We start from the raw sequence: 84,629 nt of genomic DNA on the forward strand, positions 1-84,629 counted from the left end.
GCCGCCACCTCACCGATCGAATGCCCCGCCAGGAAGTCCGGCACCACACCCCAGGACTCCAACAACCGGAACAGCGCCACCTCGAAAGCGAAGAGGGCGGACTGGGCGACGGCGGTCTGGTCCAGCGGCTCGGCGTCGGCACCGAAGACCAGGTCCTTGAGGCCGCCGTCGAAGTGAGTGCAGACCTCGTCGAAGACCTGCCGGAACGTCTCGAACTCCTGGTACAACTCCCGGCCCATACCCGGGCGTTGCGAGCCCTGGCCGGTGAACAGGAAGGCCGTCAGCCCCTTGACGGTACGACCCTGGAGCACCCCTGGCGCACCCTCGGCCAGCGCGTTCAGGCCGCCGCGCAGTTGTTCGCGGTCCCGGCCGAGCACCACGGCCCGGTACTGCTGGGCGGTCCTGGTGGTGGCCAGCGAGAAGCCGGCGTCCACCGGGTCCAGCGTGTCCGCCACAGCGGCCAGCCGCCGCGCCTGCTCGCGCAGGGCCTCGGGGGTGCGCCCGGAGAGCAGCCACGGGATGGTCGAGGGCGCACTGCCCGGCTCGCGCTCGGCGGCCTCCTCCAGGGGGGCCTGCTCGATGATGGTGTGCGCGTTGGTGCCGCTCGCGCCGAAGGAGGAGATCCCGGCCCGGCGCGGCCGCTCGACCTCGGGCCAGGCCCGGGCCTCGGTCAGCAACCGGACCTCGCCCGCCGACCAGTCCACCTTGCCGGAGGGCTCGTCCACGTGCAGGGTCTTGGGCAGCACACCGTGGCGCATCGCCTGCACCATCTTGATCACCCCGGCCACACCGGCCGCCGCCTGGGTGTGACCGATGTTCGACTTGACCGACCCCAACCACAACGGCCGATCCGCCGAGCGGCCCTGACCATAGGTGGCCAGCAGCGCCTGCGCCTCGATCGGGTCGCCCAGCATGGTACCGGTACCGTGCGCCTCGACCACGTCGACATCGGCGGCCGACAGCCCCGCGCTCGCCAGCGCCTGACGGATCACCCGCTGCTGGGACGGCCCGTTGGGCGCGGTCAGCCCGTTGGAGGCACCGTCCTGGTTCACCGCGGAGCCACGGATGACGGCCAGCACCTGGTGCCCGTTGCGCCGGGCGTCCGAGAGCCGCTCCAGCAGCAGCATTCCGGCGCCCTCGCCCCAGCCGGTGCCGTCCGCCCCGTCGGCGAAGGACTTGCACCGGCCGTCCGGGGAGAGCCCGCGCTGACGGCTGAAGGCGATGAACGCTCCCGGGGTGGACATCACCGAGACACCGCCGGCCATCGCCAGCGTGCACTCGCGCTGGCGCAGCGCCTGCACCGCCAGGTGCAGCGCGACCAGCGCCGAGGAGCACGCGGTGTCGATGGTGACCGCGGGCCCCTCGGTGCCGAGGGTGTAGGAGATCCGGCCGGCCATCACCGCCGCCAGCACGCCGGTGCCGAGCGCCGCCTCGGGGTCCTTCGGCAGCTTCGCCAGCACGTCGCGGTAGTCCTGGCCGTTGGTGCCCGCGAACACCCCGATCCGGGCGCCGCGTACCGAGTCCGGCGCGATGCCGCCGCGTTCCAGCGCCTCCCAGGCCACCTCGAGGAGCAGCCGCTGCTGGGGGTCCATCAGCAGCGCCTCGCGCGGCGAGATGCCGAAGAAGTCCGGCTCGAAGTCGGCGGCGTCGTGCAGGAACCCGCCCCGCAGCACATAGCTCTTGCCGGACGCGTCCGGATCGGGGTCGTAGAGCGCGGCGCCGTCCCAGCCGCGGTTGTCCGGGAAGTCCGTGACGGCATCGGTGCCCTCGTCGACCAGCCGCCAGAGCTCCTCGGGAGTGCTGACGCCACCGGGGAACCGGCAGCTCATCGCCACGATGGCGATGGGCTCCTTCTCCTCGGTCTCCACGTCGCGCAGCCGCTGCCGGGTCTGGGCCAGATCAGCGGTGACCCTCTTGAGATAGTCGAGCAGCTTGTCATCGTTGGTCATCGAGTGTCGCCACTTCTGTGCGGAAGATTCAGCCTGGCGTGCGGGGCGGGGTCGGCGGTCGTGCTCACGTCGTCACGCCGTGCCGAGCTCGTTGTCGATGAAGGCGAAGACGTCGTCGGCGGAGGCGTTCTCCAGCCGCCCTGCGACCGACTCGCCGCCGGCCGCGGACAGGGTCTCGGTCAGCCCGTTGAGCATCGCCTGCAGGCGGGCCGTGAACCGGCCCTGCTCGATCTCCTCGACCTTCAGCCCGCCGAACGCGGCCTCCAGCCGGTCGAGTTCGGCCAGCAGCAGGTCGGCCGAGGAGCCGTCCTCGCCCTCGCCCAGCTCGGTTCCGAGGTGCTCGGCCAACGCGGCGGGCGTCGCGTAGTCGAAGACCAGCGTGGCCGGCAGGGCCACTCCGGCGGCGGTGCTGAGCCGGTTGCGCAGGTCCACCGAGGTCAGCGAGTCGAAGCCGAGGTCGCGGAAGGCGGTGCTGGGATCGATCCCGCCGGCCGCGCCGTAGCCGAGCACGGTGGCGGCCTGGGTGCAGACCAGGTCCACCAGGGCGCGCTTGCGCTCGCCGCCGGTCAGGGCGGCCAGCTTCTGGGCGAAGCCGTCGGGGACCGCGTTGCCACCGCCGCCGGCCGCCGCCAGTCCCTGGACCTCGGGCAGGTCGGCCAGCAGCGGGCTGGGCCGGGCGGCGCCGAAGGCGGGCGCGAACCTGGTCCAGTCCACGTCGGCCACGGTCAGCGTGGTCTCGCCGCTCTCCAGCGCCCGGCGCAGCGCGGTCAGCGCCTGGTCGGGGTTCATCGCCGAGATGCCGAGGTTGCGGCCCGCGTCACGCACGGCGCCGTGGTCGGCCATGCCGCCGCCACCCCACGGTCCCCAGGCGATCGAGGAGGCCGCCAGGCCCTCGCCGCGCCGGTACTCGGCCAGCGCGTCCAGGAAGGCGTTGGCGGCCGCGTAGTTGGCCTGCCCGGCGCCGCCGACGGTGGCGGTGAGCGAGGAGAACAGGATGAACGCCGACAGGTCCAGCTCCGCGGTGAGCTCGTGCAGGTTCAGGGCGGCCTGCGCCTTGGGCCGCAGCACCGTGGCGAAGCGCTCGGGGGTGAGCGCGTCCAGCACGCCGTCGTCCAGCACGCCGGCCAGGTGGATCACGGCGGTCAGCGGATGCTCGGCCGGGACGGTGGCCAGCAGCGCGGCCAGGCTCTCGCGGTCGGCCGCGTCGCAGGCGGCGAAGGTGACCTTGGTGCCGGTCGCGGCCAGCTCCTGCCGCAGTTCGGCGGCGCCGGGCGCCGCCTCGCCACGGCGGCTGGTGAGCAGCAGGTGCTCCGCACCCTGCTCGGCCAGCCAGCTCGCCACCCGGGCACCGACCGCGCCGGTGGCGCCGGTGACCAGCACCGTGCCGGTGGGCTGCCACGGGGCACCGGGCCGCACCGGCGCGTGCTCCAGGCGGCGGGCGAACAGGCCGGACTCGCGCAGGACCAGCTGGTCCTCGTCGCCGTAGGCGGTGAGCGCGGTGGCGAGTCGGGCCAGGGTGAGCGGGCCGAGCTCGGCGGGCAGGTCGAGCAGGCCACCCCAGCGCTCGGGGTGCTCCAGCGCGGCCACCCGGCCCAGGCCCCAGACCTCGGCCTGGCTGAATCCGCTCGGACGAGCCGAGGACTCGTGGGCCATCGCGTCCCGGGTGACGGCCCACAGCCCGGCCTCGATGCCGGCGTCGCCGAGTGCCTGGATCAGCGCGGCGGTCACGGCGGCCCGGGTGTCGAGCGCCAGCAGGGAGAGAACGCCGTCCACCGCACCGTGACCATCGAGCAGTTCGGCCAGGGCGGTGCGCTGCTGCGCGGCCGTGGGCACGGCGAGCAGCTCGACCTGGTGGCCGCGCTCGCGCAGCGCGGCCAGCGCGGCCTCGACCCACGGGTCCTGGGCCAGGTCCTCGGAGACCACGGCCAGCCAGCGGAACGCGGCGGCGCGGTCCTCGGAGCCGGGCAGCATCCGCCAGCCGACGCGGTAACGCCAGCCGTCCACCGTGGCGTTGGCCTGCCGCTGGTCGTACCAGGAGGCCAGCGCCGGAATCAGCGCGGCCACCGGGGCCTGGTCGTCCACGCCGAGGGTGGCGGCGACCGCGGCCACGTCCTGCTCCCGGACCAGCTCCCAGAACTCGCCGCCTCCGTCGCCGCCGCGGCCCGGGGCGGTGGCCGCCGTGATGGACGGGGCGTTCTCCCAGTGCCGGTCGCGCCGGAAGGGGTAGGTCGGCAGGTCCACCACGCGGGCGCCGGTGAACAGCGCCGACCAGTCCGGGCTCAGGCCGCTGACGTGCAGTCGGCCGAGCGCCGTCAGCAGCGCCCTGGCCTCGCCCTGGTCCCGACGCTGGGTGGCGACCACCTCGGCCACGATGTCCTGGGACATGCCGGTGAGCACCGAGTCCGGGCCCACCTCCAGCAGCCGGGTGACGCCCTCGGCGGCCAGGGTGCGTACACCGTCGTGGAACCGGACGGCCTCGCGTACGTGGCGCACCCAGTAGTCGGGCGAGGTCAGCTCGTCGGCGAGCGATCCGGTCAGGTTGGAGACGACCGGCAGCCGCGGCTGGTGGAACTCCAGCTTGTCGAGCACGGCCCGGAAGGACTCCAGCATGTCGTCCATCCGGTGCGAGTGGAACGCGTGCGAGACCTTCAGCCTGGTGGTCTTCTCGAACCGGGCGGCAACCGCGAGCACCGCCTCCTCGTCGCCCGAGACGACCACCGCGCGCTCGCCGTTGACCGCGGCGAGGTCGGCGCCCTCGGTGAGCAGCGGGGCGACCTCGGCCTCGCCGGCCCGGATGGCGACCATCGCGCCGCCGGTGGGCAGCGCCTGCATCAGCCGGCCGCGCGCGGCGACCAGGGTGACGGCGTCGCTCAGCGAGAGCACACCGGCGACATGGGCGGCGACCACCTCGCCGATCGAGTGCCCGCCGAGCAGGTCGGGGCGGATGCCCCAGGACTCCAGCAGGCGGTAGAGCGCGACCTCGAAGGCGAAGATGCCGGCCTGGGTGAAGACGGTCTGGTTCAGCAGCTCGGACTCGGTGTCCAGCACCACCTCACGCAGCGGCCGCTCCAAGTGCTGGTCGAACTCGGCGCAGATCTCGTCGAAGGCACGGGCGAACCCGGGGAAGCTCTCGATCAGTTCGCGCCCCATGCCGGGGCGCTGGGAGCCCTGGCCGGAGAAGACCACGGCGAGCTTACCGGGGCCGGCGGCGACCTGCGGCAGCTCCCGGCCCTCGGCCAGCGCGCGCAGCCCCTCCAGCAGTTCGGCGCGGTCGTGGCCGACCACCGCGGCGCGGTGGGTGAGCTGGGCGCGGGTGGTGGCCAGCGAGAAGCCGACGTCCAGCACATCGAGGTCATCGGCCGCGGCGACCAGCCGGCTCGCCTGGTCCTTGACCGCCTCCGCGGTCTTGGCGGAGAGCACCCAGGGCACGGCCGGCAGGGCGGCGCGCGGCGCCCGCTCCGCCACTTCCTCGGCCGGGGCCTCTTCGAGGATGGTGTGCGCGTTGGTGCCGCTGATCCCGAAGCCCGAGACGGCGGCGCGGCGCGGCTGACCGTAGGTCTGCCACGTCCGGGCCTCGGTCAGCAGCTCGACGTCGCCCGCCGACCAGTCCACCGCGGAGGTGCGGCGCTCGGAGTGCAGCGACTTGGGCAGCACCCCGTGGCGCATCGCCATGACCATCTTGATCACGCCCGCCACGCCGGCGGCGGCCTGCGGGTGGCCCATGTTGGACTTGATCGAGCCCAGCCACATCGGCCGGCCCTCGGGCCGGTTCTGCCCGTAGGCGGCGATGACCGCCTGGGCCTCGATCGGGTCGCCGAGCTTGGTGCCGGTGCCGTGCGCCTCCACCACGTCGATCTGGTTCGGCGACAACTGGGCGTCGGCCAGCGCCGACTGGATCACCCGGATCTGGGCCGGGCCGCTGGGCGCGGTCAGGCCGTTGGAGGCGCCGTCCTGGTTGATCGCGCTGCCCCGGATCACCGCGAGCACCCGGTGCCCCTTGCGCCGGGCGTCCGAGAGCCGCTCCACCAGCAGCACACCCGCGCCCTCCGACCAGGCGGCGCCGTCCGCGTCCTCGGAGAAGGACTTGCAGCGTCCGTCGGCCGACAGCGCCCGCCGCTCGCTGAACTCGATGAACATCTCGGGGCTGGCCATCACCGCGGCACCGCCGACCAGGGCGAACTCGCACTCGTCGCGGCGCAGCGACTGGGTCGCCTGGTGCAGGGCCACCAGCGATGCGGAGCACGCGGTGTCCATGGTGACCGCGGGTCCCTCAAGGCCCAGCGTGTAGGCGATCCGGCCCGAGACGATGCTGCCGGAGATGGTGCCGCCCACGTAGTCGTGGTGCATCAGGCCGACGAAGACGCCGGTCCGGGTGCCCTTCATCGACTGCGGGTCGATCCCGGCCCGCTCGAATGCCTCCCAGGAGGTCTCAAGCAGCATCCGCTGCTGCGGGTCGGTGCCGGGCGCGTCCTTGGGGCTGATGCCGAAGAACGCGGGGTCGCACTCGGCGGCGTCGTGCAGGAAGCCGCCCTGGCGCACGTAGCTCTTGCCGGGCTTGCCGACCTCGGGGTCGTAGAGGTTCTCCACGTCCCACCCGCGGTCCACCGGGAAGCCGGAGATCACGTCGGCGCCTTCGCTGACGATCCGCCAGAGGTCCTCGGGCGAGCGGATGCCGCCGGGGTAGCGGCAGGCCATCCCGATGATCGCGATCGGCTCGCGGTTGAGCTCCTCCAGCTCGCGCACCCGGCGGCGGGTGCGCTCCAGCTCGCTGGTGGCCCGCTTCAGGTAGTCGCGGAGCCTGTCGACGTTGGCCGGGTCTACCATCACTGGACTCCAGATTCGTTGTCGATCGTCGCGAAGAGTTCTTCGTCGGTGGCGGTGTCGAAGTCGTCCGGCGCCTCGCCGCCCGCGCTGTGGGTGTCACGCCAGGTCCGCAGCAGCGCTTCGAGGCGCGCGGTGATCCGGGCGTGTGAACCGTCCTGGTCCGGCAGTGCGGTCAGCGCGACTTCGAGCCGGTCGACCTCGGCGACCATCAGCCGGGCCTGGTCGGCCGGGCCGGGGACGAGTTCGGCCTTGAGGTAGGCGGTCAGGACGGCCGGTGCCGGCTGGTCGAAGACCAGGGTGGCGGGCAGCGAGAGGCCGGTGGCCGTCCCGAGCAGGTTGCGCAGTTCGACCGCCGCCAGCGAGTCGAAGCCCATCTCCTGGAACGCCTTGTTCGGGTCGAGCGCCTGGGCCGAGGTGTGGCCGAGTACGGCGGCCACCCCGGTGAGCACCAACTCCAGCAGCAGGCGGTCGCGATCGGCGTCCGGCAGCGGGGCGAGGCGCTCCCGCCAGCCGCTCTGCGCATCGGCGCGGGAGGTGCCCGCGGCGCCGGCGGCGCGGCGCGAGGCGCCGCGGACCAGTCCGCGCAGCAGCGTCGGGACGCCGTCGGTCCTGGCCCGCACCGCGGCGACGTCCAGTCGCATCGGCACCACGAGGGCGTCCTCGGCGGCCAGGGCGGCGTCGAACAGCTCCAGGCCCTGGGCGGCGGGCAGCGGTGGCAGGCCCATCCGGTGCATCCGCTCCAGATCGGCGGCGTCCACCTGGTCGGCCAGGCCGCCGACCTCGGACCACAGGCCCCAGGCCATCGAGACGGCGGGCAGCCCGACGGCCCTGCGGTGGGCCGCGAGGCCGTCCAGGAAGGCATTGGCGGCCGCGTAGTTGGACTGGCCGCCACCGACCAGCAGGCCGGCGGTGGAGGAGAACAGCACGAAGGCGCTGAGCTCGCGGTCCTGCGTGAGTTCGTGCAGGTTCCAGGCGGCGTCCACCTTGGGCCGCAGCACCCGCTCGACCTGCTCGGGGCTGAGCGCGGCGAGCATCCCGTTGTCGACCACGCCGGCCGAGTGCACCACGGCGCCGACCTGGTAGCGGCCCAGCAGCTCCGCGAGTTGGCCGCGGTCGGCCGCGTCGCAGCTCGCCAGCGCGACCTCGGCGCCGAGCCCTTCGAGCTCGGCCCTCAGCTCGGCCGCGCCGGGGGTGTCCGCGCCACGCCGACTCGTCAGCAGCAGCCGCCGGACGCCGTGGGAGCCCGCGAGGTGACGGGCGATCAGCTGCCCCAGGCCGCCGAGGCCGCCGGTGATCAGCACGTACGCCTCGGGGTCGAACTCCGGCGGTTGCGCCGGATTCGCCCTGGCGAGCCTGGGCACCGACAGCTCCCCCTCGCGCACCACGACCTCGGGCTCGCCGCAGGCCAGCGCGGCGGCCAGGCCCGCAGTGCCGTCGCTGTCCACCAGCAGGAAGCGACCGGGGTTCTCCGACTCGGCGGCCCGCACCAGTCCGGCCAGCGGCGCGTGGGCGAGCTCACCGGCCCGGATCACCACCGCCAGCCGGGAGTGGTCGAAGCGCCGGTCGGCGAGGAAGGCCCCGAGGACGGCGAAGGTCTCGCCGACACTCCCGTGCACCGCGGCGGGCACCTCACCGGCGACCGTGGCCGCCGGCAGGACGATCAGGCTCGGCGCTGCCTCGATCGACGCCAGGTCCGGGTGGACCGGCACGCCGAGAGCGAGGTCGTCGGGGCCGCAGACCACGACGTCCGCGGGCAGGGCTTCGGCCGTGGCGGGGTCGAGCGGAACCTGCTCCAGGCGGAAGAGCGACTCCCCCGGGCCGGCGGCCAGTTGCCCCGCCGAGACCGGGCGGGCCACCAGCGTGCGAACGGTGGCCACCGGCGCGCCGGTGCCGTCCGCGACCGCCAGCGAGACCGCGTCCTGGCCGGCCTTGGCGACGTGCAGCCGCAACTCACCGGCCCCGCCGGCGTGCAGGGAGACCCCGCCCCAGCTGAACGGCAGCACCGCCTGGCCGTCCCCCAGGTCGATCAGGTTGACGTGCAGGGCCGCGTCCAACAGCGCCGGGTGCAGACCGAAGGCGGCGGCCGTGGCCCGGGCACGGTCGGGCAGGGCGGCCTCGGCGAACAGGTCCTCGCCGCGCCGCCACGCCGCGCGCAGTCCCTGGAACACCTCGCCGTAGCCGTAGCCGACCCCGATGAGCCTGGAATAGAGCTCGCCCAGCTCAACGGGTTCGGCCCCTTCGGGCGGCCAGACCCGTAGGTCGAACTGCGGCTCCTCAGCGGCGCTGGTGAGCAGTCCGCCGGCGTTCTGGCTCCACGGAGCGTCCGGCGCGTCCGCGGGCCGGGAGTACACCGCGACCGTGCGCCGCCCGGCGTCCTCGGCGCCGACCGCGACCTGCACCGCCACCGCGCCCTGCTCCGGCAAGGTCAGCGGCGCCTGGAGCGTCAACTCCTCCAGCAGGGCGCAGCCGACCCGGTCGCCGGCCTGGATCGCCAGCTCCACCAGGGCCGTACCGGGCAGCAGCACCGTGCCGTGCACGGCGTGGTCGGCCAGCCAGGGCTGGGCTGAGCGGGAGAGCCGCCCGGTCAGCACCAGCCCGCCCGAATCGGGCAGTTCGGTCGCCGCGGCCAGCAGCGGGTGCTCGACGGGGAGCTGACCGAGGCCGCTCGGGTCGCCGCCGGCGGCGGTGGCCTCCAGCCAGAGCCTGGTGCGCTGGAACGGGTAGAGCGGCAGGTCGACCCGGTTCGGGCGACGGCCTTCGAAGAGTGCGGCCCAGTCGACCGGCACGCCGTCGGCGTGCAACCGCCCCAGGCCGCCCAGCAGCTCCCTCGTCTCGGCCGAGTCCCGGCGCATCGTCGCGGCGGCCGCCACGTCACCGTCGAGGCAGTCCTGCGCCATAGCGGTCAGCACCGCGTCCGGTCCCAGTTCCAGGAGCCTGCGCACGCCCAGGGCCGCAAGCGCGCGCAGCGCCGGCTCGAACCGCACGGGTCGGCGGACGTGGTCGACCCAGTAGTCCGGCGAGCCGAGCTCCTCCGCGCCGGCCAGGGCGCCGGTCAGCGTGGAGACGATCGGGATGCCCGGCGCGCCGTAGGACTGCGCCTTGGCGACGAGGGCGAACTCGGCCTGCATCGGCTCCATCAGCGGGGAGTGGAAGGCGTGCGAGACGGTCAGGCGGGTGCTCTTCCCGAACCGGGCGGCGAGCGCCAGCACCGCCTCCTCCTCGCCCGAGACCACCACCGAGCGCGGCCCGTTGACCGCGGCCAGGCCCACCCGCTCGCAGAGCAGCGGCAGCACCTCGGCCTCAGTGGCCCGGATCGCCACCATCGCGCCACCCGCGGGCAGCCGGCTCATCAGGCCGCCGCGCGCCAGCACCATGGCGGCCGCGCCCTCCAGCGACAGCACGCCGGAGACGTGCGCGGCGGCCAGCTCGCCGACCGAGTGGCCGACCAGGTAGTCGGGGCACACGCCCAGCGACTCCACGAGTCTGAAGAGTGCCACCTCGACGGCGAAGATCGCCGCCTGGGCGTAGTCGGTGCGGTTCAGCAGCTGCGGCTCCGCCTCGATCACCCGGGCAAGCGGGATCTCCAGCTCCGGGTCCAGCAAGGCGGATACCTCGTCGAAGGCGGCCGCGAAGACCGGGAACGCCCGGTACAGCTCCCGCCCCATGCCAAGGCGCTGGGAGCCCTGCCCAGTGAAGAGGAACGCCAGTTTCCCGTTACCGACCGCGGTGCCCGCAGCCAGGACCAGGGCTGCCAGCAGCTCCTCGGTGGAGCCGCCGACGGCCACCGCACGGTGCTCCCAGGAGGAGCGGGTGCAGGCCAGCGAGAAGGCCACCTCGGCCGGGTCCAGCTCGGGGCGGGCCTCGACCCAGGCGTGTAGCCGGCCCTTCTGCTCGGCAAGCGCCTCGGGGGTGCGCGCCGACAGGAGCCACGGGACGGCGTCCAGTCGCGGTGCGGGGGTCACCGCCGGGGCGTCGGCGCTCTGCGCCTGGCTCTTCGCGGTCTCCGCCTCGTCCTGCGCCCCGGCCTGCGGCTCGCTGTCCGCCTCGGTCTGCGGTTCGAGCGCCGGAGCCTGTTCGAGGACCACATGCGCGTTGGTGCCGCTGATCCCGAACGAGGAGACCGCCGCTCGCCGGGGCCGTCCGCTCTCGGGCCACTCCTGGGCCTCGGTCAGCAGCCGGACCTCGCCCGCCGTCCAGTCCACCTGGGTGGAGGGGCGGTCCACGTGCAGGGTCTTGGGCAGTTCGCCGTGCCGCATCGCCTGCACCATCTTGATCACCCCGGCCACGCCCGCGGCGGCCTGGGTGTGCCCGAGGTTGGACTTGATCGAGCCGAGCCACAGCGGCCGGCCCTCGGGCCGGTCCTGGCCGTAGGCCGCGAGCAGGGCCTGGGCCTCGATCGGGTCGCCCAGCGCGGTACCGGTGCCGTGCGCCTCGACCACGTCGACGTCCGCCGGGGAGACGCCGGCGCTCGCCAACGCCTGCTTGATCACCCGCTGCTGGGAGGGGCCGTTGGGTGCGGTGAGCCTGCTGCTGGCTCCGTCGGAGTTGATCGCGGTGCCCTTGACCACGGCCAGCACCCGGTGGCCGAGCCGCTGGGCGTCGGAGAGCCGCTCGACCAGCAGCATGCCCGCGCCCTCGCCCCAGCCGGTGCCGTCGGCACCCTCGGCGAAGGCCTTGCAGCGGCCGTCGGGGGCCAGGCCGCGCTGCCGGCTGAAGTCGACGAAGGTCTCGGGGGTGGACATCACGGTCACCCCGCCCGCCAGCGCCAGCGTGCACTCGCCCGACTGCAGCGCCTTGACCGCCCAGTGCAGTGCCACCAGCGAGGACGAGCAGGCCGTGTCGACGGTGACGGCGGGCCCTTCCAGGCCGAAGGTGTAGGCCACCCGGCCCGAGGCCACGCTGGCGGCACTGCCGTTGGCCAGATAGCCGTCGAGGTCGTCCGGAACCGAGAGCAGCCGGGTCGCGTAGTCGTTGTACATGACGCCGACGAAGACGCCGGTACGAGAGCCGCGCAGCGCCGTGGGGACGATGCCGGCGTCCTCGAAGGCCTCGTGGGAGGTCTCCAGGAGCAGCCGCTGCTGCGGATCCATCGCCAGCGCCTCGCGCGGCGAGATGCCGAAGAAGTCCGGGTCGAAGTCGGCGGCGTCGTGCAGGAAGGCCCCGGTCCGGGCGTAGGTCTTGCCCGCCCGCGCGGGGTCGGGGTCGTACAGTGACTCGACGTCCCAGCCCCGGTCGGCCGGGAAGTCCGACACCGCGTCGGCACCGGCGGCCACCAGGTCCCACAGTTGCTCGGGCGTGGCGACCCCGCCGGGATACCGGCAGGCCATCCCCACGATCGCGATCGGCTCGTGCGCGCGGTACTCCGACTCGCGCAGCCTGCGCCGCGTCTCGCGCAGATCCGAAGTGGTTCGCCTGAGATAGTCGAGCAGTCGGTCCTCGTTGTTCGCCAACGCAGTCATCCGATCGGGATCGATGCCTTCGGAAACGCGGGATCCCGGCTCGTCGGTCCATGTCCCCGCCTTTGGGAGGCTAGGGATCAGGGGGTGTCGGGGTCACCCCCTACTGCCCCCTGGAGCGAACCGGCCCCCACTTTCCGAAGCATGTCGATTGCCGCGCCGATTGGCCCGCCGACATGGCGGCCACCACCAGCGGACCTGCGCGGATCGCCCGCCGCCGACCAGCCGGCGAGACCGATGTTGACAACACTGGTGTACCAAACATAACGTCAAGTCGACTCTGGGGAAGGGGAAGTGTTCCCCTGAGCAGCCACAAGTCCACGATCGACCCGGAGCATCCGGGCAAGCCCGCCCGACCCCGGGAGGTCTGGACCAGTCCGAGACAACAGTGCCATCCATGCCGCCCACGCCGACGGGGCAGGCAATTCCAATGATGGCAGCAGGCGACTTTCTGCTGTAGGGAAGATTTCACTTCCGCGTTTCCAGCAATTGTCGTCACACAGCAAAGATATTACCCAAGGGGACCCATAAGGGTGGGCGTCCCCGGTAAAGTCTTTCGCGGATTCAATTCAAGAACAATGGCCACGGGGGAGGCCATTACGGGGGAGGTCATGGTGCGCCTATTCGAGCGCCATCGAGAACTTGAGACCTTACGCGACGCGTTCGCCGAGTGCGTCGCCGGAGCGGGGCAGCTCGTCATCGTCACCGGCGGCCCGGGGGTCGGAAAGACCAAGCTGCTCCACGAGTTCGCAAACGCCGTGGGCAAGACCGGCGCCGGGCTGCTGACCACCCTCGGCTCCCCTCAGAAGCGGGCCCAGCCGATGAGCGCCATCCGGGAACTCCTGCACAGCGGCGAGCTCCCGACGGATGTCCTGGAAGGCTCCTTACAGCCTGACATCGAAGTCAACTCAGCGTCAGGTGCCGGATACCGAACGGCATCGGGTCGACCGGACCACGGCGGCACACAATACGCCCCGGAAGCCCTTCTCCAAGCCGTGTCCGCACCGATCTTGGAGTTAGCCAGGGAACGTCCCCTGGCCATCGTCATCGACGACGCCCACCTCCTGGACACCCAGTCCCTTCAGACCCTGCTGTACCTCCTGCGGCGGATCAGGAACAAGCGGATCACGGTGCTCTGTGCCGGCTGGGAGCAGTGCGCGCTGCCGAACCCGCTCATCCACGACGGCCTCAGCCGCCAACCACACCACCGGGTCCGGCTGGCGCCACTGTCCGAGCAGGGCGTGGCCCGGATGCTCGCCGCCCAGGCCAACCGGTCGGTGCCCGCCGAGATCAGCGCCACCTACCACCAGGTGACCGGCGGAAACCCCATGCTGATGCACGCCCTCCTGGACGACGGCACCCAGTTCGGCACCGAACTCGGTGAGCCCGTGCCGAGCATCGCCTACCGGCACGCGGTGCTGGCCTTCCTCTACCGAGGCGAGCCCAGACACCTCTCCGTCGCCAGGGCGCTGGCCGCGCTCGGCGACCACGCCAACGCCCGGACCGCCGCGCTGCTGCTGTCGGCCGGCCCTGACGCGGTGCAGGTCGTGGTCGACGTGCTGAGCTCCACCGGCCTGCTCGACGGCTACCGCTTCCGCCTGCCCGCCGCCGCCAACGCGGTGTTGAGCGACCTCGATCCCCGCGAGCGCTCGCAGCTGCACGGCAGGGTCGCCCGACTGCTCTATCTGGACGGGGCGCCCGCACCCGTGGTGACCCACCACCTGATGGCCGCGGGCCGGGTCGACGAGCCCTGGGGCTTGTCGGTGCTGCGGCTGGCCTCCGAGCAGGCGCTGGCCGCGGACGACGTCGAACGGTCCACCGGCTACCTGCGCCTGGCCCTGCGCGAGTCCGCGGACGAGCACGAACGGCACGCCCTCTCCACCGCGCTGGCGCGGGCGGAGTGGCGGGTGAACCCTGCCGCCGTGACCCCGCACCTCAATCCGCTCCACCGGCGCGTGCTGGGCGATGACCTGGAAGCGCGGGACGCGGCCACCGTGGTGCGGCACATGCTCTGGCAGGGCGAGACCGGCCTCGCCGACGAGGCCGTGACCGCGTTGGCCGCCTCGCTCGCCCCGGGCGACGCCCACGTGCTGGCCGAGGTGGAGTTCGTCCGGCACTGCTTCTTCGGCGTGCCCCAGGTCAGCCACCGCAGTGACCTCGCCAAGATGGCCACCCTGGAACAGGCCACCACGGGCAAGGTGAACACCCTGTGGGCCACGGTGGCCCTGCTGGTCGGTGGAAGCGTCAGCGCCGCGTCGGTGGCGCAGCTGACCGAGGCCCTGTACAGCGACCAGGTCAGCGACCTGAAACTGGAACTGACGGTCGTCTCTCTGCTGGTCATCGCCTTCACCGGCCAGGTCCAGACCGCGATCGAGGTCTGCGAGGCGCTGCTGAGCGACTCGGTGCGGCGCGGGTGGACCACCTGGCAGGCGCTGCTGCTCGGCATCCGAGCCGAGATCGCCCTGCTGCAGGGTGATCCGGGCACCGCGGAGGCCAAGGCCACCGAGGCGCTCGAACTGCTGCACTCCCAGGCCTGGGGTGTCCTGATCGGCCTGCCGCTGTCGACGGCGATCTCCGCCAACACGGCCATGGGCCGGCACGAGACCGCGGCGCAGCTGCTGCGGCGCAAGGTGCCGGACAGCATGTTCAACACCAGCTTCGGCGTGCAGTACCTGCGCGCCCGGGGACACCACTACCTGTCCACCGACCGGCCGTTCGCGGCGCTGAACGACTTCGAGACCTGCGGGCACCTGATGCGCGACCGCAGCCCCTCCCTGCAGCCGATGGTCCCCTGGCGCACCGACCTCGCCCAGGCCAACCTGCGGATCGGCAACACCCGGGTCGCCAAGGAGCTGGCGGAGGAGCAGGCCGGGCAGCGCCACCCACTGGGCACCCGCTCGCGGGCGATCGCCCTGCGGGTACTGGCCGGCACCAGCCAGCCGCGGCATCGCACCGCGCTGCTGCGCGAGTCGATCGACCTGCTGCAGGCCTGCGGCGACCGGCTGGAACTCGCGCTGGCCTTCGCCGACCTGTCCGCCACCTACTACGAGCTGGGCGACTACGCCAGAGCCCGCCTGATGGAGCGTCAAGCCGCCCAGGAGGCCGGCGACGGTGAGCCGCAGGCGGCGGCGGACGGCGGGATGCCGCAGAACGAACCGGTGCCCGCCGACTCCCCTGCCACCCCCTCGCCTGCCGCCGGCCCCGCAGCCACCCCGATTGCCGACCTCGCCTCGCTGCTCAGCGACGCGGAGAGCCGGGTCGCCGTCCTGGCCGCGCTCGGATACACCAACCGTGAGATCAGCGGCCGCATCCATGTGACGGTCAGCACGGTCGAACAGCACCTCACCCGCGTGTACCGGAAGTTGAACGTCGCCAGCCGCACCGAACTGCCGTCCAAGCTCCTGGAACGACAGATCACCGCGCTGCCCGAGCACCAGTCGGCCACCAATCACCGCCCTCGCCAGCGCGCCGTGGCCACCAAGGAACTCCCGGTGCTCTGGCGCCGGTTGGCGCTGTAAGGCCGGTTGGACCTGCTGCCCGGCGCCGAAGCCGCCGCGTCCGAACCGCCCCGCGGGCGGTCGGCGGCGGCTTTGGCGTTGGTGCATCGGGAGGGCTCCCTTCGGGTGTCGGGGTGGGCCGGGGATTCCGAGCTGCTCGTGCTGAGGCGGGCGGCCGGGAGGGCGGTGCCGGTGATGCCACCGGCACCGCCTCGCGGCCTCCGGGGGGTCTGCTCGGCGCGATCCCGCCGGGCAGACCCCCGGTCCTGCTAGTCGAACTTGCCGAGCTCGTCGTCGAGGAGATCGAAGAGCTCGTCGGCGGTGGCCGTGTCCAGCTCCGGGCCGCCCTGGTCGGCTGCCTCCGGGTGCGGGTCGCCGGCCCACCTGGCGGTCAGGGCGCGCAGGCGCAGGGCCACCCGGGAGCGCTGCTCCTCGTTGACCGAGCTGGCCGAAGCGGCTGCTTCCAGCAGGGACTCCAGGCGGATCACCTCGGCTTCGACGTCCGGCACACCGTCCACGTCTTCGACCAGCTCGTCGAAGAGGTGGTCGACGATGGCCACCGGGGTCGGGTAGTCGAAGGTGAGGGTGGAGGACAGGCGCAGGCCGGTGTCGGCGCTGATCCGGTTACGCAATTCCAGCGCGGAGAGCGAGTCCACACCCAGCTCACCGAACGCGCGCTCCGGATCCACCGCCTCGGCGCTCGAATGTCCGAGCACCTCGGCAACGTGGCCGCGCACGACCTCCAGCAGCAACTGCCTGCTCTCCACCGGGGAGAGCGCCGCGAGCCGCTCGGGCAGCGGACTGAGCTGCGGCTTGTCGGCCGCGGCCGGCCCCGCCTGGGCGGTGCGGCGGGCCGGGGTCCGGGCGGCCAGCGCGCGGACCATCGGGGGCGCCTGCTCGGTCGGCCGCACCCGCATGGGCAGGAGCAGCGACTGGTCCGAGGTCAGCGCCCGGTCGAAGAGCGCGAGCGCCCGGTCGACCGACAGCGGCTGGATGCCGTCCCGGGAGAGCCGGCGCAGCTCCGCCTCGCCGAGCGAGCCGGCCATCCCGGAGCCGGTGTCCCACAGGCCCCAGCCGAGCGAGAGCGCGGGGAGTCCGGCCGAGCGCCGCTGGGCGGCCAGGGCGTCCAGGAAGGCGTTGGCCGCCGCGTAGTTGCCCTGCCCGGCCGCCCCGAGGGTGGCGGCGGCCGAGGAGAACAGGACGAAGGCGGCCAGGTCCAGGCCCGCAGTCAGCTCGTGCAGGTGCCAGGCCGCGTCCGCCTTGGGCCGCAGCACCGCGTCCAGGCGCTCATCGGTGAGCGCCGAGATCAGAGCGTCGTCCAGGACCCCGGCGGCGTGCACCACCGCCGTCAGCGGGTGCTCGACGGGGATGTCGTCGAGCAGCGCGGCCATGGCCTCACGGTCGGCCGCGTCGCAGGCGGCCACCGTCACGGTCGCGCCCAGCTCGGCCAGGTCCGCCAGCTCCGTTGGCAGGACCCCGGTGCGGCTGGTCAGCACCAGGTGCCGGACGCCGTGCTCGCCCACCAGGTGCCGGGCGAGCAGGCGGCCGAGGCTGCCGGTACCGCCCGTGATGAGCACGGTGCCCTGCGGGTCCAGCGGGCTGACGCGCTCGAAGGCCGTGGCCTCGGCCAGCCTCGGGACGTACGCCTGACCGGCCCGCAGCGCCAACTCCGGTTCCCCGGTGGCCACCGCCGCCGCCAGGGCCGCCTCGGAGGCGGGATCCCCGTCGAGATCGGCCAGGACCAGACGGTCGGGGTGTTCGACGGCCGCCGCGCGCACCAGACCCCAGATACCGGCCTGCGCCGGGTCCGGCGCGCCGTCCACCCCCACCGCACCCCGGGTGACGACCACCAGCGGCGCGCCCTCGGCACGGTCCTCGGCGAGCCGCTCCTGGAGGACGGCCAGGGCGCGGTGAGCAGCCTGACCGGCCTGGGCCGGAGTGTGCGGAACGCCGTCGACGATGATGGTCACGGTGTCCGGTTCGAGCTGCGCTTCGTCCTGTCGGAGAGCCGCCAACGGCACCGGCACCCAGTGCAGTTCGAACAGGTCGCCGGAGCCCGAGGCGGCCGTGACCGCGGCCGCGGCCGCGTTCAGCTGCTCGGCGAACACCTGCCGGATCCGCAGCGCCGACACCACGGCGACTGCTGCGCCGGCGCCGTCGAAGAGCTGCAGGCTCAGCTGCTCGGTGCTCTGCGGGGTGAGCCGCAGCCGCAGGGCCGAGGCACCCGCCGCGTACAGCGCCACGCCCTCCCAGGAGAACGGCAGGGTCATCACCGTCGGGTCCTGGCCGTCCAGCAGGTCGATGGCGTGCAGCGCGGAGTCGAGCAGCGCGGGGTGCAGGCCGAACCCGGTCTGCTCGGCCTCCTCGGGCAGGGCGAGCTCTGCGTAGACCTCCTCACCCAGCCGCCAGGCGGCCCGCAGGCAGCGGAACAACGGGCCGTAGCCGTAACCCTGGTCGGCGAGGCGGTCGTAGCTGCCGTCGAGGTCGACGGGCACGGCACCGGTCGGCGGCCAGGCCTGAAGCGCGGCGGGTTCCGGCGCGCTCAGCGGGGCCAGGACGCCGGTGGCGTGCCTGGTCCATGCGGCGCCGCTCTCCTCGATGCGGGCGTGCACGGTGACCGGGCGGCGCCCGGATCCGTCATCGGCGCCGGTGACCACCTGGAGCTGGATCCCGCCCTGCGCGGGCAGCACCAGCGGCCGTTCGATGGTCAACTCCTCGACCAGGGCGTTGCCCACCCGGTCGCCCGCCTGGACCGCCAGTTCCACGAAGGCACTGCCGGGCAGCAGCACCACGTCGGCGACGGCGTGCTCGGCCAGCCACGGGTGGGTGCTCAGCGAGAGGCGTCCGGTCAGCACGGTGGTGTCGCTCTCCGCCAGCCTGAGCTCGGCACCGAGCAGCGGGTGCCCGGCCGCCGCCTGGCCGAAGCCGGCCGCCTCGCTCGGCCCTGACGGTCCGTCCTCCAACCAGAGCCGTCGGCGCTGGAAGGCGTACGTCGGCAGGTCGATCCGGCGCACCGCCGTACCGCCGTAGAGCCGCTCCCAGTCGATCGGGACGCCGCGCACCTGCAGCGCGCCCAACGCCGTGGCCAGGGCCAGGGGTTCCTCCTTGTCCCGGCGCAGCACGGAGATCAGCGCCGAGCGCTCGGGGTCGGCCAGGCAGTGCGCGCCCATGGTGGAGAGCACCGCGTCGGGGCCCAGTTCCAGGAAGGTGCGGACCTGCTCGGCCTCCAGGGTGCGGATCCCGTCGGCGAAGCGGACGGCCTCGCGCACGTGTCGCACCCAGTACTCGGGTGAGGTCAGCTCTTCGGTGGTGGCCCGCTCGCCGGTCAGGTTGGAGACGATCGGCACGGTCGGCGGGGCGAACTCAAGGGTGCGCGCGACCTCGGCGAACTCCGCCAGCATCGGGTCCATCAACGGCGAGTGGAACGCGTGGCTGACCCGCAGGCGCTTGGTCCTGCGGTGAGTGAAGGCGGCCTCGAAGGCGGCCACCGCCTCCTCCGCACCGGACACCACGACGGCGTTCGGCCCGTTGACGGCGGCGATGCTCACGGCCTCCCCGAGGTGCGGCAGCACCTCCTCCTCGGTGGCGTCGACGGCCAGCATCGCACCACCGACGGGCAGTGCCTGCATCAGGCGGCCCCGGGCCGCGACCAGGCGGGCGGCGTCATGAAGGCTCAGCACGCCCGCGACGTGGGCGGCAGTCAGCTCGCCGATGGAGTGCCCGGCCAGGAAGTCCGGCCTGATGCCCCAGGACTCCAGCAGCCGGAAGAGCGCGACCTCCAGGGCGAACAGGGCGCTCTGGGTGTATCGGGTCTGGTCGAGCAGCTCGGCGTCCTGATCGAAGATCAGCTCCTGCAGGGGCCGGTCGAGGTGCGTGTCCAGCTGGCCGCAGACCTCGTCCAACGCGCGTCGGAAGACCGGGTGGCGCTGGTACAACTCACGGCCCATGCCTGGGCGTTGCGCGCCCTGCCCGGTGAACAGGAAGGCGAGCTTGCCGGCCACCGGCTTGCCGCGCAGCACGCCGGGCGCTGCCTCACCGGCCGTCAACGCGGCCAGCCCCACGGCCAGTTCGTCCCGGTCACGGGCTATCAGCGCGGCCCGGTGGCCGAGCTCGGAGCGGCCGGTGGCCAACGAGAAGGCGAGGTCGGCGATCGGCGCGTCCACCAGGGCGGTCAGCTTCGCCGCCTGGGCCGAGAGCGCCTCCGGGGTGGCCCCGGAGAGCAGGACGGGCAACAGCGGGGCCTCGGTACCCGCCGGCTCGGCGACCTGCTCGGTGACGGCCTCGATGATGGTGTGGGCGTTGGTGCCGCTGATCCCGAAGGAGGAGATCCCGGCCCGGCGCGGCCGCTCGACCTCGGGCCAGGCCCGGGCCTCGGTCAGCAACCGGACCTCGCCCGCCGACCAGTCCACCTTGCCGGAGGGCTCGTCCACGTGCAGGGTCTTGGGCAGCACACCGTGGCGCATCGCCTGCACCATCTTGATCACCCCGGCCACACCGGCCGCCGCCTGGGTGTGACCGATGTTCGACTTGACCGACCCCAACCACAACGGCCGATCCGCCGAGCGGCCCTGACCATAGGTGGCCAGCAGCGCCTGCGCCTCGATCGGGTCGCCCAGCGTGGTACCGGTACCGTGCGCCTCGACCACGTCGACATCGGCGGCCGACAGCCCCGCGCTCGCCAGCGCCTGACGGATCACCCGCTGCTGGGACGGCCCGTTGGGCGCGGTCAGCCCGTTGGAGGCACCGTCCTGGTTCACCGCGGAGCCACGGATGACGGCCAGCACCCGGTGCCCGTTGCGCCGGGCGTCCGAGAGCCGCTCCAGCAGCAGCATCCCGGCGCCCTCGGAGAGCGTGGTGCCGTCCGCGCCGTCGGCGAAGGACTTCGCCCGGCCGTCGGCGGCGAGATTGCGCTGCCTGCTGAAGTCCACGAACGTGTCCACGGTGGACATCACCGAGACGCCGCCGGCCAGGGCGAGCGTGCACTCGCCGCCGCGCAGCGACTGCGCCGCCAGGTGCAGGGCCACCAGCGAGGAGGAGCAGGCGGTGTCCACCGAGAGGGTGGGACCCTCCAGGCCGAGGGTGTAGGCGACCCGGCCCGAGGCCACGCTGCCGAGGCTGCCGTTGCCCAGGTAGTCCCGCACGTCCTCCGGCGCGTTGCTGAGCCTGCTGCCGTAGTCGTGGTACATCACCCCGGCGAACACGCCGGTGGCACTGCCCCGCACCGAGTACGGGTCGATGCCGGCGCGCTCCAGCGCCTCCCAGGAGGTCTCCAGGAGCAGGCGCTGCTGCGGGTCCATCGCGATCGCCTCGCGCGGCGAGATGCCGAAGAAGTCCGGCTCGAAGTCGGCGGCGTCGTGCAGGAACCCGCCCTCGCGGGAGTACGTCCGGCCGGCCTTGCCCGGCTCCGGGTCGTAGAGTCCCTCGATGTCCCAGCCACGGTCGGCCGGGAACTGCGAGATGCCGTCACCGCCGTCCGCCAGCAGCTGCCACAGCTCCTCGGGGGTGCTGACACCACCGGGGAAGCGGCAGGCCATCGCCACGATCGCGATCGGCTCGTCGCCGGCCTGCCGCGCGCCGGCGGCGGGTTCGGGGACCGGCTCGGCGGAGCCGAAGAGTTCGGTCCTGAGGTGGCCGACCAGGGCGGTGGGGTCCGGGTAGTCGAAGACCAGGGTGGCCGGCAGCCGCAGACCGACAGCCAGGCCCAGCCGGTTGCGCAGTTCCACCGCGGTCAGCGAGTCGAAGCCCCAGTCCCTGAAGGCCCGTCGCGGGTCGAGCACCATGTCCGAGTCGTGGCCGAGCACGGCGGCGACATGGGTGCGGACCAGCTCGAGGAGGGCCGTGTCGCGCTCGGCCCGTCCGAGGGCGGCCAGCTTGTCCAGCGCGCTGCCCGGTGCCGCGGGTGCCGCTGCCGCCGTGCGCCGGGCGGCCGGACGGAGCAGGCCGCGCAGCACCGGGGAGAGCGTGCCCGCCGAACGCAGCGCGGGCAGGTCCAGGCCGATCGGCACCAGCAGCGCCCGGTCCCCGGCCAACGCGAGGTCGAAGAGCGCCAGGCCCTCGGCGGTGGCGATCGGACGCACCCCGGACCTGGCCATCCGCACCACGTCCGCCTCGCTCAGGTGGGCGGTCATCCCGGTGCGCTGCTCCCAGAAGCCCCAGGCCAGCGAGAGGCCGGGCAGGCCGAGCGCCTGGCGGTGCTGGGCCAGGCCGTCGAGGAAGGCGTTGGCCGCCGCGTAGCCGGACTGGCCCGCACCGTCCACGGTGCCGGCGGCCGAGGAGAAGAGCACGAACGCCTTGAGGTCGAGACCGGCGGTGAGCTCGTGCAGATGCCAGGCCGCGTCCACCTTGGGGCGCAGCACCGCGTCCAGCCGCTCAGCGGTGAGCGCGGTGACCAAGCCGTCGTCCAGCGCGCCGGCCAGGTGCAGCACGGCGGTCAGCGGGCGGTCGACGGGGACGGTGGCGAGCAGGTCGGCGAGCTGCTCGCGGTCGGCCGCGTCGCACTTGGCCACGGTGATCTCCGCGTCCAGGTCGGCGAAGTCGTCCTGGGCGACGCCGCTGCGCCCGGCCAGCAGCAGGTGACGCACACCGTGCTCGGCCACCAGGTGCCGGGCCACCAGCGCGCCCAGCACGCCGGTGCCGCCGGTGATCAGCACGGTGCCCTCGGCATCGAGGGGGCTGACGGTGCCTTCCGGTGCGCTCCTGACCAGCCGGGGCACGTGCACCTTGCCGTCGCGCACGGCGAGTTGTGGCTCGCCCGAGGCGGCGACCGCCGCCAGGGCCTGCTCGACGGTGGTGTCCTGGTCGGCGTCCACCAGGACGAACTGCTCGGGGTTCTCGCCCTGGGCGGCGCGGGTCAGGCCCCAGACGGCGGCCGCGGCGAGGTCCTGGACGCCCTCGGCGCCCACCGCCACCGCTCCCCTGGTGAGCACCACCAGGCGGGAGGCGGCGACCTTCTCGCTGTCCAGCCACTGCCGCAGGGTCTCAAGCACCTGGGCGGAGACGGCCCGGGTGCCGGTGACGGGATCCTCGCCCTGCCGCACCGGCAGGACCACCAGCTCCGGTACGGTCGCCAGCTCCGCCAGGCCGCCCTCGCCGAGTACCACGTGATCGGGTGCGGGTCCCTCCACCGCGAGGACCGGCCAGTCGAGCCGGAACAGGGCGTCGGAACGGGTGGCCGCCCCGAGCGCGGCGGGGTCGGCCGCGCGGGTGGTCAGCGCGTCCACCGAGGCCACCGGGGAGCCGGTGGTGTCGGCGAGCTGGACGGTCAGTGCGTCGGTGCCGGTGATCCGCAGGCGCAGCGCCCTGGCTCCCGAGGCGTACAGCGAGACGCCGTTCCAGACGAAGGGCAGCCGGGCCTGGCCCGGCTCCTGGCCACCGCCGAGGTCCGCGGCGTGCAGGGCCGCGTCGAAGAGCGCCGGGTGCAGGGCGAACCCCTGCTCCTCCACCGGGAGTTCGACCTCGGCGAAGACCTCCTCGCCACGCCGCCAGGCCGCCTTGAGCCCCTGGAAGGCGGGGCCGTAGTGGTAGCCCTGCTCGGCCAGCCCCTCGTACACGCCGTCCACCGGGACCGGCTGCGCACCGGCCGGGGGCCAGGCCGCCAGGTCGAAGCCGGCCTCGGCGGTGTCCGGCTCCAGCAGGCCGCTGGCGTGCCTGGTCCACTCGCCTTCGCCGCCCTCGGGGCGCGAGTGCACGGTCAGCGGGCGTCGGCCCGAGTCGTCCGGCTCGCCGAGGTGGAGCTGAAGCTGGACCGCGCCGCGCTCGGGCAGCAGCAGCGGCACCTCCAAGGTCAGTTCCGACACCCGGCCGCAGCCGACCTCGTCGCCGGCCTTGACGGCCAACTCCACGAACGCGGTACCCGGCAGCAGGACCGTGCCGCCCACCGCGTGGTCGGCCAGCCAGGGCGCGGTGGCGGTGGCGAGCCGGCCGGTGAAGAGCATGCCGCCGCCGTCGGCGACCGTGACCGAGGCGCCGAGCAACGGGTGTCCGGCGGCGACCAGACCGGCCGCGGTCACATCGCCCACCGCCTGGGAGCTGCCGAGCCAGAACCGCTCGCGCTGGAAGGCGTAGGTGGGCAGGTCCACCTTGCGCACGGGCGTCCCGGCGAAGACCGCCGCCCAGTCGACGGCGACGCCGTGCACGTGCGCCTCGGCCAGCGATGTCAGGAAGCGCTCCGGGCCGCCCTCGTCGCGGCGCAGCGAGCCGATCCCGACGACCTCGGCGTTCAGCGCCTCCGCCGTCTCCTCCACGCTGTGCAGCAGCACCGGGTGCGGGCTGCACTCGACGAAGACGCCGTAGCCACTGTCGAGCAGCAGCCGGGTGGCGCCCTCGAAGAGCACGCTCTGGCGCAGGTTGGTGTACCAGTAGTCGGCGTCCAGGCCCGCGGTGTCGAACAGTTCGCCGGTCACCGTGGAGTAGAACGGCACGTCGACGGAGCGCGGGCTCAGCCCGGAAAGCTCCTTCAGCAGCCGCTCGCGGATCGACTCGACCTGGGCCGAGTGCGAGGCGTAGTCCACCGGCAGCCGCTTGGCCCGCACGCCCTCCGCGCGCAGCCCGGCGTGCAGCTGGTCCAAGGCGTCGGCGTCGCCGGAGACCACCACCGAGGCCGCGCCGTTGACGGCGGCCACCGAGAGCCGCCCTTCGTACTCGGCGAGCCGCGCACGGACCTGCTCCGCCGCCAGCGCCACCGACATCATGCCGCCGCGCGCGGACAGGTCGTCCGCGATGGCCAGGCTGCGCAGGGCCACCACCTTGGCGCCGTCGGCCAGCGAGAGCGCCCCGGCCACGCAGGCGGCCGCGATCTCGCCCTGCGAGTGCCCGATCACGGCGGCCGGGCGCACCCCGTAGGAGATCCACAGCTCGGCCAGCGACACCATGACCGCCCAGAGCACGGGCTGCACCACGTCCACCCGCTCCAGCGAGTCCGCGCCGCGGATGACCTCCAGCAGGTCCCAGCCCACGTGCGGGGCCAGCGCCTGGGCACACTCGGTCATCCTGGCGGCGAACACCGGGGCCGTGTCCAGCAGTTCGGCCGCCATGCCGATCCACTGCGAGCCCTGTCCGGGGAAGACGAAGGCGATCCGGGACTCGCTCTGGCGCCCGCCCTGAACCACGCCCGCCGCAGCGCGTCCGGCGGCGAGCTCCCTCAGCCCGGCGGCCAGCGCGGAGCGGTCCGCGCCGATCACCACCGCGCGGTCACCGAGGGCGGCCCGGGAGGTGGCCAGGGTCCAGGCGAGGTCGGGCAGCGGGGCGCTGTCCAGGTGGTCGAGCAGCCGCTGCGCCTGGGCGGCCAGGCCCTGCTCACCCTTTCCGGAGAGCACCAGCGGCAGCGGTCCGGTCGGTTCGGTGGCACGCTGGGGCACTTCGGGCTCGGGCACGCTCTCCAGGATCACGTGGGCGTTGGTGCCGCTGATGCCGAAGGAGGAGACCGCGGCCCGCCGGGCCTCGCCGCGCTCGGGCCAGTCCCTGGCCTCGGTGAGCAGTTCGACCGCGCCATCGGTCCAGTCCACCTGCGGGGTGGGCTCGTTGACGTGCAGCGTCTTCGGCATCCGGCCGTGGCGCATCGCCATCACCAGCTTGATCACCCCGGCGACGCCCGCGGCCGCCTGGGTGTGGCCGATGTTCGACTTGATCGAGCCGAGCCAGAGCGGCTCACCGCCGGCGCGCTCCTGCCCGTAGGTCGCGAGCAGCGCCTGCGCCTCGATCGGGTCGCCCAGCGGGGTGCCGGTGCCGTGCGCCTCCACCAGGTGCACCTGATCGGCACTGAGCCTGGCGTTGGCCAGGGCCTGGCGGATCACCCGCTGCTGGGACGGCCCGTTGGGGGCTGTCAGGCCGTTGGAGGCGCCGTCCTGGTTGATCGCGCTGCCGCGGACCACGGCCAGCACCCGGTGCCCGTTGCGCTCGGCGTCCGACAGCCGCTCCAGCAGCACCATGCCGACGCCCTCGCCCCAGCCGGTGCCGTCCGCCGAGGCGGCGAAGGACTTGCACCGGCCGTCCAGCGAGAGCCCGCGCTGGCGGCTGAAGTCCACGAAGGTGTCCGGGGTGGACATCACGGTGACACCGCCGGCCAGCGCGTAGGCGCACTCACCGGTTCGCAGCGCCTGGACCGCCAGGTGCAGCGCGACCAGCGAGGAGGAGCAGGCGGTGTCCACGGTGACGGCGGGCCCCTCCAGGCCCAGCGTGTAGGAGACCCGGCCCGATGCGACACTGCCCAGGTTTCCGTTGCCGAGATAGCCCTCGACGCCCTCGGGCACCTCGGCCAGCCAACTGCCGTAGTCGTGGTACATCACCCCGGCGAAGATGCCGGTCCGGCTGCCGCGCAGGGTGTGCGGGTCGATGTTGGCCCGCTCGAACGCCTCCCAGGAAACCTCCAGGAGCAGGCGCTGCTGCGGGTCCATCGCGATCGCCTCGCGCGGTGAGATGCCGAAGAACGCGGCGTCGAAGCGCGGTGCGTCGTAGAGGAAGCCGCCCTCACGGACGTGGGTCTTGCCCGGCGCGTCCGGGTCCGGGTCGTAGAGCCCCTCGACGTCCCAGTCGCGGTCGGCGGGGAAGTCCCCCACCGCGTCCACGCCCTGGTCGACCAGCTGCCACAACTGCTCGGGCGAGCTGACGCCGCCGGGGTAGCGGCAGCTCATCGCCACGATCGCGATCGGCTCCTGCGCCGCGGCCTCGATCCGCGTGTTCTGCTGGCGCAGTCGTTCGTTCTCCAGCAGCGACTCGCGCAGCGCCTCGACTATCTGCTCGACAGATGTATCCACGGTCGGTGTCGCTCCCTGATTACTTGGCGTCGCTACGGTCGAGCGCAGTGCGGATGAGATCGGAGATGTCCATGTTCTTGATGGCCGACGTCCGGTCGGCCCCGGACTCGGCCGGTGCGCCGGGCGCGGCCGGCTTCGGGTCGGCGGGGGCGGTCTCGGAGAGTTTCAGCAGCCGCTCCAGCAGACCCGACTCGCGGAGCCTGGCCACCGGGATGCCGGCCAGCAGCTCGGCCACCCGGGCGTCATCGGGCGCCTCGGCCGCCGGCTCGGTCCGCTCCGGGCGCAACCTGTCCAGCAGGTACGCGGCGAGCGCCGCCGGGGTGGCGTAGTCGAAGATCATCGTGGACGGCAGGCGCAGCCCGCTGACCGCGTTCAACTTGTTGCGCAGCTCCACCGCGGCGAGCGAGTCGAAACCCAACTCGCTGAAGGCACGCCTGGGTTGGACGGATGCCGGACCGTCGTGCCCGAGCACGGCGGCCACCTGCGAGCGAACCGCCTCCAGCACCGCGTGCTCGTGGTCGGCGGCCGGCAACGTGCTCAGGCGCTGGGCCAGCGAGGCCGCACCGCTGGAACCGCCGGCGCCGGTGGCCGCGTCCCGGCGGACGGTGGGCCGCACCAGAGCGCGCAGCACGGCGGGGAGGGACTCGCTGCGCTCGCGCAGCGCCGCCAGGTCCAGACGCGCCGGCACCAGGGTGGCACGCTCGGCGCGCAGGGCTGCATCGAACAGGGCCAGCCCCTCGGCCGGGTCCAGCGCGCCGATGCCGGAACGCTCGATCCGCTCCAGGTCGGCCTCGGCGAGCTGGCCGCCCATCCCGCCGGCTCCCGCCCACAGGCCCCAGGCCAGCGCGGTGGCCGGCAGGCCGGCCGCGACCCGGTGCTCGGCCAGCGCGTCCAGGAAGACGTTGGCGGCCGCGTAGTTGCCCTGCCCGGTGGCGTCCAGGGTTCCGGCCGCCGAGGAGAACAGGACGAACCTGCTGATCTCCCGCTCCAGGGTCAACTCGTGCAGATGCCAGGCACCGTCGACCTTCGGCCGCAGCACCGGGTCGATCCGCTCGGGGGTCAGCGAGCCGATCAGGGCGTCGTCCAGGACACCCGCGGTGTGCACGACGCTTCGCACCGGGTGCTCGGCGAGCAGCCCGGCCAGCGCCGCCCGGTCGGCGACGTCGCAGGCCACCACCGCCACCTGGGCGCCCAGTTCGGTCAGCTCAGCCTTCAGCTCCCGTGCCTCGGGCGCCTGCAGGCCCCGGCGTCCGGCCAGCACCAGGCTGGTGACCGCGTGCTGCCGCACCAGGTGCCTGGCCACCAGCGCGCCCAGGCCGCCGGTGCCGCCGGTGATCAGCACGGTGCCCCAGTCGGGGCCGTCCTGGTCGGCCTGCGGCAGCTGGACCCTGGCCAGACGCGGCACCAGGATCGCGCCCTCGCGCAGCACCAGTTCGGGCTCGCCCGAGTCGAGGGCGGCGGCCAGCAGCGGCAGCGTGAGCGGGTCCTCCCCCGGGCCCGCGGAGTCCACCAGGACGATCCGGCCCGGGTCCTCGGCCTGCGCCGCGCGGACCAGGCCGCGCACGGCGGCATCCGCCAGGCCCTGGGCGGTCAGCACCACCAGCGTCGCCTTGGCGTACCGGTCCTCGCGCAGCCACTCCTGGACGGGGCCGAGCACGGCGTGCAAGGCGGAGCGCACTGCCGTCGGCACCTGGTCGCCGGCAGCCGTCGGCACCGGCAGCAGCACCACGTCCGGGACGGCGTCGCCGAGCGTGGTCAGGTCCGGGTGGACGGGCACGTCGAGGCCGAGGTCGCCGGTACCGAGCACCGCGAACTGCCGGTTGCCCACGCCCTGGGCGGTCAGCTCAGGGCGGGGCGTCAGCTCCACAGTGAACAGCGAATCCTGCTGGGGACCGAGTTGGCCGGCCGCCACCGGCCGGGTCACGAAGGAGGAGACCGAGGCGAGAGGGGTCCCGGCGCCGTCGGCCAGCTCGATCCGGATGCCGTCGCCGTCCTGGCGGGTCAGCCGCACCCGGGCCACCGAGGCGCCGCCGGTGTGCAGTTCCACCCCGTTCCAGGCGAACGGGAGCAGCACCTTGCCCTCCGCCGGTGCCTCCTCGCCCTCCTCGTCCAGCAGGGCGGTGGCGTGCAGGGCGGCGTCCAGCAGCGCGGGGTGCAGGCCGAAGCGGGCGGCGTCGGGCCGTTCGGCGGCGGGGAGTTCGAGCTCGGTGAAGACCTCCTCGCCGCGCCGCCAGGCGGCCTTGACGCCCTGGAAGACCGGGCCGTACTCGTAGCCCTCGGCGCGCATCCGCTCGTAGAGGCCGGTGACGTCGACCTCGGTCGCGCCGGCCGGCGGCCACTGGGTGAACGGCTCCGGGCGGGCGGTGCCTCGCTCCGCGAGCAGGCCGGTGGCGTTGACGGTCCAGCCGGCCTCCTCGGATCCCGCCGGGCGGGAGAAGATCTGCACGGCTCCGCCGCGCCCGGCCACGACCTGGAGCTGCACGGCGGTCGACTCCGGCAGCAGCAGCGGCGCCTGGAGCGTGAGCTCCTCCAGGACCGGCAGGCCGAGCAGGTCGCCGGCCCGAATCGCCAGATCGACCAGCGCGGTTCCCGGCAGCAGGACCGTGCCGAGGACGGCGTGCTCGGCGAGCATCGGGTGGGTGGCTCGCGACACCCGCCCGGTCAGCACCACCTCGTCGGAGGCGGCCAGCCGGATCTCGGCACCGACCAGCGGGTGGTCCACCGGCGCCTGGCCCAGGCTGCCCGCGTCGCCCTTGGCGGCCGGGGCGTCCAGCCAGAACCGCCGATGCTGGAAGGCGTAGGTCGGCAGCTCGACCGCCCGAGCGGTGTAGTCGCCGTAGACCGAGGGCCAGTTCAGTGCGGCGCCGCGGGTGTGCGCCAGCGCGAGGGCGCCCAGCAGCTCCGCCACCTCGGGCTTGTTCTTGCGGGCGACCGAGGCGAAGACCGCCTGCGCGTCGTCGGCCACGCACTCCGGGCCCAGCGCGCTCAGCACGGCGTCCGGGCCCAGCTCCAGGAAGGTGGTGACCCCCTGGTCGGCCAGCGCGGCGATACCGTCGGCGAAGCGCACGCTCTCCCTGACATGCCTGACCCAGTACTCGGGCGTGCACAGCTCCGCCGGGCTCGCCGGCCGGCCGGTCAGGGTGGAGACGATCGGGATGCTCGGCTCGGCGTAGTCGAGTTCGGCCAGCACCGCGCCGAACTCGGCCAGCATGCCGTCCATCCGGGGCGAGTGGAAGGCGTGCGAGACGGTCAGCCGCTTGGACCGATCGAAGCGGGCCGCCAGTTCCAGCACCGCCTCGGTGTCACCGGAGACCACCACGGAGCGCGGTCCGTTGACCGCCGCGATGCCGACCCGCTCGTCCAGCAGCGGCAGCACCTCGGCCTCACTCGCCCGCACCGCGACCATCGCGCCGCCCTCGGGCAGCGCCTGCATCAGCCGGCCCCGGGCACCGACCGCCTTCGCCGCGTCCGCCAGCGACCAGACGCCGCTGACGTGCGCCGCGGCCAGCTCGCCGATCGAGTGGCCCGCCAGGAAGTCCGGGCGCAGGCCGAACGACTCCAGCAGCCGGAAGAGCGCCACCTCGGTGGCGAAGAGCGCGGCCTGGGTGTAGGCCGTCTGGCCCAGCAGCTCGGCGTCCGCGCCGAAGACCACCTCGGCCAGCGGGCGGTCGAGTGCCGGGTCCAGGTGGGCGGCGACGCGGTCGAAGTGCTCGGCGAAGACCGGGAAGGTCTCGTACCACTGGCGTCCCATGCCGGGGCGCTGCGAGCCCTGGCCGGAGAAGAGGAACGCCAGGCCGCCCTCGTCGACCGTGCCGGTGACCAGCCCGGGTGCGCCCGTACCGGCACTCAACGCCGCCAGGGCGGCGTCGAGTTCGGCGCGCTCCGAGGCCAGCACCACCGCGCGGTACGGGTGCGCGCTGCGAGTGGTGGCCAGCGCGAGGCCCAGGTCGGCCAGGGCGAGCTCGCCGGTGCCGGCCAGCCGCTCGGCCTGGGCGCCCAGTGCCTCGGGGCTGCGGGCCGAGATCGGCAGCGCCACCAGGGTGGGCGGGGTGCCGGTGGCCGGGGAGTCCTCGCCGAGCTGCGCCTCTTCGAGGATCACGTGCGCGTTGGTGCCGCTGATGCCGAAGGAGGAGACGGCGGCACGGCGCGGGCCGCCCTCGCTCTGCCAGGGCCGGGACTCGGTGAGCAGCTCGACGGCGCCCGCCGTCCAGTCCACCTGGTCCGAGGGTGCGTCCACGTGCAGGGTCTTGGGCAGCACGCCGTGGCGCATCGCCTGCACCATCTTGATCACCCCGGCCACGCCGGCGGCGGCCTGGGTGTGGCCGAAGTTCGACTTGATCGAGCCCAGCCAGAGCGGCCGGTCCGCCGAGTGCTCCTGGCCGTACGTCGCGAGCAGGGCCTGCGCCTCGATCGGGTCGCCCAGCGTGGTGCCGGTACCGTGCGCCTCCACCACGTCGACCTCCGCCGCCGACAGCCCGGCACTGGCCAGGGCCTGGCGGATCACCCGCTGCTGGGAGGGGCCGTTGGGGGCGGTCAGGCCGTTGGAGGCACCGTCCTGGTTGATCGCGCTGCCCCGCAGCACGGCGAGCACCCGGTGCCCGTTGCGCTCGGCGTCCGACAGGCGCTCCAGCACCAGCATGCCGACGCCCTCACCCCAGCCGGTGCCGTCCGCCGCGGCCGCGAAGGACTTGCAGCGCCCGTCGGCGGCCTGGCCGCGCTGGCGGCTGAAGTCGATGAAGGTGTCGGGGGTGGACATCACGGTGACACCGCCGGCCAGCGCGAGCGTGCACTCACCGCCACGCAGCGCCTGCGCGGCCAGGTGCAGGGTGACCAGCGAGGAGGAGCAGGCGGTGTCGACGGTGACCGCCGGTCCTTCGAGTCCGAGTGCGTAGGCGACACGACCGGAGACCACGCTGCCGAGGGTGCCGTTGCCGAAGTAGGCGGCCACCTCCTCGGGGGCGTCGGTGAGCCAGCTGCCGTAGTCGTGGTACATCACCCCGGCGAACACCCCGGTCGCGGTCCCTCGGACCGTCGCCGGATCGATGCCCGCGCGTTCGAAGGCCTCCCAGGAGACCTCAAGGAGCAGGCGCTGCTGCGGGTCCATCGCGACCGCTTCGCGCGGGCTGATGCCGAAGAAGTCGGCGTCGAACTCCGCCGCCCGGTAGAGGAATCCACCCTCGCGGGAGTAGGTCTTGCCAGGCGTGCCCGGCTCCGGGTCGAAGATCGTCTCGGTGTCCCACCCCCGGTCGGTGGGGAAGTCCGCGATGGTGTCGACGCCGTCGGCAACCAGGCGCCACAGGTCCTCGGGCGACTCTACGCCGCCGGGGTAGCGGCAGCTCATCCCGACGATCACGATCGGGTCTTCCCCGGCCTGACGGCTGGTGGCCGCCCCCGCGGCCAGGCCGACGGGCGCGGCCGGCGCTGTGGGCTCGCCGCCGAACAGGGTGTCGCGGATGTGCTCGGCCAGCGTCTTCGGTGACGGGTAGTCGAACACCAGGGTGGCCGGCAGCCGCAGCCCGGTCGCCGAGTTGAGCCGGTTGCGCAGCTCCACGGCGGCCAGCGAGTCGAAGCCGATCTCGGTGAACGCCCGGGCCGGGCTGATCGCCGCCGCACTCTCGTGCCGCAGCACGGCCGCCACCTCGGTGCGGACCAGCTCCAGCAGCGTGCGGTCCCGCTCGGCGGCGGGCAGTGCGCCCAGCGCGCTGTCGGCGGCCAGGTCGCGGGTGCCACGGGCAGCCGACGCCCGACGGTTGGCCGGCCGCACCAGGCCACTGAGCAGCGCGGGGATGCCGTCCGCGCGGTCGCGCACGGCGCCGGCGTCCACCTCGACGGGGACCACCCTGGCTTCGCCGGTGCGCACGGCGGCGTCGAACAGGCGCAGCGAGTGCGCCGCATCCAGTCCGGGCAGTCCGTAGCGGGCGATCCGGGCCAGTGTCGCCTCGTCGAGCGCGGCGCCCATACCGACCTCGCCCGTCCACAGGCCCCAGGCGAGGGCGGTGGCGGGCAGGCCCAGCGAGGCGCGGTGCTCGGCCAGAGCGTCCAGGAACGCGTTGGCCGCCGCGTAGTTGCCCTGACCGGCGCCGTCGAGGATGGCGGCGAGCGAGGAGAACAGCACGAAGGCCTTCAGGTCGAGCTCGGCGGTGAGCTCGTGCAGGTGGCAGGCACCGTCCACCTTGGCCCGGAACACCTCCTCCAGCGTCTCCTCGGTGAGCGAGCCGATCACTCCGTCGCGCACCGTGCCGGCGGCGTGGATCACCGAGTCGACCGGGTGGGCGGCCAGCAACGCGGCCACCGAGGCGCGGTCGCTCACGTCGCAGGCGACCACGGCCACATCGGCACCCAACTCCTTCAGTTCGGCCTCGATTTCGGGCGCCGAGCCGCGGCGTCCGGCCAGCACCAGGCTGCGCACACCGTGCTCGGTGACCAGGTGCCGGGCCAGCAGTCCGCCCAGGCCGCCGGTACCGCCGGTGATCAGGACCCTCCCCCACTGGGGCTTCGGGTTCGCCGCCGAGGGCAGGACGGCCAGCCGGGGGGCTTTGAACTCACCGCCCAGCAGTGACAGTTCGGGCTCGCCGGTGGCCAGAGCGGCGGTCAACTCGGCGTCGGTGGGCAGGTCGGCGTGCTCGATCAGAACGAAGCGCCCGGGGTTCTCCGCCTGCGCCGAGCGCACCAGGCCGCGGATCGGCGCCTGGGCGAGTGCGGGCGAAGTGACCACCACCAGCGTGGAGTCGGCGAAGCGGTCCTCGGCCAGCCAGGCCTTGAGGACCCGCAGCACCCGGGCGGTGGCGTTCCTGGCCGCGAGCGGCAGGGCCTCGGCCCCGGCCACCGCGTGCAGCACGACTGCCTGCGGCAGCGGGTCGGCGAGCCCGGTCAGCTCGGCCGGGTCAGCGAGGTCGCCCTCCAGCGCCGCAATCCGCAGCAGCTCCGGCCCACTCGGCACGCCCAGCGGCAATTGCCGTACCGCATAGAGGACTTCGTCGTCCGACACCGGGCGGGAGACCAGGCCCCGCACGGTGGCCAGCGGCACACCGGTGGCGTCGGCGAAGTCGAGCGCGAGGGTGTCCTTGCCCGGGTGGGAGATCCGCACCCGCACCGAGGCGGCACCGGCGGCGTGCAGCGACACTCCGGTCCAGGCGAACGGTACCAGCACCTCGGCGCGGGGCTCGGCACCCAGGTCCGCGGCATGCAGGGCGGCGTCCAGTAGCGCCGGGTGCAGCCCGAACTCGGTTGCCTCAGAGGTGAGTTCGACGGGCAGTGCGACCTCGGCGAAGACCTCGCCGCCCTGCCGCCAGGCCGCCCGCAGCCCCTGGAAGGCCGGGCCGTAGCCGTAGCCCTGGGCCGCCAGGGTCTCGTAGACACCCGCGAGGTCGATCTCCTCGGCACCCTGCGGCGGCCAGCTGTCCAGCGGCTGCGGCAGCGGCTCGGCGGCGGGTGCCAGCACACCACTGGCGTGCTGGGTCCACTGCCCGGCGTCCGCGCCGTCCGCCCTGGAGTGGATGGTCAGCTGTCGGCGCCCGCTCTCGTCCGGCTCGCCCACCGCGACCTGGATGCCCACGCCGCCCTCGGCCGGCAGAACCAGCGGGGCGCCCAGGGTGAGTTCCTCGATCGCGCCCGCGCCCACGTGGTCGCCCGCACGCACGGCCAGCTCCACGAAGGCGGTGCCGGGGAAAAGCACCCGTCCGGCGATGACGTGGTCGCCCAGCCAGGGCCGGGCCCGCAGCGAGAGGTGTCCGGTCAGCACCACGCCGTCCGCGCCGACGGCCACCACCGCACTCAACAGCGGGTGGCTGGCGGGAAGTTGGCCGAGGTCGGTGAGGTCGGCCCGGGCCGATCCGGGCTCCAGCCAGAACCGCTTGCGCTGGAAGGGGTAGTGCGGCAGGTCGATCCGGCGCCGGTCGCGACCGGCGTGGAAGCGGGCCCAGTCCACCCGAACACCGGCGCAGTAGGCCGCCGCGAGGGCCAGCACGGCCTGCCGCGGCTCGGGGTGCTCGCGGCGCAGCAACGGCGCGAAGACCGCCGCGGCGTCCTCCAGGCACTCCTGGCCCATGGCGCAGAGCACGCCGTCCGGGCCGATCTCCAGGAAGGTGTCGACCCCGGCGCCGGCCAACCAGCCCATGGCGTCGGCGAACCGCACCTGCGCGGCCACGTGCTCGACCCAGTACTCGGGCGTCGCCAACTGCTCGGTGCACAGCTCGCCGGTGACCGTGGAGATGATCGGGATCTTCGGCGCGGCGTACTTCAGGACCTTGGCGATCCGGCGGAACTCGGCAAGCATCGGCTCCATCAGCGGCGAGTGGAAGGCGTGGCTCACCCGCAGCCGCTTGGTCCGGTGCCCTGCCGCGGCCAGCTCCCCGGCGATCCGCAGCACCTCCTGCTCGGCGCCGGAGAGCACCACCGCGCGGGGGCCGTTGACCGCCGCGAGGCCGACCTGGCCGGTGAGCAGCGGCGCCACCTCGGCCTCGGCAGCCTGCACCGCGACCATCGCGCCGCCCGCCGGCAGCGCCTGCATCAGCCGGCCGCGCGCGGCCACCAGGATGGCGGCGTCCTCCAGCGTGAGGACCCCTGCCACGTGCGCGGCGGCCAGCTCGCCGATGGAGTGCCCGGCCAGGTAGTCGGGGCGCAGGCCCCAGCTCTCGGCCAGCCGGAACAGGGCGACCTCTATCGCGAACAGCGCCGGCTGGGCGTACTCGGTGCGGTCCAGCAGCTCGGCCTCGGCCGAGCCCTCGGCCGCGAACAGCACCTCGGTGAGCGGCAGCTCCAGCTGGAGGTCCAGGTAGCCGCAGGCCTCCTCCAGGGCTTCGGCGAACACCGGGAAGACGGGGAGCAGTTCACGCCCCATCGCCAGGCGCTGGCTGCCCTGGCCGGTGAAGAGGAAGGCGAGCTTGCCGGGGCCGGCGACGCCCGTGGGGGTCGCACCGGAGGCGATCGCGCTCAGGGCGGCGCGCAGCTCCCCGCGGTCCGCTGCGACGATCGCGGCGCGGTTCGTCAGACCGGCCCGGGTCGTGGCCAGCGAGTAGGACAGGTCGGCGAGTCGGACCTCGTCGCGGTCCAACAGCGGGAGCAGGTCCGCGGCCCGTTCCCGCAGGGCCTGCTCGCCGCGCGCCGACAGGACGTAGGGCAGCACACCGGAGTCGGCGGGACCGGGGGGGTCGGTGGGGTCGGCGACGGGCTCCTCGGCCTGGGCGTCGTGTTCCAGCAGGACGTGCGCGTTGGTGCCGCTGACGCCGAAGGAGGAGACACCGGCACGGCGCGGCGCTCCGGTCCGCGGCCACGGCCGGCCCTCGGTGAGCAGTTCGACCGCGCCGGCCGACCAGTTGACATGCGGGCTCGGGGCGTCGATGTGCAGGCTCTTCGGCAGGTAGCCGTTGCGCATGCTCAGCACCATCTTGATCACGCCGGCCACGCCGGCGGCCCCCTGGGTGTGGCCCAGGTTCGACTTGGCCGAGCCGATCAGCAGCGGTGCGTCCCCGGGCCGGTCCTGCCCGTAGGTGGCGATCAGCGCGCTCGCCTCGATCGGGTCGCCGAGCGTGGTGCCGGTGCCGTGTGCGTCGACGGCGTCCACCTCGGCGGCCCGCAGACCGGCGTTGGCCAGGGCCTGGCGGATCAGCCGCTGCTGCGAGGTGCCGCTGGGTGCGGTGAGCCCGTTGCTGGCGCCGTCCTGGTTGACCGCCGAGCCGCGCACCACGGCCAGCACCTGGTGGTTGTTGCGCCGGGCCTCGGACAGCCGCTCCAGGACCAGGACGCCGACGCCCTCGGCGAAGCCCGTACCGTCGGCCGCGGCCGCGAAGGCCTTGCACCGGCCGTCGGGGGCCAGGCCGCGCTGCCGGCTGAAGGCGGTGAAGACGCCGGGTCCGCCCATCACCGCGACGCCGCCGGCCAGCGCCAGCGAGGACTCGCCCGCGCGCAGCGACTGGCAGGCCAGGTGGATCGCGACCAGCGAGGCCGAGCAGGCGGTGTCCACGGTGACCGCGGGGCCGACCGCGCCGAGCACATAGGCCACCCGCCCGGAGATGACGCTGGGCGCGTTGCCGGTCATCAGGTAGGCGTCGAGGCCGTCGGGGGCCTCGTGCAGCCGCGGGCCGTACTCCTGCACCTCAGCACCGAAGAACATCCCGGCCTCGGTGCCGCGCAGCGCCAGCGGGTCGACGCCGGCGTGCTCCAGGGCCTGCCAGGCGGTCTCCAGGACCAGTCGCTGCTGCGGGTCCATGGCCAGCGCCTCGCGCGGGCTGATGCCGAAGAAGTCGGCGTCGAACTCGGTCGCCGTGTCGAGGAATCCGCCGCTCCTGACATAGCTGCTGCCGGGGGTCTCGGGGTCCTCGTCGAACATCCGCTCAAGGTCCCAGCCGCGGTCCTTCGGGAAGTCCGAGAGCACCTCGCCGCCGTCGAGCAGCAGCTGCCACAGGTCCTCCGGCGAGTCCACCCCGCCCGCGAACCGGCAGCCGATGCCCACGATCGCGATCGGCTCGTCCGCCGCACCGAGGTTGGCGGTCGGGGCCGGTTCCGGGGTGACGGCGCCGAGCGCCGCGGCGAGCAGCCGATCGACCAGCGCGGCCGGGGTCGGGCACTCGTAGACCACGGTGACCGGCAGGTCGAGACCGGTGGCCGCGACCAGGCGGGCCTGAAGGTCGACCGAGGCCAGCGAGTCGAAGCCGAGCTCGGTGAAGGCACGCGCGGTGTCCAAGGTCTCGGCCGCCTCCGGGCGTGCGGCCTTCAGCGCCGCGACCGCCGCGCTGCTCACGAGGTCGAGAACCAACCTCCGGTGCTCCGACGGCGCGGCAGCGGCCAGCAGCCGGGCCAACACTGAATCGGAACTGGACTCATTCATCCGCGCATCTCCCACATCCGGCCAAGACCGTTTAGCAAACGAACAGTTACGCGGGGACGGCTGCGCCCAGCCGCGCATCGCCCCCGTCACGCCGCGCCACTCTCAGCGCCTGGCTGGGCTCAGGCAGCACCGCCGGAGAACGCACGGTTCCGCCCGGCGGCAATCGCTTCGCTGTCGAACTTCCAGCGGACGTAGGACAGTGACCCCAGCAGCTCGCCAGAGGTGACGGTGTGGGACTCACCGGCCTCCACCACCCCGGCCAGCGGCAGCCTGCCGATGTTCGCCCAGCGCAGCCGCCCCTCCCCGTCCAGGTAGCTACGGGTGCGCCCCTGGTTGTCGGGGTGCAGGCAGTAGGGGATGTCCAGGTACCCGCGCTGGAACGCCAGCAGCATCGCCCGCCCGACGTCCGGGTCCAGGTTCAGCACCGCGGAGACCAGCGCCGCGGCCTCCGCGTAGGTCTGCGAGTCGGCGCCGTCATCGGCGACCCGCTCGGTGCGGGCCGCACGCGCGGCCGCGTGCTCCAGCGCGCTGACGTTCTCCGCCACCGTCGGGATCCGCACGGACTCGGCGACGGTCTTCACGATCAGCCGCTCCGAGCCGGTGGAGGCCGCCAGCTCGGCCGCGTCGCCGAGCAGCGCCAGCGCCCCGTGCGGCGTGGTGGGGTAGACGCCCATGTAGGCGTAGATGACGACATGCCAGTCCGCCTCGGGCAGCAGCTCGGCGCAGAGCCGGCGCAGCGCGAACACGGCCTCCGTGTCCTGGCCCTGGTGCGTCTGCTGGGCGTAGCTGGCCGAGATCGAGCGCAGCCCGTGCTGGTAGAAGAACAGCGCTTCGAGCGCGCTGATCGCCACCAGTTGGCTGGGCGGGCAGAGTTGGCCGAGCATGCAGCCGCCGAAGGTCTCCAGGTGCGGATCCCGCCCGAGTTCGCGCAGCCGGCTGAAGAGGTCGCAGGAGCGCGACCAGTTCTCCACCGACTCGCGCAGCGGGATGCGCCCGTACGGAAGGCAGTAGGAGACCGGACCGCCTTCCGAGGCGTCCAGTCCCACCGTCATCAGCGCCCGGAAGATGTCCAGCGGCGCGGCCGAGCCGTGCCGGACCTGCACCGGGAAGTCCGCGCCGTGGATCCCGTCCAGCACCCGCCTGGTGGTCTCCGGATCATGGCTGACGATCGGGTAGCCGTTGAGCGATACGCCTTCCAGCAGGGCGAGCTCGGCGGAATCCAGGTCGTTCACCCGGGTGTAGCTGTCCAGGGTGACGGTGCCGACCGTACGGCCGGCGGCACCCTTGGTGGCCAGCAGTCCGGCCCGCATCAGCTCCGGATCGCTCATCCCCATCCGGGGCTGCACCACGAGTTCGCCCGCCCGGTGCGCCCGGCGCACGAACGCGCCCAGGCCGCCGAACCCGGCGACCTCGCCGTACCCGCCGGACCCGACCACCTCGCCGAGCCCGCCGACCTCGCCCCCGGTCACGTCAGCACCCGCTGCGGGAGCGAGTCGAGCAGCCGCCGGAAGGAGGCGATCCCCTCCGCCCCGTCGTCGAAGACCGCGTCGTAGCCGGCCGCGATCAACTCGGCCAGCTGATCGGCGCTCTGGGCGCCCGCGATGGCCAGCTTGCCGCCGATCACCGCCGGGACGGCGCTCAGCTCGTCTCGCTCGCGTACCTTGCCGATCATCCGGATGCCGTCCTGGAAGCCGTGCCCGTTGACGCTGCTGACCACCAGCAGCACCGGACGGCGGGCCAGGCTCTCGCTCACCAGCAGGTCGGTGGGCACGCAGGGGCCCAGGTTCACCACGTCGAACCCCATCTCCTCCAGCAGCAGCTGCAGGAAGACCAGATTCCAGGTGTGCGAGTCGGAGGTGCCGCCCGCGACGATCACCGTCGCGTCCCGTCTGACCACGGCGGGAAGGTTCTGCGCGGCGGCGACGGCCTTGTTCTGCTCTGCGGGCAGCGACATCACAGCTCCTGGCCGAGCTCGTAGGCGCGGACGTGCTCGATCCGCGACACCGAGACCAACTCCTCGCCGCGGACCAGGATCTCGGTCGGTGCCGGGCGTCCGAGGAACATCAGCAGGCTGGCCGTCGGACCGTAGGCGCCGGCGTTGGGGATGCTCACCACGTCCCCGGGCGCCAACGCGGGCAGCTCGATGTCGCGGCCGAGCACATCGCCCGGAGTGCAGAGCGGTCCGACCAGGCTGGCGATCTGGTCGAGCGGGACCCCCTCGTCGTCCAGGCGCACCGAGACCGGCATGATCCGGCCCAGCCCGGACATGCCGCCGAAGGTGTTGATCCCGCCGTCCAGGATCACGAAGCGCCGGCCGCGGCTCTCCTTGAGGTTGACCACGCCAACCATCAGAGTGCCGCTGTCACCGACCAGGTAGCGCCCGGACTCGACCGCGATCCTCACCTCGCCGCTGCGCCAGCCGGGGAACGACTCGTCCAGCGAAATCGCCATCGCCTCACGCAGGTTGCCGTACACCGTCCGCTCGCCGCGGACCGCGTACGGCACCGAGAAGCCGCCGCCGATGTCGACGAAGCGAAAGCGCGTGCCGAGCTCGTCCTGCACTCGGGCGGCCACCGCGATGGTGTGCTGGAACTCCCCGATCAGGCTCGCCTCGTCCTTGGCGTTGCTGAGCGGGAAGAAGTGCGCGCCCGCCACGTCCGTGCCCGGCACGTCGAAGACCTGCTCGCGCAGCTCGGGCAGTGTCTCGCTGTCGAAGCCGAACTGGGACGGCACCCCGGTCATCCGGATGCTGGACGTGGCGCTGGCACTGGCGCTGTTGACCCGCAGAAGGCAGGTGGCGACCACGCCCAGCCGGGTGGCGACCGCGCCGACGTTGCGCAGATCACCCAGCGACTCGACCGAGAAGAGCCGCACCCCGGCGCTCAGCGCCTCGGTCAGCTCCCCCTCGGTCTTGCCGGGGCCGGTGTAGAGGATCTCGCTGCCCTGGAAGCCCGCGCTCAGCACCGCGGCGAGCTCACCGGTGGAGCTGATCTCCGCCCGGCAGCGCCGGCCCTCGCCGGCGCGCATCTCGCGCAGCAGCTCGGGGTGCGGGTTCGCCTTCGCCGCATAGAAGAGCTCGACCTCCTCGGGCAGCGCGGCGAACAGGTCGCGTCGGGCGGCCGCGACGCGGTCCAGGTCGTAGACGTACGACGGAGTACCGAAGCGCTTGGCAAGATCGGCGTAGCCGGTCACGGGGTGGCCCCTTCGAAGAGTAGAGCGAGCTTCCTGCGATCGTGCTTGCCGTGCAGCGTGAGCGGCAGCTCCTCGACCATCCGGCACAGGCCCGGCACCTTGGCCGGTTCCAGGCGCAGCGACAGCTCTCGCAGCACGGTGTGCGGCGCCAGGTCGTCGCCCACCACGCAGACCGCGAGGTCGCGGTCCTCGGTCGGCGGCAGCACCGCTGCGGCCCGGACACCGGGGATGTCCATCGCGGCCGCCTCGATCTCGATCGTGCTCATCCGCACGCCCTTGCGCTTGAACATGTCGTCCCGACGGCCCTCGTAGTAGAGGAACCCGTCCTCGTCCACACTGCCGAAGTCACCGGTGTGCAAGCGCCGTTGCCCACTGACCGGGTCGGTACGGAAGGCCTTGGCGGTGAGCTCGGGCGCCCGCCAGTAGCCGGGCATCACGTGCGGGCCCTCGACCACGATCTCGCCGGCCACGCCGGTGGGCACCTCATTGCCGTCCTCGTCGAGGATCAGCACCCTGGTGCCCGGTAGCGGACGGCCCACCGAGGTGGGCTTGGCGTCCTCGAACTCGGGCGGCAGCACCGAGATGCGCTTGCACTCGGTCTGGCCGAACTGGCGGACCACCTCGACGCCGGGGAAGGCCGTGCGCAGCGCGTCCACCGTGGTCTTCGGCAGCGCGGCGCCGGTGTTGGTGAACAGTCGCACCTTGGACTCGCCGCCCGGGTCGCGCTCGGCGAGGGAGCAGATCATCGCCGCCAGCGAGGGCACGATCGGCACCACGGTCGCGCCGCTCTCACGGATCCGCTTGAGCAGCACCAGGTCCGAGTCGGTGTCGGCCAGCACCAGTTCCGAGCGGCCGAGCGCGGCGAGCAGGATCTTGTAGAGCCCGTAGTCCCAGGAGATCGGGAACCGGCAGAACACCACGTCGTCGGGGCGGTAGCCGAGTTCCTGGTTGATCGCCCTGGAGGCGAAGACCATCTGACGGTGCGGGCAGATCACACCCTTGGGCGCGGCGGTACTGCCGGAGGTGTAGACCAGGACGGCGACCGCGTCGGCGTCGACCTCCTGGACCGAGGCCCGCGCGCCGGCACCGCGCAGAGCCGTCACCTCGGGCCAGACCTCGTCGAAGCCCAGCACCTCGACCGGCGAGAGCCCGGAGATCCGGTCCACCGCAGTGTCGGCGACGATCACCAGCCGGGGCTCGGCGTTGGCGAGCACCGAACGCAGGTGGTACTCCTTCATGCCCGGGTTCAGCGGCACCAGCACCGCACCGCGCCGGGCCGTGCCGTAGAACAGCGCCACCAGCGCCCGGTTGCTCGGCAGTTGAACCAGCACCCGGTCACCGGGGCGCACGTCGCGCGACTCCAGCCACGCGTCGACCGCGTGGCTGTACTCGCCGAGCTCCTGGTAGGTCCATCGCCCGTCCCGGTCGCTGACCGCGACGGCACCGGCCGCGACGTCTGCCGTCGCCTCGTCGAGCACACCGTGCACCAGCACGGCGGGCGCGGCCTGCGGTATCGCGTCACCACTCACGGCGTGTGTCCGTCCTCTCCATCGTGAGCCTCAATCGGATGTCGTCGCGGCCTGGAGTGCGAGCTGCTTGCGGTCGATCTTTCGGTTCGGGTTCAGCGGGAACTCGGCCAGGTGCCGGTAGCGCTTGGGGACGATCGCCACCGGTAGCACCTTGCGCAGGTCACGGGCGAGTTGAGCCGGCGGCACGACCTCGCCGGTGTAGAAGACCACCAGCTCCACCGAGCCCTGAGCCGCGATCGCCACGGTGACCGCGTCCTGCACGCCGGGGCAGCTGCGCACCGCGGCGTCCACCTCGGCCAGCTCCACCCGCACCCCGAGCACCTGCACCTGCGCGTCGTCCCGGCCCAGGTAGAGCAGCTCACCACCGTCCGCCCGGCGAACCCGGTCCCCGGTGCGGTAGAAGCGCCGGCCGTCGCGGTCGAAGAACCGCCCCACGTCGTCGCCGGGATCGAGGTATCCGGCAGTCAACTGTGGTCCGGCAATGCACAGTTCTCCCTCGACGGCATCGTCCTCGCCGCCGGGGCCGAGCAGCAGGACCTGGTGTCCGCCGTGCACCGAACCGATCGGCACCATGCCGTTGAGCGCGTCCTCGCCCGCCCAGCGGTGGGCGGCGACGGTGATGGTCAGCTCGGTCGGCCCGTAGAGGTTCTCCAGCGTCGAATCCGGCGCCGCCGCCAGCCAGTCGCCCGCATCCTGGCAGCTCAGCGCCTCTCCGGCGAAGAAGCTCCAGCGCAGCGAGGGCATGCCGGCGGGCCCGAGACCCCCCATCCGCCGCACCAGCGCGATCGCGCTGGGGGTGGAGAACCAGACGGTCAGGCCGTTGTCCGCGATGAACCGCGGCATGTCCCGGTAGGCCTGCGGCGGCGGAACGACCAGCGTGCCACCGGCTCCCCAGGCGCAGAACAGGTCGAACATCGCGCAGTCGAAGTTGAGGTCGAAGTTCTGCGAGAAGACGTCCTCGGGACCGAAGTCGTACCGCTCGTCGAGCAGGCCGAAGTAGTGATGGGTGTTGGTGTGGGTGACCGGAACGCCCTTGGGCCGGCCCGTCGAGCCCGAGGTGAACAGGACGTACGCGGTGTCCTCACCGCGCACCGGCATCGGCGCGGGCAGCGCGCTGCCCGCCGCCGGCGGTACGGCCGGCTGCGGCTGACCGCCGGGGGCGAAGAGCACCGGGAGGTCGACGCCCTCCGCCCGCAGCCCGACCAGGGCCGGCAGCGAGTCGTCGTCGGCGATGAGCGCACCGACTCCGCTCGCCTCGATCATCTGCCGGGTGCGGGCGGCGGGGAAGGCCGGTTGCAGCGGGACCACGGTGATCCCGGTGTACAGGCCGGCCAGGATCGACGCGTACGCCGAGGGGCCCTTGCCCGCCAGCACGCCGATCGCCGCCGGCCGCGACGGCAGGTGGGCCAGCAGCGAACCGGCCAGCAGCAGCGCGCGCTCGTGCAGCTCCCGGTAGGTCAGGCTGGTCCCGCCCGCCAGCACTGCGGGGCGGTCCGCCGACTTGGCGAGTCCGCGCAGGAAACGCCCGGACAGCGCGAGGTCCACGGTGTCATCCATCGTGGTGGCCCTTTCGTGCCCCTCCCCGCCCCGTCAGGCCTCGGTGCCGATCAGCATGCCCGCCATGGCCTTCCAGAGCACGGCGGGGGTCTCGAAGGTCTCCGGGGTCAGCGCGTCGTCCAGGAAGCGGACGTCGTAGGCCGCCTCCAGGTTGCCCAGGAGCTCCACGGTGCCGAGCGAGTCCAGGCCCAGCTCACGCAGCGGGGTGTCGCTCTCCAACTGCTCGCCCGGGGGCAGGAAGGGCAGGAAGCGGCGCAGGGTCTCTTCGAACTTCTCGTCCCACATGGTCACTCCATCACTGTCGTTGCTCGTCGTAGTGTGCTCGGACGGCGCCGAAGCGGCGCCGGTGTGCTCGGGCGGCGCCGACCGGCGTCGGCGCGTTCTGCCAGGTGCGTTCCAGGAGGGGCCGGACCCTCGCCTCGGCGCTCAGCCGACGGCGGACCGGCGCCTGGGGGCCATCGCCAGCCGGGGGTTGGCCGGCACGACCTCGAAGTTCCCCGTGGTGCACGGGACTCGGCCGAACAGGCTGTCAGGGCCCGCGACACAGACCCGCTCGACGCCGAGTCGCTTGAGACCGGCCACCGCGTCCGGCCAGCGCAGCGGACGCACGATGCTGTCCAGCAGCATCGTGCGCACCTGCTCGGCCGTGGTGAGCAGCGCGCCGTCCTGGTCGGCCACCACCGGCAGCTTCGGGTCGGTGAAGTGCAGGGTGGACAGCACCTCGCGCTCGGCCTTGTCCCGCAGCCCGGCGAAGGCGCCCGAGTGCAGCGGCGGACGCATGGTGTAGAGCGGCATCCCACCGATCGCGCGCAGCCGCTGCTGCATCCACTCCACCCGGGACTCGCGCAGCGAGAGCATGTAGAAGCCCTCGTCGATGTAGCAGGAAATGTCGTGCCACTCGCCCTGCTCGTCCAGCTCGGCGAGGATCTCGCCCAGTTTCTCCCCGGGAGTACGGACGAAGGAGAGCACCACGATGTCGGTGTGCTCCCGGCTGAAGTACTCGTCCATGCAGCGCGCGAGTTCCGCGGTCATCCGCACGGCCTCGGGCATCGAGAGCGACTGGGCGAAGGCGACCGCCGCCTTCTCGCCGAAGCTGGGGCCGAGGACGGCCTCGGCTTCGACGCCGAGGGCATCCTGCGCCCAGTCGGCGCTGGCCAGGCAGTTGACCAGGAAGGCCACCTGGGCTGCCTCGGAGTAGTCGCCCTCGGCCTCGCGGAAGGCGTCCACCAGGGAGTAGCCGAGGACCTCGTCGGCGACCGTGACCAGTTCCCTGGCGAAGCGGTTGGCCACCATGAACCGGCCGACGTCGTCGAAGGTGGCCGGGCCCATACCGGGGAAGATCATCGCTGTTCGCTTCGTCATGACCGGCTCCCCCGCACCGGCTGCGCCAGCTCCTTCAGGAAGCCCACCATCACCTCGGTGAAGCGATCCGACTCCTCCAGGTGCGGGCAGTGGCTCGAGTTCTCGAAGATCTCCCAACGCACGTTGGGGATGCGGTCGAAGTAGGGCTGCATCGTCACCGGGGTGGCCTCGTCGTACCTGCCGCTGATCAGCAGCGTCGGCGTCCGGATCGCGTCCAGTTCGTCGATGATCGACCAGTCCTTGAGGGTGCCGATCACGTGGAACTCGTTGGGCCCGTTCATCGTGTAGTACACGGTCGGGTCGTTGTAGATCTCCATGAAGGAGGAGAGGAAGTCCTTCGGCCAGGGCAGGATCCGGCACACGTGACGGTCGTAGAAGACCCGCATGGCGGCCAGGTACTCGGGCGACTCGAAGGTCTCGGCCGCCTCGTGCCGCAGCAGGGTCTCCTGCACGTCCGGCGGCAGCTGCGCGCGCAGCACGGCCATCTCACTGAGCCACAGCGGGTAGGAGGCGGGCGAGTTGGCCACCACCAAGCCGCGCAGTCCGGCCGGCCGGGTCATCGCGTGCTTCGCGGCGAGCAGGCCGCCCCAGGACTGGCCGAACAGCACGTAGTTGTCGGCGATGCCCAGTTCGCTCAGCAGGTTGGCCAGTTCGGCGGCGAAGAGGTCGGTCTTCCAGAAGTCGGCGCCCTTGTCGGGCAGATGGGTCGAGCCACCGTTGCCGAGCTGGTCGTAGTGCACCACCGGCCAGCCCCGCTCGGCGAGTTCGGTCAGCTGCAGCAGGTAGTCGTGGGTGCTGCCGGGACCGCCGTGCACCACCACCACGGCCGGTTTCTCCGCTCGGAGGTCGCCGGTGACCCGGTACCAGGTTCGGTACTCCCCGAACGGGACGGTTCCCTTAGCACTGGGCTCCAGGGGCACGGTAACCACCTCAGTCGACAGACGTGTTCGGGGTGCATGGAAAGTGATCCGGTCCCGACGCTAACGCGCTGCGACGGCCCGACTGGACCCCTAGCGGCCCCTAGCCCAGCAGGGGCGCGAGCCGGATCGGCCCGGGTCGCGACACAGGCCACGCGGTAGGGGTCGGCAGGGGGTGTGGTGCGGTGATCGGGCCGCCTAACGTGCGAACAGCGGTCGAATGCGCCGTACGGGTGGCCGCTCCACGCGCCCGGGTTCTCCTCGCACCGGGGCCTTCCTCGCGCGGAGGGGCGGAGGGCTTCTTCGCACCGGGGGCCTTCCTCACACCGGGATCAGCGTGCCCGGATCAGCGTGCTCGCGCATGCGACGCACGCGAGTTCCGACGTATGCGGGTTCGAATGAGTTCGTTCCAGTGAGTTCGAGAGGGCACCATGACCCAGACTGCCGACCAAGACCGTCCGGCCATCCAGCCGCCGGCCTTCCCGATGCCGCGTTCCTGCCCTTTCAGCCCGCCGGCACAGTACGCCAAGCTCCGTGAGAGCGAGCCGATCTCTCGGGCGGTCCTCAAGGTCAACGGCAAGCCCACCTGGCTGGTCAGCACCTACGAGAGCATGAAGAAGATCCTCGGCGACTCCCGGGTGAGCGCCAACCTCAAGCTGCCCGGCTACCCGCTGCAGGTGCCGGTGCCCGAGGAGATGCTGCAGGCCGTCCCGCTCACCTTCCTCTCCATGGACCAGCCCGAACACACCGTCCAGCGCCGGCTGCTGGCGCCCGAGTTCAGCCTGCGCCAGATTCGCGCGCTGCGCCCCCGGATCCAGCAGATCGTGGATGCCCGGATCGATGCGATGCTGGCCGAGGGCGGCCCGCTGGACCTGGTGGCCGCACTCGCGCTGCCGGTGCCCTCGCTGGTGATCTGCGAGCTGCTCGGCGTCCCCTACGAGGACCACCCGCGCTTCGAGCACTGGGCCGGCCAGATCATGAACCATGACATCAGCGACGCGGAGCGCGGCCTGGCGCACTACGAACTCGACCAGTACGTCGACCAGTTGGTCACCAACAAGGAGACCACGCCGGGCGACGACATGATCAGCCGGCTGATCGCGGCCAACCGCGCCGAGCCCTCCGTCGAGCACGCCGACATCGTGAGCATGGCCCGGCTGATGCTGGTCACCGGCCACGAGACCACCGCCAACATGATCGCGCTGGGCACTCTGGCCCTGCTGGAGCACCCCGACCAGCTCGCCGCGGTCAAGGCCGACTCCACCCTGCTGCCCAAGGCCGTCGAGGAGTTGCTTCGGTTCTTCAGCATCTCCGACGCCGGCACCGCCCGGGTCGCACTGGAGGACATCGAGATCGACGGAGTCGTCATCAAGGCGGGCGAGGGCATCCTGCCGCTCAACAACTCCGCCAACCACGACGAGAGCGTCTTCCCCGACGCCGACACCCTCGACATCCGGCGCGAGGCCCGCAGCCACCTCGCCTTCGGCTACGGCATCCACCAGTGCATCGGCCAGAACCTCGCCCGGATCGAACTCGAAATGGTCTACGAGACCCTCTTCCGGCGCATCCCCGGCCTCAGGCTCACCGTCCCGATGTCCGAGCTCAAGTTCAAGGACGACGCCATCGTCTACGGCATGTACGAACTGCCCGTCACCTGGTGACCCAGGCGGATCGATCCGACCAGTCGAACCCGACTCCGAGAGGGCACCATGACCCAGGACCACCTGGCGACCGAACTGCCGAACTTCCCGATGACCCGCACCTGTCCGTTCAGCCCGCCGGCGCAGTACGCCAAGCTCCGTGAGAACGAGCCGATCTCCCAGGCGGTACTCAAGGTCACCGGCAAGCCGGCCTGGCTGGTCACCACGCACGAGCACGTCAAGACGGTGCTCGGCGACTCCCGCGTGAGCTCCAACCTCAAACTGCCCGGCTACCCGCACCAGTTCCACATCCCCGAGGAGATGCTCCGCGAGGTCCGCCTCATGCTGCTCTCCATGGACCCGCCGGAGCACACCGCCCAGCGCCGCTACCTGATCCCCGAGTTCACCGCCCGCCGAATGCGCGCGCTGCGCCCCCGGATCCAGGAGATCGTGGACGCCCGGATCGACGCGATGCTCGCGGCCGGCGGACCGGTCGACCTGGTGGCCGCACTCTCGCTGGCGGTGCCCTCGCTGGTGATCTGCGAGCTGCTCGGCGTCCCGTACGAGGACCACCCGCAGTTCGAGGAGTGGTCGGCGCTGATGATGAACCACGACATCAGCCCGGAGGAGTACGGCGCCGCGGTCGTCGGCCTGGACACGTACCTGGACAGGCTGGTCACCGCCAAGGAGGCCGAACCCGGCGACGACCTGATCAGCCGGTTCATCGAGAAGAACCGCGAAGAGCCGATCGCCGACCACACCGACATCGTCACCATGGCCCGGCTGATGCTGGTCGGCGGGCACGAGACCACCGCCAACATGATCTCGCTCGGCGTGCTCGGCCTGCTGGAGCACCCCGAGCAGCTCGACGCCGTCAAGGCCGACCACGAGCTGCTGCCCGGCGCGGTGGAGGAACTGCTGCGGTTCTTCAGCATCTCCGACTCCGGCACCGCCCGGGTCGCACTGGAGGACATCGAGATCGACGGCACCGTCATCAAGGCAGGCGAGGGCATCCTGCCGCTCAACAACTCCGCCAACCACGACGAGAGCGTCTTCCCCGACGCCGACACCCTCGACATCCGCCGCGAGGAGGCCCGCAGCCACCTCGCCTTCGGCTACGGCATCCACCAGTGCATCGGCCAGAACCTCGCCCGGATCGAACTCGAAGTCGTCTTCGGCACCCTGTTCCGGCGCATCCCCGGCCTCAAGCTGGCCGTCCCGGTGTCCGAGCTCAAGTTCAAGGACGAGGCCCTGGTCTACGGCGTCCACGAGCTCCCCGTCACCTGGTGACCGTTCAGCCCACAGAGGTCCACTCCACCGAAGTTCACCCCACAGAGCGAGGTACAACCACTATGCGTGTCAGCGTCGACCCCGACCGGTGTGTGTCGGCCGGCCAGTGCGTCATGCGCGCCCCCGACGTCTTCGACCAGGACGACGACGGCATCGTGACGCTGCTCCAGGAGGAGCCACCCGCGGAGCTGCACACGCTGGTCAGGCAGACCGCCTCGCTCTGCCCGGTGCGGCTCATCCAGATCACCGAGTAGCCGAAGGACGGCTGAGCGAACACCCCCACCGATCGCCGCACACGCCCGGCGGGGCGTGGCGCGTTTGCGGGGCCCCGCTCCCTGGACCGGGCCGGCGTTCGCCGCTCTCCGGCGTGGTCGGGGCCCCGACCACGCCGCTCACCGCAGCGTCCCGGTCCCGGGAGAGCTCCGTCGACTGCGCCGCTCCCACCCCGGTCGGAAGCCGGAACCGCAGCACGCTCGCCGCGCGAACCGGAGCGCCCGGCAACGATCCCGTTCGGCATCGCGTCGTTCCGGCTTGCCGGGTTCATCCTGTGGCCGTTCGGGCGGACGGCGGTGGAGTGGCCGGATGACGGTGGAGCGGCCGGACGCGGGGCCGGCGTCCTGCGTGGGGAACGTCATCTGGCCGGTGTTCGCCGGCTGGTGGCTGGCTCTCGGGCACCTGATCACGAGCATCCCGCTGTTCCTGTCGATCATCGGCATCCCCTTCGGGTGGGCCAACCTGAAGATGATCCCGGTCTCGCTGATGCCGCTCGGCCGCGAGATCGTGCCGACCGACCAGGAGTGGGGCGCGCGGTAACCGTCACGGACCTCGACGGCCGGCGGAGGGCAGCAGCCCTCGCCGGCCGTTCGCGTTTCCGGGGGTCAGGCGCGGCGGGTGAGGGCCTTGCGCGCCGCGTAGGCGGCGGCGCCGAGGGCGAGGACGGCAGCGCCCCAGAGGACGGAGCCGGCGGGGAGGGCGAAGGCGAGGACGAGGCAGCCGGCCGTGCCGAGGACGGGGACGGCCCGCGGGGGGCGGCCCTCGGCGGGGGTGAGGGTCCAGGCGGAGGCGTTGGCGACGGCGTAGTAGGCGAGGACGCCGAAGGAGGAGAAGCCGATCGCGCCGCGGATGTCGCCGAGGGCCGCGACGAGGGCCACCACCGCACCGACGGCCAGCTCGGCGCGGTGCGGGACGCCGAAGCGGGGGTGGACGGCGGCGAGGGCGTGCGGGAGGTGGCGGTCGCGGGCCATCGCCAGGGTGGTGCGGGAGACGCCGAGGATCAGGGCGAGCAGCGAGCCCAGGGCGGCGACCGCCGCGCCCGCGCGCACCACCGGGACGAGGGCGGGCGCTCCGGCGGCCCGGACGGCGTCGGCCAGCGGAGCGGCGCTGTGGGCGAGGCGGTCGGGGCCGAGGACGGCCAGGACGGCGAGGGCGACGGCGGTGTAGACGACCAGGGTGATGCCGAGGGCGAGCGGGATCGCCCGGGGGATGGTGCGCTGGGGGTCGCGGACCTCCTCGCCGAGGGTGGCGATCCGGGCGTACCCCGCGAAGGCGAAGAACAGCAGGCCGGCGGCCTGGAGCACGCCGTGGAAGCCGGCGTCCGCACCGACGGCCCAGTGGCCGGTGTCGGCCGCGCCGCCGGCCAGGCAGGCGGTGACCACGGCGGCGAGCACCGCCAGGACGACGGCCACGATCGCCCTGGTCAGCCACGCGGCCTTCTGCACGCCGACGTAGTCGACGGCGGTCAGCGCCACCACGGCGGCGACCGCGACGGCGTGGGCCTGGGCGGGCCAGACGTAGGAGCCGACGGTGAGGGCCATCGCGGCGCAGGAGGCGGTCTTGCCGACGACGAAGCCCCAGCCGGCCAGGTAGCCCCAGAAGTCGCCGAGCCGCTCGCGGCCGTAGACGTACGTACCGCCGGACTGCGGGTAGCGGGCGGCGAGCCGGGCCGAGGAGGTGGCGTTGCAGTACGCCACCACGCCGGCCAGCGCCAGCCCCACCAGCAGTCCGGAGCCCGCTGCCCCGGCGGCGGGCGCGAGCGCGGCGAAGACGCCCGCGCCGATCATCGAGCCCAGCCCGATGACCACGGCGTCGAACACCCCCAGGTGCCGCCGCAGCTCCCCCGGGGCGGCCACCGTCGGCGACGAACTCATGCGCTGTACCTCTCTCGATCCGGCTGTGGTGTCGGCGCACCCTACCGGAGGGAGGGGAACAGGGGGTGCGGGGCCGGAGCGCCGCGGAAACCCCTGGTCAGCGGCTGAGCCTGGCCTCCAGGGCGCGCAGGTCCGCGGTGAGGGCGGCGCGCACCTGGCAGAACATCAGCGGGCCGACCAGGAGGGGGCCGCCGCGGACGCGGATGCGGGCGAAGGTGCCGGCCTGGGTGGGTTCGAAGGTGTAGGTGACGCGCATGGGCATCGGCCCGGCGACGGAGACCATGTCGAGCACCGTCGGCGGGCGGTGGCGCGCCACGCGCAGCACGTACCGGAAGGGCCTGCCGAGGAAGTGCGCGGTCCGGGTGACCTCGGCGCCCACGCCGAAGCCGCCGGTGTCGGCCTCCCGGGTGAGGGCGGCGGTGCGGATGCCCCCGGTCCACTCGGAGTCGTGGCGCCAGTCCATCGCGTAGGCGGCGACGGTGGCCGGCGGGAGGGGGATCAGGCGTTCCACTGTGACGTCGAGGGGCATGATCACACTCTCCCGCCGGGCGGGCCACCGCGCTCCCTGGACCCGCCCGGGGGAAGGGCCGAACGGGTGGATCCGCCGGAGCTCCGGGGTCAGGGTCCCGTGATCAGAGCCCCAGGATCCGCTGGGCCTGTGCCCGCATCTCGACCTTGCGGATCTTCCCGGTGACCGTCATCGGGAACTCCTCGACCACGTGCACGTAGCGCGGGATCTTGAAGTGGGCGAGCCGGCCGGCGCAGTACGCTCGGACGGCCTCGTCGGTGAGCGGTTCGGCGCCCTCCCGCATCCGGATCCAGGCCATCAGCTCCTCGCCGTACTTGGCGTCGGGGACGCCGATGACCTGGACGTCCAGGATGTCCGGGTGGGTGTGGAGGAACTCCTCGATCTCGCGCGGGTAGAGGTTCTCGCCGCCGCGGATCACCATGTCCTTGATCCGGCCGGTGATGGCGAGGTAGCCGTCCTCGTCCATCACGGCGAGGTCCCCGGTGTGCATCCAGCGGGCGGCGTCGACGGCCTCGGCGGTGCGTTCGGGCTCGCCCCAGTAGCCGAGCATGACGGAGTAGCCGCGGGTGCACAGCTCGCCGGGTTCGCCGCGCGGCACGGTACGGCCGGTGGCCGGGTCGACCACCTTGACCTCCAGGTGCGGGCCGACCCGGCCCACCGTGGTGACCCGGCGCTCGACCGGGTCGTCGACCCGGGTCTGGGTGGAGACCGGCGAGGTCTCGGTCATGCCGTAGCAGATGGAGACCTGCGCCATGCCCATCCGCCCGATGACCTCCTTCATCACCTCGCTCGGGCAGGGCGAGCCGGCCATGATGCCGGTGCGCAGGCTGGTGAGGTCGTAGCGGTCGAAGTCCGGGTCGGCCAGTTCGGCGATGAACATGGTCGGCACGCCGTACAGCGAGGTGCAGCGCTCGGCGGCGACGGCGGCGAGGGTCGCGCCGGGCTCGAAGGACGGGGCGGGGATGACCATGCAGGCGCCGTGCGAGGTGGCGGCGAGGTTTCCCATCACCATGCCGAAGCAGTGGTAGAAGGGCACCGGGACGCAGATCCGGTCCCGCTCGGTGTAGTCGAGCAGCTCGCCGACGAAGTAGCCGTTGTTGAGGATGTTGTGGTGCGAGAGCGTCGCGCCCTTGGGGAAGCCGGTCGTCCCGGAGGTGTACTGGATGTTGATCGGGTCGTCGGGGGCCAACTCGCCCTGGAGTTCGGCGAGTCGGGCGGGGTCAGCGCGCCGTCCGGCGGCGGTCACGGCGTCCCAGTCCGGACCACCGATCAGCAGGACGCGCTCCAACTCCGGGCAGCGGGGCCTGACTTCCTCGATCATTCCGGCGTAGTCGGAGGTCTTGAAGCGCTCGACGGCGACCAGCAGTCGGATGCCGGACTGGTTCAGCACGTACTCCAACTCGTGGGCCCGGTACGCCGGGTTGACCGTCACCAGGATCGCGCCGAGCTTGGCGGTGGCGTACTGGGTGAGCGTCCACTCGGCGCAGTTGGGGGCCCAGATGCCGACCCGGTCCCCCTTGGCGATCCCGAGTTCCAGCAGGCCGAGCGCCAGGGCGTCGACGTCGGCGGCGAGTTCGGCGTACGTCCAGCGGCGGACGGTGGCCCGGTCGACCAGGGCGTCGCGCTCGGGGAAGGCGCGCACCGCGCGGTCGAGGTTCTCCCCGATGGTGTCACCGAGCAGCGGGACGTCCGCCGTGCCGGAGGCGTAGCTGCGTGGGGTCGGCGTGGTCGGCACGGGCTGGCTCCCGGGGACGGCGGTGCGGGTCAGGGACCATGGTCGCCGTCGCGACTCCGCGCCGCTACCCCCGAACGGGGGTGCGGACACGGCGCTGGGGCCGCCCGTCGGGTTCGACGGGCGGCCCCAGCGCGCAGGGTCACTCGTTGACGCAGATGTTGCCGAAGGCCGGGTTGAGCAGGCCGATGATGTCGATCGAGTTCCCGCAGATGTTGGCCTCGAGGTTGATCGGGATCTGGATCTGGTTGCCGGACAGGACGCCGGGGCTGTTGGCGGCGATGCCGTTGGCGGTGGCGTCGCCGGCGGAGGCGGTCCCGGCACCGGCGAGGACCGTCACCGCGGCGAGGGCGGTGGCGGCGAGGGTGGTACGCATACGCATTGCGTCGCTCCTTGTGAGCATGGCGGTTCGAAGTGTGACGATCACACTCGCCCACGATCACAAGCGATCCACCCCGCCGCACGCCGGATTGACCCGTCCTAGGGCGTGCCGCCCTCCCACCTCTCCCCCGGCCCCGCCGGCGCAGCGCCCCCGGGACCGGCCACGCTCAGTGATTCCAGCAGCTCCCGGGCCGGACGCAGCCCGGGCTCGGCCGCCACCGCGCGGTACAGCAGTCCCAGCGCGAGCGCCTCCTCCCCGGCCGCCAGGGCGTCCAGCGCCCGGTTGTAGTCGATCCGACCGGCGTAACGCAGCCGGAACAGCACCGACAGGTCCTCCCGACAGGAGGGACAGCGCAGGGTCTGCCGGTCCGCCGGCACCCTGCACAGCGGGCACGGCACGTCCAGGGCGTTCAGGGCGTCCGGCGCGCCCTGGGCGCCCGGTGCCGCCGGTGCGTCCGCGGCGCTCATCGCGGCCCCGCCTCCTCCGGGCGGACCGGGCCGAGCGACTCCGGGGCCGGCTCGCTGCCCAGCTCCCGCTGCGCCTGCGCGTACAGGGCCAGCAGGTTCGACATGTGGGTGTTGACCGCCGCCATGTTCGGCGCCTCCACGGCCGCGTCCAGACCGCGCAGCTCGGCCATGATCAACTGGGCCAGGGCCGGCGAGACCATGTTCTGGGTCACGTAGACGTTGCACATGGTGATCATCCGCATGGTGTGCCCGAGCGAGTCGCACAGCTCGTCCGCCTTCCGGGCCGCGCGCACCGCGCCCTCCCAGTCGGCGGCCTCGCGGCGCAGCCGCAGCTCGGCGGCCACCGAGCGCAGCCGGTCCAGGTCACTCGGGTCGAGGTGCTTCTCGCAGTAGTGGATGAACAGGCTCAGATACGCCTCGGAGCCGCGCACCCAGCGCTGCGCCTTGAGCTGCTGCTGGGCCCGCTCCAGCGCCGCGTCCACCGACTGGCCGCGGGTCTGCCCGGCCGCCAGGTCGTCCAGGGTGTCCATCAGCCGCTGCGCCTCGCGCCGCTCGGCCTCGGTCAGCTCGCCGCCCCAGCGGTCGGTGAAGGACTCGATCTGCCGCTGCTGCTCCTCGACCTGCACCTTCAGCTCGGGGTCGAGGGTGACCCGCTCCAGCTTGACGGTCTTCTCGGCGCCGCCCTGGATCCGCACCGACAGGGTGATGGTGCGGTCCCGGTCGAGGCCGAAGGAGACCTCGACCGGGGTGCGGCCGCCCAGGCCCTCGGGCAGCCGCAGGGTGAGGTGGCCGATCAGCTCGTTCTGCTGGGCGATCTCGTGCTCGCCCTCGTAGACCGCGATCTCCAGCCGCTGGCGCCCGCTGCCGGAGACCACGAACTCCCGGCTGACCGGCGAACTCGTCGGGTAGCTGCTGTTCTTGGGGATGATGACGGCGAGGCGGCCGTCGTTCAGCTCGATGCCGAGGTTCTTCGGGGTGATGTCGAACGGGTTGGTGACCTGCGCCAGTTCGCCGCAGCCCGGGCAGACCTCGCAGCCGGGCGGGTTCACCACTCCGCAGGAGGCGCAGCGCAGACCGACGTCCTCGGCTGCGGTGGTGGCCACCCTGGTCCGGCCGGGGGCGGCCGAGTCGAGCGGCTCGCCGCACAGTTCGCAGGCGGTGACGCCGGGGGCGGCCGGGGTGCCGCAGCGCGGGCAGTTGCCGCCGTGCACCACGGCGGTGGCCCCGGTCCGCTGCGGGGCCGTCGTGCCACCCGCTCCGCCCGGGCCGGTTCCGGTGGCTCCGGTGGCTCCGGTGGCGCCCGAACCGTCCAGCGCCCGCTCGCACTTGGGGCAGGCGGCGGCGTCGGCGTCGACCGGGATGTGACAGGTCGGGCAGGAGACCCGGGCGCCGCCGAGCAGGGTGGTGGCGCAGTTGGCGCAGTTGGAGGCGGACAGGTCGCCGGGGGCCCGGCACTCGGGGCACTCCACCTCGCCGACCAGCGCGGACTGCACGGCCGCGCCGAGCGCCACGCACTGCATCGGGTTGACGCCACGCCTGATCCGGCGCGGGCCGAAGACCTCGCCGAGCCGGCGGGCGACCAGCGGGATCGCGGTCGAGCCGCCGACCAGCACCACCTCGTCGATGTCCCCGACGGTCAGGTTGGCCTGCATGATGGCCTTGTGGGTCAGCTCGATGGTGCGCTCGATCCGGCCCTCGATCAGCTCCTCGAACCGGGCCCGCTCGAACTCCGTCTCCAGCACCAGCTGCCCGGCGCCCAGGCCCGGCAGGATGACCTCGGAGGACTCCTGGTTGGAGAGCTCGATCTTGATGGTCTCGGCGGTGGCGGCGATCTTCGGGCGGTCGCGCAGGTCGGGCTGGTACTCCGCGCCGTACTCCTCGCGGATGTCCTCCAGCAGCGCGGTGGTGATCCCGCGGTCGAAGTCGTCGCCGCCGAGCAGGTTGTCGCCCTCGATGCCGAGCACCGAGACCGAACCCGGCACCAGCAGCAGGATGGAGATGTCGAAGGTGCCGCCGCCGAGGTCGTAGACCAGGACGGTCTTCCCCTCGTCGCCCGCCTCGGAGGTGATGCCGTAGGCGAGGGCGGCGGCGGTCGGCTCGTTGATGATCCGCAGCACGTGCAGGCCGGCCATCCGGCCCGCCTCCTGGGTGGCCGCGACCTGCCGCTCGCCGAAGTACGCCGGGACGGTGATGACGGCCCGGTGGAAGGGCTCGCCGAAGCGCTGCTCGGCGTCCTCCTTGAGGCGGTGCAGGATGATCGCGGAGATCTCGATCGGGGTGTACGAGCGGCCGTTGAACCAGACGTTCACGTCCCCGTCGGTGCCCGCGGTGACCTTGTAGTCCACCTCCTTCAGGGCCGCCTGGACCTGCGGGTCCTTGAACTTGCGGCCCATGAAGCGCTTGACCGAGCGGATCACGTTGACTCCGTCGACGGCGATCCGGCTGCGCGCGGTGGAGCCGACCAGCAGCTCGCCCTTGCGGCCGCTGCCGACCACGGAGGGTGTGGCCTCCTGGTTCTGGCGGTTGAAGATGATCTCCGGCTCGCCCCGGCGCAGGTGGGCGACCACGGAGTTGGTCGTGCCCAGGTCGATGCCGAGTGTGCGGTACATGTCGTTCCCCTCTTGCCCCTCGTGGTCCTGGTCCTGGCTAGTTCTTGCGCTTGGCCTGTTGGGCCTGTTGGGCCTCCTTGGCCTGTTGGGCCACGGCCTTGGCCCGGCGGCGGGCCCGGGGCGGGGCCGCCTTGGGCTGGACGCGGATGACCGGCGCGGTGGCGACGGCGGTGGTGGCCTCGGGTGTCTCCGGCGCCTCCAGCGCCTCGGGCTCGACGGCTTCGACGGCTTCGGGCGTGCCGGGTTCGACGGCTTCGGTGGCCTCGGCTTCGGCGGCCTCGGCGGCCTCGGACGGCTCCGGCGCCGTTTCGGGCTCCGGGTCCGGCTCCGGCGCGGCGACCACCACCTGGGCCCGGCGCAGCACCTCGTCCTCCCAGAAGAACCCGGTCACCACCGTCCGTACCACCGTCTCCGGCGCCACTCCGGGACGGGACTCGGTGCCCACGATCTCGGTCAGGTCCGGGTCGGCCGTCATGCCCTCCAGCCGCATCGGCCGCACCCTGGCCTTGGCCAGCTGCCCGAGCAGCCGCCTCCGGGTGGCCTCCAGGCCGGCGCCGCGCCCGAGCGCCACCAGTTCGCGGTCCAGGCCGAGGGCGGCGAGCGCGTCGTCCACCTCGACCAGGATGCCCAGGAGTTCGCGCTGCTCGGCCCGGGCCGCCTGCTTCTGCTCCGTCAGCTTGCTCCCCAGCAGCGAGGCCCGGAAGAGCAGCCGGCCGAACGCCGCCGCCAGGTCGACCTCCTCGACGCCGGGCGGGATCTCCAACGGCCGGTGGCCGCCGAACAGTTCGGCGGTCGGGGCGCCGGCGGGCATGTCGGTGGGTGCGTCGGTCATTCGGGTACCTCGATCTGCGGCAGCACGGACAGGTCCGCCGCGTAGCGGGCGGGGACGGGCGGTTCGGGGTCGGCGCCGCCGGGGGCGGGCTCGGCGAAGTCGGCGGCCAGCTCGGCCCGGTGGAGGGCGGGCAGCGTGGCGACGGGCGGCAGCGGCTCGCGCTCGATCACCAGCAGCGGTTCGGCGAGTGCGGGGGCGAGGAGTTCGGCGGCCTGATCCACCGGCTCCGGCGGGAGGGGTTGCTGGATGTCCGCCTCCAGGCGCCGGTCCGGGTTGCGCAGCAACGCGGCGGCCTCCTGGATCTGTTGGCGGCTGTAGCGGCCGGCCCGCATCGCCGGTCCGACGGCGAGGTTGATCTCGCGCACGCCGGCCGTGAGCGGGATGCCCAGGACCTCGTACGGCGACGGTTCGTGCAGTGGCATGGCGGGCGGTCCCTCTCCTCACAGTGGCCGGGGCGGGTGGCTCGGGTGCCGGTACGGTCGGCGGTCCGGCCGGTGGTTCGGCTGCGGCGTACGGTCGGCGGTACGGCTGCGGCGTACGGTCTGGGACGCCTCCCGACCGCCGTACGGTTGCCGTCAGTAGAGCGAGTTGATCCGCATCTGCATGGCTCGCAGCTCAAGGTCGTCCGGGTTGTGCTCGACGGCCTTGCGGGCCAGGTCGCGGGCCTCGCGCAGCTGCCGGGCGTTGGCCCGCTGGACGGCGAACGAGCCGTAGACGATGCCGAGTTCGCGGTGCAGCTTCTCGGTGTCCTCCGGGGTGCGGGACAGGTCGAGGGCCTCCTCCAGCAGCCGGATCGCCTCGAGGTAGCGGCGGGCCTCGTAGTGGCCGATGGCCTCGCCGCGCCAGAGGCTGACCATCAGCCGGCGAATGTCGGGCGAGTCGTCGTAGGACTTGGCCTTCTGCAGCATCGCGGCCTGGACGGTGAACGGCCGGTCCTGCATGGCGTCCAGCACGTGGTTGGCGAGCATCACCGAGACCCGGCGCGGGGCCTCGTGCTCGACCCCGCCCTCCCAGTCCGGGTCGGCGCGCAGCGCCTCGGCCATCCGCTCGACGGCGCGCCGGCGGTCGTCGGCGAAGGCGGCCGAGCGGGAGAGCTGGCGCAACACGAAGGCGAGGCCGATCCGGTGGTCCGGGTCGGGGTTGAGCTCGATCAGCGCCCGCCAGGCGTCGGCGGCCTCCTCCAGTTCCGCGTCGGTGGCGTCGGGGCGGCTGAGCTGGCCCGCCCGGTTGCCGAGGGCGGCCTCCAGGAAGTGCCGGGCGGTCGGGTCGCCGGGGACCAGGTCCAGGCTCTTCTCCAGCAGGGCGAGGGCGCGGGGGTAGTCCTTGTCCTCGTTGTTGATCTTGCGCGCCCACTGGGCGTAGGTGGCGCCGAGGTCGCCCCGCACCTCGGGGTCGTCGGGGGCCAACGCCAGTGCTCTCTCCAGGATTTCGGCGGCTCCGGCCTGGTCGTCCAGGCTGTTCTTGAGCAGCGCGCGGGCGGCCCGGACGCCGGACTCGGCGGCGATCGCGGCGGCGTCGGCGGGCAGCCGGGCGCCGGGGACGGATCGGGCGCGGGTGAGGCTGTCCAGCGCCTCGCGCCAGTCCTGGTTGCGGTGGTGCTCGCGGGCCTGGCTGACCAGGGACTCGCCGAGCAGCGCCTGCCAGTCCTCGCCGCGCCGCTGTTCGGGCACCGCGTCCAGGGCGGCGACGGCGGCGGCCTGCCTGCCCTGGAGCTGCAGGTAGCGCTGTGCGCCGAGTTCCCCGAACAGGCCGAGGGCACGGGTGGGCGCGGGCGCGTCGGGGCCGGCGGGCCGCTGCCAGGGCCGGACGGCCTGCTCGAACGCCTCGGCCCAGCCGGCGAGTTCCGGATCGGCGCGGAACAGCCGGTCCAGGGCGGGGCCGAGCGCGAGGCGGCGGGCCCGGCGGCCGGGCAGGGCGATCCGGACGTCCTCCTGGGCGAGGGCGTCCGCGCAGTACGCCTCCATGCCGAGGCGCAGCGTCCAGGCGGTGACCTCGTCGCCGTCGCGACCGGCGGCCCGGTCCAGCGCGCGCAGGTCCTCGCGGAGGCGGTCGAGCAGGCCGGTACGGGCGGCGGCGAGCCGCTGGGGTTCGACGGTGCGGCCGGTGGTCCGGGCGGACTCGGCCCACAGCTCGGGCTGGTGGAGGGCCGAGACCAGGCAGCCGAGCGTCCAGGCCCAGAGCTCCTCGTCCGGCTCCTGCTCGGGGGTGCCGACGGCGAGCCGGTAGCCGGCCAGCCCGAGCGCGTGCAGCAGCCGGGGGTGGGCCGGGTCCTCGCGCAGCAGCTCCCGGTAGGCCTCCCAGGCCTCCCGGTGGCGGCCGTCGAGGGTGGCCTGGTGCGCCTCGTGCTCGGCGAGCAGGACGAGCGCGCCCGCCGCCTGCGGGTGCCCGGGGGCGAGCCGGAGCGCCTGGCGCAGGTCGACGGCGGCCGCGCCCGGCCGGTCGGCCGCGAGGGCGGCGCCGGCCCGGCGGACCAGGACGGCCGCGCGGGCCGTCGTGGCGTCCTCGGGCAGGCCGGCCAGGGCCTCGTCCGGTCGGCCGAGTTCTGCGCGCAGCAGGGCGAGGTCGAGCCGGACGGGCGCGGCGGCCGGGCCGTCGCCGAGCGCCTCGGCCCAGCGGGCGAGCACGGGTTCGGCCTGTTCGGGGGTGCCGGCTCGGCGGGCGCAGTCGAGGACGGCGCGCAGGGCGGGGGCGGAGCAGCGCACGCAGCGGGGCGAGCCGGCGTCCCGCGGGGTGTGCTGGTGGTCGGTGCAGGCCTCGCGGCCGCAGCCGCCGCAGGTGTCGGCGGCGGGTCGGTCGCAGAGCGCGCAGTCGCCGGTCGGCGCCCCGCCGGCCGCCGTACCCGAGGCCAGGAAGTGCCGGTACCAGTCCAGTGCGGCGGCCCAGTTGCCGGCCCGTTCGGCGAGCAGGGCGCGCAGCCGGGCGATCGCCGGGTCGCCGGCCGGGTCGGGCGGGCCGAGCAGGGCGATCGTCCGGGCCGGACGGCCCGCCAGCAGGGAGACGGCGGCCAGGTGGTAGCGGTCGCGCAGGCCGCTGCCGGCGTCGAGCAGCGCGGCGACCGGTTCCGGGGCGCCCTCGGCCAGGGCGAGCGCGGCGCGCAGCCGGGCCTGGCGGTGGGTGAGGGCGCCGGGCAGGGAGTCGGCGAGGGTGAGCGCGGCGGCGGCGCGGCGGCGCGGTTCGGCCTGGTCGCGGCCGGTGACCAGCAGGTGGGCGGCCTCGCGCAGGGCGGCTTCGCGCAGCGCGGCCCGGTAGCCGGGGGCGGCGGGGTGTTCGGCGGCGGCCTGCTGCCAGAGTTCGCGGGCGGCCGTCGGGTCGGTGGCCAGCCGGGTGCGGGCGAGCCGGTCGCGGGCCAGGGCGCGGCGGGGGTGCAGGTCCTCGTCGTCGAGTTGCTCCCAGCGGGCGAGGGCGCCGGCAGGGTCGTCGGTGCGGGCGAGGGCGAGGCCGTGGTGGAAGGCGGCGACGGCACTCCAGCGGCTGTCCGGTTCGGTGTCGGCCTCGGCGCGCAGGATCGGCTCGGCCTGGCCGGCCTGGCCGGCGGCGAGCAGGGCGGCGCCGAGCCTGACCCGGGCGGGGCGCCAGTCGGGGGCCGTGCCGAGGCCGGCCCGGTAGTCGGCGGCGGCCTCGGCGGGGCGGTCGGCCCGCTCGTGCACCAAGGCGAGGCCGAACCGGGCGGGGGCGAAGTCCGGTCGGACGGTCAGGGCGGCGGTGAACTCCTCCCGGGCCTGCTCGTCGGCGCCGAGCAGCAGGGCGAGCCGGCCGAGGGCGTAGCGGGGGCGGGGGTCGGTCGGGCTCTCCACGGCGGCGGCCGCGAGGTCGCCCCAGGCCCGCTCGGTGTTGCCGGCCCGCTGCCTGGCGAGGCCGCGGAAGAGCAGTGCGTCGGCGCGCAGGGCCTGGCCGCGCCCCCACGGGGAGGGCTCGCCGGGGCCGAAGTGCAGCGCCTCGTCGAAGGCGGCGACGGCGGGCCCGTCCTGGTGCCGGGCGTACAGCTGTACGCCCCAGCGGAACCAGAGTTCGCCGCTGCCGCCGGGAGCCGCTTCGGCGACCAGGCCCTCGGCCTCGACGGCCCGGCCGGTGGCGGTCAGCAGGGCGGCGCGGGCGAGCACCGGCCAGTCCCGGCCCGGCAGGGCGGCGAGGGCGCGGGCGGTGGCGTCCTCGCGCTGCTCGACGGCGCCCTCCCGGCAGCGGCGCTGCAGCCAGTCCAGGGCGCGGGCGGCCGCCTCGGCCTCCTCACCGGGCTCGGCGCCGGCGGCGGTGGCCTGGAGGAAGGCGAGCAGCGGGCCGAGGTCGCCGTCGGGGGCCCGCATCCGTTCCTCGGCGAGGCTGCGCAGGCTCCACCGGGGCAGCTGCCGGGCCGGGTCGGCGAGCAGCGGGTAGGCCTCGCGGTGCAGGGCGAGGGTGGCCTGCTGGTCGCCGGTGGGGATGGTGGCCTCGGCCTGGCCGAGCAGGGCGAGGCCGCGCTGCGGGCGCAACTCCTCGGGTGCGTCGGCGAGTCGGCGGGCCAGCCGGGCGTAGCGGCGGCGGGCCTGGGCGGCCCGGCCGGCGGTGAGCCGTTCGGCGGCCGCGGCCAGGGCCTTCGCCACCGCCGCGGCGTCCGTGACCCGTCGGCGCCGGGCCAGGACGACGGCGGCCGCACCGGCCAGTGCCACCACGACCAGCAGCACCGCTAACAGCGCCATGCACCGTCCCCCTGGTTCGAGTACCGTCCACCCGGATGATCAACTGTCCTGTGGTGGCCGTGATTTGACGTCGTGTCGCGATGTTGCTCGAGTGCCATCAGAATAGGCCCTCGATCGGACAGACGAACAGGAAGGAGCACTATCCTGGGCATCACATCACCAGTGGGACGACAGCACGGCAGCAGCTCGACGGCAGCGCGCCACCAGCGCGTCCACAGTGGTCAGTAGCAGGTCAGTAGCGTCGGGGGTCGGGTGTCGCAGTCACGTTGGGTGCCCGGGCTCCGGTTCGGGCCGGAGTTCGACCCGGAGCAGTACGAGCTCCTGGAGTTCCACCACCGGGGCGGCGAGGCCGAGGTGTGGCGGGCGGTTCGCACCGGTCACAACGGGCGCAAGGAACTGGTCGCCGCGAAGATCATGCTGGAGCGCGACCCGACCGAGGTGCGGCGCTGGCTCGGCCGTTGGGACGACGTCTCGCACAACGCGCACCGGCTGGGCGTCACCGACCTGGTGGTGCCCAGCTTCCTGCTCGGCCCCTCCCCGCACCGGCCCGGCAGCCCGCCCGGCGCCGCGCTGCTGGGCTACCAGATCTCGCCCTGGGTCGAGGGCGTGCCGCTGCACACCTGGGCGCGCGGCCGGCGCGCCGACCCGTCGGCGGTCGCCGAGGTGCTGGCCCGGCTCTGCCGGATCGTCGACGAGCTGCACCGCAAGCGCTGGGTGCACCGCGACATCTCCCCCGCCAACGTCCTGGTGGACGGCCAGGGGCAGGTCAAGCTGATCGACCTGACCTTCCTCGCCCCGCTGGACCACGCCCTGACCGTCGCGGTGTTCACCCCCGGGCACGTCCCGCCGGAGGCCGAGCAGGTCGGCGGCTTCCCGACCACCGCCAAGGACCTGTTCGCGGTCGGCACCCTCGCCCGCACCCTGCTGCTGCCCGACCACGGCCGCCTCGACCACCGGCTGGCCGCCGAGCAGGCCCGCGCCGAGCTCCTCGCGGCCGGCTACGGCGAGGAGTTGGCGCGCTGGGCCTGCGAACCGCTGGCCCGTGAACCGGACCGCCGCCCCTCCCCGCTCGGCCCGTGGGCCGCCCGGGGCCGTGAACTGCTGCGCGCCCACCGGCCGGTGGCCCGCACCGCCGGCCTGGCCGTGCTGCCCGACCCGGACGGGCGGCCGCTGGTGGTCACCGGCGGCGCCGACGGCACCGCGCTGGCCGGCCCCGGCGCCCTCGGCCGGCGGCTTCCGGCGGGGCAGGGGCCATCCGCCGTACGGGAGTTGGCGGCCGGCTGGGCCGGGCAGCCGGGCGAGCTGGTGGTCTGCGCGGAGGACCGCGGCGGCACCCTGTGGGTCGGTACGGCGGCGGGCTGGTGGGAGGCGGCGCGCGGGGTCAACGGGCTGGCGGGCGGGGTCGGTTCGGGCGGATGGGGCGGGCCGGGCGGCTCGGGTGGTTCGTTCGGTTCGGGCGGCTCGGCCGGGGAGATGACGGTCTGGACGGCGGCCGGCGGCGCGTTGCGCTCCTACCGCTGGGCACCCGGCCGCACCCTCACCGGCCAGGAACACCCCGGCTGCCCGGCCGACCGGGTGCTCGCCGCCACGGAGGAGCGGCCCGGCGCCTGGCTGCTGCTGGTCAAGCACCGCGAGCGGGTGCTGAGCTGGCGGCCCGGCACCGCGCAGCCGCCCGTCCCGGTGGGCCCGTCCGGCCCGCTGCGCGCCGGGGCACTGGCCCGCACCTCCGCCGGACCGCAGGCCGCCACGCTCCGGCCGGACGGCTCGGTCCAGCTGCACACCCTCGGCAGGGCCGGGGCGGGAACGGAGATCGGCGACGGTGAGCCCTCGCTCGGGATCGCCATGGTGGGCCACCGCGGTGGCCCGACCGTCGCGCTGGCGGGCGCGGACGGCGTACGGCTGCGGCTGCCGGCCGGCGGCGCCTCGCGCCGGCCGCGCTGGTGGCGGCCCACGCTGCGCCCGGCGACCCGGGTCGCGCTGGCCATGGGCGAGGACTGGCGGCTGTGCCTGGCGGCGGTGGTGGAGGGCGAGTTGCAGGTGTGGCAGGAGGACGCGGCGTACCGCTGGCAGGCGGTGGAGCTGCCCGAAGGGCGTTAGGGCCTGTCTCCTGGTTCCTTGCCGGGTCGGTCCTGCGCCGGGTCGGTCCTGCGCCGGGTCGGTCCTGTGCCGGGGTCAGCCCTCCGCCGGGCAGCCGTGGAGCAGTTCGGCGAAGGCCGCTCCGGCGGCGTCCCGCGGGAGGATCCGCTCCGCCCGGACGCCGTCCGGCGTGCTGATCACGTAGTGCTCGGCGAGGTACGAGAAGTCGTCCCAGGGCTCCCAGCCGTGGGCGCGCAGGAGGGTCCGGCCGCAGCGGGTGCAGCCGATCCACGGCACCAGCACCAGGGCAGCCAGCTCCGGCTCGCTCCAGCCCGTCACCACCTCGGCCTCGTCACGCTCACCGTCCAGCAGCCGCACCGGGGCGGGCGCGCCGTCGCCCGGGCAGCGCAGGAGGCCGGGGGTGAGCCGCTCGCGCACTCCCCACTCCTCGGCGAGCACGGAGATCTGCGCACGGTCCGTGCCGCTGATCGGGATCTGGCGGGCCAGCAGGCCCTCGACCAGCAGACCGAGCCCGCTCTCCTGTTCCCCGATCGCCCAGCAGTCCTTGACTGCGCGGGCGGCGTCGTCCGGCAGGAGATCGGCGATCCGGCTCCAGAGCACGGTGTCTTCGTCCATGGGTCGGACTCTAGCTCGCGGCGGATCGGCGCTGGTCGGCAAGGGGTCCCCCTGGCTGACGGTCCTCGCGCGGGCGCCGTCCGCGACCGGGCCGGAGCAGCGCCGAGGCCCCGGAACCCTGGCGGGGTTCCGGGGCCTCGGCCCGGCGGTGGAGAGTGGCTCGGCTGTTCGGTCCCGCCGAGCGCCCGCGGCCCGACGGTTCAGCGGAAGCGGCGCAGTCGCAGGCTGTTGCCGACCACGAAGACCGAGGAGAAGGCCATCGCGGCCCCCGCGATCATCGGGTTGAGCAGTCCGGCCGCGGCCAGCGGCAGAGCGGCGACGTTGTAGCCGAAGGCCCAGAACAGGTTGCTCTTGATGGTGCCCAGGGTCTTGCGGGAGAGCCGGATGGCGTCCGCCGCGGCCAGCAGGTCGCCGCGGACCAGGGTGAGGTCGCCGGCCTCGATGGCGGCGTCGGTGCCGGTGCCCATCGCCAGGCCCAGGTCGGCCTGGGCGAGCGCGGCCGCGTCGTTGACGCCGTCGCCGACCATCGCCACGACCCTGCCCTCGGCCTGCAGCCGCTTGACGGTGTCGACCTTGTCCTGCGGCATGACCTCGGCGATCACGTGCTCCGGCGCGATGCCGACCTCGGCCGCCACGGCCTCGGCGACCGCCCGGTTGTCGCCGGTGAGCAGCACCGGGGTCAGGCCCAGTGCGCGCAGCCTGCCGACGGCCTCGGCGCTGGTCGGCTTGACCGCGTCGGCGACCTCCAGCACGGCCCGGGCCTCGCCGTCCCAGCCGACCGCGATCGCGGTACGGCCGGCCGCCTCGGCGGTGCGCTTGGCCTCGGCCAGCGCCTCGGGCAGCTGCTGCGACCACTCGTTGAGCAGGGCCTCCCGGCCGGCCACCACGGCGTGGCCGTCCACCACGCCCTGGACGCCCAGGCCGGGGACGTTCTCGAAGCCCTCGACGGCCGGCAGTTCGCCGGCCTTGGCGGCGGCGTTGGCGATCGCCCGGGCGATCGGGTGCTCGGAGGCGTGCTCCAGGGCTCCGGCCAGGCGCAGCGCCTCGGCCTGGTCCACGCCCTCGGCGGTGTGCACCGCGAGCAGGGTCATCCGGCCGGTGGTGACGGTGCCGGTCTTGTCCAGGACGATGGTGTCGACCTTGCGGGTGGACTCCAGGACCTCCGGGCCCTTGATCAGGACGCCGAGCTGGGCGCCGCGGCCGGTGCCGACCAGCAGGGCGGTCGGGGTGGCCAGGCCGAGGGCGCACGGGCAGGCGATGATCAGTACGGCCACGGCGGCCGTGAAGGCGGCGGTCCAGCCCTCGCCGGTGCCCAGCCAGTAGCCGAGGGTGGCCACCGCGAGGGTGATCACGATCGGCACGAAGACGGCGGAGATCCGGTCCGCGAGGCGCTGGGCGGCGGCCTTGCCGTTCTGCGCGTCCTCGACCAGCTTGGCCATCCGGGACAGCTGGGTGTCCGCGCCGACCCGGGTGGCCTCGACCACCAGCCGGCCGCCCGCGTTGACGGTGGCGCCGGTGACGCCGTCCCCGACCCCGACCTCGACCGGGGCGGACTCGCCGGTCAGCATCGAGGCGTCCACCGCCGAGGCGCCCTCGACCACCGTGCCGTCGGTGGCGATCTTCTCGCCGGGCCGGACCACGAAGCGGTCGCCCACGGCGAGGTCCGCGATCGGGATCCGCACCTCGACTCCGCCGCGCAGCACCGTCACGTCCTTGGCGCCCAGCTCCAGCAGCGCCTTGAGCGCGGCCCCGGCGGTGCGCTTGGAGCGCGCCTCGAAGTAGCGGCCGGCCAGGATGAAGGCGGTGACGCCGGCCGCCGCCTCCAGGTAGATGTTGGACGAGCCGTCGGTGCGGGCGATGGTGAACTCGAAGCCGTGCCGCATGCCCGGCATCCCGGCGTCGCCGAAGAACAGCGCCCACAGCGACCAGAGGAACGCGGCGAGGGTGCCGAGCGAGACCAGGGTGTCCATCGTCGCGGCGCCGTGCCGGGCGTTGGTGAACGCGGCCCGGTGGAACGGCCAGGCGGCGTAGGTGACGACCGGCGCGGCGAGGGTCAGCGAGAGCCACTGCCAGTTGTCGAACTGGAGGGCCGGCACCATCGCCATCGCGATCACCGGCACCGCGAGCGCCACCGCGGTGAACAGCCGTTGGCGCAGCGGCGCCAGTTCGTCGGCCGGCTCGGCCTGCCCGGTGCCGCCCGCACCCCCGGTGACCGGGGGCTTGGGCAGCGCGGCGGTGTAGCCGGTGGCCTCCACGGTGGCGATCAGGTCGGCGACCTCGACTCCGCCCTCGAAGGAGACCTTCGCCTTCTCGGTGGCGTAGTTGACGCTGGCGGTGACCCCGTCCATCCGGTTGAGCTTCTTCTCGATGCGGGCCGCGCAGGAGGCGCACGTCATTCCGCCGATCGAGAGTTCCACCTCCGCGGAGGCGGGTGCCTGCGTAGTCATCGTCGCTCCTCGTGACGTCGTCGTGCGGTACGTTCGGCGGCCGGGCCGTCATACCCAGACGGGGTATCGGGCGGTGCCGGGTTCATTTATACCCCCGAGGGGTATCTATCGCAAGGCTTGAGGGATACCCCCGGCAGGTATTTTTTCGAGCCCCGATCCGATTGACTTGATACCCCCATGGGGTATTCACTGAGGCGCGTCCCGTCCGATCCGCACGTCCTTCCGAGGGGAACCCCGCGATGAACACCGCCCTGCGCATCACCGCCTTCACGGGCGGACTCGCCGCCGCCTTCGGCCTCGCCCTCGGCGTCGGCCACGCCACCGGCAGCGGCCCCGCCCCCAAGCCCGCCACGGCACACACCGCACACGCCGGACCCGCCGCGCACGACGGGCACGACGGGCACGACGGGCACGACGGGAAGGCGGACGGCGGCGGCGAGCACCTGCCCGGCGGGCTGCAGGTCTCCGAACGCGGTTACACGCTCAGCGTCGACAACCCCTTCGTGACCGCCGGCTCCCCCACCGACCTGCGCTTCCGCATCCTCGGCACGGACGGCAAGCCCCTCACCGCCTACCAGCAGCAACACGAGAAGGAACTGCACCTGATCGTCGCCCCGCGCGACCTGTCCACCTTCCAGCACCTGCACCCGACGCTGACCGCCGACGGCACCTGGAGCGCCCCCACCGCCGTCCCCGCCGCCGGCGAGTACCGGGTCTTCGCGGACTTCACCCCCGCCGGCCAGAGCGAGGGCCTCACCCTCGGCGCCGACCTGCACGCCGCGGGCGACCTGCGCCCCGCCCCGCTGCCGGAGACCGGACGGACCGTCACCGTCGACGGCTACACCGTCACCCTGGGCGGCGACCTCACCCCCGGGCGCAGCGGCCGGCTCACCCTGAGCGTCAGCAGGGACGGCAAGCCGGTCACCGACCTCCAGCCCTACCTCGGCGCGTACGGCCACCTCGTCGCCCTGCGCGCCGGCGACCTCGCCTACCTCCACGTCCACCCGGACACCAGCGCCCCGGGCCCGGAGATCGGTTTCACCACCACCGCCCCCAGCGCCGGCGGCTACCGGCTCTTCCTGGACTTCAAGCACCAGGACACCGTCCACACGGCGGCCTTCACCGTGACCACCGAGGCCACCGTGACCACCGCCGCCGAACACGCCGAGGAGGCGGGCGCCCACCAGCACTGACCGCCCCCGCCACCCAGAGATGTGCCGGGCGATCCCACCGGGGACCGCCCGGCACTCAGGCGTTCCCATGTGTGCGGGGTCCCGGCATGCACAGCACCCTGACCGACCTCGCCCGCTGCCTGTACGGCGACGAGTACGGCCCCACCGCCGCCTGCGAACTCGCCGGGGAGCACGAGGAGTCCCACTTCATCGAGCGGCTGACCTTCGCCGACGCGGAGGAGATCCTCGCCATGCTGCGCACGCTCTGCCCACAGCTCGTGGACGGCTTCCTGCCGGTCCGGGCCCGCAACCTGGCCTACCGGCTGCTGCTTCTCCAGCGTCCCGACGACCCGGCCCTCATCCGCGCCGCGGCCGACAGCCTCCACCTGCACGGCCCGGACTGGGACGACATCGCCGAGGAACTCAAGCAGCGCGCGGAGGCGCTTGAGGCGCCGTGAGCGTCAGGGGCGGCGAACGAGCCCGAGGCCGCCCTCGGGCTCGCGGGTGAGGACGGCGAGCAGGGCCGGGTCCGCGTGGACCTCGGCGCTGTGCTTCCACTGCGTGAGCAGGAGGGCGATCGGGGCGAGGTTGTCCAGCGCCACGGCACCACGCGCGGTGTGCACCAGCTCGGCAAGCAGGGTGTCGATGTCCTCCTCCGGCAGGAAGGTGCACCACGGCAGGGCCTCGGGCAGCGCCTGGCGCAGCACGGCGACGTTCCCGGTCCGTACCAGCGCCGCGAGCGCCCGGGAGGTGAGGTCCACGACCGACGCGTCGCGCTCCATCTGCTCGACGCGCATCAGCGCCAGGTCCCCTGCGTCACGTCTGCGGAGCCGGAGCGCGCGGTCGCCGGGTATCCGCCGTACGCCGAGTACCAGGAGAAGACCCAGCGCGTGATCCCGGTCTTCGTGCTCGAACCCGGTCAGCGCGCGATCAGCGGCGCCCCGGGCAGCCGGGCCCGGCGGTGCTCCGCGCCGGGTCGCCGGCGGCCGCGACTGTGGCGGCCAGGCAGGCGAGCAGGCAGCGGGTGACGGGGTGGCGTACGGCGCGCAGCAGGACTGGCGTGGCTTCGCGGGGCGTCATCGGGGGGCTCCTTCGCGTGTGGGGGTACGGCCGACGGGGGCCGCGTCGGTTGACGCGGCCCCCGGCCGGGGGTGCGGTCGGCCTCACGGGGCCGTCGCGGACCGCGCCTCGCGGGCTCCGTTCTCGGGGCGCGGGGTGCGCAGGGTGACCACCGCGAGCAGGCCGCCGACCACCGCGACCGCCGCGGAGCCGATGAAGGCGGCGGAGAAGCCCGAGGTCAGGCCCTCGACGGTGGCGTCCGGGGTGCGGGCGCCGGCCAGTGCGGTCATCGCGGCCAGGCCGAGCGCCGAGCCGACCTGGTAGCCGGTGTTGACGATGCCGGAGGCGAGGCCGCCGTCCTCCGGGGGCGCGGCGGAGATCGCGGTACCGAGGGAGGGTATGAAGGCGAGCGCCATGCCGATCGCGGCGAGCAGCGAGGCGGGCAGCACGTCGGTCCAGAAGTTGCCGTCCGGGCGGGCCGGCGAGAGCCCGAACAGGCCGGCGCCGAGGGCCAGCATGCCGGTGACCACCAGCGCCTTGGGGCCGAAGCGGGCGATCAGCCGGGGCGCCGCGGTGATCATGACGGCCATGATGGCGACGGTCATCGGCAGCAGGGCCGCGCCGCTGGCGAAGGCGCCGAGGTGGAGCACCTGCTGGAGGTAGAGGTTCAGGAAGAACCACATCGGCACCCAGGCCGCGGCCAGCAGGAACTGGGCGAGGTTGGCGGCGCCGAGGTTCGGCACCCGGAAGATGCTCAGCCGCATCAGCGGCTCGCGGCGCCGGCCCTGGATGGCCAGGAAGGCGATCAGCAGCACGGCCGCGCCGGCCAGCGTCAGCAGGGTCGGCGCCGAGGCCCAACCCGCCTCCGGGGCACGGACGATGGCGTACACCGCGGCGGCCAGGCCGCCGGTGACGGTGAGCGCGCCGAGGACGTCGATGCCGCCGCTGCGCCGGGGCGCGACGGGCATCAGGGCGGGGGTGGCGACCAGTGCGACCACGGCCACCGGGATGTTGACGTAGAACACCCACGGCCAGCTGATGTACTGGGTGATCAGGCCGCCGAGGAAGACGCCCGCGGTGCCGCCGGCCGGGGCCGCCGCGCCGTACAGGGCGAAGGCCCTGGTGAGCTCCTTCGGGTTCCCGCCGAAGAGCGTCATCAGCAGGGTGAGCGCCGAGGGGGCGATCAGTGCGGCGCCGAGACCCTGGACGCCACGGCCGGCCAGTTCGGTCGGGACGTTCCCCGCGAGCCCGGCGAGCAGCGAGCCGGCGCCGAGGATCGCCCAGCCGGCGCTGAACAGGCGGCGGGCGCCGAGCAGGTCCGAGAGCCGTCCGCCGAGCAGGAGCAGGCCGCCGAAGGCGACCACGTACGCGTTGAACACCCAGGACAGGTCCTCCTGTCCGAAGCCCAGGGCGTCCTTCATCTTGGGCAGGGCCACCCCGATGATCGAGGTGTCCATGATCACCACGAACTGCGCGGCGGCGATCAGCGCCAGTGCGCGCCACCTCCGGGGGTTCGGCCCGGTGTAGTCGGTTGCCATCTCTTACTCCCTACCTGTTAGGGGTATATGCCGAGGACATGGGAGTCCCCAGCGATGGTCTGTCGGCCTGACGGTCGTCAACTTCCGTTCAGCACAAGGAAAAAGCACGGCCAGACGTCGATCGACGACCTCGGCGAGGACGAGTCAGAACATACCCTAGGGGGGTAAGGTTTAGTCAACGGGAGCTGGCAGGGGATTCTCGGGTCATGGGGGTGGGGGGTATCCGTCGAGGCGCGGGGGGATCCGTTCGCCGGAACCCGTCCGCCCCACCGCCGACCCCCTCCCGCCCGGCGGCTACCGTGACCGGCATGCCCACCGACCCGCACCGCCGCCTGCTCGCCGCCCGCGCCACCAGCCCCTCGTACCCCGAGGTGGGCGCCACCCGGAACGGGGGCGGGCGGCTGCCGGACGGCTACGCCCACCTGCGGCGGCGGGTCCACCTCGGGCACGGGCGGGAGGTGCTGGAGCGGGCCGGGCGGTACGTGCTCGACTGGGGCAGCCAGCTGGGCACCGGCTTCGCGGTGTTCCCGGCCGGCCCCGCCCGGGAGGGCGAAACGGTACTGCTGCGGCTGAACCTGCCGGGGAGTCGGTGGCCGCGGCTGGTGATCCCGTGCCGGGTGGTGTGGACGGTGGACGAGCCGGACCGGATCGGATACGGGTACGGAACCCTCCCGGGGCACCCGGAATGCGGCGAGGAGGCGTTCCTGGTGTCGATGGACGCCGACGGAGAGGTGTGGTTCGAGGTCACCGCGTTCTCCCGGCTGTCCGCCTGGTACGCCCGGCTGGGCCGCCCGGTGGCCCTGCTCGGCCAGCACCTCGCGATCGAGCGCTACCTCGTCGCGGTGGCCGCGCACGTCCGCTGAGTCCGCCCGCCGGGGCGGCCCTCCGCCGGGTGGCGGGCCTCACACCCGGTTCTCCCCACCCGGGCTCGCTGCCCGACCCGGGCCCGCCACCCGGCCCGGGCCCGCCACCCGCGCCGCTCGGGCGTCAGCCGAGGAAGGACAGCCGGACGGTCCGGCGCGGGTTGTCCCCGTTGGTGTCGACCAGCACCACCGACTGCCAGACGCCGAGCGCCAGTTGGCCGCCGAGCACCGGCAGGGTGGCGTGCGGGGCGACCAGGCCGGGCACCACGTGGTCCCGGCCGTGCCCCGGGCTGCCGTGCCGGTGGCGCCAGCGGTCGTCGGCCGGGAGCAGGTCGCGCAGGACCGCGAGGAAGTCCTCGTCGCTGCCGGATCCGGTCTCCAGCACCGCGATCCCCGCGGTGGCGTGCGGGACGAAGATGTTGAGCAGGCCGTCGCGCCCGACGGCCCGTTCGTCGAGGAACGCGGCGCAGCGGTCGGTGATGTCGAGCGCGACCTCACGGGAGCCGGTGGTGATCTCGAAGGTGCCGCTCTGGAAGATGGTCGTCGGGTACGGGCCGGGCTGGGTGGAGTGGTTGTTGTCCGCCATGGCGCCATCCTGTCCCAGGTCAGCGGGCCGGGCGTACTCCCTCGCCGTCTCGCCGTGCCGGAGGGGCGGACTCGCGTAGGGTGAAAGGTTCAGACCACAGCACCCGGGGCGCCGGAGGGATTCATTCGGGCACGACCAGGGCACGCCCCAGGCAGGGCCCGGGCACACCGAAGACCCGGCGGACCGGATGGCCCACCGGGTCGGTTACCGGCCGGGCGGCGGGAGGGACCCGTACCGCCGGCCGGACCAGGCTCTAGCCGCGGCTGCCGAAGAGGCTCCGGCGCAGCCGACGCAGCGGCGTCAGCAGCGAGATCCTGGTGTGGCGACGGCGGATCGTCGGGGCCTCGGCGCCTCGCGGCGTGAGTTCCCTTATCAGCCCGAGCGCCTCGGCGGTGTCCACCGCCGGGAGTGCGGGCGCGCCGAGCACGGCCAGGTGTCGGTCGATCCGGCGGCCGGTCGTGCCGACACCGCACTGGATCGCCGGCACGCGGGGCCGAGTCCGCACTTGCATGTGTTCCATCAGTTTTCCCACCCCTACGAGGCGCCAGGGCCGTGAGGCGAAGACTATCCGTGACGGACGGCCTTCGCGCAACCGTCCTTGGTGTTGTGCCACCGTATCGTGCGGCGTCAACTGACGAAGCACCAGGGGCCACCCGGCCGGTCACGACTAGGCATCAATGATGGTGCACGACCAGCCGCCCGTCACCAGGGACGGCCGATCCGGCTGCGGCGACGCCGCGCCCGACACCCGCCCGGCGCCGCCCCTCGGCCCACACCTCCACCCGCGCCTGCGTATAAGGGGACAGCCGCCACGTCGACAAAGCGATCATCGAGGCGCCCGCCGGGCGGCACGGGGCGCCGCCCGGCGGGCGTCATCGACCCATGAACGCCCGGCTTCAGGAAGTGAACACATTCGAGGGATTGACTCCCGTCGAACCTCCAAGCAGTATTCTGATGCACGCGCCAGTGCCCGCACCGCACTCAAGCGCGTGTTCGAGTGGTGAAGAACTCCGGCTCCCGCGAGCCACTGCCCGGCCGCCTCGACGCTGCGGCGGCCAGGCTCGCGCGGTGCCCGGACCGGCGGTCGGCCGTAGAGGGTCGGCCGGACCGCCACCTGACTGCCGGTGCCGCCCCGCACGGGGCCCGGCACCGGCGGTTCCGGGTCCACCACGGACGCCCGCCCACGGACACCCGCCACAGCCGCCGGCCCCCGCGGCGCCCCGCACCGGCAACCCCCAGGGGCCCACAGCGCCCGCACCGGCCGTCCGCGCAGGTCGCACCCGGTGGATCGGTACACTCGGCCAGCGTGTCCCTCCTCCTCAGCATCGTGCTCCCGGTCCACGGCGTGGAGCGGTACCTCCCGCACTGCCTCGACTCGATCCTCGGCGACACCCCCGCCGCCGAGACCCGTTTCGAGGTGATCGCGGTCGACGACCTCTCCCCCGACGGCTCCGGCGCGATCCTGGACGCCTACGCGGCCCGCGACAGCCGCCTGCGGGTCCTGCACCTCACCGAGAACCAGGGCCTCGGCGGCGCCCGCACCGCCGCCCTGCCGCAGGCCCGCGGCGAGTACGTCTGGTTCGTGGACAGCGACGACTGGGTGCCCGAGGGGACGGTCGGCGCCCTCCTGGACGAGCTGACGCGGGAGAGCCGCCGGGACACCCCCGCCGACGTGCTGATCACCGACTTCACCCACGTCTACCCGGACGGCGGGACCGAGCCCAACCCCTGGCGCCACGTGCTGACCGGCTCCCCGCTGGTCGAGGGCTGCACCCTGGCCGAGCACCCCGCGCTGTTCCAGACCGTGATGTCGGTGTGGAACAAGCTGTTCCGCCGCGCGTTCCTGGACGGCCTCGGCGTCTCCTTCGGCCGCGGCTACTACGAGGACATCTCGGTCACCTACCCGGCGCTGCTGGCCGCCGAGCGGCTGCGCTACCTCGACCGCCCCTGCTACTTCTACCGGCGCGGCCGAGACGGCGCGATCACCGCCACCGCCTCCCCCAAGCACGCCGACGTGTTCGCCCAGTACGACGCGATCTTCGCCTTCCTGGACCGCCCGGACCGTCCCGGCCGGCCCGTCCCGGACTCGCTGCGCACCCTGGTCTTCGACCGGACCGTCCGCCAGGCGCTGAACGTCTACGACACCCCCGGACTGGTCCCCACCGACCTGCGCAAGGACTTCTTCCAGCGGATCGCCCGGCACTTCGACCGCCACCGCCCGGCCGACTACCGCTTCCCCGGCGGGGTGCGCGGCGTGCAGTACCGGCTGGCCGCCCGCGGCGCCCGGATCGCCTACGCCGAGCTGCGCCGCACCGGCCGGCTGCCGCGCGAACTCAAGCGCGGGGCGAGGGCGGTGGCGCCCGCGGTGAAGAAGGGGATGCGCAGCAGCGCCCGGTTCACCGCGTACAACGCGTTCCGCCGGCTGCCGCTGGACGAGAACCTCGCGGTCTACGCCGCGTACTGGCACCGGGGCTACGCGTGCAGCCCGGCGGCGATCTACGAGAAGGCGAAGGAACTCGCGCCGCGGATCCGGGGCGTGTGGGTGGTGGAGAACCGCGCCCAGGCCGCCACGCTGCCGCCCGGGGTGCCGTACGTGATCGTCAACACCCCCGCCTACCTCAAGGCGATGGCGACCGCCAAGTACTTCGTCAACAACGTCAACTTCCCCCGCACCATGACGAAGCGGCGGGGCACGGTGCACGTCCAGACCCAGCACGGCACCCCGCTCAAGGCGATGGGCATGGACCTGCGCGACCACCCGGCGGCGGCCGAGGGAATGGACTTCGAGGCGCTCCAAGAGGCCGTCGACCGCTGGGACTTCCTGGTCTCCCCCAACCCGCACACCAGCGGCCACTTCGCCCGCGCCTTCCCCGGCCGGTACGAGATGCTGGACACCGGCTACCCGCGCAACGACCGTCTGGCGAAAGCCACTTCGGACGAGGTCCGGGCGATGTGCGAGCTGCTCGGACTGCGGCCGGGCACCCGGACGGTGCTGTACGCGCCGACCCACCGCGGCAGCAAGGGCGGCTACGTGCCGCTGCTGGACGTGGCGGAGCTGGCCCGGCGGCTGGGCCCGGACTTCACGCTGCTGGTGCGCACCCACTACTTCCACACCGGTGGTCCGGGCGACCTGGCGGAGGCCGGGGCGGAGTCGGCGCGGATCGTGGACGTCTCGGCGCACCCCACCGTCGAGGACCTCTACCTCGCGGCGGACGTGCTGGTGACGGACTACTCGTCGATGATGTTCGACTACGCGGTGCTGGACCGGCCGGTGGTGATCTTCGCCCCGGACTGGGAGGAGTACCAGCGGGAGCGCGGCGTCTACTTCGACCTGTTCGCGGAGCCGCCGGGCGCGGTCACGGTGGACGCGGACGGGCTGGCGCGGGCGCTGCTGGCGGGCGACCCGGAGCCGGCGGCGCGGGCGCGGTTCCGGGAGAAGTTCTGCGTCTGGGACGACGGCGGGGCCGCGGAGCGGGTGGTGCGCCGGGTGTTCCCGGTGGAGAAGTAGCCGTTCCCGGTCGAGAAGTGGCTTTTCGCGGTGGAGAAGTGACTTTTCGCAGTGGAGAGGTGGCTTTTCGCGCTGGAGGGGCGGTAGGCCCGCGCGAGGACGGGCCTCCGGACGGGGCCGGTGCCGCCGGTACGGCGACCGGCCCCGTCGGCGCGGACTCAGCGCCGGCGGGCGGCCAGGAACTCCTCGAAGGTCAGGACGCCGTCGTGGTTGGTGTCCATGCTGTGGATCAGCGCCTCGGCCATCGAGAGGGTGACGTCGTGGTCGCCCATCTCGTTGGCGGCCAGGGCGTACTCGGCCGCGGTGATCTTGCCGTCGCCGTCCTTGTCGAAGCGGTCGAAAAAGGCCTTGATCGCCTCGGTGGTCTCCATCGTGCCCTCCTGGGTACTGCGCGGTCTTGCTCTGTTCGGACGGCCGTACCCTACCCGGCCGTGGTGCGCGCCACGGTCGCCGGGAGTGGACGCGCGCGGGGGTGGGTGTCGTAGTCTGCGGATCTGATTGCAGGCCCGGGCTCCTCCCGGGCGGTCGTTCGTCCAGGGAGGGAATCGTGCTCGACCTCGTCACCAAGTTGGTGCTGAAACCGGTCTCGCGGGGGATCTGGCGGCCGGCCATCGAGGGAATCGAGAACGTGCCGCGCAAAGGCGGGGTGATCCTGGCCAGCAACCACCTGTCCTTCATCGACAGCGTGGTGATCCCGCTGACCGCCCCGCGCCGGGTCCACTTCCTGGCCAAGGCCGAGTACTTCACCGGCACCGGGCTCAAGGGCCGGCTCTCCAAGGGCTTCTTCGAGGCCATCGGCGCCGTGCCGGTCGAGCGCGGCACCTACCGTTCCGCCCAGGCCTCGCTGGAGTCGGCCCTGGAGATCCTGGAGGACGGCAAGGCCTTCGGCATCTACCCCGAGGGCACCCGCTCGCTGGACGGCCGCCTCTACCGGGGCAAGACGGGCGTCGCCTGGCTCGCGCTGACCGCGGGCGTGCCGGTGGTGCCGGTGGCCCTGGAGGGTCCGGAGCAGATCCTGCCGGTGGGCAAGCGGGTGCCGCGGCTGAAGAAGGTGACGGTGCGCTTCGGCGAGCCGCTGCACTTCGACGAGCTGCACGGGCAGGCCCGCTCGCTGAAGGCCCGTCGGCAGGTGACCGACGAGGTGATGGCGGCGATCCAGCGACTCTCCGGCCAGGAGGTCGCCGGGAGCTACAACGAGGTCCCGAAGGCGGCCTGACCGGCGGCCGCTCGTCGGTCTGTCGTCGGCCGCTCGGCGGTCACCGGCGGCCGCTCGTCGGTCTGTCGTCGGCGCCCGGCCCCGGACGCCGGTCCGTCACACGGGCTCGGCCGCAGCCGCTTCGGTCTGCCCGGCGGGCTCCGGGGCGTCGGCCCGGCCGGCGGCCTCCGGCGCCTCCCGGCGCAGCAGCGCCGCGTACCGGCCGTCCAGCGCCACCAGCTCGTCGTGGGTGCCCAGTTCGACCACCTCGCCGCGGTCCAGGACGGCGATCTGGTCGGCGGCGCGGACGGTGGAGAGCCGGTGCGCGATGGTGATGGTGGTGCGGCCGGCGGCCAGGGTGTCCACGGCCTGCTGGACGGCGCGCTCGGTGCGGTTGTCGAGCGCGCTGGTGGCCTCGTCGAGGATGAGCACCGGCGGGTTGCGCAGGATCGTCCGGGCGAGTGCGAGGCGCTGCTTCTCGCCGCCGGAGAAGCGGTAGCCGCGCTCGCCGACCAGGGTGTCGTAGCCGTCCGGGAGGGCGGCGATGGTGTCGTGGACCTGCGCGGCCCGGGCGGCCTCGACCAGTTCGGCGTCGTCGGCGCCGGGCTTGGCGAAGCGCAGGTTCTCGGCGACCGAGGCGTGGAAGAGGTAGGTCTCCTGGGAGACCACGCCGACCGCGCGGGACAGCGTGTCGAAGGACAGTTCGCGCACGTCCACGCCGTCCAGGCTGACCTGTCCGCCGGTCACGTCGTACAGCCGCGGGACGAGGTAGCTGAGGGTGGTCTTGCCCGAGCCGGTCTCGCCGACCACGGCCAGCGAACTCCCGGCCGGGACCGTCAGGTCGACGCCGGACAGGGTCGGCCGCTCCTGCGCCGGGTCGTAGCGGAAGTCGACGTCCTTGAAGCGGACCTCGCCGCGGATGTCGGTCAGGGTGATCGGTTCGGCCGGCTCGTCGATCTCCACCGGCAGGTCGAGGTACTCGAAGATGCGCTGGAAGAGCGCGAGTGAGGTCTGCACGTCCACCCCGGTGGAGAGCAGGCTGACGGTCGGGCGGAAGAGGCCCTGTTGGAGGGTGACGAAGGCGACCAGGGTGCCGACCGAGACGATCGGCGCGCCGGCGGCGGAGGTCAGCCCGGCCGCCCAGTAGATCAGCGCGGGCATCGCGGCCATCACGATCTGGATGGTGTTCATCCGCCAGCGCCCGGCCATGCTGGCCCGCACCTCCAGGTCGGCGAGCTGGTCGGACTGCCCGGTGAACTCCCGGGCGAGCGAGTCGGAGCGGCCCATCGTGCGGCCGAGCAGGATGCCGCTGACCGAGAGGGACTCCTGGACCGCCGAGCTCATCGCGGCCAGCTGCTTCTGCCGCTCGGTGGTGATCTTCTTGCGTTCCTGGCCGACCCTTCGACTGATCCAGACGAAGAGCGGAAGCAGCAGCAGCGAGACGACGGTCAGCCGCCAGTCGAGGGCGACCATGGCGACGACGGAGGCGACCACCGCGGTCAGGTTGGAGACCAGGCTGGTCGCGGTGGAGGTCACCGTGGACTGCATGCCGCCGATGTCGTTGGCGATCCGGGACTGGACCTCGCCGGTGCGGGTGCGGGTGAAGAAGGCCAGCGACTGCCGCTGGAGGTGGCCGTAGACGGCCGTGCGCAGGTCGTGCATCACGCGCTGGCCGACGGTGGTGGAGATCAGCGTCTGGAGGACGTTGAAGACGCTGTTCACCACGGCGGTGAGGATCATCCCGAGCGCGAGCAGGCTGAGCAGCCCGGTGCGGCCCTGCGGGATCGCGGTGTCCAGGACGGCCCGGAGCAGGAACGGCGACACGACCGAGACCACGGCGGAGGCCGCGACCAGCAGCCCTACCACGGCCAGGCGGCCCCGGTACGGGCGGAAGAGGGCGAGGATGCGGCGCCACTGCGCGGGCGGGCGGGGCTCGCCCTCGGCGCGCTCGGGCGGGGTCCAGTCGATGGCGGTGGGCCTCAAGGACGGGCCTCCCTGGGTGGGGCGGTCGGGCGGACGGTCGGGCTGGGGTCGACATAGCGAGGATAGCTCATAGTTAGACAAGCTAATAGTGAGGGCGACTCTATTCCGCGCCCTCGGCCCTCACCCTTCAGCCTTCGGCCTTCGGCGATCGCCCCAGCTCCGCCCCCCGGGGGGCCTCGCCGAGCCGAGCCGCGCCGCGCCCGACCGCGCCCTACCGCACCCGACCGCCCCGGTCGTCAGTTCGTCCGGTAGGTGCGCGCCGCCTTCGAGGAGAGCCCGCCGAGCTTCCCGGAGGGCAGCACCCGGGCGATGGCCACGGCAATCTTGTACCGCTTGCCGGGCACGGACACGGACCGGCCGCGCGCCAGATCGCGCATCGCCTCGTCCACCACCCGCTCGGCGGAGAGCCAGGACCAGGACGGGATGTTGCCCGTGCCCATGCCGGCCCGCTGATGGAACTCGGTCCGGGTGAAGCCCGGGCACAGCGCCATCATCCGCACGCCCGTACCGCCGAGGTCCCGCATCACGCCCTGAGTGAAGCTCACCACCCAGGCCTTGCTGGCGCCGTAGGTGCCGCGCGGCAGGAACGCCGCCACCGAGGCGACATTGACGATCGCTCCGCGGCCGCGCTCCCGCATGCCGGGCAGGGCGGCCGTGGTCAGCCGCAGGATCGCCTCGATGTGCACCTTCAGCATGGCCAGCTCGTCCTGGAGCGGGACCGTCCCGAAGGCGCCCTTGTTGCCGAAGCCCGCGTTGTTGACCAGGAGGTCCACCGGGCGGGCGGAGTCGGCGAGCCGGGCCTCCACGGCGCCGATGCCCTCGTCGGTCGCGAGGTCGGCGGTCAGCACCTCCGTCTCGATGCCGTACCTGCCGTGCAGGTCGGCGGCTGCGCGCTCCAGGCGCTCGGTGTCCCGGGCCACCAGGACGAGTCGGTAGCCGCTGCGGGCGAGCCGGCGGGCGAAGGCGGCTCCGATGCCGGCGGTAGCGCCGGTGATCAAGGCTGTGGTCATGCCCCGACCGTACCGACTCGCCGCACCCGAGCCCACACCCAGGGCGATCCCCGCTGCTCAGCGACCTCCGGATGCAGGTCCCTGGAGGTGCCCTTACTGTCGAACGGGGGCATCGTCCGACCGGGCGGTGAAATCCAGTTGAGGAGGCACACCTGATGCTTACTCAGTTCCGGACCGAAACGGCTTCGACGTCACACAGCACGACGCTGGAGGCCGAGACACTCGCGAGCCTGATGGTGGAGGACGAGGCCGTCGTGTCCGACGCGCCCACGTATCTGCCCGAGGCCGCCGGCGCGGTGCTGCTGGCCGCGCTCCTGCTCCTGTCGCCGAAGGGCCCGAAGGAGAAGCCGACCCGGTAGGACGGCTCCTCCCCCGTCGGGCCACGCGCCCGTGACCACTCCCTCCCGAAGGGGAACCCGATCACCATGCCAACCGCCGAGACCCCTCTCCGTGACGAGTTCGCCGCGGCGGTCGAGCGGGTGGCGGACCGGACCCTCGCCGTCCTCCAGGACGGTGGGGGCACGGCCGCACTCGCGGACCCCGACAGCCTCGTACCCCGCCCCCTGCTGGCCGCGGTACGGGTGCTCGGCGCGGACCTGTTCGCGCCGCAGCTGCTCACCGACGCGGAGCCCGACGGCACCGCCGCCGCCCTGCTGGCCGAGGCACGAGTGGCCTTCCCCGCACCCGCCCCCTCTTCCGCGGAGGCCGCGCTGGTGATCGGCTGGCAGGACTGGGCGGCCGGCCGGCTGCTCGCCCGAACCCCCTACGGCGCGGACGTGACACCACCGCCCGCACCGCTGTCCGACCCGGAGACCGTCGGGTGGCAGGCCTGGTCGAAGCGGATGGCCCAACTGTCCTCGCTGGCACTGCCGACGCTGGACGGCCCGGTCCACGACGCCGCCCGCGCCCACACCCTGGACCTCGCCCGCGGCACCGTCCGCTGCATGCTCCGGCGCGACCCCACCACCGCCGTCCGGCTCGCCCGGTGGCTCGCCTGGGCCCGGGCCGACGGCCGGCCGCTCCGCCTGGAGCTCGAACCCGTCCTGGACCGGATCCGCTTCTCCGGCGACGGAACCGCCCGGTCGGCGCTCGAACTCGCCATCGCCCAGCGCCTGTTGAACGGCCTGAGCGGTCCTGAAGGCTCTGACGGCTCTGACGGCTCTGCGGGCTCTCACAGCCCCGAGGGCTCCGACGGCTCCGACGGCTTCGATGGAATGAACGGGGCGACGAGATGACGACCGACACCGAGGTGCTCGCCACCGCCCAACAGCTCGGCTCCCGCTCACTGGCCTGGTTGCACGACGGCTACCAGCGCGGCTACAGCCGGCTGGAGGAGAGCACCATCGTCGACCTGGCCGACCCGGAAGACGTCTACAAGCCGCTCTGCGAGGCCGCCCTGGCGTCCTCACTGGTCCTGCGCGACGGCGTCACCGGCCCTCACGACGCCAACCTCGCAAGGGAATTGCTCGAAGCCGCGTGGTCCCAGCTGGGCGAGGGAGACCTGCTGCTCGAACGGCAGCTGCGTCACGTCACCCTCGTCGACCCGCTGGAGACGTACGGCCACTTCGCCCGGTCCGGATACCGTCACGCCGCCATGGAGGAACTGCTCACCTCGATCGGCCGGCTCCGGGCCGTGCACGCCGTCGAGATCCAGGGCAGCCGCCACCTCGCCCTCGCCAACGCCCGGCGGATCGCGGGCCTCGAACCCCAGCCGGACTGGCCCAGACTGGCCCGGAACACCTGGCTCGGCGCCCGCCCCGAACCCTGGACCATCGCCTGGGTGATCGCCTACCAGGTCACCCACACCGTCTTCCACCTCACCGACTGGGGCGCCCGGCCCGAGTGCCTGCCCGAGCCGATGCGCGACTACCTGCGCGACTGGCTGCCGGTCTGGCTCGACATCTGGCTGGAGATCGAACAGTGGGACCTGGCCGGCGAACTGCTCATCGTGGACTCGTGCATCGGCGAGCCGGTCACCGGCCGGACCGGCTGGGAGGCGCTGGCCGCGGCCCAGGAGGCGAACGGGATGATCCGGTGCGAGGGCTCCGCCCCCGACAACGACGACCCGGAGGAGGACTTCCGCCAGCACTGCCACACCGCGGTGGTCGGGGTGGTGGCCGCCACCGTCACGCTCTCCCGGGCGCTCGGCGGCACACCGGTGGGCCCTTGACCGGGTCCCGGCGCCGGGGCTCGACGTGAGCGGCCTGGACGCCGCGGTCACGGCGGTGGTACGGGCGGCCCGGCCCTACGCCACCGCCGTGACGGTCGCCCTGGCCGTCCGGGACCAGGCCGACGTGCGCTGCTTCGGACGGGTCGGGAGAGGCCCGGCCGCCGCGCCCTGCACGCCCGACACCGTCTTCGAACTCGGCTCCGTCAGCAAGACGTTCACCGCGCTGCTGCTCGCGGAGATGGCCGCCCGCGGTGAACTCGCCCTGGACGACCCGGTCGAGGCCCGGCTGCCGCACCGCTGGCGCGCGGCGAAGGTCCGGTCGACCGAACCCATCCGACTCCTGCACCTGGCCACCCATACCTCGGGCCTGCCCGGCCTCCCCCCGGGACTGCTCGCGAAGGCCGTTCCGGCCTGGTTCAGCAATCCGTACGAGACGTACGGCGACGATCAGTTGAGGGACAGTCTGTCCCGAACCACCGTACGGGACAGGCCTGGTAGCCGGTACGGGTACTCCAACTACGGCGTCGGACTGCTCGGACGGGTGCTCGCCGAGACAGGCGGCCTGCCGTACGGGGAGCTGCTCGCCGAACGGGTCTGCCGACCCCTGGGCCTGCGGTCCACGACCTGCGCCCCGGACCTGCCGGGCCGGGCGACCGGCTACCGTCGCGGGCGGGCCCTCCCACCCTGGCGCATCCCCGGGCTGCCGGGAGCCGGCGCCGTCCGGGCCGACGGGGCCGACCTGCTGCGCTACCTCCGGGCCCACCTGGACGGTGGACCGGCTCCGGGCCCCGGCGGCGGACCGATGACGGGCCCGGGTGGCGGACCGGTGACGGGCCCGGGTGGCGGGCCGGCGACGGGCCCGGGTGGCGGACCGGCGACGGGCCCGGGTGGCGGACTGCGGGCCGCACTGCGGGACGTCCAGCGGCTGCGGTTGCGGCTGCCGCACTCGACCGACCGGATCGGCCTGGTGTGGATGCACCGCCGCTCGGGCGACCGGGACCTCTACTTCCACAGCGGCGGCACCCGGGGCTTCACCGCCTTCGTGGGGTTCTCACCGGACGGCCGGGCGGCCGTCGCCGCGGTGGCCAACACCGCGCCGGCGCTGGACGGCCGGTTCGTCCAGGCCGGGTACGAGGTGCTGCGGGCCGCCAGCCGGGCCTGAGGGCGCCGGTGCCGGTCCCACCCGCGCCCTGTCAGGAGCGGCCGAACCAACGGCGCTTGGCCCGGGGCCGGGGCGCGGCGCCGTTCGCCGGGGCCGCCGACGGGTCGTCGTACTCGCGGGAGATCACCTCGACCCGGCCCGACTCGGCGTCATGGCGCACCGTGTCCAGACCCTGGCGGTCCAGTCGGGCGATGGCGTCGGCGTGGGTGGTGCTGTTCAGGGCGATCATCCCGACGTTGGGGTGCGTCGGGGTCGGCTTCACCTCCTCGTCGAGCAGGACCCGCGCCAGGCGGTCGGCGGAGGCCGACGGCAGGTCCTCGTCCACGGCGACGTGCAGCACCAGGTGTTCCTCACCGGTGGCCCGCCACCGGGCCTGCGCGACCCACACCGAGCGGACGGCGGGGAACTCGTGGATCCGCCGTACCAGCGCGTCCCGCAGGGCGACCGCCACCGGGTCGGTGGACCACGCGAGCGTCATCTCCGCCCCGGGGCCGTACGCCGCCCGGTCCCGCAGCACCTGCTCGGCGAAGATCGCCTGCCCCTGCCCGGAGCGGACCCCGAGCACGGCGACGCCGGTCTTCTCCAGGATGTCCCGCAGCCGAGCCGCGTCGCAGTGCACCATCCCCGCGGCCTCCGCCAGCAGCCGCATGCCGAGCGCCGCGTCGGTGAACCCGAGCAGTGTGGGCGGCTGCTCGGGGTCGGGAAGGAACATGACCGATCCGGTGTCGGTGACGGGGACGAACACCCCGCCCTCGAACAGCGCGGCCAGCACCGCCTCGGGCGCCGGCTCGTGCCCGTCCGCGCGACGGTCGAGAAGGTCGGCGAGACGTACGTTCGCATCGTTGATCACGCGCGCAGCGTAGCGCCCGGACGGCCGCCGCCTGCCCGGCGACGACTACGGCCCGGGAGGCGACGGTTCCGAGAGGCGACGGCTCCGGGAGGGGACGGCTCCGAGAGGCGACGGCTCCGGCTCAGACGGCTCTACCTTCTGAGCCGGGTTGGTCTGGTCATTCGTAGGGTTGGACCACCCAGGGGTGCTGGGTGTGGCTATCAGGCGGCTGCCG

At 73.5% G+C, this 84,629-nt stretch carries 47 protein-coding genes and 2 pseudogenes; 16 read left to right on the top strand and 33 right to left on the bottom strand.

Annotated features, from left to right (window positions below):
- The 3 genes from ACIQ87_RS32825 to ACIQ87_RS32835 form a co-directional block, all read right to left on the bottom strand.
- The coding region (locus ACIQ87_RS32825; RefSeq protein WP_402413986.1) for a type I polyketide synthase at positions 1-1,949 on the bottom strand (1,949 nt) is incomplete at its 3' end.
- Positions 1,950-2,021: 72 nt separating this feature from the next.
- A complete protein-coding gene (locus ACIQ87_RS32830; RefSeq protein ID WP_402413989.1) occupies positions 2,022-6,773 on the bottom strand; it encodes a type I polyketide synthase in 4,752 nt (1,583 codons plus the stop codon).
- Positions 6,773-12,232 (bottom strand): SDR family NAD(P)-dependent oxidoreductase, encoded by a 5,460-nt coding sequence (locus ACIQ87_RS32835; RefSeq protein WP_402413992.1) that lies wholly within the window; start codon positions 12,230-12,232, stop codon positions 6,773-6,775. The genes ACIQ87_RS32830 and ACIQ87_RS32835 overlap by 1 nt, the downstream gene beginning before the upstream one ends.
- 608 nt (positions 12,233-12,840) lie before the next feature.
- On the opposite strand from ACIQ87_RS32835, the gene ACIQ87_RS32840 reads away from it, so the two are divergent.
- Positions 12,841-15,747, top strand: a complete 2,907-nt coding sequence (locus tag ACIQ87_RS32840; protein ID WP_402413994.1) for a helix-turn-helix transcriptional regulator — start codon at positions 12,841-12,843, stop codon at positions 15,745-15,747.
- 248 nt (positions 15,748-15,995) lie between these two features.
- Here ACIQ87_RS32840 and ACIQ87_RS32845 read toward each other — a convergent pair whose 3' ends face one another.
- The 10 genes from ACIQ87_RS32845 to ACIQ87_RS32890 all read right to left on the bottom strand — a co-directional run bounded on the left by ACIQ87_RS32845 (position 15,996) and on the right by ACIQ87_RS32890 (position 45,862).
- Complete coding sequence (locus tag ACIQ87_RS32845) at positions 15,996-26,477, bottom strand: SDR family NAD(P)-dependent oxidoreductase (RefSeq protein WP_402413997.1); 10,482 nt, start codon at positions 26,475-26,477, stop codon at positions 15,996-15,998.
- Between the two features lie 19 nt (positions 26,478-26,496).
- Entirely contained in the window at positions 26,497-37,302 is a 10,806-nt protein-coding gene (locus ACIQ87_RS32850) for an SDR family NAD(P)-dependent oxidoreductase (protein WP_402414000.1), read from the bottom strand.
- Between the two features lie 119 nt (positions 37,303-37,421).
- The gene (locus ACIQ87_RS32855; protein WP_402414094.1) at positions 37,422-38,738 is read right to left on the bottom strand and encodes a methylaspartate mutase; all 1,317 of its coding nucleotides are present in this window, start codon (positions 38,736-38,738) and stop codon (positions 37,422-37,424) included.
- A 29-nt stretch (positions 38,739-38,767) separates the two neighbouring features.
- Positions 38,768-39,256: a cobalamin B12-binding domain-containing protein gene (locus ACIQ87_RS32860; protein WP_402414003.1), complete on the bottom strand. Its 489-nt coding sequence runs from the start codon at positions 39,254-39,256 to the stop codon at positions 38,768-38,770.
- Positions 39,256-40,494, bottom strand: coding sequence for a type III PLP-dependent enzyme (locus ACIQ87_RS32865; protein ID WP_402414006.1), 1,239 nt, complete (start codon positions 40,492-40,494; stop codon positions 39,256-39,258). The genes ACIQ87_RS32860 and ACIQ87_RS32865 overlap by 1 nt, the downstream gene beginning before the upstream one ends.
- Positions 40,491-42,023, bottom strand: a complete 1,533-nt coding sequence (locus ACIQ87_RS32870; RefSeq protein WP_402414008.1) for an AMP-binding protein — start codon at positions 42,021-42,023, stop codon at positions 40,491-40,493. The genes ACIQ87_RS32865 and ACIQ87_RS32870 overlap by 4 nt, the downstream gene beginning before the upstream one ends.
- Before the next feature lie 30 nt (positions 42,024-42,053).
- The gene (locus tag ACIQ87_RS32875) at positions 42,054-43,580 is read right to left on the bottom strand and encodes an AMP-binding protein (protein WP_402414010.1); all 1,527 of its coding nucleotides are present in this window, start codon (positions 43,578-43,580) and stop codon (positions 42,054-42,056) included.
- 33 nt (positions 43,581-43,613) lie between these two features.
- Complete coding sequence (locus ACIQ87_RS32880; RefSeq protein ID WP_380458481.1) at positions 43,614-43,865, bottom strand: phosphopantetheine-binding protein; 252 nt, start codon at positions 43,863-43,865, stop codon at positions 43,614-43,616.
- Between the two features lie 141 nt (positions 43,866-44,006).
- The gene (locus ACIQ87_RS32885; protein ID WP_402414013.1) at positions 44,007-44,942 is read right to left on the bottom strand and encodes an ACP S-malonyltransferase; all 936 of its coding nucleotides are present in this window, start codon (positions 44,940-44,942) and stop codon (positions 44,007-44,009) included.
- A complete protein-coding gene (locus ACIQ87_RS32890) occupies positions 44,939-45,862 on the bottom strand; it encodes a proline iminopeptidase-family hydrolase (RefSeq protein WP_402414015.1) in 924 nt (307 codons plus the stop codon). Before ACIQ87_RS32890 ends, ACIQ87_RS32885 begins: the two co-directional genes overlap by 4 nt.
- A 428-nt stretch (positions 45,863-46,290) precedes the next feature.
- On the opposite strand from ACIQ87_RS32890, the gene ACIQ87_RS32895 reads away from it, so the two are divergent.
- From ACIQ87_RS32895 to ACIQ87_RS32910, 4 genes and pseudogenes are all read left to right on the top strand, one after another.
- A complete protein-coding gene (locus ACIQ87_RS32895; protein WP_402414017.1) occupies positions 46,291-47,520 on the top strand; it encodes a cytochrome P450 in 1,230 nt (409 codons plus the stop codon).
- Positions 47,521-47,568: 48 nt separating this feature from the next.
- On the top strand, positions 47,569-48,789 hold the full coding sequence (locus tag ACIQ87_RS32900; protein WP_402414020.1) for a cytochrome P450: 1,221 nt from the start codon (positions 47,569-47,571) through the stop codon (positions 48,787-48,789).
- A gap of 62 nt (positions 48,790-48,851) precedes the next feature.
- The gene (locus tag ACIQ87_RS32905; RefSeq protein WP_380458471.1) at positions 48,852-49,043 is read left to right on the top strand and encodes a ferredoxin; all 192 of its coding nucleotides are present in this window, start codon (positions 48,852-48,854) and stop codon (positions 49,041-49,043) included.
- 249 nt (positions 49,044-49,292) lie between these two features.
- Positions 49,293-49,602 (top strand): annotated as a pseudogene (locus tag ACIQ87_RS32910) (YccF family protein).
- Between the two features lie 65 nt (positions 49,603-49,667).
- Here the strand turns inward: ACIQ87_RS32910 and ACIQ87_RS32915 are convergent.
- The 9 genes from ACIQ87_RS32915 to ACIQ87_RS32955 form a co-directional block, all read right to left on the bottom strand.
- Positions 49,668-50,936: an APC family permease gene (locus ACIQ87_RS32915; protein ID WP_402414024.1), complete on the bottom strand. Its 1,269-nt coding sequence runs from the start codon at positions 50,934-50,936 to the stop codon at positions 49,668-49,670.
- 97 nt (positions 50,937-51,033) lie between these two features.
- Positions 51,034-51,465 (bottom strand): SRPBCC family protein, encoded by a 432-nt coding sequence (locus ACIQ87_RS32920; protein ID WP_402414026.1) that lies wholly within the window; start codon positions 51,463-51,465, stop codon positions 51,034-51,036.
- 103 nt (positions 51,466-51,568) lie between these two features.
- A complete protein-coding gene (locus ACIQ87_RS32925; protein WP_402414029.1) occupies positions 51,569-53,200 on the bottom strand; it encodes an AMP-binding protein in 1,632 nt (543 codons plus the stop codon).
- 139 nt (positions 53,201-53,339) lie between these two features.
- The gene (locus ACIQ87_RS32930; protein WP_402414031.1) at positions 53,340-53,579 is read right to left on the bottom strand and encodes a chaplin; all 240 of its coding nucleotides are present in this window, start codon (positions 53,577-53,579) and stop codon (positions 53,340-53,342) included.
- A 98-nt stretch (positions 53,580-53,677) separates the two neighbouring features.
- Positions 53,678-54,046, bottom strand: a complete 369-nt coding sequence (locus tag ACIQ87_RS32935; protein WP_402414034.1) for a hypothetical protein — start codon at positions 54,044-54,046, stop codon at positions 53,678-53,680.
- Positions 54,043-56,655, bottom strand: a complete 2,613-nt coding sequence (locus ACIQ87_RS32940) for an Hsp70 family protein (RefSeq protein WP_402414037.1) — start codon at positions 56,653-56,655, stop codon at positions 54,043-54,045. Before ACIQ87_RS32940 ends, ACIQ87_RS32935 begins: the two co-directional genes overlap by 4 nt.
- A 37-nt stretch (positions 56,656-56,692) precedes the next feature.
- Entirely contained in the window at positions 56,693-57,487 is a 795-nt protein-coding gene (locus tag ACIQ87_RS32945; protein WP_402414039.1) for a nucleotide exchange factor GrpE, read from the bottom strand.
- Positions 57,484-57,909, bottom strand: a complete 426-nt coding sequence (locus ACIQ87_RS32950) for a hypothetical protein (RefSeq protein ID WP_402414042.1) — start codon at positions 57,907-57,909, stop codon at positions 57,484-57,486. Before ACIQ87_RS32950 ends, ACIQ87_RS32945 begins: the two co-directional genes overlap by 4 nt.
- A gap of 153 nt (positions 57,910-58,062) precedes the next feature.
- On the bottom strand, positions 58,063-62,160 hold the full coding sequence (locus ACIQ87_RS32955) for a hypothetical protein (RefSeq protein ID WP_402414045.1): 4,098 nt from the start codon (positions 62,158-62,160) through the stop codon (positions 58,063-58,065).
- A gap of 252 nt (positions 62,161-62,412) precedes the next feature.
- Here ACIQ87_RS32955 and ACIQ87_RS32960 point away from each other — a divergent pair, with 252 nt between their 5' ends.
- Positions 62,413-64,257: a hypothetical protein gene (locus ACIQ87_RS32960; protein WP_402414048.1), complete on the top strand. Its 1,845-nt coding sequence runs from the start codon at positions 62,413-62,415 to the stop codon at positions 64,255-64,257.
- Between the two features lie 75 nt (positions 64,258-64,332).
- Here the strand turns inward: ACIQ87_RS32960 and ACIQ87_RS32965 are convergent, their stop codons facing one another.
- Together ACIQ87_RS32965 and ACIQ87_RS32970 are read right to left on the bottom strand one after the other, a co-directional pair.
- Positions 64,333-64,872, bottom strand: coding sequence for a hypothetical protein (locus ACIQ87_RS32965; protein ID WP_402414050.1), 540 nt, complete (start codon positions 64,870-64,872; stop codon positions 64,333-64,335).
- A gap of 200 nt (positions 64,873-65,072) precedes the next feature.
- Entirely contained in the window at positions 65,073-67,319 is a 2,247-nt protein-coding gene (locus ACIQ87_RS32970; protein ID WP_402414053.1) for a heavy metal translocating P-type ATPase, read from the bottom strand.
- Between the two features lie 239 nt (positions 67,320-67,558).
- On the opposite strand from ACIQ87_RS32970, the gene ACIQ87_RS32975 reads away from it, so the two are divergent.
- Positions 67,559-68,512: a hypothetical protein gene (locus ACIQ87_RS32975; protein WP_402414054.1), complete on the top strand. Its 954-nt coding sequence runs from the start codon at positions 67,559-67,561 to the stop codon at positions 68,510-68,512.
- 86 nt (positions 68,513-68,598) lie between these two features.
- Positions 68,599-68,949: a hypothetical protein gene (locus tag ACIQ87_RS32980; protein ID WP_402414057.1), complete on the top strand. Its 351-nt coding sequence runs from the start codon at positions 68,599-68,601 to the stop codon at positions 68,947-68,949.
- Between the two features lie 3 nt (positions 68,950-68,952).
- Here the strand turns inward: ACIQ87_RS32980 and ACIQ87_RS32985 are convergent, their stop codons facing one another.
- Positions 68,953-69,288 (bottom strand): hypothetical protein, encoded by a 336-nt coding sequence (locus tag ACIQ87_RS32985; protein ID WP_402414060.1) that lies wholly within the window; start codon positions 69,286-69,288, stop codon positions 68,953-68,955.
- A 36-nt stretch (positions 69,289-69,324) separates the two neighbouring features.
- On the opposite strand from ACIQ87_RS32985, the pseudogene ACIQ87_RS32990 reads away from it, so the two are divergent.
- Positions 69,325-69,408 (top strand): annotated as a pseudogene (locus tag ACIQ87_RS32990) (nitroreductase/quinone reductase family protein); the annotation flags it as partial.
- Positions 69,409-69,421: 13 nt separating this feature from the next.
- Here the strand turns inward: ACIQ87_RS32990 and ACIQ87_RS32995 are convergent.
- Both ACIQ87_RS32995 and ACIQ87_RS33000 read right to left on the bottom strand, forming a co-directional pair.
- Positions 69,422-69,571 carry a hypothetical protein gene (locus ACIQ87_RS32995; RefSeq protein WP_402414061.1) on the bottom strand — a complete coding sequence of 50 codons (150 nt, stop codon included), beginning with the start codon at positions 69,569-69,571 and terminating at the stop codon, positions 69,422-69,424.
- A gap of 83 nt (positions 69,572-69,654) precedes the next feature.
- A complete protein-coding gene (locus ACIQ87_RS33000; RefSeq protein WP_402414064.1) occupies positions 69,655-71,088 on the bottom strand; it encodes an MFS transporter in 1,434 nt (477 codons plus the stop codon).
- 308 nt (positions 71,089-71,396) lie between these two features.
- On the opposite strand from ACIQ87_RS33000, the gene ACIQ87_RS33005 reads away from it, so the two are divergent.
- Positions 71,397-71,951, top strand: coding sequence for a DUF1990 family protein (locus ACIQ87_RS33005; protein WP_402414066.1), 555 nt, complete (start codon positions 71,397-71,399; stop codon positions 71,949-71,951).
- 124 nt (positions 71,952-72,075) lie between these two features.
- Here ACIQ87_RS33005 and ACIQ87_RS33010 read toward each other — a convergent pair whose 3' ends face one another.
- Positions 72,076-72,537 carry a YjbQ family protein gene (locus ACIQ87_RS33010; protein WP_402414068.1) on the bottom strand — a complete coding sequence of 154 codons (462 nt, stop codon included), beginning with the start codon at positions 72,535-72,537 and terminating at the stop codon, positions 72,076-72,078.
- A 253-nt stretch (positions 72,538-72,790) separates the two neighbouring features.
- Positions 72,791-73,057 (bottom strand): hypothetical protein, encoded by a 267-nt coding sequence (locus tag ACIQ87_RS33015; protein ID WP_402414070.1) that lies wholly within the window; start codon positions 73,055-73,057, stop codon positions 72,791-72,793.
- A 786-nt stretch (positions 73,058-73,843) separates the two neighbouring features.
- On the opposite strand from ACIQ87_RS33015, the gene ACIQ87_RS33020 reads away from it, so the two are divergent.
- On the top strand, positions 73,844-76,045 hold the full coding sequence (locus ACIQ87_RS33020; RefSeq protein WP_402414073.1) for a CDP-glycerol glycerophosphotransferase family protein: 2,202 nt from the start codon (positions 73,844-73,846) through the stop codon (positions 76,043-76,045).
- Between the two features lie 158 nt (positions 76,046-76,203).
- On the opposite strand, the gene ACIQ87_RS33025 is transcribed toward ACIQ87_RS33020, so the two are convergent.
- A complete protein-coding gene (locus ACIQ87_RS33025) occupies positions 76,204-76,416 on the bottom strand; it encodes an EF-hand domain-containing protein (RefSeq protein ID WP_392871794.1) in 213 nt (70 codons plus the stop codon).
- 176 nt (positions 76,417-76,592) lie between these two features.
- On the opposite strand from ACIQ87_RS33025, the gene ACIQ87_RS33030 reads away from it, so the two are divergent.
- Positions 76,593-77,261, top strand: a complete 669-nt coding sequence (locus tag ACIQ87_RS33030; RefSeq protein WP_392871797.1) for a lysophospholipid acyltransferase family protein — start codon at positions 76,593-76,595, stop codon at positions 77,259-77,261.
- 96 nt (positions 77,262-77,357) lie between these two features.
- On the opposite strand, the gene ACIQ87_RS33035 is transcribed toward ACIQ87_RS33030, so the two are convergent.
- Together ACIQ87_RS33035 and ACIQ87_RS33040 are read right to left on the bottom strand one after the other, a co-directional pair.
- Positions 77,358-79,223 (bottom strand): ABC transporter ATP-binding protein, encoded by a 1,866-nt coding sequence (locus tag ACIQ87_RS33035; RefSeq protein ID WP_402414077.1) that lies wholly within the window; start codon positions 79,221-79,223, stop codon positions 77,358-77,360.
- Positions 79,224-79,459: 236 nt separating this feature from the next.
- Positions 79,460-80,233 (bottom strand): SDR family NAD(P)-dependent oxidoreductase, encoded by a 774-nt coding sequence (locus ACIQ87_RS33040; protein WP_402414079.1) that lies wholly within the window; start codon positions 80,231-80,233, stop codon positions 79,460-79,462.
- Between the two features lie 155 nt (positions 80,234-80,388).
- On the opposite strand from ACIQ87_RS33040, the gene ACIQ87_RS33045 reads away from it, so the two are divergent.
- From ACIQ87_RS33045 to ACIQ87_RS33060, 4 genes are all read left to right on the top strand, one after another.
- A complete protein-coding gene (locus ACIQ87_RS33045) occupies positions 80,389-80,592 on the top strand; it encodes a hypothetical protein (protein ID WP_402414081.1) in 204 nt (67 codons plus the stop codon).
- Positions 80,593-80,658: 66 nt separating this feature from the next.
- Positions 80,659-81,468: a hypothetical protein gene (locus tag ACIQ87_RS33050; protein WP_402414084.1), complete on the top strand. Its 810-nt coding sequence runs from the start codon at positions 80,659-80,661 to the stop codon at positions 81,466-81,468.
- Entirely contained in the window at positions 81,465-82,403 is a 939-nt protein-coding gene (locus ACIQ87_RS33055; RefSeq protein WP_402414086.1) for a DUF6895 family protein, read from the top strand. The genes ACIQ87_RS33050 and ACIQ87_RS33055 overlap by 4 nt, the downstream gene beginning before the upstream one ends.
- 25 nt (positions 82,404-82,428) lie before the next feature.
- Positions 82,429-83,565 (top strand): serine hydrolase domain-containing protein, encoded by a 1,137-nt coding sequence (locus ACIQ87_RS33060; RefSeq protein WP_402414088.1) that lies wholly within the window; start codon positions 82,429-82,431, stop codon positions 83,563-83,565.
- A gap of 31 nt (positions 83,566-83,596) precedes the next feature.
- Here ACIQ87_RS33060 and ACIQ87_RS33065 read toward each other — a convergent pair whose 3' ends face one another.
- Entirely contained in the window at positions 83,597-84,415 is an 819-nt protein-coding gene (locus tag ACIQ87_RS33065; RefSeq protein ID WP_402414091.1) for a hypothetical protein, read from the bottom strand.
- Between the last annotated feature and the right edge of the window lie 214 nt (positions 84,416-84,629).

Origin of the sequence: Kitasatospora sp. NPDC096204, from assembly GCF_044763205.1 — a bacterium.
Taxonomy (GTDB): Bacteria; Actinomycetota; Actinomycetes; order Streptomycetales; family Streptomycetaceae; genus Kitasatospora.

Coding starts and splice junctions, on each gene's coding strand:
- ACIQ87_RS32850 (WP_402414000.1), bottom strand. CDS start 37,302: ATGAATGAGTCCAGTTCCGATTCAGTGTTGGCCCGGCTGCTGGCCGCT.
- ACIQ87_RS32895 (WP_402414017.1), top strand. CDS start 46,291: ATGACCCAGACTGCCGACCAAGACCGTCCGGCCATCCAGCCGCCGGCC.
- ACIQ87_RS32970 (WP_402414053.1), bottom strand. CDS start 67,319: ATGACTACGCAGGCACCCGCCTCCGCGGAGGTGGAACTCTCGATCGGC.
- ACIQ87_RS32985 (WP_402414060.1), bottom strand. CDS start 69,288: ATGCGCGTCGAGCAGATGGAGCGCGACGCGTCGGTCGTGGACCTCACC.
- ACIQ87_RS33015 (WP_402414070.1), bottom strand. CDS start 73,057: ATGGAACACATGCAAGTGCGGACTCGGCCCCGCGTGCCGGCGATCCAG.
- ACIQ87_RS32955 (WP_402414045.1), bottom strand. CDS start 62,160: ATGGCGCTGTTAGCGGTGCTGCTGGTCGTGGTGGCACTGGCCGGTGCG.
- ACIQ87_RS33000 (WP_402414064.1), bottom strand. CDS start 71,088: ATGGCAACCGACTACACCGGGCCGAACCCCCGGAGGTGGCGCGCACTG.
- ACIQ87_RS33005 (WP_402414066.1), top strand. CDS start 71,397: ATGCCCACCGACCCGCACCGCCGCCTGCTCGCCGCCCGCGCCACCAGC.
- ACIQ87_RS32950 (WP_402414042.1), bottom strand. CDS start 57,909: ATGCCACTGCACGAACCGTCGCCGTACGAGGTCCTGGGCATCCCGCTC.
- ACIQ87_RS33010 (WP_402414068.1), bottom strand. CDS start 72,537: ATGGCGGACAACAACCACTCCACCCAGCCCGGCCCGTACCCGACGACC.
- ACIQ87_RS32980 (WP_402414057.1), top strand. CDS start 68,599: ATGCACAGCACCCTGACCGACCTCGCCCGCTGCCTGTACGGCGACGAG.
- ACIQ87_RS32840 (WP_402413994.1), top strand. CDS start 12,841: ATGGTGCGCCTATTCGAGCGCCATCGAGAACTTGAGACCTTACGCGAC.
- ACIQ87_RS32905 (WP_380458471.1), top strand. CDS start 48,852: ATGCGTGTCAGCGTCGACCCCGACCGGTGTGTGTCGGCCGGCCAGTGC.
- ACIQ87_RS33050 (WP_402414084.1), top strand. CDS start 80,659: ATGCCAACCGCCGAGACCCCTCTCCGTGACGAGTTCGCCGCGGCGGTC.
- ACIQ87_RS32940 (WP_402414037.1), bottom strand. CDS start 56,655: ATGTACCGCACACTCGGCATCGACCTGGGCACGACCAACTCCGTGGTC.
- ACIQ87_RS32995 (WP_402414061.1), bottom strand. CDS start 69,571: ATGACGCCCCGCGAAGCCACGCCAGTCCTGCTGCGCGCCGTACGCCAC.
- ACIQ87_RS32860 (WP_402414003.1), bottom strand. CDS start 39,256: ATGTCGCTGCCCGCAGAGCAGAACAAGGCCGTCGCCGCCGCGCAGAAC.
- ACIQ87_RS32915 (WP_402414024.1), bottom strand. CDS start 50,936: ATGAGTTCGTCGCCGACGGTGGCCGCCCCGGGGGAGCTGCGGCGGCAC.
- ACIQ87_RS32930 (WP_402414031.1), bottom strand. CDS start 53,579: ATGCGTATGCGTACCACCCTCGCCGCCACCGCCCTCGCCGCGGTGACG.
- ACIQ87_RS33040 (WP_402414079.1), bottom strand. CDS start 80,233: ATGACCACAGCCTTGATCACCGGCGCTACCGCCGGCATCGGAGCCGCC.
- ACIQ87_RS32920 (WP_402414026.1), bottom strand. CDS start 51,465: ATGCCCCTCGACGTCACAGTGGAACGCCTGATCCCCCTCCCGCCGGCC.
- ACIQ87_RS32830 (WP_402413989.1), bottom strand. CDS start 6,773: ATGGTAGACCCGGCCAACGTCGACAGGCTCCGCGACTACCTGAAGCGG.
- ACIQ87_RS32900 (WP_402414020.1), top strand. CDS start 47,569: ATGACCCAGGACCACCTGGCGACCGAACTGCCGAACTTCCCGATGACC.
- ACIQ87_RS32875 (WP_402414010.1), bottom strand. CDS start 43,580: ATGGATGACACCGTGGACCTCGCGCTGTCCGGGCGTTTCCTGCGCGGA.
- ACIQ87_RS32935 (WP_402414034.1), bottom strand. CDS start 54,046: ATGAGCGCCGCGGACGCACCGGCGGCACCGGGCGCCCAGGGCGCGCCG.
- ACIQ87_RS33025 (WP_392871794.1), bottom strand. CDS start 76,416: ATGGAGACCACCGAGGCGATCAAGGCCTTTTTCGACCGCTTCGACAAG.
- ACIQ87_RS32975 (WP_402414054.1), top strand. CDS start 67,559: ATGAACACCGCCCTGCGCATCACCGCCTTCACGGGCGGACTCGCCGCC.
- ACIQ87_RS32965 (WP_402414050.1), bottom strand. CDS start 64,872: ATGGACGAAGACACCGTGCTCTGGAGCCGGATCGCCGATCTCCTGCCG.
- ACIQ87_RS32880 (WP_380458481.1), bottom strand. CDS start 43,865: ATGTGGGACGAGAAGTTCGAAGAGACCCTGCGCCGCTTCCTGCCCTTC.
- ACIQ87_RS33055 (WP_402414086.1), top strand. CDS start 81,465: ATGACGACCGACACCGAGGTGCTCGCCACCGCCCAACAGCTCGGCTCC.
- ACIQ87_RS32835 (WP_402413992.1), bottom strand. CDS start 12,232: ATGACTGCGTTGGCGAACAACGAGGACCGACTGCTCGACTATCTCAGG.
- ACIQ87_RS32885 (WP_402414013.1), bottom strand. CDS start 44,942: ATGACGAAGCGAACAGCGATGATCTTCCCCGGTATGGGCCCGGCCACC.
- ACIQ87_RS33045 (WP_402414081.1), top strand. CDS start 80,389: ATGCTTACTCAGTTCCGGACCGAAACGGCTTCGACGTCACACAGCACG.
- ACIQ87_RS32945 (WP_402414039.1), bottom strand. CDS start 57,487: ATGACCGACGCACCCACCGACATGCCCGCCGGCGCCCCGACCGCCGAA.